Genomic DNA, 115,343 nt, shown 5'->3' with positions numbered 1-115,343 from the left:
CTTACAAACAAATCAGCAATTACTGATGGCGTTAATGCAGAGCAGCGAAGTTCAGAAAAACCGGGTTCACACTCGTTTTATCGATGAGAATCTGGGGGAGCTACTACAGGTTCAATACACTGATATGTTACCGCATTCACCTGCTTTAGTAGCGGGTGATGGTTCCGCTCCGGCTTCAACGGACCCGAATAATATTCTGGCGGCGATGCCGGGCTGCGTTGTAAAGCTCATGGTCACAGAAGGTGACCAGGTTAGACAGGGCGACCCTCTTCTTATTTTGGATGCCATGAAAATGGAACACGTTATTCATGCACCGGCTGCCGGCTCGGTGCGGGCCGTGTTGGTTCAAGCCGGAGATGCCGTGCTGGAGTCACAGGCGCTGGTAAATTTTGTTGCCGACGAATGTGCAACCGAGCAGCAAGCCGAAGCGGCAATTCCGGATCCCGGCCTTATTCGCGAAGACCTCCTAGAGGTAATCGACCGTCACGGATACGGTTTGGATCAGAACCGGCCGCAAGCCGTTGCCAAGCGCAGAGCGACCGGGCAGCGCACGGCGAGGGAAAATATCGATGACTTGTGTGACGAGGGGACCTTCGTGGAATACGGTCCACTGGTCATCGCCGCACAGCGTCGCCGCCGATCGTTGCAGGAATTAATGGAAAAAACACCAGGCGACGGCATGGTGACCGGATTAGCTCAGGTGAACGGAGCGCAGTTTGGGGAGTCGGCTTCACAGTGCGTGGTGATGACCTACGACTACACCGTAATGGCCGGTACCCAAGGTATCCAGAATCACCATAAAAAAGATCGTATGTTCGAGGTGGCTGAGCGCCTGCAAGTGCCGGTGGTTTTATTCAGTGAAGGGGGTGGCGGGCGGCCGGGTGATACCGACGGGTTGGGTTCTTCTGCCAGTCTCGATTGTATGGCTTTTTTGTATTTTGCCCGCTTGTCCGGTTTAGTGCCTTTGGTGGGGATTGCGTCGGGTCGGAGTTTTGCAGGGAATGCGGCGTTGTTGGGCTGCTGTGATGTGGTTATAGCGACCCGTAATGCCAATATTGGAATGGGTGGTCCGGCCATGATCGAAGGGGGCGGACTGGGTGTATTTAAGCCAGAGCAGGTGGGGCCGGCGTCGGTGCAGGCGGCAAATGGCGTTATTGATATTCTGGTAGAAGATGAGGCGCAAGCCGTGCGTACGGCACAGCAGTACCTGTCTTACTTTCAGGGCGCGGTTACCCAGTGGGAGGCTGCTGACCAGCGCGAGCTGCGTCATCTTATTCCCGAGAACCGCCGCCGCGTTTACGATGTGCGTAAAGTGCTTGAGGGGCTATTTGATAGTGGCTCGGTATTGGAGCTGCGGGCAGGGTTCGGTAAAGGCATGATAACGGCGTTTGCCCGGGTCGAAGGGCGTCCGGTGGGTGTGATTGCAAATAACCCTCAGCACCTGGCTGGTGCCATTGATGCTAATGGCGCTGATAAGGCATCCCGCTTCATGCAGTTATGCGACGCCTTTGATATCCCGATTGTCTTCCTGTGCGATACGCCGGGCATTATGGTCGGCCCGCAGGCAGAGGAGACTGCGTTGGTGCGCCACGCCGCGCGCATGTTTGTGACCGCTGCCAGTCTCACCGTGCCTTTCTTTACTATTATTCTGCGAAAAGCCTACGGGCTTGGCGCAATGACCATGGCGGGCGGGACCATGAAGGCGCCGTTGTTTACAGTATCCTGGCCCACAGGGGAATTCGGCGCAATGGGGCTGGAAGGGGCGGTGCGGCTGGGCTTCCGTAAAGAGCTAGAAGCGCAGAAAGACGAGAAGGCCCGGAACGCGCTGTTCGAAAGGATGGTGGCGGAAATGGTGGAGCGCGGAAAAGCAGTAAATACCGCCACTTTCTTCGAATTCGACGATGTTATCGACCCGATGGACTCGCGCCGCTGGATTATGACTGGTCTGAATGCAGCAGGCATAACGCCGGAAAACCGGGCTGCCAGGGGCAAAAAGCGCCCCTGCGTGGATACCTGGTAACCGCCCGTGGCTTGAGGTCAGGACTTATTGTTGCTGCAGATACGGCTGCAGCTTTTTAAGAAAGCTTTGTAATCGCTCGGCGTTAACCGGCCCCATACGCCATAAAAACTTATCCAGTTCACTGGCGTTTTCCATTTCCTTATCGCTATAGGTGAAGAACACCGATGGTTGCTCCAGTGCTGTGCCGGACACCTTTTTAGGGTCTACGGACAGGATTCGCCCGATCGCTTGCTGGAAGCGTTCATCGAAACTGCCAGGCTGACCTAATTCGGAATAAGCCTGCTCCAGCAGTGGTTGCCAGGACCGGTAATAGCGCGCCAACAGGGCGGGGTCGGTTACGCTCAGGGCATCAATCATGGGGGTTATGCGCTTAAAGTTCAGGTCGGACAGTTTACGGTTCTGCTCATTCCCGGTGACGGTAAAGGGAGCCATCGGAAATGAAACCGGGTTGTTTTTAACCGGTACTTTGCCCATCGCGACATTGTCCACCATCAGCACCCATTTCCGGATCTGCTCTTGCGGTGTTAGCCATTGCGCCAGTGTAGTGGAGATATTCTCAGCGGCTTTGTAGCTGGCTTCATCGCTGTCAGACAGGGAGTCGGGGGCTTCAACAATAGGCGGTGGCGGAGGCGCGTCAGGGGTGGTGTCCTCCTCTGCCGGGGGCGGAAGAGTTTCCTGCGGTTCGTCCCTTTGTACCTGCTGCAACGGCTGTTTGGAGCCGGCTTCGATTACAGCACCCTCAGGGGGCATAAGCTGTTCGCTTTCTGATCGTTGTAAAAACCAGATAATGCCGGCAATGATGCAGCCGACAACCACAACCAAAATTCCAAACTGAGCGGGTCTCATAAAAAGCTTTCCTTATACTTGACTTTAATGCCTTGTTGTCACGAAATATGGCTCAATTCTGAGAGTGGCTTTTGTCTATTCCGCAATTGAATTTACAAAAGTCGTCACTGAAATGTCATTTTTACGTGTTTGTTTTGGCATATACATTAACTATCAGAGTTATAGCAACAATCAATTTTATATATTAGGTATAAGTTCCTATTATACCTCCATCAGCTTTTCAACGAGCCAACCAGGAGAACATTATGTCGCTGATTAATACCGAAATTAAACCATTCAAGGCTACTGCATTCAAGAACGGGGAATTTGTCGACGTCACCGAACAAGACGTGAAAGGCAAGTGGGCTATCTTCTTCTTCTATCCAGCCGATTTCACCTTTGTTTGCCCGACCGAGCTGGGCGATGTAGCTGATCATTACGAAGAACTGCAAAAACTGGGTGTAGAAGTTTATTCTGTTTCTACAGACACACATTTTGTTCATAAAGCTTGGCACGACGCTTCTGAAACGATCGGCAAAATCAAGTACTACATGTTGGGCGACCAGAACGGCACTGTCACCAACAATTTTGGTGTGATGCGTGAAGGTCAGGGTCTTGCTGATCGTGCAACGTTCCTGATCGATCCAGAAGGTGTCATCCAGGCAATGGAAGTAACTGCAGAAGGCATCGGCCGTAACGCTGAAGACCTGATGCGTAAAGTTAAAGCTGCTCAGTATGTCGCTGCTCACCCAGGTGAAGTGTGCCCTGCTAAGTGGAAAGAAGGTGAAGCAACTCTGGCGCCTTCGCTGGACCTGGTTGGTAAAATCTAAGTCAGATTTTATTGACACCCCACCGGAGGGGAAGTTCCTCCCTCCGGTAATTTCTCAACTTTATCCTTTATTTTATGGTCAGTTATCAGGTGTATTCCATGTTAGATGCCAATTTGAAAAATCAGTTAAAAACCTATCTTGCCAATGTCAGTAAAGACGTTGAGCTAGTGGCATCCGTTGACGATTCCAAAGCGTCCGGAGAAATGCTGGCTTTGCTGAACGACATCGTCTCCCTGACTGACAAAGTGACAGTGAAGGAAGTGCGCGACGATGCTGAGCGTAAGCCTTCTTTTAGTATAAACCGCCCTAATGAAAACCTGTCAGTCCGCTTTGCCGGCCTGCCCATGGGGCACGAATTTACCTCGTTGGTGTTGGCCTTATTGCATGTGGGCGGACATCCACCGAAAGAAGAGCAGGCAGTGCTCGAACAAATTTCCCGGCTTGAGGGTGAGTTTGAATTTGAAACCTATATTTCCCTGTCCTGCCAGAACTGTCCGACCGTAGTGCAGGCATTGAACCTGATGGCAGCGTTAAATCCGAATGTTAAGCACACTATGATCGACGGTGCCTTATTTCAGGACGAAGTGGAATCGCGTCAGATTATGGCGGTGCCAACGGTCTATCTGAACGGTAAAGAGTTCGGTGCAGGTCGCATGACCCTGGAACAAATTCTGGGCAAAGTGGACACCAAAGCGAACGAGCGTGAAGCGCAGCAGCTTAATGAAAAAGAACCTTATGATTTATTAATTGTCGGCGGTGGCCCAGCCGGTGCATCAGCAGCCATTTACGCTGCCCGGAAAGGCATCCGTACGGGAATCGTGGCAGACCGGTTCGGTGGCCAGGTGCTGGATACCATGGCGATTGAGAACTTCATTTCAGTGCAGGAAACAGAAGGGCCTAAATTGGTCGCTCAGTTGGAGCAACATGTCAAGCAGTACGAAGTCGACGTTATGACGAATCAGCGAGCTGTCGGCCTGGCCTCCGGCGATCTGCGCGAGGTCACATTGGAAAATGGCGCCACATTGAAAAGTAAAGCGATTATGGTGGCAACCGGTGCGCGTTGGAGGGAAATGAATGTGCCCGGAGAAAATGAATATCGCGGACGGGGCGTTGCCTATTGCCCCCATTGCGACGGCCCCTTATTTAAAGGAAAACGCGTTGCTGTTATTGGTGGCGGCAACTCCGGAGTGGAAGCGGCTATCGACCTTGCCGGGATCGTTGCTCATGTCACTCTGATTGAGTTCGACAACCAGCTGCGTGCCGATGCGGTATTGCAGAAGAAGCTGCATAGCCTGAGCAATGTCACGGTCATCGTATCTGCTATGACCACCGAAGTGAAAGGCGATGGCAAGAAAGTAAATGGCCTTGTGTATCAGGATCGCATCAGTGACGAGAGCCACGAGGTGGAGCTGGAGGGTGTATTCGTTCAGATAGGCTTGGTGCCGAACACCGGCTGGATTAAGGGCAGTGTCGAATTATCTTCTCGCGGAGAAGTGTTGGTCGACGAGAAAGGCCAGACATCCATGACCGGCGTGTTTGCCGCCGGCGATGTTACGACGGTTCCTTACAAGCAGATTATTATCTCAATGGGCGAAGGTGCAAAGGCCTCCCTGGCAGCCTTCGATTATCTGATTCGATCTTCGGTTGAAGACGATAAAGATGAGGAAGCCAGCGCGGCCTAATCCGCCCGCTGTCCCCCCCCTTAACCCAGTTTGGATCCCCGGCATACGGGTCACTTTGAGCGGAGTGAATTTGTATGTCGGTGCGATTCATTCCGCCTGCCTCACTTCTCCCCTCGAATTATCACTCCATTGTTTGTTATTCTAGGTGTCCGATACAGGACGTAGCGTACCTTTTTACGGGTAAATAGTGCGGGACAGATGCCCCATAAATTCGCCGGTTGCCTTTCAAAGACGGGTCTTCGTTCTGTTTTTAATTCAAAATCAGGCCTTTAATTAAAAGCTATGCGAAATCCTATGGCCCCCGGTACAACTACATTACCTCCTTCACAAACAGCGATCAGCACAGTCGCACTGGCTTTGGTTTATTTTCTGTTGGCGATATTCTCGTTTGCAGTTTCACGCAGTGAAGAGGGTGTAGCATTACTGTGGTTACCTAATTCCATTGCCATTGCCTGGCTGTTTCATCGCGCCCGATATAGTTTAAGTCAGCATGTTGCCGCCATTCTGACGGCGAATATCGTCGCCAATCTCGCGTTTTCCAGCACTTTCCTTTATGCGGTTGGTAGCAGTTTGGCGAATTTGATAGAGATCATGATCATGCTGCAATTAGTGCGCAACATGAACGTGATCACTGATCAGCTTTCAGTGAAGGATTCACTGAAAATTCTGTCTACGTTGGGATTGGTTGCAGCGCCCCTAACGGTTTTTACCGGGGCTACCCTGGCCTGGCTTGAAGACGACGTGTCGTGGCGGCAAGCGGTTATTAACTGGTGGTTGGGGGATGTGATCGGAGCCTGTTTGTTACTGTTGCCCGCCCTGAGTTTTACTCGATCTGCCCGGGCTAAGTTATTTCAGGCCAGAGAAATGTTTACCTTGTTGATCATTGTCGGTGTCCTGTTGGTGATAGCATTGACTGTCATAACCTATATGCCATTTCCGTTGGTTTATCTGGTGATGCCGCTGATGGTGGTCGCCATTATGAAAGGCATGCTGAGTTCTGCTGTAGCCGCCAATATTGTGTATCTACTGTTAAGCGCCGGTGTCTTTTGGGGCTGGTGGGACTGGAGTATGTTTCACGAAATGGATGACCTGCGTGGTGTCTGGACTGCCTGCGCTGCAGTGGTCTTCGCGCCCGTGATGATGGGTATTGCCATTGATGAAATCAAACAGCGTCAGGCTGAATTGATCCGCTTGACCGAGCGTATGTCGCTGGCCTCTGAAAACATCGCTTTAGGCTTGTGGGACTGGGATTTAAAGCGGCAATCGATTTACTGGGATAAGCGGATGCGCATGCTCTATAGCATGAAGCCGGATTCCGATCCGCTGCGGGTTGATCAATGGCGGCTCCGAGTGCATCCGGACGATCTGGAACTGGCTGAAGACGCGTTGGTGGATTCCCTGGAGGGCAAGTCGGATTACAACGTTATGTATCGTATCAGCAACCCCGAGGGTGGCTACCGAGCCTTGCATGCATCGGGGATTGTGATACGTGATGCTTCCGGCGAACCCACGCGCATGGTCGGAATGAATTGGGATGTTACTGAGTTGGCGAGTGCTCAATCTGCGATGCGGTCGGCAGAAGCCAAACTGAATTCGGTTGTGGAATCCGCCAGCGAATTTTCCATTATTGCCACCACTACCGAAGGTTTGATTGAAGTATTCAGCGCCGGAGCCGAATTATTGCTGGGTTACAGTAAGCATGAGATGGTACAGCGTAAAACCCCGGTTATATTCCACGACGAAGACGAATTAGTGGAAGTAGGAAAGCAGCTAAGCCTGCAGCATGGCAAGGTGGTCGCCGGTTTCGATGTGTTAATATTCAATGCCCGCAATGGTCTCCTTGAATCCCGTGAATGGACATACATCCGTAAGGATGGTAGCCGTGTACCGATTAATTTGACGGTGACGCCGATCCGGGAAAACGCCGCCATAGTCGGTTATCTGGGTATAGCGAGAAATATCACACAACAGAAGAAAAACGAGTTTGAAATCAAAGCCGCTCACAACGTTCTTGAGCAGCAGATTCGCATGGCACAACAAATGCGGGACGAGTTCGAATCGCTGTTTGAGCTGGCTCCCGGTGCGATGCTGGTGCTGGATGATATGGGAATCGTGATTAAAGCCAATAGCCGGGCTCACGAGCAATTCGGCTATTCCGATACGCTTATGCTCGGTAAAGGTATCACTACCTTCATCCCCGACGTGCAAGAATCAGAGTTAATTGTTAAAAAGTATCACCAGGCGTTGGTCAGCAATAATGCTGGCAATGCGGTATTACACGGAGTGCGCAGTGATGAAAACCAGTTTCTGGCATCCGTTGAATTCAGTCCGCTACTGATCAATGGCGTTCTGCATACTATCGTAAATGTTCATGACATCACGCGGCAAAAAGAAGTGGAACAGGAGCTGGAGTTGTCGCGGGATCTGGCAGAGAGCGCTAATCGCGCCAAGACCGGCTTTCTCGCCAATATGAGCCATGAGATCCGTACTCCGCTTAATGCGGTGTTGGGTGCGGCGCAACTGCTGGATTATACCTCTTTGGACCGCCAGCAATACAAATACGTGGGTATGATCACGGCGGCGGGCCAGGCCTTGCTGGCGGTACTGAATGATGTGCTTGATGTTTCAAAAATCGAAGCCGGGAAAATGGAATTGGCGCATACGCCTTTCGAATTGGGGGATATTCTGGAACCGTTGGCTACGATAATGTCTGCCAATGCCGCCAAAAAAGAGCTGGAGCTGGTTATTGCCATTGATCCGCAAGTACCGCGTCATTTCATTGGCGACTCTGTCCGGATACAGCAGGTGTTGGTTAACTTGACTGGAAATGCCATTAAGTTCACGCAGGCAGGCGAAGTGGTGGTCGAGATCAATCAGTGTAACCGTACCGAGCGTCACATTGAGCTGGAATTGCGGGTGCGCGATACCGGGATAGGAATGTCGGATGAGCAAAAAGCTCGATTGTTCAGTGCATTTTCTCAGGGCGACAGCTCCATTACCCGGCGTTTTGGCGGTACCGGCCTGGGTCTTACGATCTGCCAGAAACTGATTGAAATGATGGGTGGCACCATTGAGATGCACAGTAGCGAAGAGACCGGCACCGAGTTTGTTTGCACCATGCAGCTTGAGTATGTAGTGCCGGGCACGAACCAAGCCGGGGCTAAGCGAGATGTCTTCGGTCAGCAACAGCTGGAAAGAGATCAGCGTCAGGACGCGTCATTGCGCGTGATGTTGGTGGATGGCAATTACAGCTCGCAAAACAGTATAAAACGTTATTTTGAACACTGGTGTTGGCAGGTTGAAGTCGTTTCCGACTTGAATGAGGCCGAGGCGGGTCTGGCAGACCAACGCCGTGACGCGATAGATGTGCTGGTATTCAATCAGAATGTGCGGGGTGTGGACGCGCTGGATCGTTTCGCGGATAAAATGCCTTGTGTCAAATTGATAACAACGCTAGCGAAAGAAGACTTTATCCATCAGCAGATGAATTCCGGAAAATTGATTTTATTGTCCAAGCCGGTGACCGCATCCGGTTTGTTTGAAGGTATTACCGAAGCCCGATCCCGTTTTAATAGTGACGCATTGCCCCGCGCTGTCTATGTAGAGGAACAGTTACGTCCCAAACTCAGCGGGGCGCGTATATTGTTGGTGGAAGATAATCCGCTTAACCAGACCATCGCGTTGGGCGTGCTGGACCAAACGGACGCAAAAGTCGATGTGGTGAATAATGGCGAAGAAGCGGTACAGAAAATTCAGGCGGTCAAAAAGCCATTTGATTTGGTATTAATGGATGTACAGATGCCGGTGATGGATGGTTTCACTGCCACCCGAATTATTCGTGAGCAGCTTCAACTTGAAATACCGATCATTGCAATGACAGCGGGTGTATTGGCATTTGAACGTCAGCAATGCATCGAATCCGGCATGAATGATTTTATCGGTAAACCGATCAATGTTGACTCTATGATTCTAACCATCGCCAAATATTTGCCGAACCAAGCAAAGTTTTATCAGCCTAACTACCTGGAGTTGGAGCAGGAGGCTGGCCGCGAGGAACCACTGCCAGTGGAACAAGAGCGTAAAGAGAATGCTGTGGACAATGATGAAGATATTTTTGATCCGGAAAATATTTTGAAATTCGTGCGTGGAAAACCCGCCCGGGAACGGGAAGTGCTGGCAATGATTGCACGTATCGTTGATGATGGTTTGAAACCGCTGGAAGACGGTCGCCGGTTGTTGGCGGAGGGTGAGGCCGACGAAGCCAGCCGTTACTTCCATACGCTTAAAGGTGCCATCGGAAACTTTGGTGCTAAAGGCGTGTTTCGTACGGCACAAGAGTTGGAAGAGGTAATAAAAGCCAGGAAAAGCGAGCAATACGACGCGAAACTGGATGAGTTCGGTGCAGCATTAAAAGCCATGTTATCTGCTGCTTCCGATTGGTTGAAGACATACCCCGCCTCGGAACTCATCGATTCAGAGGAGTAAAAACCGCAAAAAGCAGCAGTAAAGATAGACTGACACTTCCGTTAATGTGTAATTCCTGACTGGAATGGTAATGAAAATATTAGTTCGAAACTTAGATCGCTTGACAACAGAAGAAGAGATGAAGTGTTTGTTTCAGGCGTTTGGAGCAGTGCAATCCTGCAATCTGGTTATTGATCCGGTGAGTGGCTCGTCCAAAGGATTCGGTTTTGTTGAGATGCCGAAGCCCGGCGAAGCCAAAGCCGCCATCAAGAACCTGAATAACCAAACTGTGGGTAGTAATAAGATCCGCGTTAAGAAAGCGGAATGAAGTCCGAAGGTAACACATGGCTGTCGGCACGATAGGACCGCAAGAGGACACCGTTGATGGCTATACCACGTTTTTATTGAGCGGTTTTTGCTTGAGGGCCTGCAGCCGGGTCCGGATCGAATGGGCGATACCGTCCGCATCCAGTTGACACTCTTGCACCATCTCTGTGGGTTTTCCGTGCTCTATATAGTAATCCGGTATACCCAGATTCAAAACGGGCAGTACCACATTGTTTTGCGCTAATAGTTCATTGACGGCCGAACCTGCGCCGCCCGAAACCGCATTTTCTTCCACCGTCACCAACAAAGAATAGCTCTCGGCCAAGGCCAGAATTAGCGCTTCATCGAGGGGTTTTACAAAGCGCATATCCACCAGTGTGGCGTTCAATTCCGCTGCCACCGGTTTGCAGGAGTGCAGCAAAGTGCCGAAGGCGAGGATTGCCACTTCTTTGCCGCTTTCCAGTACCCGTGCTTTGCCTAAGGGTAGGGCGGTCATGGCTTTTTCGATCGTGGTACCGGGGCCGGTGCCGCGGGGATAGCGGATGGCCGCGGGGCCGGGATGCTGATAGCCGGTATAAAGCATTTGTCGGCATTCGTTTTCGTCGGATGGCGCCATAATCAGCATATTGGGAATGCAGCGCAAAAAGCTGAGGTCATAAGCACCTGCATGGGTGGGGCCGTCTTCCCCCACCAGGCCAGCGCGGTCTATACCAAAAGTGACGTCGAGGTTTTGCAATGCCACATCGTGAATTAATTGATCGTAGGCACGTTGCAAAAAGGTTGAATAGATCGCCACCACGGGTTTTTGTCCGCCACACGCTAATCCCGCAGCGAGCGTGACCGCGTGCTGCTCTGCAATGGCCACATCGTGGTATTGTTTGGGAAAGCGTTTGGAAAATTCCACCATACCGGAACCTTCGCGCATGGCCGGCGTAATACCGACCAAGCGTTTATCCTGTTGCGCCATATCGCACAGCCATTGGCCGAATATATCGCTGAATTTAGGTAGTTTGGGTTTCGCGGGAGCGGTGGTTTTGAGTGCCGGTTTGGGTTCAATTTTAGTTAGGGCATGGTAGCCGATGGGGTCTTTTTCGGCAGGAGAGAAGCCGCGGCCTTTTTGTGTTATGACATGCAGTAAGTGGGGGCCGGGAATTTCCTTTAATTTGTTGAAATAGGTGACCAGCTTTTCAATATTGTGGCCATCGATGGGGCCGATGTAATTGAGGCCCATTTCTTCAAATAACGTGCCCGGCGACACCATGCCTTTCATGTGTTCTTCGGTGCGACGTACAAATTCCATCGCACTGGGCATATTTTCCAGCGCTTTTTTACCGCCTTCACGTAACGCGTTATAGGTGCGGCTGGCCCAAACGCGGGAGAGATAATTTGATAAGCCTCCTACATTTTCTGAAATCGACATTTCGTTATCGTTCAGGATAACTAACATATTGGCGTTGCAGTGGGCGGCGTGATTCAAGGCTTCGAAAGCCATTCCGGCGGTGAGGGCGCCATCGCCGATGACGGCAATGGTTTGATTGTCTTTGCCGGACATCTGACTGGCTAAAGCCATACCCAATGCAGCGCCGATGGATGTGCTGGAGTGGCCCACACCAAAGGTATCGTATTCGCTCTCGCTGCGTTTCGGGAAACCGGCCAACCCGCCGCGCAGACGCAGGGTATGCATTTGCTCGCGACGCCCGGTCAGTATTTTATGGGGATAGGTTTGATGGCCGACGTCCCAAACCAGTTTGTCTTCCGGCGTGTTATAGACGTAGTGCAAGGCAACGGTTAGTTCCACCACACCGAGACCGGCCCCAAAGTGACCACCGGTCTTGCCTACGCAATACATCATGTACTCGCGCAATTCGCTGGCCAGTTGCGGCAGCAGTTCTTCTTCCATTGCGCGCAATTGAGCCGGGGACTCAATTAAATCCAATAACGGCGTGGTGGGGCGGGTGAGCGGTATTTCCTTGAACATCATTTAGCCTGTTAACAGGGTCCGGAGCGGCCAGGGTTGTATCAATGACCGAGCATTATAGAGCCAGTGTGTATTTAACTCATCCTTTGTCGTGGATGGCTACCTAATTTTTTTCAGTTTTTCGTGACGCTGCCACTAGTGACTTCTGGAAACGATGTAGTGGGCCAGTGCCCGCAGAGGGTCGGCTCGGTGATCGAACGATTCCAGTGCCAGATTGGCTTGAGCGCATAATTCCTGGGCCAGGTCCCGCGCTGGTTGCAACCCCAAAATCGCGGGATAGGTGGCTTTTGCCAGTGCCTCATCGGACCCTTTTTGTTTACCCAGTTGTTCGGTTTCCCCAATTACGTCGAGAATATCATCCTGCACCTGGAAGGCGAGACCGATGGCACCCGCATAGCAGTCCAGTGCTTTCAGTTGCTGTGGATTGGTATCGGCAAAAGTCATGGCGCCCAACTTGACGCTGGCCTGGATCAGCGCGCCGGTTTTATGCAAGTGAATGTTCTCCAGTTGTTCAAGCGTCAGGCTTTTGCCTTCGGCTTCCAGATCCAGCGCCTGCCCGCCCGCCATTCCCTGAGTGCCACTGGCAACGGACAGGGTGCGGATCATTCGCAAGCGGGTCGCATCATCAATAGCGCTTGGTGAGCTGGTAAGCACTTCAAAGGCTAAACATTGCAGGGCGTCGCCAGCCAGAATGGCGGTGGCTTCATCAAACGCAATATGACAGGTAGGTTTACCACGGCGCAAGTCGTCATTATCCATTGCTGGCAGATCGTCGTGTACCAGAGAGTAGGAATGAACCATTTCCAGGGCGCTAGCCACGTCTTCTGCCTGGGAAGCTTGGCCGCCCACGGCTTCCGCCGCCGCATAGGCCAACACCGGGCGTACCCGCTTGCCGCCGTTAAATGTGGCGTAACGCATGGCGTCCAACAGGCGGGGGGCGAGAGGGTGTTGTTGTGTCAGCCAATAATCCAGGCGTCGGTTCACGCGCTCCTGGCATCGGGCCAGATAAGGCTCCAGAGCAAAAGTGTTCATTTACTGATTTTCACCATCTTCTTCGAATGGCAATACGGTTTCCTCTCCGTTTTGGGAAAGCAGAATGGCTACTTTTTGCTCAGCTTCGCGCAATGCCAGCTGACACTCTTTGGTGAGCTTAATGCCTTGCTCAAATGCTTCCAGAGACTTTTCCAAAGTCATCTCACCGCTTTCCATCGAGTCCACTAATAGCTCCAGGGATTGCAGTGATTGTTCGAAGTCGATCGCTGTTTTTTTTCTGGCCATGGTGCCTCCTGGAAATTAAGGCGCAAAGTTTCAATGATTGCAGAGGTGAGGTCAATGCGATGCCATCATTTATCCGGTTTGATCTTGGTCTCGTCTGTTTTTTTAGCTGCATCATTCCCTGTGTGCGGGCTGAATTTCTGGAATTCCTGACTAGACTTAAAAACTATGGCCGAGGTGAGTCAATTATTTGTACGTCTTTTAATCGCAATGGAGTTGGCGAGTGGATTTAGCGACCCTTATAGGATTAGTTGGTGCACTGGTGATCGTTGTGATGGCGATGGTGACCGGTGGCGATGTCATGGTGTTTGTTAATCTGCCTTCCATTTTGATCGTGGTAGGCGGTACCTTTTTTGCTGTGATGGCAAAATATTCCCTGGGGCAGTTTTTAGGGGCCATCAAGATCATGAACAAATCCTTTAAAACCAAGATTGCCTCCCCGGAAGAAATCATTCTTGAAGTAGTGGAGCTGGCTGATGCTGCCCGTAAAGGCGGTTTACTGGCGCTGGAAGGCAAAGAAGTATCCAATGAGTTTTTGCAAAAAGGCATACAGTTGCTGGTGGACGGTCATGACCCGGAGGTCGTGAAAAGTATACTCAGTAAGGATCGCCAGGAAACCGCATCGCGCCATACATTGGGCAAAACGATTTTCGTAAATATTGGCGATACTGCCCCGGCTATGGGAATGATCGGAACGTTGGTTGGTTTGGTGCAAATGTTGTCTGCCATGGATGATCCCAAGGCCATTGGCCCCTCCATGGCAGTGGCACTGCTCACCACTTTATACGGGGCGATGATTGCCAATATGTGGGCTTTGCCGGTGGCCGATAAAGTCGGGCTGCGGGCAGAAGAAGAGGGACGGGTCAGTGCCATGATTATCGATGCCTTACTCGCGATTCAGGCCGGCCAAAATCCACGGGTGATACAGGAGTTACTGAAGACTTATTTGCCAGCTTACAAACGCGTAGGCGAAGCCGAGGAACAATGATGCAACTGCAAGCGAAACACCGACAGCGGTTGCCACCGGGATCGGTAGCGAGCTCCGGCCATGTCTGACGAAGAATGCGAATGCGCTCCCTGCCCGAAAGGGTTGCCCGCTTATCTGGCGACGTTTGCCGACTTGATGTCGTTGCTTATGTGTTTCTTTGTGCTGTTGTTAGCGTTCTCGGAGATGGACGTACTTAAGTACAAACAAGTGGCCGGCTCGATGCGCGACGCCTTTGGGGTGCAAAACGAAATCAAAGTGAAAGATATCCCGAAAGGGACTTCTATTATTGCGCAAGAATTCTCCCCGGGCCGGCCGGACCCGACGCCCCTCAACGAAGTCCGGCAGATCACTGCTGAAACCATGAACGTGAACCTGGATGTGCGTTCACCGGGTGATTCAGATTCCAATAAAGGCGATGGCAAGACGGAAGGCGGCGGCGCGGACAATAGTGCCGAAATCCTTGAGCGCCTGATTGCAATGACCCAGGCGGATGCGGTGAAGGTCGCTGCATCGCTCAAAAACGACATTCAAAGCGGTGACGTAGAAGTGGAAACCCGCAACCGTTATATCGTGATCCGGGTGAAAGAAAAGGGGTCATTTCCCAGTGGTTCAGCAACCTTGCGAGCCAGCTTTATTCCCATCATGGATCGCATTCGGGCTGCGATTAAAGATGTTAATGGCAATAATTCGGTGGAAGGGCACACCGACGATATTCCTATTTCAACGGCGCGTTTTCGTTCCAATTGGGAGTTGTCCTCGGCGCGTGCGGTGTCAGTAGCTCATGAGTTACTAAAAACAAAAGACATGGACCCACACAAATTTTCGGTAGTGGGGTTGGCCGATACCAAGCCTTTGATTGATAACAGCAGTGAGAAAAACCGATCCCGTAATCGCCGGGTCGAGATCGTCATCGAGCAAGGGGCAGAGGATGAAAAGTATCTGTCGGGTGAAAAGCCCCTGCCTGAGGACCCTGAGTTCAACCCGGATTTACTGATCCAGTCCGGTTTGGAAAACCTGGAGGGTTTCGATATGGTCATCAGCGATGATAACGACACCTCCAACCCGGCTACCGAAGCCTCGCAACCCCTATCCCCTGATCATCAGCCAGCTGGCCCGGATCGCACACCCGGTGCGGACTTCCCAGCCCCATTCAGTCCAAAGCCCAGTAGTGAAGAAGAGTTTTTCTAATCGCAGAATCAACACTTGTCAGCTTTGTGGTCAAAGAGTAAGGTTTGGTCATTTAGGGCCACGGAAGCGAGCAATTAATGCAATACCGGAGTGAAACCGAGCTGGATCACCTCAGTGCCAGCGCCACCTACGCTGCATTATTGGTGGAAATGCTGGTTAAGAGCGGGATACCTCCGGCGGAGTTATTAGCCGGTACAGAAGTTGAGCTGACCACACTGAAGTCGCCTGACGGGCGTCTATCTGCTGCCCAGTACAAAGCGTTAATTGAAAACGCACAATTACTTTCCCGTGATCCTGCGCTGGCTTTCAAATTCGGCTTTCAACTCAAATTATCCACACACGGCTTTCTCGGTTTTGCTGCCATGAGCGCGTCCACGTTAGGAGAGGCGCTGGAGCTGGCGGTGAAATACTGCCGCACCCGGTTTGATTTCTTGCAGCTGAATATTTTCGATATGGGCGATGAGGTGGTATTGCAGCTGGACGAATTGGTCTCTTTAGGGGAGGCTTCGGTATTCCTGACGGAGTCCGTGATGACCAGCTTTGGCACCATGAGCCTGAATTTGTTGGGAGAGATCCCCGAAGATGTGCGCTGTCGGCGAACTTGTGAGCAGCCGGTGTATTTTGATGAAATGGAAGGCTGGTTTCCGCGCCGGGTGGCGGTTCGCTTTAATCAGGATGCGAATCAGTTAATCTTTAAAAAGCCGTTATTACTAAGGCCGTTGACACTGTCCGATCCGTTGGCGCGGCAATTGGCCGAAGCGCAATGTGAGCGTGAACTACAGACCATACAAGTGGAAGATGACCTGCTGTACCGTGTACACCGGATTCTGAAAGAAGCGCAGCCGGATTACCCGAAACTGGAACAAGTTGCGAGTAAGCTGCATTTATCCGGACGCACGTTCAAGCGACGCCTGCATGACCACGGTACCACCTTTCAGGACGTACTGGATCGGGTAAGAATGGTACAGGCGAAACGTTTATTAACGGAATCGAAGCGCTCGGTGGAAGCCATCGCCATGATGTTGGGTTACAGTGATGCCTCCAATTTCAGCAGGGCGTTTAAACGTTTGCAGGGGGTTACCCCGGCACGGTATCGACGTCAGTATATCAGTCAGATGTAGCGATATTATTTAAGAGGAAATACCATGTCCGAACAAACCCAATCTAATGCGGCGAAACTTCAGGAGGCTCATGTCCGGTTTATGCTGTCCCGCTTGCAGGCGGACGGGTTGCTGCAAACCATCGACCGCGAAGTGTCTGAAATCTATCAATGGGGCGCGACGGTGACCCTGGAAGAGGTTCTGGATCGTGATTTATTGGTGAAAACCGTGTTGCGGCTGGTCGAGCACGCGCCTTTCAACCAGGCCTTGAGAGACATCGTGGTGAAAAGCACGGTAACGGTCATTCAATCTGAACTCAATGACGGCACCAATATAACGTCTCTGGTGCCTAAAGGGGAATACGACAAAGCCGTTTCCCATTTCGCTCAGTTTGAAAAGCTGCGCATGGACATCATTCATCTGATATTGGAAAGTCCGGTTTATAGCGAACTGATTACCGATGTGTTGTATCACGGTATCAAGGATTACGTGATGACCGAAAATGTCGTTGTGAAAAAAGTGCCCGGGGTTTCGGCCCTGATGAAAGCCGGCGCAAAACAATTGAATAAAGCCATGCCGAAACTGGAAGCCGCCGCGGAAGGCACCATCAAAAAGTTTATTGCAGGCAATCTACGCAGTTCGGTAGAACTGTCGGAAAAGGTGCTGAATAATGCTTTGTCCGAAGGCAATATCAAAACCATAGCCGATCACTTTTGGAGTACCGTGAGTGAGAAAGAATTTTCTAAATTTAAGGGCTATGTGACGGAACAGGACATCGACGACAGCATCGCAATCGGTGATACATTATGGGCAGAACTGCGCACGACGGAATACCTGCACAATATGATTGCAAAGGTCATTGTCCATATTCTGGATGAAAATGGCAGCAAGCCGTTGGCCGAGCTGGCCACCGAAATCGGTTATACCCAGGATTACATCAGCGATGAGTTGAAACAGATTCTGCCCGGTTTATTGGGGCGCGAGGCTTTATGGAACTTGATCGAGCAGCGCATTCGCGGCAACCTGGACGATTTCTATAGCAGCGAGGAGTGCGGCCAGGCACTGGCTTAATCTGCTTTGAGTGCCCATTCTAGTTGATAGCGATAGCACGGCTTATGTTATGCAGTTAGGTAGCGCGCCGAGTGGTGCGCCACCTAACTGTTTACTGTCAGGTTGCCGCCAATTCGTCTTCGGTTTCCGGTAACGTGATGTTGAGTTCAAGAACCGCGTACTCATCATTTTTGTCCAGAGTGACGTTCACCATTTCTTCACTGATGGCCACGTACTTACTGATCACCGCGATCAGATCCCGCTGCAAAGCGGGCAGGTAATCCGGTTGGTTTTTTGCAGTGCGTTCATGGGCAACAATGATCTGCAGGCGCTCTTTGGCAACGCTGGCTGTGCTTTTTTTCTTAGATTTAAAATAATCAAAAAATTTCATTACCGACCTCCAAACATTCTCGACAGGAGGCCTTTCTTGGTCGCATTGAGGAATCGGTGCTCAATGTCTTCACCCAGTAAGCGACGTACCGCGTCGATATAGGCTTGGCCTGCATCACTCTCTTCATCCAGAATCACCGGTTGGCCCTGGTTGGAAGCACTGAGTACCGCTTTTGATTCCGGGATGACACCCAGCAACGGTATGGAAAGAATTTCCTCTACATCCCTTACACTGAGCATTTCACCTTTTTCCACCCGTTCCGGGCTGTAGCGAGTCAGCAGCAAGTGTTCCTTAATCGGCTCTTCCCCGTTTTCTGCTCGCAGGGTTTTGCTTTGCAGTATGCCCAGGATGCGATCCGAGTCCCGTACTGATGAGACCTCCGGGTTGGTTACGACCAGCGCGCGGTCGGCGAAATACATGGCCATGTGGGCCCCTTTTTCGATGCCGGCGGGTGAGTCGCACACAATATAATCGTGGGTTTTCTTTAAATCGTTGAGTACCTTTTGAACACCTTCCTGGGTTAAAGCGTCTTTGTCACGAGTTTGGGACGCTGGAAGGATGCTGAGGTTTTCTACACGTTTGTCTTTAATCAGGGCTTGATTCAGGTTGGCTTCGCCATTGATCACGTTAACGAAGTCATAAACCACTCTCCGTTCACAACCCATGATCAGATCCAGGTTACGTAAACCCACATCAAAGTCGATAATGACGGTCTTGTGGCCTTTCAGGGCCAGGCCGGTTCCGAGGGCTGCGCTGGTCGTGGTCTTGCCAACACCACCTTTGCCTGAGGTCACCACGATAATTTCTGCCAATGTCGTATCCTCTTTATTAAATTGTCACAGTGGGCTGATAATAAGTTGGTCACCTTCAAGGTGAGCGCGGATTGCCTGCTTCCAGTGCTCTCCGCGAAGGTCTTCGTTCACTTTGTAATTGCCGGCGATGGAAATAAGCTCCGCTTCCAGCTGTTGACAAAATACCCTGGCACTTGCGTCACCTTTGACGCCCGCCAAAGCCCGGCCTCTTAACGGACCGTAAACATGGATATTGCCGTCGGCCAGGATTTCTGCACCGGCACTAACGGGGGCAATCACCACCAGATCACCGCCGGGCGCATAAATTTGCTGACCGGAACGTATCGGGGTTGTAATAATTTTATTCGCCGTGGCAGGAACTTCTTCTTCCACTATTTCAAGTTCGTTTGTGGCCTCGGTTGCTGGCTTGGCGGGTTGCGTCTGCCGGCTGCTGGTGGCAGGAGGCAGTATCGGTAGCCCGGCTACGTTAGCAGATACCGCCTGCTGTTCAGTTCCACCCCTGATTGCAACCGGAACCATGCCGAATTCACGACACAGTTCACTCAGTTCAATAAAGTCCACGAATTCATCGTTTGCGCATTTTTCCAGGCTGAGGATGACCGGGGTTTGCTGAAAAAAATCGGGGGCAGTGCTTACCTTGGCGGAGAGGGCATCATTGAAGCTCTGATAATCGTAACGATAGAGCTCCAGTATGGTCATTGTGACGCGGCTGCCTTTCAGTTTGAAACAGGCTTCCGTGTCAATTGCGGCTTCAGTGTCCAGCATAGATCCTTGGAGTAATCAGTTTTTTTGTTTGAATGTTTCCGGCGGTTTGATAAAGCAAATCGGAGTTTGCTTTATCCAGGTTCCGGAATTTATAGTGCGATGTACAGTGGCCTGGTTTTTTGCATCAGGTCAATGTTAATGCCACCACTTTTCGGTCCATAATCTGCCCCTAATTGTAACAGAACTTCAGAAAAGTGATGGAAAAAGTTTGCGCTATACGGCGGTTTTGTTGCATTTTTTTGGCAAAAACGCTGTCCGTTTCCTAAATGTATTTTTTCCAATGCAAAAAATTAAATCCGGTAGGCGGTGGTCGTCATGACTTTCGCCACGGATTGCATTAATTTTTTGACCGGAAAAGGCAAAGCCATTGCGCCGGCTTGGTGGGCGGTTTGCGCGTGTCGTGCTTCATCTTCCTGCATTTGCTGTAATATTTTGCGGCTTCTTTCGTCTTTTTGCGGCAGCTTCTCCAAATGTCCCTGCAGGTGCGCGCAAACCTGATGTTCGGTTTCTTCAACAAACCCCAGGCTCCAGCGATCACCGATTACTCCGGCTCCCGCACCAATGCCAAACGAGAGCACGTACCAAAGCGGATTCAAAAAACTGGTGTGACTGTTTAACTCGGTTATCCGCTGTTGGCACCAGTACAGATGATCTTCTTCCTCTTGCGCGGAGATTTCCATTTGCCTGCGTATGCGGGGTAGACGCGCGGTGGCGGCCTGCCCTTTGTAAAGTGCCTGTGCACAGACTTCGCCGGTGTGATTTACTCTCATTAATCCGGCAACGTGGCGGCGTTGTTGCGGACTGAGCTGTGGACATTCAGTATCGTTGGCTGGGTGGGCCCGTTCACTGCCGTGATGGCCGCCAGCCAGGGTTCGTAGCGCATTGTCTGCCTGGCCGATCAGACGGTCAAAGACGCTAAGGTGGCGTGATGGATGCTGGTTACGCTGACTGCTCATGATCGGGTTCCGACGTCGCCGCTGAAAAATGACTATTATATAGGTTCTGACCCGTTGCGGAAGTCCCGCAACATCCCGCTCAAGAATAAGGACAGTGTGACCCTGATGCCCGATGTAAACGACCTGGAAATTATGATGCGGTCCAGAGTGCCGCTGATCATCATTGAAACCCATGAAGAGCCACGGGCGCTGGATTTGATCAAACGCAGCGGGATTCAGCTGAATAAACCGGTTTTCAGTTGGTCGGTGACCGAAGGGGTGAAGCGGATTGATTTGACCCATGAAATCGACGAGCGGCAAACCAGTGAGCCGGAAGCGGTGTTGCGTCATATAAAAGCATCTGCGCGCGCCGGCATTTTCGTACTTTGCGATATTCACCCGTATCTGGAAGGGGAGCCGAGAAATATACGTCTACTGAAGGAAATTGCCATGGCCCACGATCAGAACCAGCACACAGTGGTGCTGCTCAGCCACGCTTTTGTTATTGCACCGGAGTTGCAACGTTACAGTGCGCGGATGGAGATTTCCTTACCCAATGATGAGCAGCTGATGCACTTGGTGAAGGAGGAGGCTGCAGTCTGGTCTTATCAGAACCAGGGGTTGAAAGTAAAAACCGATAACCGGACCTTGTCGAAACTGGTGGCCAATCTGCGTGGCATGACCTTTTCCGATGCGCGGCGGTTGGCTCGTGGCGCTATATTTGATGACGGGGCTATTACCGCCAGTGATCTGCCGGATCTGAACAAAGCGAAATTCGAGCTGCTGGGAATGAACGGCGTTCTCAGCTTTGAATACGACACCGCCAGCTTTTCCGACGTGGGCGGCTTGAGTGTGCTCAAAAATTGGTTATTAAAACGTCGCGAGCGTTTTTTGCAGGTGCAAGACGCAGCCACTAGTGATACCGCATTGGATATGCCCAAAGGGGTGTTATTGCTCGGTGTGCAGGGGGGAGGTAAAAGTCTGGCCGCGAAGGCCGTGGCCGGTATGTGGGGGGTGCCTCTGTTGCGGCTGGATTTTTCGGCATTGTTTAATAAGTTCATCGGCGAAACGGAGCGCAATCTGCGCGAGTCGTTGGCGTTGGCCGAGGCGCTGTCGCCCTGCGTGTTGTGGCTTGATGAAATCGAGAAGGCGGTGTCCGGAGAAGACAGCGACAACGGAACGTCGAAACGATTGTTGGGAGCGTTACTGACCTGGATGGCGGAGCGTAAGGCACCGGTGTTTCTGGTGGCAACCTCGAATGATATTTCCCGACTGCCGCCGGAGCTGGTGCGCAAAGGCCGAATGGATGAGATTTTCTTTGTCGATCTTCCGGGCGAGGCGGTTCGCCGTGATATTTTCAGCATCCATCTGACAAAACGTGGTCATGATCCTTCGACGCTGGATCTGGATTCCCTGGCATATAGTAGTGAAGGGTTTTCCGGGGCTGAGGTTGAGCAGGCGTTGGTGTCAGCGTTATATCGTTGTCAGGCAGAAGGGGCGGCGCTGGACACCCGGCACATAATGGACGAAATTGCTTCTACTAAGCCGTTATCAGTGGTAATGGCCGAGCCACTGGCCGCGTTACGCCACTGGGCCGGGGGACGGACCGTGGCAGCGGATTAATCCTGCGCCTATGGGTGGTTGTCATTATCCATGGCCGGATCAATAACGGATCCGGGATGGTCCGACCATAACAACAGAATGTCCCGCAGCTCGTTGAGTTCGATCGGTTTTGCCAAGTGCGCATTCATACCGCAGCGTAAGCTGCGCTCTTTGTGCTCATCCATTATGTGTGCAGTGAGGGCAATAATAGGAATCGGTTTACGATTGCATTCCTGCTCCCATTGGCGGATGGCTACCGTGGCTTCAAATCCATTCATTTCCGGCATTTCACAATCCATGAGAATCAGATCAAATTGCTGCTGCTGCACTTTTTCCAGAGCCGCTTTGCCGTTTTCCACCGTCACCGCCTGCATACCCAAGCGGGTTAGCATGCCCCGCACGACTTTCTGTGACAAGTGATGGTCTTCGGCTACTAAAATACTCATCGCCGGTAGCTGGCGGGTGATGTAGGTGTCTTGGGGGTGATTGGCGTGTATGCGGCGGATATGGGCTAATTCTTCCAGTAAGGCAACTTTCAACACCCGTCCAGTGACCGGTTTGCTGATTACCCGGCGGATGCCGGCATTTCGTGCGGCGGTGGCGCTGGGTGCCATGCCTAGCCCGGTGAGCATCATTACCAGGGGGTCGTTGTTGATGATGGTGTCTTCTTTAATGCGGGCAGCCAATTCCATGCCGGTCATACCGGGCATTTCATGATCCAGAATCACCACATCAAAGGGTTCGTGGATGGTGGCCTGGTTGTGCAGTAACGCAAGTGCCTGCTTGCCATTGACTGCGGTGGCCAGTGTCATGCCCCAGCTGCTGGCTTGTTGCTGTATCACCAATCGGCAGGAGGCATTGTCATCGACAATTAACAGGCGCAAGCCGTTTAATTGATCGGCGTAAAGGGGTATATCCTGCCCTTCTGGATCGGGCTCCAGCGGAATACTAAACCAGAATGAGCTGCCTTTATTGGGCGCGCTTTTTGCCCCGAAACTACCGTGCATGATGCCAACCAGTTGCTGGGATATCGGTAACCCGAGGCCGTGGTGGCCCAGTTGTTCCAAGTGGTTGCGATCGGTTTTCAGAATGTCTTGTAGTGCCTCTCGGCTGATGCCGGTACCGGTATCGGTAACGGAAAAGCAAATATGATTTTCGGATCGTTCGGCATCCTTGTTGATGTCGATCACTACTTCGCCGTGGTCGGTGAATTTAATGGCATTGGAGATCAGGTTGGCGAGTACCTGGCGGATACGGGTTGTGTCCCCTTTGACCTGAAACGGTACATCGCCCTGGATATGGGTGATGAGTTCGATGCCTTTTTCTTCGGCGCGCTGGCGGAACAGGTCGATGCACTCGCTGAGCATGGAGCCGATATCAAAGGAGGTGAAATCCAATGTCATTTTGCCGGTTTCAATTTTTGAATAATCCAGGATATCGTCGAGGATTTTTAAAAGGTTGTTGCCGGAGTAAGTGATGGTGCGGACGTAATCCTGCTGCGACGGTGTCAGGGGGGAATCCTCCAATAACTCCGACATGCCCAGAATACCGTTCATTGGCGTGCGTATCTCGTGGCTTAGTTGGGCAAGAAATTCCGTTTTAGCGCGCCTTTCTGCTTCTGCCACTGCAATTCGTTGGCGCTGTTGTTCCTCTGCCTTCTGGTGGATCTGGCTGCGTAACTTTAATGCGAATACGCTGGCTACGCAGTCCAGGCACAATGCAGAGACCAGCACATTCAGGGTTTCGAATTCGATAGCCAGTAAGCCGAATACCGTTTGCGCTGTCAAAGCACCGATGAGCGCCAGAATAACACGGGGGATTATCAGAATCCGTGCCGGGCTGAATCGATCAAACGCCCGCAAGGCGGTGGCGTAACTGGCCAGTGGGATGCAAATCAGCGCCAGGCTCACGGACATTTTAGAGGCAAACTGTTGGTCAATGAAATTAATCAATGCCAGACTCAGCAAATTTACAACAATAAGCGTTTGCAATACGGTGTTCAGGTGGTGGCGGGTGCGATGCAAGTCTAATAATTTTTGCGTAAAGAAAAGGCTGCAGATGCACAGAGCAATGAGCGAGGCGCTCTCGAGCCGCACTTGAAGGCCGGTTACCGGGAACCAGTAATAACCGATATAGCCGTAACTGACCATAATATAGAAAGCGATTGATAGGGCGTACAGGGTGTAGCTCAGATAACTTTTATCCCGGTTGCGGATTTTTCCGAACACCCCGTAGATAATCAACATGAGTAGGGCGCCCAGAGTTACCCCCAGTATTAGGTGCTGCCTAAACTGCAACTCATAGAAGCTGGCGGGATCCGCCAGGTTGAGCGTGAAAGTCATATATTGTTGTGAACGAACTTCAACCAGGATATCGCTGGCTGCTGCCGGATTCAGCTGTAGGCGAACCGCTGGGGATCGGTGGCGTATGAATCCGAACAGATGAGGCGTTAAGCTCCCGACTTCTTCCAGTAGCTTCATGCCGTCGTCGGTGCGTTGATATACCCGAATCAGGCCAATGTTGGGAAGATTGACATACAGCAACGCATTACTTTCAAACTCCAGTTCACTTTTGATTTCCAGCTGAAGCCACAGGGTCGCATCGGTATAACCCATCCGTAAAACCGGCGTTCTGGCGGGGGTGAACTGTTGTTGTAATTCGGGATTCAGAAAACTATCAGGGCCATACTGGTTGTCTTTGTCTTCGAAGTAGGAGACATTCTGCGTAATCTTCATTAAGTACTGGGGATTTTGCAGAATCACATCCGCTTGTAGCGACGAACAGACATTCAGGCAGCAAAACAGGCACAGCCACAGCCACAAAGGCGAATACCCGTGTCTATAGCGTGTTGCCCGGGAAGATAGTGTAGTCTGAGCCAAAAAACGCCCTGCTGTTGATTATTTTGTGACTAGTATATTCACTCTGGCCGTTGAATCCCACGACCACGACATCATTTAATGTTTTTTGACCGGTTCAAGCAAACCCCGGGGGATGCCGATTATTCTGCGCTTTCCAACAGATAGGCCTGAAAGCCTTCTTTTATTAGCAGGTAAACACCCAGCTCGCTGCGGGGACCGGCATTGTGACAAACGACGTAGCAGGTGTCTTTATCCATTTGCGCGCTGCGTTGACGTAATTTGTTGAGTGGGATATTCACCGAGCCTGCGCGATTGAAGTGCTTGTATTCACCGCTCAGACGCACATCCACCATTACCATGTCCGGGTGGCTTTGGCGCAGGGTTTCCAATTCGTGTTCTTTTATGTGGTGCAAAACCGGTTGCTCAAGAAGCTGTTTGAATTCCTCTTCTTCCAAATACATCAGAGCGCCATCGGTTTCCATGGTGACAGTGGCGTTACGGGTGGTTTTACCTACCAGCGCTTCTTCGCCGAAAAATTGACCAGCCTCAAGCCTGGCCAGAGTGTCAGTGCGGTCTCCGGATCGTTTGCTGACTACAGCAGAACCGTGCTCAATGACATAGAACCGATCACCCGGTTGATCTTCTTTGATGATCACGTCACCCAGATTTGCGGTGTTGCGTTTAAAGGTGGCAAACAGTTTTTGAATATTCGCCGGGGGTACTTTGCTGAATACGTCGGTATCAAGCAAAGCGGACATCCAGTCGGTATCGTCATCGTGATCCTCCACGTCGTAACCGCCGGCCTGTTCCCAGGTGATGGCAAGATCCAAACGTTGTTTATCCACTTTGAGCAGCAGGCATTCTGAGGTAGTGATTGCAGAATAACGATGAGGTGGTTGGTTATCCAGCGCATGCAGGCATTGTTCATCTTCTGCGTTCAGGGTTGAACTGTTGAAGTCTTCATCAATTAAATTCACACTACCCTTCAGCAGGTAATACCAGAAGGGATCGTTATCCCCGCGCTTGAAGAGTTTTTTGCGGGGTGGTGCGCTGATCTGCTCGCAACATCTTAGCGCTTCCTGAAATTGGTGCCGGAATAACTCATTGAATGGAATCAGGTTCTTGATCGTGCCCTCATCCACAGCTAAAGCATCAGTGCTCATGTTACAATCCATGCCGGTGCGTTAAATATCAATCATGTGGTGTTTTAATCAGTATAGTCCAGCGCATCGCAAGGTATATAATGGGACGCGGACACTGGCGTATAACAATGCCAGCCTGCCAATCCCATCACACAATTCTCAGCTTCGTATTTACTTCAGGTGTTCTAAATTTAATGAAAGTCGCAATTCTTTCGCGTAACCCAAAACTCTATTCTACCCGTCGGCTGGTTGAAGCGGGCGAGGCTCGTGGTCATGAAGTCAGAGTCATTGATACTCTGCGCTGTTATATGAATATGGCCACCCATAAACCTACCATCCACTATAAAGGCAAGTCCCTGGAAGATTTTGATGCGGTCGTCCCCAGAGTCGGCGCGTCAATTACTTTCTATGGTACTGCGGTGGTGCGCCAGTTCGAGATGATGGGGGTGTATTCCGTGAATGAATCGGTGGCTATATCCCGCTCCCGGGATAAGTTGCGTTCACTGCAACTGCTGTCCCGAAAAGGGGTAGGGATGCCGGTCACCTGTTTCGCCCATTCGCCTGATGAAATTCCGGATTTGATCGATATGGTGGGCGGTGCTCCCCTGGTCATCAAATTGCTGGAAGGCACCCAGGGCATTGGTGTGGTGCTGGCCGATACCCGAAAAGTCGCTGAAAGTGTGATTGAGGCTTTTCTTGGATTAAAAGCCAATATTTTGATTCAGGAATACATTGCCGAGTCGTCTGGGGCTGATATTCGCTGCCTGGTTATCGGTGACAAGGTCGTGGCAGCCATGAAGCGACAGGCAATGCCGGGGGAATTCCGTTCCAATCTGCATCGGGGCGGCACCGCTACGTTACTGAAAATAACGCCGGAAGAGCGTGCTACTGCGGTCCGTGCTGCCCGGATTATGGGGTTGAATGTGGCCGGGGTTGACCTGATTCGTTCTAATCATGGTCCGTTGGTAATGGAAGTGAATTCATCGCCGGGGCTGGAGGGTATTGAAACAGCGACCGGGAAAGACATTGCCGGTATGATTATCGGGTTCATGGAAAAGAAAATCGCCGACGGCACCGCTACCAGCCGCACGGTTGGCAAGGGCTGAAAAGCTGGCGATACTGAATTAATAAAAACTTAAAATCCCGATCAGGAAACCGTGCATGAGCCGCAGCAAAAACAGCCTGGAAATCTTCGGTGAGCGTATCGAAGCCGGTACGCAAAAAACGTTTCATATCCCCATCGGTCAGCTTTACACCCAAACCAATATATCGATTCCGGTACAGGTGGTGAACGGCAAAGCGCCGGGGCCCGTATTACTGATCTGCGCCGCCATTCACGGTGACGAGCTGAATGGGGTGGAAGTGACGCGGAGAGTCATTTCCGCTCCCTGGATCAAGAGCCTGAAAGGCACCTTGATTGCGGTGCCTATGGTGAATGTGTTGGGTGTGATTCATCGGTCCCGCTATTTACCTGACCGGCGTGATCTGAACCGTTGCTTTCCGGGGTCAGAGGAGGGTTCCCTGGGCGGACGTATCGCCCATCTATTTGTGCAGGAAATACTGGGTAAATGTCAGTACGCAATCGATTTGCATACCGGGGCAATCCACCGTTCCAATATGCCGCAAATCCGGGTGCACCTGGAGAATACAAAAGCCGCCGATATGGCGCATGCGTTTGGCCTGCCGTTAATAATTGATGCACCGATTCGAGACGGATCACTGCGCGGAGCAGGCGACGATCTCGGCATTCCGATTATTACCTACGAGGCCGGTGAAGCGCTGCGTTTTGACGAGCCCGCGATTATTGCCGGAGTAAAGGGGGTGCGCAATGTGATGACTCATTTAAATATGTTGCCACCGCGGCGCAACCCGAAAAAAGAAACGAACAACACCTTTGTTGCTAAGTCGTCGGCCTGGGTACGGGCTCCGGCCGACGGGTTGTTCCGCAGTCACCTCAAATTGGGAGACCGTGTGGTGCGTGGAGAGCTGCTCGGCATTATTGATGGCCCTTTGGGTGGCAGTGAAACGCCGGTCAAGGCACCATTCGGCGGCATCGTGATCGGCGCAACCAACTTGCCCCTGGTGAACCTGGGCGAGGCGCTGCTGCATGTGGGGCGATTCGATGATATTGAAGATGTCGAGACAGTGGTTGATGAGTTTCGCCAGGAAGTGGATATGATGCCGGTCGAGCTGAGTTAAATCGGGATGGCACCGTTTCGAAGAATGTGAACCGGTGCCGATTCGACTAACGATCGACAGAGCCTAGTTTTCTTCCTGCTCCCGCGCCACTGCCCGATAGCCGATGTCGGTGCGGTAATAGACGTTGTTCCAGTTGATCTGCTGGACCAGGTCATAGGCGCGGCCTTTGGCCTGGGCCACCGTATCCCCCAGAGCCACAGCGCAAAGTACCCGGCCGCCGTTGGTAACCACTCGTTCGCCATTTAACTGTGTGCCCGCGTGGAACACTTTGCAGATATCCTGATCGCTTTCCGGCAAGCCGAAAATAATATCGCCTTTTGCGTAACTTTCCGGATAACCGCCTGCCGCCAGTACCACGCCGAGTGATGCCCGTGAATCCCACTGAGCTTCCGTCTGATCCAGCTTGCCCTCAATCGCCATATCGCACAGCGCGACCAGATCCGATTGCAATCGCATCATGATCGGTTGGGTTTCCGGGTCACCGAAGCGACAGTTATATTCCAGCACTTTGGGTGTGCCGTCTTTGCTGATCATTAGCCCGGCGTATAAGAATCCGGTGTATGTATTTCCCTCCGCTTCCATGCCGCGCACGGTGGGATAAATAACCTCGTCCATGACCCGCTGCTGGATTTCCGGCGTCACCACCGGAGCGGGGGAGTAGGCACCCATGCCGCCGGTATTCGGGCCCAGATCATTGTTGTCCCGGGCTTTGTGATCCTGAGAGGTCGCCATGGGCAACACATTCTTACCATCGACCATGCAGATAAAGCTGGCTTCTTCGCCCACCAGAAATTCTTCTATTACCACCCGGCTACCGGCGTCCCCGAATTTATTTCCAGCCAGCATGTCATTTATAGCGGCAATAGCCTCTTCTTCACTTTGAGCCAGTATGACGCCTTTGCCCGCGGCAAGGCCATCTGCTTTAACGACAATAGGCGCGCCTTGCTGTTTAACGTAGGCGACCGCTTTATCGATTTCGGTAAAGTTGCCGTAGGCGGCCGTCGGGATGTTATGTCGTGCAAGGAAATCTTTGGTGAACGCTTTGGAACCTTCCAGTTGAGCCGCACCTTGGGTGGGACCGAAACACTTCAATTCGGCAGCACGGAACGCATCCACAACCCCGGCCACTAACGGTGCTTCCGGCCCCACAATGGTGAGATAAACACGGTTTTCCTGAGCGAAGGCGACCAAGGCGTCCAGGTCCATTGCATCAATATTCACATTCTCGACACCGGGTTCCAGGGCGGTGCCGGCATTACCCGGTGCAACATACACCTTTTCCACGACAGGAGACTGGGCTGCTTTCCAGGCTAAAGCGTGTTCTCGACCGCCACCACCAATAATCAGAATGTTCATTGTGTACCCTCAGAAATAGTTATCGGAATGAGTGTTAATTGGCCGCCCTAGTGCCTGAAATGTCGCATGCCGGTAAACACCATGGCAATGTCGGCAGCATCTGCAGCGGCAATGACCTCTTCATCGCGAATCGAACCGCCTGGTTGAATCACCGCGCGGATACCGGCTTCAGCAGCAGCGTCAATGCCGTCGCGAAAAGGAAAGAATGCGTCTGAAGCCATCACTGATCCGGGAACGGATAAGCCTTCATCTGCGGCTTTGATGCCAGCGATTTTGGCACTGTACACCCGGCTCATCTGGCCCGCACCGACTCCGATAGTCTGACGGTTTTTCGCATAGACGATGGCATTGGATTTAACAAATTTTGCGACTTTCCAGCAGAACAACAAATCCCGCATTTCTGCTTCGTCTGGTGCACGCTTGGTCACAACTTTCAAATCCGACTCGCCGATCATGCCATTATCACGATCCTGCACCAGCAGTCCGCCGTTGACACGTTTGTAATCGAACGCGGCGCTGCGTTCGCCCCAGGCTTCGCAAGTCAGCAGGCGCACATTTTTCTTTTCTCCGACGATGGCTACAGCGGCGCCACTGGCGCCGGGCGCAATTATGACTTCGACGAATTGCTTATCAATAATGTCGCGGGCAGTTTGCTCGTCCAGTGGCTGGTTAAAAGCAATGATGCCGCCAAAAGCGGAGGTGGGATCGGTCTGAAACGCGCGCGCATACGCTTCGTTGATGGACTGGCCAATGGCAACACCGCAGGGGTTGGCGTGCTTCACAATAACGCAGGCCGGTTCGTTGAAGGACTTAACGCATTCCAGCGCGGCATCGGTATCCGCTACATTGTTAAATGACAGTGCTTTGCCCTGCAGTTGTCGCGCGCTGCTGACACTGGGTTCTGCCGGGTTCGCCTCTTTATAGAAGGCGGCCTGCTGGTGCGGATTTTCGCCGTATCGCATTTCCTGCACTTTGAGAAATTGAGTGTTGAAGGTGCGCGGGAATGGGGTCTTTTCGCCGTCGCCTTTGAGACCGCCCAGATAATTGGCGATGGCACCGTCATAGCTGGCGGTATGCTCAAAGGCCGCTAATGCCAGTTCAAACCGGGTTTGATCGCTGACGCTGCCCTGGTTGTTGCGCATTTCTTCGATGACCCGTCCGTAGTCGGATGCGTTGACCACAATAGTCACCCAGTGGTGGTTTTTCGCTGAGGAGCGAACCATCGTCGGGCCGCCGATATCAATGTTTTCGATTGCAGTTGCCAGATCACAGTTGGGATTGGCGACGGTTTTTTCGAACGGATATAAATTGACTGCCACCAGATCGATGGGTGTGATGCCGTGCTCCGCCATGGCTTTATCGTCGGTACCACGCCGGCCCAGAATACCGCCGTGTACTTTCGGATGCAGTGTCTTAACCCGACCATCCATCATTTCGGGGAACCCGGTGTAGTCGGAAACTTCAGTGGCTGCAATGTTGTGCTCCCGCAGCAGCTTGAAGGTGCCGCCGGTGGATAGTATTTCCACACCCTGGGCGGCTAGCGCCTGGGCGAACTCAACGATACCGGTTTTGTCGGATACACTGATTAGTGCGCGTTTGATAGGTCTGCTCATGATGGATGTCTGCGTTTACTGTTTGATTAGCGAATCGGATGGTGGAACGGGTAACCCGTGCCGAGCCCGGGGAGGGCGCATTGTAGTCGGAATTGGCTGGCGTTTTAAGGGTCCAGAGTCAAAAAAAACAGGTAATCCTGCCCTGTGCACGCAGAGGGGTTTTGGAACCGCAACAGAATGCAGCGGCTTATGCTTTTACATAAGCAGATTAGGTAGTTGGCTGCCCGGTGCCGGAGCGGTTAGCTGAGTGTCCGGTACCGGGAGTAATGCTTCAGATCAGGCCGTAAGTTTTCAGCTTTTTACGCAATGTTCCGCGATTGAGGCCGAGCAGTACGGATGCCTTAGTCTGGTTGCCCCGAGTGTATTCCATTACCGTTTCCAGTAAAGGGGCTTCCACCTCAGACAACACCATCTGATAAACATCGGTTACGGGTTGTCCGTCCAGGTGCGCAAAGTAATTCCGTAGCGCCCTGTGAACGTTGTCCCGCAACGTTTGGCTGCCCTGTTCAAGCGAGGTTACCAAATGTTGTTTCAGGTCTGCGTTGCTTGCTGAAGTTGAATTGCTGCTAAAAGATGCTTCATCGTTGAAGTTTGTTTCATTCATGCCGCCATTACCTCTCCCTCGATTAGTTGCTCAAAATACTCCTGAGCACTGGCGAGTTGTTCCGACGCTATTTCAAGCTGGTTAAAAAATGATTTAAATTGTGCTCCCATCGGAAGCCGTTGTACATACCACCCGAGATGTTTTCGCGCGATACGGACTCCCAAATAGTCGCCATAAAAGTCGTGCAAGCGGTGTAGATGCTCTAAAATCACTGCCTTCAGTTCCTTTGAAGATGGCGTCGGAAGCGTAACCCCGGTTTTGAGATAATGCTCAATTTCCCGAAAGATCCAAGGGTTTCCCTGTGCTGCTCGTCCTATCATGATTGCGTCTGCCCCGGTGTGGGCGAGGACCTGCCTGGCTTGCTCAGGTGTAGTGATGTCACCATTGGCGAATACGGGGATGTTGATGCTTTCCTTAATCCGGGCAATGGTATCGTACTCTACAGTTCCTTTGTAAGCGCAAGCGCGGGTTCGACCATGAACCGCCAGTGCCTGTATACCAGCTTCCTCAGCGATGCGGGCGATGGTGACGCCGTTGCGTTGCTCAGGACTCCAGCCGGTGCGAATCTTCAGGGTAACTGGTACTTCAACTGCCGAAACAACGGCATTCAAGATAGATCTGACCAGTACTTCATCTTTAAGCAGCGCTGATCCTGCGGCTTTTTTGCAGACCTTTTTTGCCGGGCAGCCCATGTTGATATCAATAATCTGGGCGCCCCGTTCAACGCAAAGCCGGGCTGCTGCTGCCATCTGGTCTGGCTCGGTCCCGGCGATTTGTACAGAGCGCGGTTCCGGTTCGTCCTGATGGATCATGCGCAACTGAGATTTACGGCTGTCCCACAATCGACTGTCACTGGTTAACATTTCTGCAACCACCATGCCTGCGCCAAGACGCTTGCAGAGTAGCCGGTATGGTTGGTCAGTGACACCGGCCATGGGTGCCATGATCACCGGGCTATTTATTGTGTGAGGTCCAATGGAGAATGACACGTGGAACTCCTGTTGAATAAAACGCCTAATGATTTTCAGTCGTGCTTAAAGATCGAGCTATGATAGCCGGATACTGCCGCATAATAAATATGGCAGTCGATACTTTTGTAAAATATTTCGACTATTACCGCTTTTATAGGGTAAGAAGGGGGAGGTAAACAGAATTCAGGCTGCATGTGTCCTATTTAGCGCTATTTCTGGGCAAAAACAAGAGCTGATAATTGACCGCATTTCGTCCAGGATCCTTGATTTCCATGGTCAGATGGACCGGCGTGTTCCTTGGCATGCTGTTTAACGGGAGCATTTTGTCGCCGATATACTCTTCCGGTTTGAAGCGACGGCTTGCCACGGGATTGCCGTCCATGTCTTCAAAGTTGAGTTGAACAATGGGGTAGGGCTGTTCAAACGTTGCCTGGTTTTTGATGATGACGTCGATTACCAGCGCGTTTTTCTCGTAAGGGTGTGAACGCACCACCAGGTTGGTGCCGATAATTTTAGATATGTCATGTTGCGCCGGCAGTTGGCAGCCGAGCGCGGCACACACTTTTTCCAGGGTTGGGCGCAATGAAGGGGAGCGCGCCAACTCGTCGAACTGGAAATAACAATATTGTCCCGCCAATAGGATCAGCAATAAAAGGCAGCCCAGAGCGGTTTTGGTGCCCAGGCTGGAACCGCGCTCCGGTCGTTTATAGGTAGAATAGCCTCGGGAGCTCATCGGTACATGCTCGTTTGCCAGATCGTCACTGTCGGCAAATAAGTGCTCGGGCGTGATTGTCTCGTCATCTAGATCGGCCAGTCCGCTGAGTCCGCTGTCGTCGATCAGGGTAACACTCCGGCTCGGCGCCGGATCGTCTTCGAGCAGCCGGAAAAAGTCTTCGGTTTCTTCCGTGCGCAACGATTCTTTCTTTTTCGCTTTGTTGGAAGCCCGTGCCAGTTCCTGTTCCCTTAATTTGTTTTGTTTTAAGCGTGCGATGATTTCGTCCCGGTTATTGGATAATTCCTTGGCGGCAAAGGGGCTCAGCTCTTCCGGGCCTTCATCGGAGATTAAGGAAAGGTGACTCGTGTCCGGCTTTTTCGGGGCGTCTTCTTCTTCCAGCTCATTGAGCATGGCTTTGGCCCAGGATTCGTCGGTATTGGATTCGCTGTCATTGAAACCAAATTCTTCGTCGTCTTCCGTGGCGAAGGGGTCGTCGCCAGCAAAGGTGCCAAGATTTTTGAAGGTGTCGCTGAGTTCGTTGCCTTTATTGGGGGTGGGTCGTTTGCGTATGGGCTCTTCGTCCGGGTCAAATGCATTGCCGCGACTAATCAGATCCGATGACGAGTCAGCTTCATCATCATTGTCTGCTGCCGATTCTTCATCGTCTTCCGTGGTGTCTTCTCCCAGCTCTTTGAGCAGGGCCTCGGCCCAGGATTCATCCACAATGGTGTTGGATTTCGGGTCGGATTTTCTCGGTGGATAGCCTAATTCCCCGGGGCTGGATTCCGTATCCATCGTGGCGCGGTATTCTTCGGTGAAAATGTCGCCATCGTCGGCATCCAGGTCCAGATCGTTTGTGTCATACGGATCCATACCTTTGTCGGATTTCATATCGAATGCTTCTTCGATAGGGTCCGGTTCTTTGCTGATGGTGCGCCGCTCCTCGACCACGGAGGTTTTGACAATATGCTCTGCTGCGTGGAATACCTGATAGCAGGAACCACAGCGAACGGCGCCGCCAGCAATATCAAGCTGGGCCTTGGTCAGTCGGAACGTGGTTCCGCAATGTGGGCATTTTGTCAGTAAATTCTCTTGCATGGAGCGGATTGCCTTTCCTTGCGCATCCAGCGACGTTGTCGCGGGTACGTTCAGCAGTTAGTTGCTGTAATTGTACACAGTTTAGCTGCTAATCGCTGTGATGCGGTAAGGAATTTAGTGTGCGGTTAATCGTGTTTTCGCGTACCAGTGAGGCGAACCCAGTCGCCATCGATTGTGGCCTTTTGCATATCAAACCAGGCGCTGTAGCAGTCACTGACCTGATCAGATTGTTCTTTTAATATCCCGGACAGCACTATTTGTCCCGACGGTTTAGTGAGGCTGGCCAGGTGCTTCGATAAGCTAATAAGGGGGCCGGCCAGAATGTTAGCCAACAGAATATCGACATTAATGCTGGGTAGGGCGGCGGGTGCAAAGACTTCCATTTTATCCTGGATCTGATTGCGTTCCGCATTCTGTTGGGTCGCTAGCAGTGCTTGTGGATCGTTATCCACACAGTAGACTTTGTCGGCGCCTAGAAGTGCCGCAGCGATCGCCAGAATACCCGAGCCGCAGCCGTAATCAATGACGGTTTTGTCGTGTAGATCGGTGGAATCCAGCCAGCCAAGGCACAACGCTGTGGTTTCATGGGTGCCGGTGCCAAAAGCCAAGCCCGGATCCAGCATCATGTTGACGGCGTTCGGGTCAGGTGGCGTTTTCCAGCTCGGACAAACCCAGAGTCGTTGGCCAAAGGCAATGGGTTGGTAGGCCTCCATCCATTCCCGTACCCAGTCTTTGTCTTCCAGCGCATCGATGCGAATGGGTTTGTCATCGCCGAGGCTGGTTTTGAGGGCAGCTGAGATGAGTTCAATGTCCGCGTCGGCCTCAAACAGTCCGCTTATCGTGGTGTCGTCCCAGATCGGGGTGGCACCGGGCGGTGGTTCCAGCAACGGTTGATCGGCGCTGTCTTCAAGCGTAACGGAAACAGCCCCTAACCCCATCAGTTGATCTTCGATGGGGCCGGTCTGATCTCCGGGGCTTTGTAATTTGATCTGAATCCAGGGCATGTTGGCCGGTGGCTCCTATTCCGAATACGCGACTGATTACACCGCTGAACGGAAATAGGGCCCCGGCAGTGGCGATCAATCAATGTCGACAGACCTTAATGCAGACCCAGAATTTTTTCCAGGTAATGAATATCCACGCCACCCTTTCGGAATCCACTGTCTTTCATGATCACTTCTTCATGCAGCTCGATATTAGTTTCGATGCCTTCCACCAGGATTTCTTCCAACGCATTGCGCATACGTTGCAGGGCGATTTCCCGGGTTTCACCATAGGTAATCAGCTTACCGATAAGGGAGTCGTAATTGGGTGGAACCTTGTAGCCGCTGTAAATATGCGTATCCATGCGCACTCCGTTACCACCGGGAGCGTGCCAGTAGCTGATGGTTCCGGGGCTGGGAATAAAGGTCTTGGGATTCTCTGCATTGATCCGGCACTCGATCGAGTGTCCGACAATCTTTACATCATCCTGAGTAATGCTGAGCTTTTCGCCGCTGGCAATACGGATCTGTTCTTTGATGATATCGACACCGGTGACCATCTCTGTGACCGGATGCTCTACCTGAACCCGGGTATTCATTTCTATAAAATAGAACTGCTCGTTCTCATACAGGAACTCAAAGGTACCAGCGCCGTAATAGCCGATGTCGCGGCAGGCTTTCGCACAGCGTTCACCCACTTCTTTGCGTAGGTGGTCGGGGATTCCCGGCGCGGGTGCTTCTTCCAGCACTTTCTGATGACGACGTTGCAGGGAGCAATCCCGATCTCCCAGGTAGATTGCATTACCATGGGTATCCGCCAGCACCTGGATTTCTACGTGCCGGGGGGTGGTCAGAAATTTTTCCATGTACACGGTGTCGTCGCCGAAGGCATTACGCGCTTCAGAGCGGGTCAGGCTAATGGATTTGATCAGGTCTTTTTCCTGATGCACCACGCGCATGCCGCGGCCACCGCCGCCGGATGCGGCTTTGATGATAACCGGGTAGCCGATCTGACGGCCCATTTTGAGAATTTCGTTATTGTCATCGGTGAGCGGTCCGTCTGATCCCGGAACGCAAGGAACACCGGCGATTTTCATGGCTTCGATGGCCGATACTTTGTTGCCCATCAGGCGAATGGTTTCTGCTCTAGGGCCGATGAAAATAAATCCGCTGTCGGTTACCCGCTCAGCGAAGTCGGCGTTTTCAGCCAGAAATCCATATCCCGGGTGAATGGCATTTGCGCCGGTAATTTCTGCGGCACTGATAATCGCCGGTATATTCAGATAACTTTCGGCAGCGCTGGCCGGACCGATGCAGACCGCTTCGTCGGCAAAGCGAATATGCATCAATTCTTTATCGGCAGTGGAGTACACTGCCACCGTTTTTATGCCGAGCTCTTTACAGGCACGTAACACCCGCAGAGCGATTTCGCCTCGATTGGCGATAAGCACTTTTTCCAACATGGTGCAGGCCTTATTTTAGTTGATGACAAATAGAGGTTGGTCAAATTCCACGGGCTCTGCGTTGTCAGCCAGAATGGCAACTACCGTACCGGATTTGTCCGCTTCGATTTGGTTCATCATTTTCATGGCTTCAACAATACACAGGGTGTCACCCGCTTTCACAGACTGGCCTACTTCAACGAAGGGCTTTGAGTCAGGTGAAGAGGAGCGATAAAAGGTGCCTACCATCGGTGATTTTACTTTGTGTCCGGCAGGCTCGTCGCTTGCGGGTGCGCTCGCCGGCGCCGACGACGGTTCCGCAGCTGCAGTCGCTATCGGGGCCGCCGGTGCCTGCGCAGGAGCGGGGGCGTAATATTGCGGCATCATGCCTTTGTTCTGGTTACGGCTGATGCGAACAGACTCTTCACCTTCTTTTATCTCTATCTCATCGATACCGGATTCTTCAAGCAGTTCGATCAGCTTTTTAACTTTACGGATGTCCATAAAAACTTCTCTTTATTATTAAAGTTAGCGGTTTATTCGTTGCTTCCGGTCACCTGTTTGATGGCCGCCTGCAAGGCTAGTTCGTAGCCCTGGGAACCTAGCCCGGCAATGACACCAGCGGCCACATCCGCCAGGTAGGAGTGTTTGCGAAAATTCTCACGGGCGTGCACATTGGATATATGCACTTCTATAAAAGGTATGCCGACACCGGTAAAAGCGTCCCGCAGGGCAATGCTGGTGTGGGTGAGTGCGCCCGGATTTATAATAATAAAAGCGGTGCCGTCCAGCTTGGCGGCGTGAATCCGCTCAATCAGTTCGTATTCCCGGTTGGATTGCAGGCACTCACACTGATGACCCTGGTTGGTGGCGAATTGCTGCAGGTGCTGGTGAATCTGGTCGAGCGTCTGTGCGCCGTAAATTTCCGGTTCGCGAGTGCCCAGTAGATTGAGATTGGGACCGTTCAATACCAGCAGTTTAGCCATTGCAGCAAAGGGTTCCTTGTCGTTAATTATTGGTGCTGTTTTGGTGAGAATGACCAAGATTATAACGAGAGCCTGTAAGAGTATCCTGCGCTTTCTGCCGGTTCTTACATTTATTTACAAGTTAACTGACAAAGCTTGCACGATTGCCGAAGATCGCCTGCGTTTTCTCCAAATTATCAGGCTTAAATTTTATACTTTTCTAAGTGCAGAAGGAATTGCGGCTTGCTTTTATAGGCGTATATACGCGCCTGGGATAACTCTTTGCCGTCCGCATCGAAGAAAAGAATGGCTGGAGGTCCCGGCAGTTGATAGCGGTTTAGTAACGCATCGTCCTCCGGGTTATTGGTCAGATCGATCTGCACCCAGCGATGCTGTTTGAGTCGCGCCTGCACGTCCGCCTGTGTAAACGTTTCGTGTTCCATTTCATAGCAAGCAGTACACCACTCGGCGAAATAATCGACAATCACCGGTTGATTATTTGAACGCGCCTCCGCCAGAAGGCGATCGAGTTCGGCTTCGCTGCGTACGCTTTCAAACGGCACAGCGAGAGTCTGTGTTTCGGCCCGGTTATCGACTGTGGTGACGGGGCTAATTACGCTGTTCAGAATCAGGCCAGCTCCGCAAATCAGTGCGCTCAGGCCGATGGCTTTAAATAGTTTGCCTTTCGGGCTCTGCAAGGGGTCCAGTGCACCCAGATATAATCCCACCAAAATCAAAAGGCCACCGGCAAGCGTCCATGCGAGTACTGCCGGCATCAGGTGCTTGACCAACCAGAGTGCAACCGCAAGCAGCATGGCACCAAACAAACCTTTGACGTTGTCCATCCAGCCGCCGGCTTTGGGCAGGATATTCGCTCCGGTGATACCGATAACCAAAAGCGGTACCCCCATTCCGTAACCTAATGCCAATAAGGCGAAACCGCCCAGCAGCCAGTCGCCGGATTGGCCAATATACAACAGAGCGCCAGCCAAGGGCGCAGAAACACAGGGGGAAACCAGCAATGCGGATAAGATTCCGATGACTGCTACGCCAATATAGGTCCCGCTTTTTTGTTTATTGCTAATGTCGTTGAAACGATTTTGTAGGGCTGAGGGCAATTGCATTTCATAAAACCCAAACATCGACAGGGAGAGCACAACAAACAGCGCGGCAAAACTGAACAAGATGGTGGGGTTTTGCAGTGCCACCGGTAGTCTCGCTCCGCTGACGCCGGCAACCACCCCCAGCGCGGCATAGGTCAATGCCATTCCTGTAACATAGGTGAATGACAACGTTGCTGCTTTACTACGGGACAGCTCAGGGCCCTGGCCGACAATTATACCGCTCAGAATGGGAACCATGGGCAGTACGCAGGGCGTAAAGGTAAGCCCGATTCCAATCAGAAAAAACACGCCGAGGATAGAAAACAAACCATTGCCGGAAAGGAAAGTTTCCAGGCTGAGTGCATCACTGGTATCCAGGGTAGCAGCAGTAGACGGCGCCAGCGAGGGAGGCGCAACGCTGTGTTCCCCGGGGTCATCTCCTGTGACTGGTTGTGGCGGGCTGGGTTGCGGGTTGATTTCCGGTGCCGGAGCCTGGGTGTCGACCTGATACATATTGGTATAAGTTTGCGGTATGTAGCATAAGCCTTTGTCCGCACAGCCCTGATAGCCTGCATCTATTTCGACAAAGCCACCATCGGTGTTCAAAACCGGCAGGTAAATATTCACCTGGGAATAGAAAACCTCTACCTGGCCGAATATCGGATCCTCTTTCCATTTGGCGGCTTGCTGGAAAACCGGCTCGCCAAGTTCACCTGAGCCCCCTTCGGTAATTCCAAATTGAAAGCGGTCCTTATATAAATAGTAGCCGTCGGCGATCTGGTAGCGGAATACGACATAACTGCCATCCTCCACTCCCTGTACCTTGAAAGCCTCATTAACGGGCAGGAATTCGTCTTCGTTAGCAAAGGAAAAAGAGCTGTTCCCGATCAGGACCAGTGTGAGTAGAAGGCGTAATACGATTCGCATGTTTTTATACAGTCCAGAGGCCGGTTTCACAGACTGGCCGGGTTTGGCGCATTCATTTGCGCGACAACAGGTGGGCGCAAGCTGCGCATAGTTTAACGTTAGACGCCGATGGCTCCAATGTGTTTCCCCGTTGTGCTCAAATTTCCGGAAACGTGACTTCCGTCAACTCAGGCGTGGCGGCGGAGCACTGCTATAGTTAAAGCTCATAACGGCCAAATTGATGTATTTATGATCAGCTCTCCAGGAAGCCCATTCGTCTGGCTGCGGTACTGTCTTCAGTGCTGCATCCGTTGCAGCAGGTGGCTGTCGGTGCTGCTTTGGTGGCTATCGTGGCCGCTATTTGCCGGTAATTTATCCTCCGAAATCCTGCACAAGGTCGAGCTTGAATACGGGCAGCCTGGCTTGCAGCGGGTGGCGCGCTGGGAGCAGTTGATCTGGGATATCCGTTACCTTGCCACTGAGCAACAATTGAAAGAAGTAAATGACTTCTTCAACACCCTGCGTTTTCGCACCGATCAGGATCATTGGCAGCAAGCGGATTACTGGGCGACTCCGGTCGAGACCCTGGCCAGCAACGGGGGCGATTGCGAGGATTTTGCCATCGCCAAGTATTTCACCCTGCGCCAGTTGGGGGTGCCTGCCCGCAATATGCGGATTACCTACGTAAAGGCGTTGAAAATTAACGAACCCCATATGGTGCTCACCTATTACCCCAAGCGGGGCGAGCCGCTGGTGCTGGATATTCTGGTATCGGAGTTGCTTCCAGCATCCAGGCGGACGGATTTACTCCCGGTTTACAGTTTTAATGCTGACGGTTTATGGCAATCGAAAAACCGCAATGAGGAATCCCTGTTAGGCAGTGCGGATGAAATCGCGATGTGGCGCAACCTGAAGCAGCGTCTGGGTATGGATACGCTTTAGCGGTGGCGTTCTGCAAGCGCCCGGTAATTCGGTAGATAGACTATATTATTCAACAATAAGATTAAACATGGCTTCCGGGTTACGTGTCAGCGACCCGCTTAAGGAGAACCGCGTGAGTTTACATCGTCAACTGGTCCTGATGATCACCGGGTTACTGCTGGTTTTATTGGCGGGCATTGGTTATCTCAGCGTTCATAACAGCCGTAATTATCTGGAATACCAAATGCATAACCACGCCCAGGATACCGCCACGTCGTTGGGTTTGTCCCTGGCCAAGCCATTGGCAGAAGACGACCTGGCGTTGGTTCAGACCATGGTGGATGCGATATTTGATAGCGGCGATTTTGTGAATATTGTGTTGCGGAATCAGGATGGGGACGTCATAACCTCGCGGCAAGCCAAAGTGCCTCCCCATCTGGTGCCTGATTGGTTCGTCGGCTGGCTGCAAATTAATCCCATGCCCGGTATTAGTGAAATTACCGAAAATTGGCGGCGCGTGGGCGAAGTGCGGGTGTTCAGTGATAAGAATGTAGCGATCCGCAATGTATGGAGCGCAGCAAAACAGACCTTTTGGCTGTTTGTCGTGGTCGGTGGTGTCAGCTGGATGTTGATCCTGATGATTGTGCGCAAGGTGCTGGCGCCACTGCGTACACTGGAAAAACAGGCGGATGCGATTTGCAATAAAGATTTTACCGCTCAGCAACCGTTACCTAAAACGCGGGAGCTAAGACGCGTGGTGCAGGCCATTAACCGAATGACCCGGCAATTAAAGCTTTTGTTCGATGAGCAGGTCACCCAAATTGAACAAGTGCGTAATCAGGCCTACGTGGATTCCATTACCGGGCTAGGCAATGGCCGCTTTTTTAATGCGCAGCTGCAAGCCCGGCTAGTGTCACCGGAAGAGCCATTCAGCGGCTCGCTGGTGCGTTTGGAAGTACAGGGCATGGGTGAATACAACGAACACTATGGGCATGATGCCGGTAATTTGTTGTTACGGCGTATTGGTCAGGTGTGGATGACATGCCTGGGCGAGGTGGACGGTCACTGTGTGGCGCGGGTAACCGGTTCACGCTTTGCCGCGCTGTTGCCGCGGCAGTCAGTTGAGCAGACAGGGGCACTGGTGGAAGACGCAATAGACCGTATGCAACACCTGGACGGGATGGACATCGGTGGTGCTAACGTGCAGTTGTTCGCAGGCATGAGTGTGTGCATGGTGGGCAGTGACCCTAAGTTGTTAGAAGCACAGGCATCGGTAGCGCTGGGCAGAGCGCTGAGTTTTCGTAGCGGTCATGTGGAAACCTATGACCGGAATGCACACGGTGATGCAATGACGCCCGGCCTGCCGGGGGTGCCGGACTGGGAAGGATTCTTAACGAATATCATTCGTGAGCGTAAAGTGGTTATGCATTATCAGCCGGTGTTGTCCTGTGTCTCGCAAGCGGTAATGCATTATGAAGCCCTGGCGCGGGTGGAAGTCGATGGCAAATTAGTGACTGCGGGGCATTTTATTCCTTTGGTCGAGCGCTTTGATATGGTGATCGGTTTCGACAAGTTGATTGTGGAAACGATTATCGGGCATTTGATATCGCAGGATCCCGGCCATCTGCTGCCGGTGGCGATTAACCTTTCCAGCACTAGTATTCGTCAGGAAGCGTTTGAAACCTGGCTATTGGACAGGGTGAAAGCTCATCGGGACATAGCGCCTTACTTGATATTTGAAGTGCCGGAAATCACGGTGCGCACTGCCCATGGAAAGCTGCGTCGCCTAGCCGTCCGTTTGCAAGAGATGGGCGCTAAAATGACCATTGACCATTTCGGCACCACCAACAGCAGCTTCGGTTATCTCAGCGGACTGCCGTTGTATTCTATCAAGGTTGATAGTTCTTATATCCGTGATATCGAAGAAAACCTGGATCACCAGTTTTTTGTTCAATCCCTGGTCCGTATTGCCCATAGCCGCCAGATCAGGGTAACCGCCGAGATGGTCGAACAGAAGGAGCAATGGGCTTTGCTGCGCAAATTTAAGCTGGACGGCGCCCAGGGCTACTATCTGGGAGAGCCAGAGGGCCGTCAGGATGCAGCGTGATTGGTGTGGTTAAGGTTGCGGGGCGCGCGGTAAAGGGTTAGTTTTACAGCGTAAGAATCGACTGCACACATTGCACTATAAGATGTATTAAGGGGAATGGATTGGACACGAGCGAGAAAAAAGGCTTTTGGGTCAAGCTGATCATTGGCTTGGTAGTGGTCTATATGCTGATAACAATCGGGCTGGGCATTTACTGGAGTGACCAGCCTGAAATCTGGAACGTGAAGCGTGTCGTGGAACAGGATGCAGCGGCATTGGGCAAGCAACCTCAAGTGGGTTTTGCCACCACCTCCACGTTAATCAGGTTAACTGAAACCCTGTTACAAAAACCCGGTGGATACCTGAGTAACGATGTTGCGCCGCCGGGTATCTGGATGGACAACATGGCCAACTGGGAATTCGGTATGTTGGTGCAGCTCAGGGATCTGAGCCGCGCATTGAGGAAGGACATTGCCCGTTCGCAATCGACGTCCCGTGAAGACACCGATCTGGCTACAGCCGAACCACAATTGCATTTCGATAATCGCAGCTTCTGGTTCCCTTCCACCGAAAACGAATACAAGCGGGGCATCCGCTATCTGAAAGCCTACCAGGCTCGTCTGCTGGATGACGACCAAAGTAATGCGCAGTTCTATGCGCGTGCTGACAACCTCAGAAACTGGTTGGCCGATGTTGAAACCCGGCTGGGCAGTTTGTCGCAGAAGCTCAGCGCGAGTGTGGGGCGGGAGCAGTTGAATGTGGATTTGGCCGGTGATAATGCCGCCAGACAATCCACTACGTCACCACAGGAACTGCGTCTGAAGACGCCTTATCTGCAAATTGACGATGTTTTTTATGAAGCGCGCGGAGCGTCTTTCGCTCTGGTGCATTTAATGAAAGCGATCGAAATCGATTTCCAGAATATTCTTGAGAAGAAAAATGCGATGGTCAGTGTGCAGCAAATTGTGCGCGAGCTGGAAGCAACTCAAGAACCGGTTATGAGTCCGATGATCCTCAATGGATCGGGCTTTGGGGTTTTTGCCAACCACTCTTTGGTGATGGCTAATTACATCTCCAGGGCTAATGCCGCTATCATTGATCTGCGCCGCTTGCTGGAACAAGGCTAATTGGCCGAAAGCCTACCGGGGGGCGATGGAGCCACCCCGGTTTCACTTCTTTTAATCCCTGTATTCTCAGTTCACTAGCCTGTGAAACCCGCGCTTATCGTATTTGCGGGCATTTACTCTTGTGCACCATCATCTTGCCCCTGCCTGCATCTGATCCGTTCGGATCACCGCCGCAGCCAACGGGGATTGCGAATCTCTCGCATTAGCCGCATCGCAAGCAACGGACCTCATCAAAAAAAGGTTAGGCATTGTACTAAATGCCACTCCGGGGAAGTTTCCCCGGGGGGTGGCATATTTCTTGTTTGGTAACTGGCAATGCACGCACGAATAATCAAAATCAGGCGCAAAAGTATTCAGTATGCACTCCATGGGTGCGTTTTTGCTGGATTCTGACTTCGTCTCCGCACCATCGTGACGCCAGTAAACCCTAGAGAGGAACCAAAATAATGCTTTTTGGCCGACAGGATCGAAAGAAAATTAAGATACTGGACAAAAAAGTCCAGCAGTGGAAATACACCACGTGCGGCTATTGCTCGACGGGGTGTTCCATCGAAGTGGGGCTCGATGAAAAAGGCAAAGCAGTGGCAACCCGGGGGGTGGCTTCTGCGGATGTTAATCGCGGCAAACTCTGTATTAAAGGGATCTTCGAGCATGAGCTTTTTGAAGCTTCCGGCCGCGGTAATAGGCCTATTATGCGCAATAAACCCTGGGATGCCTGGCAGCCGACGGATTGGGATACGGCCTTAGACAAAATGGCTGGCGAGATTAAACGCATTCAGAGCCAGCACGGTCGTGACGCATTTGCCGTGGTCTCTACCGGTCAGATCATGACTGAAGAATTTTATACCCTGGGGAAATTGGTACGTGGTTGTATCGGCACCAATAACTACGACGGTAATACCACCCTGTGTATGGCGTCGGCGGTTTCCGGTTACAAGCGGTCGTTCGGTTCAGACGGACCACCGGGTTGTTATGACGATTTTGAGCACACGGACTGCCTAATAGCCTGGGGTTCGAATTTGCCCGAGCAGCATCCGATTATCTACTGGCGCTTAAAAGAAGCATTGGAAAAGCGTAAATTTCCGCTGATTGTAGTGGACCCGCGAGTCACCATGTTTGCCCAGTTTGCGGATATCCATTTGCCGATTACTCCCGGTACCGATGTGGTTCTGCAAAATGCGCTGATGCATGTGATTCTGGCGGAAGGGCTGGAGGATCGTGAATATATTGAGGCGCACACCACCGGGTTCGAAGCGCTGGAGAATTGCGTTAAAGATTACGATCCCATCACCGCTGCGCGCATTTGCGGTATCGACGAAGACACCATCCGCAACGTGGCCCGTTTGTATGCTAAAGCCGGCAAGGCCATGAGCATCTGGACCATGGGTATTAACCAAAGCACACACGGTTCAGACGGCGTAGTGGGCATTAATAACCTGAACCTGATTACCGGCAATATCGGTACCCCTGGCGGCACCAGCCTTTCTATTACCGGTCAGTGTAATGCCATGGGTACCCGCGAGTGGTCTTCCTGTTCCGGGTTGCCGGGATACCGTGCGCTGGAAAATAAGGAACACCGTAAAGAAATCGCGGAATTCTGGGGCATTGATGAATCGTTCTTTCCGGAAAAACGCGGCATGTTTATGACCGATATTCTGCCTGCCATTGAAACCGGTCAAATCAAAGGTCTGTGGCTGGTGGCGACCAACCCGATGACCTCTATGCCGAACACACCCCGCATTCGTAAAACATTAGAGAAGCTCGATTTTCTGGTGGTACAGGATGCGTATCAGGATGTGGAAACAAATCAGTATTCCCACCTGTTTTTGCCCGCTGCGGTATGGGCGGAAAAAACCGGTTGTTTCACCAATACCGAGCGCCGGGTCAATCTGATCCGCCCGGTGGTGACTCCGCATGCGGAGTCAAAACCGGATTTCTGGATCTTTTCCCAGCTCGCCAAGCGATTTGAAAACGGCCAGAAAATTCACTTTCCGGAAACGCCTTCAGAAGCCTTTGATGAAATGAAAGTGCTGTCCAAAGGTTCCAAACGTACTCTGGACATTTCCGGTATGAGCCATGACCTTATTGAAGAAAGCAGAGGCATCCAGTGGCCGTACCGTGAAGGGATGGAAGGAGGCAAGGGCGATCCGCGCTTATATACCGATGGGGTGTTCCAGTATCCCGACGGCAAAGCCAAGCTGATCGCGTTGCCGTTCATCGATAACAATGAGCGACCCTGTGAAGACTATCCGTTCTGGATGAATAGCGGCCGGGTGGTTGAGCATTTTCATACCCGTACCCGAACCGGCAAGTTAGGTAACTGCAATAAATTCAGTCCCACACCTTATATGGAAATGAACCCGGATGCAGCTATGGAATTGGGCATCAAACATCAGACCTATGTGCGTCTGGTTTCCCGTCGTGGCGATGCGGTGGTGCTGGTGCAACTGACGCAACGGGTGCCGCGCAATATGGTCTTTATCCCGTTCCATTTCCACGATTGTGTGAACCGGTTGTCGCTGGGATTGCTGGACCCACACTCCCGTCAGCCTGCCTATAAGCAATGCTCCGTACGCATCGAACAGACGGATCAGAAGCAGGCCGCCAAACTCAACGCTGAACGACGCGCTTTTTAATTTGTAGTAGGGAGAGGGAAACAACCATGTTAAGTATTTTACGAAATGTGCGCGACCGGCTGGACCAGATCGGCGCCGAGCCGGATCCGATCTATACCGAAGCCAAGCGGCTTTGGGAAGCCCGACCTGGCGAACAGGATTACGCCAAGCTCACGGATTTTGAAGTTAAGGAACTGAATCGCTACGGTCGCAAGATCGATTTGCTGGATCTGACCGGTGGCGCTTTGCCCTGTGACACGTCGCTGAAAATCAATGAAAACCCGGCGATCGGTGATAACCCGAATCGCTATAAGCAGCACGGCTTTCATTTTACTGCCGATAACTGCATTGGCTGTCACGCCTGTGAAGCGGCCTGTAGTGAGAAAAACGGCAACCCGGCCCATATTAGTTTCCGTTCAGTGGGCTATGTGGAAGGGGGGACCTACCCTGACTACAAACGCATGAACATCTCCATGGCCTGTAATCATTGTGACGATCCGGTGTGCCTGAAGGGCTGTCCTACCCGTGCATATACCAAGCACATAGAGTATGGGGCGGTTTTGCAGGATCCGGACACTTGCTTCGGTTGTGGTTACTGCACCTGGGTTTGCCCTTACAACGCGCCGCAGCTTGACCCCATTCAGGGGCAGGTTTCCAAATGCAATATGTGTGTGGATCGTCTGGAAGAAGGCCTTAAACCAGCCTGTGTTTCTGCTTGTTTGGGCAATGCACTGAACTTCGGCGTAATAGAAAACCTACCTGAAAATCGTGAACAGATTCTGCCGCAGATTCCCGGCTTTCCTGATCCTGCGATCACCAACCCGAATATCCGTTTCCAGCAAATCAAGTCCATGCCCAATGAAGTGACCCGCACGGATTCCATGCCGGTGAAATACCATAAAGGTGACGACGGTCAGTTCCGCTCGGTGGTGGATGAGAAAGAAGGTCAGGAAACTCACTGGAATATCGAACGCCTTAGTTCACGTGAAAACCCGCTGGTTATTTTTACCTTGTCGACTCAGGCGGTAATGGGCGCATTTATCGCCCTGTTTCTGGCGCCTTGGTTGGGCATGGACAGCATTGCAGGTTTTGAATCCAGCATCATGTTTATCCCGATGTTAGCCGTGTTTATGGTGATCCAGGCTGGTGTTCTGGTGTTATCTACCCTGCATCTGGGTAAACCGCTGCGTTTTTACCGTGGTTTTAATAACCTGAAATATTCACCGCTGTCGCGGGAAGCGTTGGGTGTTGCCATGTTCTTCGCCGGTATGGCCGGTTACACCGCGCTTAAGCTGGTGAACATCTGGTTAGAGTGGGCTATTGTGGAATGGCTGGCGCAAGCTGCCGGTGCCTTTGCGCTGGTGTCCGCCGTGGTTGGCTTGTGGTTTATGCACAATATTTACCGTATAAAAGCGCGTCCGTTCTGGAACCACTGGCAGGTGATCACCAGTTTCTTCGGCACCATGTTCAGTCTGGGTGCTGTTTTGCTGGGTGTTTTCCTGTTACCGGTCTACCTGATCAACGGCACCGAAAGCGCTGGCCTGGTGACCATCCTGGGTGCTATGGCCGTTATCGGGCTGGTTGCAGAAAGCGTGGGGCTGGCGGCTCATGCCCGCTACCTGAACACGGAATCCGGTGAGGGCGCAGCAGCCCATTACATTCAGAACACCACCTTCGGCAAAACCTATATGGCGCGGAACGTGGCGTTGGCAGGTTGCACCGTGCTGGCGTTGGCTCTGGCGCTGATGCCGTTGCAGGGGATTGGTGCACTGGCACTGTTTGCCATCCTGTCATTGGTTTCTGTAGTGACGCTGTTGGCGGGCCGGGCGCTGTTTTATGTGCTGGTCATCCCGACCACTATGCCGGGTGCTTTCTTCTGGAAGAACAAAGGCTTTGAAGAACATGCTCGGGATATCGGACTGGCCAATATGCCCCAGGTGGGGGTAGTGCCGCATCTGCATTGATCCGCAGCCGGTGTAAGTCAGAAATAGATAGGTTCCAGCAATAAGGGGCTCAGAGCCCGCCTTTCCCGGCGGGCTTTTTCATTTATGCCAAACAGAGCAAACCCGCCAAACACGACAAAGCAGCGGTGAACGGGTACAATCTCGCTATTTTCCACCATTCATAAAAAGAAGCATCTTTTCCCATGGGCAGAGCGTACCAAAACCGTAAAGTTTCTATGGCCAAAACGGCCGCAGCAAAAACCAAAGTGTATTCCAAATACGGGCGTGAGATTTACGTCGCCGCCAAGAACGGTGGCCCGGATCCGTCCGCCAACCTGGCGTTGCGCGGACTACTGGACCGGGCAAAAAAGGACCAGGTTCCGTCTCACGTCATTGATAAAGCCATTGATAAGGCCCAGGGGGGCAGCGGTGAAGATTTCCTGCCTGCACTCTATGAGGGTATCGGACCGGGTGGCTGCATGGTGTTGATCAGTGCGCTCACTGACAACGGCAACCGAACCTTTGGTGAAATTCGCGGTGTGTTTTCCAAATGCAAAGCGAAATTAGGCACCCAGGGTTCCGTATCCCACCAATTCGATCACAGCGCCATGTTTGTGTTTGCCGGTGATGATGAAGAAGCAGCATTGGAAGCGCTGCTGGAAGCCGATGCCGACGTCAAAGATATTGAATGTGATGATGGCATGATTACCGTGTTGGTACCTCCCGCCGATTATTTCAAAGCGAAAACGGCAATATTGGAAATCAATCCGGAAACGGATTTTGAGGTTCAGGAGATTACCTATTTGCCGCTCATGCCTCATCCGCTGGCGGGTGATGATGCTGAGCAGTTTGAGCGTTTTGTCGGCCTGCTCAACGAGCTTGAGGATGTTCAGGAAATCTATCACAACGGAGAGTTTGAAGATGTTTAGAGCGTGGCCGGAAGGCTGTTGGTGACGCGTCCTGTTAAGCAGGTTCGCAAGAGGGTATAAGCCCCACTGCGAACCTGTTGTCTGTGCTCAAGTTGTTATTTCCTTATCGCCATCGAAGCACCGATGGTGTCTTTATGGAGACAAAAAACTACTTTCTTCGGTGTTTGCTCCAGCGTGCTGTTTTACGGTTTTCCTCTGGTTGCTGTTTTTTGATGGTGTCCGCGTCCAATTCAATCAGAATCCGGTCGTCCTGGCTGGCGTGAAATACCATGCCTTGCGCTTGAGTCAGCGTGACCGCCTTGTTGTTATCCGTCAACGTGTCCACTTCAATTTGAAGCGCCTCCGGAGGCTGATAAGGCGTTTTGCTGGCAGATACCGCTTCGACGCTGATCTTGCCGTGTCGTTTTTTTGGTGTGTTGGTGACGTGGTAATGCCCGGGCCGTATTAGCGTGATGCCGAATAGATCACCCCGGTTAAGCCGCGTACTGTCGAACGAATCCTGTTTCGAGTCCGGGTCGAGCGCATAGCTTTTAACATGATATCCGCCTGATCCGCTGCCAACGTAGAACAACGCGTAGCCGCCTTTGGCCAGTTGCCTGGACTTGTAGTTTGAGCCGCTGTCATCATCACAACAGCAAGGGTCTTGTGGTGGACGTTTATGTTCCGTGGCAGCCAGATCTATTGACAGCTGAGAGTCCCCGGAGGACGCATTAACATCAAGCAGCAATGCCTGCTGCAATTTATCGTGCCGGTATATTTCTACTTTATAGCGCCCGGCATCAGGGTAGGGATGCACAACAAATCCCAGCTGACCAAGCAAGCCGCTATCGTAGCGGGTTTGTTCCAGCACGTGGCGATTTAATCGTAAGCTCATAAGGTGTCTCCTACGTCTGCGGTCAGTATCATTTCATCGTCAGTGATAGTAACGGCCAAAGTCTCGATCGGTAATTTCACGGGAATCAGACCCGCTTGATAGGGGATCACCGGGAAAGGATCTTCAATTTCCAATAAGGGATATTGTTTGGCGAAATGGTCGGCGACCAGCGTCAGGATCAGATCAAACAGACCCAGACTGACACCGAGCAAATCCGACAGCCATTCGTCAATGTCATCGCCGATATCGAGAATTGCGCGTACCAGGTCGATGACCGGGCCGAGTATTGCTCTGATTAGATCCTTGGCCCAGCCCGGCAGGAAAAACAACAAACCGTCAATGGCATTGTCCAGCGCATCCTCCAGTAGATCACCGACAATATCCGACCAGTCAAATACATCGATGTCCACCCATTCCGGATCGATAAATAGCTGCCAATGGTTGGCCAGCCCGGCATCCTCAGCATCCAGCCAGTTCATCGCCGGTGGTCGCGCCGGGTTAACGTGATATTTCAACACCGGCTTGGCCGCCAGCGATATTTCCGAGGTCAGCAGGCCGTTTAAGTTGAGGTCGATACCGATATCAGGATCGTCATCGAATATACAAATACGCGGTGCCCGCACCAGGCAGCCACCGAACGGGTTTGGAATAATACAAAACCCTCCAATGCACAGCTCCGGGATATCGATGCCGGCGAACACCCGCAATTTATCCCACTTGATATCCAGTTCACTCACAACAATGCTATTGTCGCTCTGTAAATCCACGTCACCGCCTTCCAGATGGAAGGCAACTTCGTAGCCTGCGGTAAAAGGACCGAAGTCGGCGCTATCGGATTGATCCACTGAAAAATTATCGCGAATACCTTCAAATAGCTTGATCACTGCGTTTTCTGAAGACGCTACAGTCAAATGGGCCATGTCACGCGACCTCCATATCGATAAATACTTTGAGCTCGTCGTCCTCGATGGCGGGGTTGTTCGTTACCCCGCTAGCTGGCTTGACAGCGATATTGACGATCTGCAGTTGATCAAACACGATTTTTTCCAAAGCGATACGGATACGGGGCAGCAAACCCAGCCGGATTACCTGCGCCAGGTAGCATTCAATACTGTTTTCCATTGCCTCTGGTTGCATGTCGATAATTTCCAGTTTGTCCATTTTGGGTGCGAACAAATACCGGTTACCCACTTTTCGGGTTTCGATGTGGCACAGGGCCTGGACTTCCAGGCAAAAGCAATGCAGACGCCGTGTGGGAATTGTGAATGGCGCGGGCGGTTGTCGTTGCGGAACATGCGTTGTTGTCGTTGCCCCGGCTGCAGGCTGTTTGCCATTGAGTGCATCACCCACAACGTCGTCCAGCAGAATAATGTCGTATATTGTTTCGATAGCACGTTCAAGAAAGCGGGTGATTTCTTCTTCCGGACATCCTAATCCGGCGCAGGCTTTCGCGCTCAAAACAAAATGTTGCGCTGGAATATCTTGTATTTCAGGCGCCAGCTCAATCACGTTGTTGCGGTGAAAGTCGATTTTTGCGTCTACCAGCTGCAGACAGTAATTCAAGTTAATTAAACCGTTCGTACCCAGCACGGGGAGTGGTTTTTCCACAGTTAATATCGGATTGTTGCGTGAATAAACCAGCGGGTTTGCTTCGATTGGATGACACAAAAGTTCAGGGTTATTTGCGATAAATTCAGTGCCATAGTTGAACAGTGAAGGGCGCAGTTGCATCAAATGCTTTACTACCTGATTGATGCCTGCCTCATTCACTGCGCCGTAAAGGTCGCAATGATCTGTGAACGCCATGTAAAACTCCTTGTTGTATTACTCGAGTGTTCTTCGTGTTTAAAAGCAGTACATCTCCATCTGCACAGAATCATCCTAGTCCGATCGGTGGCTTTAGATCAGTCAAGCTTTTCACATCACAATTGTGCGGATTAAAGCCCGGGCCAGGTGCAATAACCCCGTTCATTAACGTGACATAGTTCGGGTTTGGTGGCGGACCGGCGCCCACTCTGGTAATGGAGTCCGTGTTTGAAATATCCTGAATGCACGAGCATTTCAATAAGTTATGCTACTATCACTGCACTACTGCAGGTTGCCGCAATGTGTGGGTTATGTTGAAGCAAATGAATTTTAAAAAAATACTGATCTTAAGTGATGGGGTGCCGGGTCATGTGAATCAGGCGCGCGGGCTTGTCAGCTGGTTATGTGATTCCTACGGGTTGAAGCAAAGTGATGTGGTCACCGAAATGACCCTCGTCCTGAAGCACAAGCCGCTGCGTGCTGTCTATCGTGCGTGCCTGAATGCAAAGCTGGGATTCGCTTCCACGTTAATCCGCAGCGGCTATCAGAATATCCCCCCCGAACTAGAACAAGGCACACTTATTATTTCCTGTGGTGGTAATACCTCTTTCGCTAACGCAGCGTTGGCGCAGGACTCTGGACAACCGAATATTTTTATCGGTTCCTTACGCGGCTTGCGTTCGGATTGTTTTAAGGCGGTGATGAGTATTGAGCCGATTGCCGGTGCTGATAACAATATTGTGATGGATTTTGCGCCCAGCTATATCGATGTAAATGAAATCGAAGTCGCCGGCGAGCGATTCGCGGAATCACATCAACTGCAACAACCGTTATGGTGTTTGCTGATAGGTGGTAATGGAGCAGGTTATGAATTTGATGAGCAGGATTGGCAGGTATTGGCTCATGGAATGAATGAACTTGCCCGGCGCTATAGTGTGCGCTGGCTGGTGAGCACCTCGCGACGCAGTGGTGAGATTGCTGAGCGTGTTCTGCAAGTGCAAGCTGCGGATGTTATCTACGAAGGCATCTGGTTTTCCGGTCAGGGTAATCAATCGCTGAAAAGTTACCTGGGGGCGGCGTCCCGTATTTTTTGTACGGAAGACAGTATGACGATGCTGTCTGAATCGATTAATGCAGGCAAACCGGTGGTCAGTGTGCGGCCCCGCAAATCGCATCCCAATCAGCGTTTTCTGGATGCATTGTTGCGTTTTGAGATGAATGGTTACTTGCAACGTTGCGCGCTCTCGGAAATGGATCGGTTGTCTTTCGATGTCGAGGCCGTCCAGCACCACCCTCAGGCTTCGAAAGCCAAGGTAATAGAGCAAGTGACTCGCTTGTTGAATACGGCCTAATAATTCGCTCGCTTACCGAGTGGGTGGCGTCGGTCTTGGGACCCATGGCTGGCCTGCCAAGAGCTCTTTTCGTATCCTTCCAGGTGCAGCGATTCGGTGCTTGCTGAAAACAAAGGCCTCATCTAAAGTAGACTGTGCGGTCATGAAACCACGTGACTTGTCTACAGCCCCTGTGGCTGGTGGGCTGGCACTACTATTCACCAAGAAAATATCGGGTATACGATCTATTAATTTCTTTTATGGGTGGTGCCTCGTTAGAATGGCGTCCATCTGCAGTTAAGAGTGTTGACTTACTTCGTCTACCTGCTCTGGCTTCGGTACACTCATTCCCAAACGTAGAGGATAAACCATGTCTAACTACTCAGCTTTCACCGATCAGGCTGCGTCTGTAATTGATGCCAGTGGCCCAACCTGGAGTGCGATCAACCCGGAATACGTCGCTCGCATGCGTCTGCAAAACCGTTTTAAAACCGGTCTGGATATTGCCAAGTACACGGCCAAAATTATGCGTGAAGATATGGCTGGTTACGATGCTGATTCTGCGCAGTACACCCAGTCTCTGGGTTGCTGGCATGGTTTTATCGGTCAGCAAAAAATGATCGCGATTAAAAAGCACCTGGGTGAAACCAAGCGCCGTTACCTGTATCTGTCTGGCTGGATGGTAGCTGCTTTGCGTTCAGACTTCGGCCCTCTACCCGACCAATCCATGCACGAGAAAACATCGGTTTCCGGTCTGATCGAAGAACTGTATACCTTCCTGCGCCAAGCAGACGCGCGTGAATTGGGCGGTCTGTTCCGTCAAGTGGACGCGGCGCGTGAATCCGGTGATTCTGCCAAAGAAGCCGAGTTGCTGAAATCCATCGAAAACTTCGAAACTCATGTTGTGCCCATCATTGCTGACATCGATGCCGGTTTCGGTAACGAAGAAGCGACTTATTTGCTGGCTAAACAAATGATCGAAGCAGGCGCGTGCTGCATCCAGATCGAAAACCAAGTATCTGACGAGAAGCAATGTGGTCACCAGGACGGTAAAGTAACCGTGCCCCATGCTGACTTCATCGCTAAAATCAACGCGGTCCGCTACGCGTTCATGGAGCTGGGCGTAGACGACGGTGTTATTGTTGCCCGTACCGACTCTCTGGGTGCTGGCCTGACCAAGCAAATCGCAGTCACTAACGAGCCGGGTGATCTGGGCGACCAGTACAACAGCTTCCTGGATGGTGATTACATTGAAAGTGCGGACGATATCGCCAACGGTGATGTTGTTGTTAAAGCGAACGGCAAGTTATTGAAGCCCAAGCGTCTGGCTTCCGGCCTGTTCCAGTTCAAGAAAGGTTCCGGTGAAGATCGCGTGGTGTTGGACTGTATTACTTCGCTGCAAAACGGTGCTGATCTGTTGTGGATCGAAACCGAGAAGCCTCACGTAGGTCAGATCGCTGCCATGGTTAACCGTATTCGCGAAGTGGTTCCCAATGCGAAACTGGTTTATAACAACAGCCCGTCGTTCAACTGGACCCTGAATTTCCGTCAGCAAGTGTTCGATGCATGGAGTGAAGCCGGTAAAGACGTATCTGCATACGATCGTGCGAACTTAATGAGCGTGGAATACGATCAGACTGAATTGTCCATCGAAGCCGATCAGAAAATCCAGGCGTTCCAGAAAGACGGTTCACGTGAAGCGGGTATTTTCCATCACCTGATTACCTTGCCTACTTACCACACTGCTGCGCTGTCCACTGACAACCTGGCGAAAGGTTACTTTGGCGAAGAAGGCATGCTGGCTTATGTTGCTGGTGTACAACGTAAGGAGATCCGTCAGGGCATTGCGTGTGTTAAGCACCAAAACATGGCCGGTTCTGATATGGGTGACGACCACAAAGAGTACTTCTCTGGTGACGCTGCACTGAAAGCATCCGGTAAAGACAATACCATGAACCAGTTCTAAGGTTGATGGATTGAAACGATAAGTTTACTTATCGGCAAAAACAGAAGCGGGGCTGGTTTAATCACCGGCCCCGCTTTTTTGTGCTGTTATAACAAGTTGTCAGGTGATTCGGTTTGTCATAAAACGGAAAAAACTTAGTTCTTTAAAAATAAGTCGTCTGCCCGTACTATTTGCCCTTCTATCAAGCGTTACTGGCATCTATGGAGGTGCGAATATGGGTAAGCTGCATTTGATCGGCGGAGAAAAGGGTGGTGTAGGCAAATCACTGACGGCAAGGTTGTTGGGACAATATCTGATCGATAAAGAGTTGCCGTTTATGGGGTTCGATTCGGATCAGTCACACGGTACGTTTTCACGTTTTTATCCGGAATACACGGCAGCAGTCGACGTCAGTACCTATGAGAGTCTGGATGCCATCATCGATGCGATGGAGTCCAACCCGGAAATGAATATTGTAGTGGATCTGGCAGCTCAAACGTTTGATCGACTCAATAAATGGTTAGTGGAAAGCGATGGTTTTACCCTGTTCGAAGAGCTGGGGTACACCACCTATTATTGGCACGTAATGGACGATGGCGCGGATTCCAGCTATTTATTGGATCAGAATGCTGGATCGATTGGATACCGAACAAATCCAGTTTGTGGTGGTGGAGAATTTGGGCCGGGGTGAGGATTTCAGCTTGTTTGAACAATCAGCGGTGTATGAAAAAGCGCGAGCCGGAGACGCCTCAATCGTGCAAATTGGCAAGCTGCATCCACAGTTGACCAAAAAAATCGATTTCAGCAATACCAGTTTTTGGGCGGCAGCGAATAATCTGCAGATTATGAGTACGGTCGAGCGGCACCGGGTGCGAACCTGGATAAAGAACGTTTATGAGCAGTTCGAGCCGGTGTTACAGCAAGGGCGGGGCGCTAACATGGCGCAACCTATTGTGGTCGTAGAAGACGAATTTGCGTTCTGATAACCGGCGCAGCAGATGGGCGCTGAACAGAAATACTAGAGCTCGATATTGAGTTCTAGCGTGACGGCGCGCCCCTGTTGGGGCAGGTCATACGGAATTGAGGGAAGGGCGGCATTCACGCCCGGCCCCTGAGTAGGCTCGCGAATATCGGCATCAAACAGGTTCTGTGCAATGAGCCCCAGGGAGTAACGTGTTCCCCATTGACGGCGTATCGACAGATCGAAAGAGATATAACCCTCCAGCGGTGGGCGATCGTCCTCGGCTTGTCGCAGCCGCTCCCCAACTACCCTGACCTGCGGGCTTACAATCCAGTCGGCCGGCCTCCAAGTGAGTTGTACATACCCCATCTGAGTGGGGGCCAGGCCGAGATCCTGGCGCGTCGAGGTGTCTTGTGTTTGTTGATAGCTGTAGTTGGAAAGCAGTGTCCATTGCTCCGAAATCGGATAACGGAATTCCAGCTCGGCACCGCTTCCCTCGAAGCGCCCTATATTCTGGGCGACAGCGGTACTGCTTGCACCGTCGCTGACAAAATCAATATAGTCCTCGATATAAAACTGATACAGATTCAGAGTGGTTGTGAATTGTTGGCCGGGTTGCCATATTAACACCAGCTCGGTGCTGCGCAGCTTTTCCGGATTCAGATTCGGGTTGCCCAGGGCGGTCGGATTGCTGGTGACCCAGAGTTCGCTGAACGAGGGCACCCGGAACGCTTCGCTGTACAGCAGTTTGCTGGTCCAGCTCTCGCTGGTCTGCCAAACCAGAGCCGCGCGGGGGTTTACAGTCGAGCCGATGTCATCATAATCGTCGTAACGAATTCCGGCAGTGAGCTCCCAGGACGGTGCGATTAGCCACTCGTCCTGTGCGAAAACATAGTAACTGGTGCGTTGTCGCTCCGGCATGAATATGTCAGCGGTGTCGGCGGTCTCGACAAATGCGGGACGGGGGCTGAATACGCCGTTCATAAACTGGGAATTGTTGTATCCGGTGGTTTTGTATAAATCGCCCCAGTGATAACCGCTCCCCACGGTAATCCGGTGCGATTCAACTCCGTTAAAAGCGGCCGTGATCCCCGCTTGCGCATTCTCTTCCGCAACAGAATAAAGGCTCATCGCCCCGTCTGGAAATGCGCCGAAGAACGCTCCGGGCGGGAACAGCTGAACACTGGGAGAGCTACGAAAATGGGTGTGCAGGTAGCTTATCTTGGCTTCCAGCAACAGGTTTTCGACCAACTCGTTGTCGGTCCAGGTAATATCCATGCCGCTTGTATCGTGAACAAATCGGCCATCCGCATCCAGGGCGTCACTGATACCGGTACCGGTACCGATGTCCCAGGCCCGCATTGTGCCTGCCCTGATGCGCAGCTTGTCCCAGCTGAGATCGACGCGGGCGTCATAGGTTTTGAGGCTGTTTTGTGGCGGAGCAGGCGCTTCCGAGACCGGAGGCGACTGCATAAATTGATCGATATTGGTCTGTAAATCATGGGTAATTTCGTTGCTACGATCGCCTTCGCTGGCCTGGTAGGACAACAGCAGGACACCGTTGGCTTCGCCTGCCTGAAAGGGTTGCTTGAGTGTGGAACGGACGGTATCGAAACTGCCGCCAGCGATACTCGCTGCAGTGGTTTCCAGGTCTTCTGCACCCGTGGTAATGACATTGATAACGCCGGCAAATGCATCGGCTCCGTACAGAGCAGAGCCTGGCCCCCGGATGATTTCAATTCGTTCAATTATTTTTGCCGGCAACGAGTACTGATTGGGAAGATGTTGACTTCGGTCTCCCAGAAACAGGCCGCTCATGGGAACCCCGTTAACCAGTAACAGCGCCTGGGGGTTGTGGCGAGAAGCGACGCCCCGGAAAAAATAACGGGGTGCGTTGCTGACACTGGCGCGGGAGATATAGAGCCCGGGTACGGTTTGCAGGGCGTCCTCCAGCGTTAATGCACCCATGGTGTAAATGTCGTTGGCGGTGATCAGGCTGGCTCCGGCGGGGGCACCGGTTATTGATTTGGGGCTGCCGGTGGCAATGCTGACGCTGATTTCGCCCAGTTCCTGCAGTGATAGCGCCAGGAGGCTGTCTACATTATCAGCAAATGCACCTGATGATAGCGGTAGCAAAGGCAGCAGGTGGAATACCTGGTGCAAGAATTTGCGAGCTCTACCCGCCACTGGAATTCCTCGAGTTTGAATGAATAATTTTATAGTTGTTTTCTATATACAGGATAGACTTTCTGCTATGAAATGCCATCGAACAGCGCCGCCATTAACCTAAAACCACTGATTCTATTGTAGGCCGGTGCTCCTTTGGGTGCTGTTACTCCCGGTCAAAAGACCATAGCAGGTCGAACGCGTTGCTTTTCCCGCTGATGACCTCGAAATACAGATTGCGGCGAATGCGATAGCTCAGACTGATGGTGTTCACCGCTTCAAACATACCAACGCCGTAGCGCACCATTAGATCCGGTGTAATGTACCCGCTTAAACCCACTTCGCTGCGATTCTCTGTTGAGCCGGCGGTTAACTGCAGGTTTTCAATGCCTACAGCTTCCCCTGCTTTTTTTGTAAAACCGGCGTTTTTTTGCAGCGCCAGCGACAGTGCGGCTTCGGCTGCCACACTGGAACTGCCGTCGGTATCCGCGTTGGGCGCGCGGCCGGTGACCAGGTAGTGTAATTTCTCTTGCTGTGGCATATCCGGGATGGAGTACACCGTGATTTCCGGGTTCTGTGCCCGGCCTGTGACCCGAATGCCGACCACCACGTTGTCTTCAATCTTATCCCTGACCGCAGACAATCGTAATTGCGGGTTTGCAATGTCGTCTATAAAAATCAAGTCGCCATCGCTAATGGTAAGCTGTTGGCCGTACGCTTGGTATTCACCTTTTTCCAGGCGTATGCCACCGCTGGCCCGCATCAGGCCATTATTTTTCTGGCGTACTTCCATTTTCCCGGTGAGCATGGTTTTTAAACCAAAGCCTTCGAAGACGACATCATCTCCCAATGAAATTTTGAACTGAGTGGATACGTTCAGTCGCGGATTCGTGTCGATTCCTTCGCCCACCAATTCGGCGTCTGATGAAGCGCTGACGGCTTGCTCCGGCAAGGTACGCAGATATATGCGTGCCTTTGGAACGTGAATGTCTCCACTCAGCGTGAGTTGGCCCGGCTCCATTTCAAAGGTGATGTCGGGGGTCAGATTGATGGTGACGTCTTCCTGTGGCTTGAATGCCAGGGTTTCCGCTGAGATATTCATTTTGCTGTGCCAGGTCTCATTTTCCCAGCTCATATCACCATGGATCTGGCCGCTTTTGTCAGCAACATTAAAGCTGCCTTTCAGGCGGGCTTTATTTTGGTTGAAGTTCGCTGTCAGTTCGATATTTTTGATCGGAAGCGGTAGTGTTAACGATTCAACGAGGCCATTTTTCGCGGTAATAGAGCCGGAAATCGCCGGTGCCTGTATCGTGCCTGCGATATTTATATCGCCATTTACCTCGGCCTGAATCTGATCCGAATCATTGCTCAATACCAGGCGGGTGAAAGGGCTAATTTGAAAGCCGCTGAAATTAATCCGGCCATCGATGCGCTCGTCGTTCAAATCAAATTGGCCACGGGTGCTGCCGGTAATGTCGGATTCCAGTCTCCAATTCAGCCCCAATGTGTTATCGCCATAAAGGGCATCCAGTCGCAGCGAACTAAAATCAATATTCAGGTCGGCTTTGTTTTCTTGTCGCAGCCGAAGGCGGCTGTTTGCAGAATCGAGTGTGGCTTCCACTTTGAGTTGGTCGACGATGGCGCGGGCAATCACTTTGAGTTCTGCTGTTCCGTTCAGGTTGGCATTGTCAGGTAACCAGGGCTGGGCCCAGGCTAATGGGAGCTGGCGACCTTGCAATTGCATGTCGGCTAATTGGTTGTCTTTCCAGATAATTGGTGTGGTAGTGCACAGCTGGCTTCGTTGCGTTTGGTTGATCTGATACAGGCAGAAAGGGTCAACTTGTATATTTTTTGCCTGTGCCACTTTGACGTTGAATGCGTCAGACAACGACCACTTGAAATCGGGCAAATAACTGCCGGCGATCAGATCCAGCCGTTGGCAGCGCCCTTGCCAGTTTTCCAGTTGTAGTTGTTCATTTACTGATGAAAAGCCGCCATCACAGGTCAGCTCCAGTTCGTTGTGGTCGCGGTCCTGGGCACTGAGCCGTAGCCGGTGTTGTTTAAGACGACCACTCCAGTCCAGTTGCAGATTGGCGGAGAGCGCTTCGCCATAACCCAGATTGGAGACGTCAACCATAAACCGGTTGTCCGCTTGGCTGTGTGTTTTCCATTTGATCGTAGAACGGAATAATCCGATCTTTGCCTGATCGTATACCAGCCCGTTGCCATTCAATGTGCCGTTGACGTCAGGCGCTTGCAGGGTGCCCTTCATTGTCAAATTGCCATCAATTTGCCCTGTCAGATCCGGTAGTAAATAGCTTAAATTATTGAGATCAAAGCGGGCATTGATGTCACTGCTATGTTCCGGACTCCAGTGCCCGTTTACCAATAGCGTGTTGTCGGTTTGTTTGATATCGAGTTGTTGCAGGCTGAGTTGATTGTTTTTCCATTCTAGTTTGCCTTGCGCTTGCCATGGTTGCTGATTAAGTACGCCGCGCACGCCAACCAGGTTTGCTCCGATACGTAATGCGTCGCCATCGACCAGCACATCGTGCTGCACGGTACCGCTGATGTGCCCTGTAACGGCTTGCTGAAAGGCGGCGAAATCCAGGTTGTTAATTTGGCTACTGCCCCGCCATTGGATGTGGTCCGCAAAATCCAAAGCACCTTCGCTGGCAATGGAGCTGCTGCCCGTGGTCAGCAGCAACGATGTTACGTTCATGCTTTGCATCGATGTGGATGCGGCAAGCTCCACGTCCACAGGGTCGTTAACCCATTCGCTGATCACCTGAGTGCTGGCCTGCAGTTCGATGCGGTCCAGATTGCCTTCGCCTTTCATCTTCAGGCTCGGGATTTGTGTCGAATCGGTTTCCATACCTTGCACGGTTTTTAGCAGAAAAGGTTGGGAGAGGGTAAATTGGAATTGCAGTGGCAATGACGGTTGTATCGGCGCAATAGTGGCAGCCAGGCGACCGGAAAGTGCTCCCTGACTGGTAAGGTCCAACGACAGGGAATTGAGGTCGCCTTCCACGTTGCTAAACAGCGAGCTGAATGGAAATAGAGTGGTATCACATTGCAGCGAGCCTTTTATGGGGTATTGGCGGGTGAACCGGATGCCCGCATCAATGGACCAATGGCAGAATTCATCTGTTGCCGTAAAATCGCGGACAGTTAGATGATGGTCAATCCAGCTCGCGGACAGGGATACCGCTGATTCATCAATAATCACGGTGTCATCCATGGCCAGACGAAAACGGTCTAATGTCAGGGCTTCCAAGGTCAATAATAGCGGTGTGGAAAGTTCCGGTAACTCAATCGGATCGGCAGAGGGTGTGTCGCTGGATTGCAGGAAGACGTCCAGTTGGCGTGCATGTAAGTTTTTTATACACAGCGTAAGATTCCAGAAGCAGGCCGGTTTGATTTTCAGCTGGGCTGCGTCCATGGATATCAACATTCCGTCGGTTTGAAATCTGAAATCGAACGACAGGGTGTCTGCGAGCGACCCATCAATCCCGCTGATCTGGAGTTCCGGCACGGATTGAGATACTTTTTCCAGCGCCCAGCGGTTGAACTTGGATGAGTTGGCTGCAACCATAAATCCCACACCCAGTGCCACAAATAGCACCAGTACCAGGCTCATGATAAGCAGGGTCAAGGGAGGCCGCTTGCTCACAATGTTGCACTCATATAGACGTGTAGTCGGACTTTGTTTTCATCCGGGTCGCCAATTGGCTGCGCCAGATCAAATGCAATCATGCCCACCGGAAGTTGCCAGCGTAAACCGATGCCTGCGCTCTTGTAAAAAGGCTCGTCTCCCGAGATATAAGCGCGCCCGGTATCTACAAAAACTGCCGCCATCCATTCCGGCAAATAGCGGTAGCGATATTCCATGCTGAATACGTTAAGAAACTGTCCGCCCAACAACTCTCCGTCCGGATCTTCGCTGGAGATGGCATTGTATTTGTAGCCGCGTACGGTCTGATCACCACCGGTGTAGAATCGCTTCGATAGCGGCACGGTATAGAAATCGTCGGTGGCTATGCCACCGAGGTCGACGCGAGTGGCGAAACCATGGCGGTAGGATAATTCAACGTCGTAACTGACACCGGATTCAACGCTGAAAAAACGCGATTGATCGTCGAGTATGCTGATGCCCAACGCGGTATTAAACCACACCTTGATTAAGCTGCGGTGGCCAGATTTCTCCCCCAGAACGTGGCGTTGCAAATATTGATAGTTGGGCAAAATGTAGGTGACAATTTGATCGTCGCTATTCCCCTGGCGGTATTTTTCATGCTCTAAATTCAGCCCGAATTTATATTGCCAGCGCTTGCGTGAAGATCGATTAAACGATAATCCGGTGCTGAACAAGGATGATTCCCGGTCCGTGGTTATTTCCCGGCGCCAGCCGGTGTCCCAGGAAAGGTAACGTTCCAGCGGGTGGGGCCAGGGTATGCGGTATTGAGTACTCAATTCTTCACCGATTTCTGAAACCTGCAGATTACTGAAAATGCTGTCGCCGCGAGGATCGACCATGGTGCGGGTCCAGCCGAGTTTTCCGCGAGCACCGGTGTCGGTGCCGTAGCCGATGCCGGTGGTAAACTGATCCGAAGGGTGATCAGTCAGTTCGATGTCCAGTGTCGCCTGGTCCGGCGCTTCCTGTTCCACATCGATATTGGCGTATTTAAAATAACCGCTGCCCAGCAAATTGTCGTAAACCAGGCCAATATCGTCGGCATCGTACCAGGCGCCGGGCTGGGTATCGATGAGCGTATTGGTGGTCTTTTCAGACAGGTCGCTGCCATTGAAGGTGATGCTTTTTATCTTGTACCGTTCCCCGCTGGCCAGATGCAGCACGGCCCGGGCTCGCTGTCTGGCAACATCGATTAACAGTCGGCTTTGCTCCCATTTCGCGTCCAGATAGCCCACTTGGCGAACAGCGGTGACCACGCCTTTTTTGAACTCGTCGTAGTTTTGATGGTTCAGGACAGAGCCTGTTTTGAGTAGATCTGAGGTGCGCCAGGGTTGGATGCGTTCCTGTACGTCGGCGGGCAGTGGCGGTATTACGATATCGCTCTGCTCCCATAACATAGGCGGTCCGGGATCGATATTAAGGGTCAGTTGATTGCCGTCTATAACAGGGTCTATGTTGGCTTGGTAGTATCCCAGTGGCTGCATGCTTTTGTTGACAGCAGCACGGATGGATTTGGCGGCAGCGGCGGGGCTGCCCGGGGGAATTTTTTCCCACCCGGAGAGGTGCAGCCGGATGTTCTCTTTCAAAGTATCGTCAACTCCGTTGATCTTTAGCTTAATCTGGGCTTGGCAGGGCAGATGATACAAAAGCGCAACAATGACGACACAAAGAGTGGAAGGGCGGAACCTTTTGTGGATGTTCGCAATGCTAGAAGTGAAAATTTCCGTATATCCCAAGGCAGGTTAGCGGCTTTTGGCCTTTGCTCCGAATCGGTGGGTGGCCATTACAGGCGTTCGCTCATAACTGGACTTAATTGGTTAAGCGTAAACTTTTGCATCAAAACTCCAAAACGTCTCAATTGATGGTCTAGGCTTTGAACTACGGTAGGTGTTCTGGCGGTAATTTGTTTGAAATGCCGTGCAGGCCATCTTAAATAATGACGGCGTTTCTGTACACCGGATAGCGCGACTATCTTCCATCCCAATACGTCACAGGAACGGTTATTAGATTGGCCTGGCGCCATCCCGTTCAATACCAGGGAAGAAAAATAGGGCTGCTTGAAGTATGGACAATTAACTGGCCGAAGCGGCCATACCAGAAATTGGTGAGGCGACTCCCGGGACCGAAGCGATAACATCCCAGGTCAGGGATTAGGTTGTATAAACAATAAAAAGGTGTACCAGATGGGAATGAATAATAAAAAGCCGCTACTTAAGCGGTTAATCGGTGTTGTGTCGGTGACTGCCGGAGCCTTTTACATGGTTGGTTGTGGTGGCGGCGGCAATGGGGCTGATGACTTTTTAACCGTGAGTACCCAAAGCGGATTAGTGAAAGGCTTCTATAAAGACGGCACGGCGGGGTCAGCCCGCGAGTTTTTGGGAATTCCCTATGCAAAGCCGCCGCTGGGCGAATTGCGTTTTGCGCCGCCACAGCCGGTTGAACCGTGGAGCGAGCCTTATCAAGCGATGGAATTTGGTGCTTCCTGCATGCAGAACGTGGGCGCGTTGTCGGCGTCCGGTGACGTTTCTGAAGATTGCCTGACCCTGAATGTCTACAGTCCCGATGGGGTTAACACCAGTACTCTGCCGGTAATGGTGTTTATTCACGGCGGCGCGTTTATTTCCGGTGGCAGTAATCAGTATGACGGCTGGCGCCTGGCTGAGCAGTATGGTGCGGTGGTGGTAACGCTTAATTATCGGCTAGGCGCATTGGGATTTTTGTCGTTACCCGAGCTGGACGCTACCTTGCCCGCCGCTGACGCCGGCAATGCAGCGTTAGAGGATCAGCGCCTGGCGCTGGAATGGGTGCAACAGAACATCGGCTCTTTTGGTGGTGACAAAGACAATGTAACGCTGTTTGGTGAGTCTGCTGGTTCCATGAGTGCCTGTGTGCATATGGTGTCACCAGGCAGTCAGAACCTGGCTGACAAATTCATTATGGAAAGTGCGGTTTGTGTCGGCGGGCTGCCGGTGAATACCAAACAACAAGCCACCGCAGTCGGAACCGATTTGGCCAATGCTTTTTGTGAAGGTGAAGCGGATCAGCTGGCCTGCCTGCGTGCCGTGCCAGCTGCTGATCTGGTGGCTTGGGGTGCCGATGCCGGTATCTTCGGTGCCGGTTGGTCGCCCACGGTCATTAGTGGAAGTAATATGCTTCCCGATGCGCCGATCAATCTGATCGAAAGTGGTCAATATAACCAGGGCCCCATTATAGTGGGTACCAATGTGCGCGAGTGGGGTTTGTTTCAACTGATTGGTTCCGGTGAAACCGTGGCGACTGTTGATGAGTTTAACGCAGTGATTGATGCCACTTACCCAGCGCAGTTGGCACCCTCAGTTAAACAAGTGTACGCGCCGGCGGCAGACGCCGTCGCGAATCTCAAACTGATTGAAGTGCTGACAGACCAACTGTTTCGTTGTCCTGCCCGCACGCTTGCCCGAGCCACTACTGCCATGGGGAGCGAAGTTTGGTTATATAGTTTTGAGCAGGGTGCTGCGTATCACGCAATGGAATTACCTTACGTGTTCGGAAATCCCAGTGCCACTCTGGCTCCGGAATTGAACGAGCCCACTCGTGAAGCAATACAAAGTTACTGGAGTGCATTTGCGGCAGGCGGTAATCCGAATCTCGATAGCCAGCCTGAATGGCCGGGTTTCGATGCTGGGTCTGACCAACACATGGTGCTGAAAGAGGCGTCTGAAGCCGCCTCTGAATTGGCTACAGCAACCTGTGATTTTTGGGACGATGTGGCCGCATCGCAAGCGGCAGGACAATAAAATATGAATTGATATTTACGTCAAAGTTCACATCCCAAAATAAAACCTGGCGATACTTTTTTTCTGGTATCGCCGGGCTTTTAACGTTCAAAAAGTGAAAAAATAAAATCGTGACGGCGCGCAAAATGGATGTGTTTTTTTTCCAAAAAATAGGAACAAACATTGCCTACTTCCTCACAACTAAAGCGTCTGGTAATAGACGCGTCAGGTCAGATTCCTTAGCCTTTAATGGCACGAAAAACCAAACAAAGGAATTGCCACCATGAACGGAAACGAAAAAAATTCATTGCTCACAAGAAGACATGTATTAAAAGCAAGCGTGGTCTCTACGGCCGCTGCGGCCACCATGCCGGCGCTTGCATTTAATCTGAATCCGGACGGTCCCACTACACCGGAACCGACTTGCGGAACACTCACGGTTAACCAGACTGAAGGGCCTTACTTTACGCCGGGCTCACCGCAGAAAACGAATATCAGAGAAGCGGGGTACGAGGGAACGCTGCTGGTTGTGAAAGGAAAAGTCATGGCAGGCTGTGATCCGGTTGCTAATGCATTATTGGATTTTTGGCAGGCCGATGGCGACGGCGAATACGATAACGAGGGTTATCGTTTTCGCGGTCATCAATATACCAATGCAGAGGGCGTGTTTTATCTTGAAACCATTGTGCCGGGATTGTACCCGGGCCGTACCAGGCACATTCATGTAAAAGTTCAGAAACCCAATGGAAGAGTTCTTACCACCCAGTTGTATTTCCCGTGGGAGAGCGGCAATAGCCGTGACTTCATTTATGACAGTACATTGTTATTGGAAATAAGTGAGGCAGAAGGCGTGCAGGTGGGTGAAATTGATTTTGTTCTAGCCTGACTTGTTCGCGGGCAGATCAAGCCAAGTATAAAAAAACCGGCCACAAGGGCCGGTTTTTTTATACAGATAGTACGTCGTATTTCCGGTTTATTGCACCGTGGTGGTGAATTCCACGACGGGGCAGGACACTTCGCGTTTTAGCAGTGCAGTTCGTGAACACACTTCCACTTGGTGATCCCCTGCGAGCAAGCGACTCAAGTGGATTTCGCGTCGACGTTTCCAATTGGTCCAGCCGCCGCCGTCCACACGATAGCGGACTTCCAGCAAACCGGCTGCCGGGCTCGGGTTGAGGCCATTAACATCGATGGTGACCTCGCCGTTGGCGATCTCCACATTTTCGTTAGTGATAACACCGGAAGCATCGATTTTTTCAACCGTTGCTGTCACATTGGCAGTGGCCACATTTTCGATGGTGGTCTCCGGTTCAGCCGCCGCTTCAGTCATGCTGATCGGAATCAAGTCACCCGCCAGAGAAAGGCTGTTGTTGGCAGAACCGGCAACCCAGAACTCTTGCATATGCAACGTATGATTATAGATGCGCGGCAGCGGAACGACTTTCAATTCCTGAGCCAGGCGCGGCATAACTGCAGGCATAAAGTAGTCCAGGGTGGAGTTGATGAACCCCGGTGGAATCAGAATCATGCCGCTGCTGTCAGTGCGGGTGATTTTGATCACCGGCAGTTGTTCGATACCAATGCTCAGGAAGCCATCGTCAGTGCTGTTCACATCGAAGGCGACTTCCAGGTTAAAGGTAACGCCAAATAACGTGCGGTATTCTCCCCACTGTGCTTTGTACAGATCAAACGTCAGGGTGACATCATCCCAGCCAAACACACCTGCGGCACCGTCACCCGGCATGAACTTCACATACGGTGGTGAAGCCGGATCAAGCCGCATACCAATTTTATCCGCGTCTTTAATTTCGCTGTCATCGGCGTCATACACTGCAATACCCTTCGGTGTCGCGTTCGCGTAGGTACCCGGATTGATATTCATGGTGGTCACGCCGGCTTCGTGAGCGGCAAATAAGGCCTGGTTTATAACGTTGTCTGAAATAGAGGCACCGAAGTCAAACGGGGTACCTGCAGGCGTTTTAGCACCCAGGCTGGGAGTATCGCCGCCACGGTGCAAAGAACCCAGTGCGCCCGGTATATTAGCGGGTGGGTTTGGAGCCCAGATACGAGTGCCGAGATCCACACTGATGCCGTTTCCGAAACTATCCAGGAAGGTGGGCAGTGCTTTGATATTCAATTCTTCGCCGTCATCCAGGGTAATCAACTGCAGCTTGATCGGGATATCCTTAACGAAGTCAGAAACAATCGGAATAATGATCTGTTCCAGTAAATCAATAAAGATGCGTTCAAAAATCGGTGCGATTGCTGAAATGATGGAGCTGGTGATGCGGTCAATAAAATTCAGAATGCCGGGGGTGCTGTCCAGGTCGATATTGATTCTGGAATGGTCTACTACCGTGTTGCTCAGATCAATATCCAGATCGGAATTTAGAATATCGAGCAACAGGTTGGTTCCTACATCGAGACGGTCCATCTGAATAATGGCTCCGGTTTCCCAGGGGATTCGCCCCAAGATAGTCCAGATGCTGCCGCCGATGGAGACACCCAGTTCGAAGTTGTCAGTCGACAGTTCGGTATCGATCTTTTCATTGTCGAGAACGTTCAGACCAATATCAATATTGTCCAGATTAAGCCGGGTTACCCGCATATTTAAATCAAACAGGCCTGCGTCCAGCAGAGTCACCGGCGCCAGGCCTCCAACGATTTCCTGGAAGTCGGCTTTCGCCAGTTCTTGCTCCAGCGCGCTCACCAGAAAATCCAGACCACCCTGGTTCAGTCGTGCCGCGATACCGTTGAACTCCTGATCTTTGCGCGCGAACTCGGTACTGCTCTCGTGACCGTAACCGTCAATAGCGGTGAACAGATTGAACGGCTTATTAATAAAGGCAACCGAAAAACTGTTATCGCTTTCCAATGCGACCGGTGAACCGTCCAGGCTGACGCTTTCAATTCCGCCGGAATCTGCAACATAACCGCTCACCGTCATGGTGTTGCGATCAACATCCAGGATATGGATCTTGGGGCCGCTGGTGTCGTATTCGAAGATGGCCTGAGTCACCTTGTTGTACGCCGTAACGCGCAGAGTATTGCGGCCTGGGAAGACATTGTCAGCCAACTGGTCACCGGATGCGGTAGCACCGGTTTCGGTGACATCAAATTTCGTTGTGACATCGGCTACGTTGAGCTGAATCGCCAAGTCGGCTGGAACCCCGTTGGAGAAAACAATTTCGTAAATATCGGGTTTGGTGGGTGAGGTTGAATTGTTGGCAGGATTAATTATGTTGGCTTGGTCGCACGCGGCTAGCCCCATAACCATCACTAAGAACACGAGTCTCTTTATTATAGTCACTTTGTGCCTCAATTTTTTAGAAAGTCAGAAAATGAAATTATTTTTATTAAGTCAGTTCGAGCTTGTTTATTCGCATTTTTATCGCTTACTGCATTTTCCGGTAGCGCATGAGCGAGTCCCAAACTCGTTCAATTACAGCCGGGGCTGTTACTACCTGGCATCGTCCAAATTGATAATGCGTCATTTGACTGATGACATAATGACCATCGTACTGAATTCGTACAACGAGTAAAGCAAGAATTTGTATCTGTGGGGCAATATTTGTTGGCGTGGGGGGCTACGGTAAGATTGATTGTGTTAACTGTAAGCATCTGTAGCCGTGCGTAGCGGCTTTGTAATTACGACGGGGTTATTGATTGAAAGTGTATAAGGATTGTTTGGGTGGGGGGAATCAAGCAGGGCGGATTGCGTGCCAACACTCGTTAGGTATCGAATCGTCGTTCGCAGCAATCGTAGGGGGCCCAAGCCCCCTACTTATACAGTCAGATCAGTAAGCGGGCTTTATTTTGCCACCGCATCCACTGCTTTCTGGATCGCAGTGCGGGCTTCATCAGCGCCAGCCCAGCCATCCACTTTCACCCATTTACCGGGCTCCAGATCTTTGTAGTTTTCGAAGAAGTGCTCAATTTGCTTGATCAGTAGCTCTGGCAGATCGGAATATTCTTTTACGTCTTTGTACAGGGCGGACAACTTGTCGTGCGGTACAGCCAGTATTTTCGCGTCAGAACCGGCTTCGTCGGACATATTCAGAACCCCTACAGGGCGCGCTCGAATGACCGAACCCGGAGCGACCGGATAAGGGGTTACAACTAGCACGTCCAGCGGATCACCGTCTTCGCCCAGGCTGTTGGGTACATATCCGTAGTTGGCGGGGTAGAACATCGGAGTCGCCATAAAACGATCGACAAACAAGCAGTCTGTGTCTTTGTCGATTTCGTATTTGATCGGGGAGCTGTTGGCCGGGATTTCAATGGCCACATAGATGTCGTTCGGTACGTCTTTACCGGCTGGAACAGAATTAAAACCCATGATAAAACCTTTTCAGTTAGTCAGATGATTGTTGCAACGAATCGTCAAAAAGTGGGCGGATTATACCCGAAGAAGTGTACTCAGCAAAGGCCGCTGATCACAGTGCTGTGGGCTCCCTAACTGAATTTTTTCTGTTCAATTTTATCCGGGTTTTGCTTGAACTCGGGGTCGTGGGTGGGGCGGGGAACCTCGTGCTCGCACAGCAACTTGGCTGCTCTAATGACAATATCGGCCTGGAAAGCCTTTTCATAATGAACATCCAGCACATAGGCTTTGGCGCGGATACGGATGGCCAGCCTTTCGGCGATTGCCACTTCTTCTACGGCAAAAATTACCGGTTTTTTAAGGTATACGAAACGGCTGGTTACGATGACCTCGTGAATCAACGCTTGCACTTTCTCGATGTCAGCATTCAGCGCTACGTGAAAGTCACTCACCACCATCATGTCCAGTGCACCGGCATTTCCGGAAGACACCACATCGGTAATAAAGCGGCTATTGGGAATGGTAACCAAGCTGTCATCTAGGGTGTTCAGACGCACAGAGCGCAGACCAATGCTGATAATTTCTCCGTAGGTATCACCAAAGCTGACCCGGTCGCCCACTTGAAAGGGGCGGTCAAAGAGTAAAATCAGGCCGGCAATGATGGAGGCGGCGACATCCTTGAAAGCGAAACCCATGGCAACCGCCGCACTACCGGCCAGGGCCAGCAGCATTTCTTTTGGAGGCTGCAGAATTCCCACCAGCATCCAATAGGCCCCCGCGAAATACCAGATAAATGTGAGCAGGGTTGCCAACTGCAAAATCATAAAGCGTCTTGAGGGAATGAAGTCCATCAGGCGTTGGCTGGAGCGGCGCAGCAGCTCGTTGGACAGCCAGAGAAAGGTGCCTGCAGCCAGCAGCATGAAGATTTTGCCCAGATTCAGTAAATCGCCGAAGGCGGCGATACCCTCAATCGCTTCATTATCCATGTTACATATTCCAAAGCATGTTTTTACTGATCAGAAAACTGATGATGGTTCCCTGCCAGATGGGGTCTATCCGGTAACGTTTGGTTTCGTCGCGTCTAAGCAAGCCCAGATGCAGCCCTTGCTTTAACGCGTGCCTGACTATTGGCTCGGCGTAATGTGTCACCAACATTATCTCATCACCGGAGAGAGATTTATGGATGATAATGGAAGCATAGATGAAGCAGAGGTCGTCCTTTAGTTCTTTCAGCAGCGTGTTGCCGGGTTTCGCAGGCACCCCGATGTCGACCACCCTTTCACGGGAGCGGGAAGCCTCGACCCATAGCTGAATAGCGATCTGCGGATTGCCGCCACTTTGTTCCCAGAGAATATTGAAAACGCGGGAATCGGCTGCGCGGATGCTGCTGGATTCGCTGCCGGCCGATGCAGACAGCAGAAGCTCGTCGTATTTTAATGTTCGCCTGCTGCCCTGGTGGCGGGACAGGATGAGCCTGCGGATATCAGCCGGTGACCAGCGTGGCATTTTAAATACATTCGTGAAGCGCAATTCACGATTGAAGACGCAGCTCAGATAAATCGAGCTTTGGCTATGCATCACCACCACCCAATAGATATTGGGGATATTGGCATTCAGGCATTGGTTAAAAAGGCGATAGGCATTCAGGTAGCCTACTTCAGATAGGAATAGGTTTTGCGTATTCTCAATGATAAGTACCTGGGGTTCCAGGCCGTCACAATGTTTTACCAGGTCGGAAACCGAATTGAGCTTTTCGAGCCCCAAATGGGATGCCAGCAAACTGAATAGCAACTCATTATTCGTGGTCTTGGGAGGAATGCGCAGCATGCTGATAGTCGTGTCTTCCCACTTTTCCTGCAAGCTGTTTAGCAGCGTCGACTTGCCGCTGCCCTGATCACCGACGATAAGCAGCACATTGTCGTCGCTTTTATCTTTGTTCCAAAGCTGAATGGGCGTTAAAACATGGCTCAGGATATTGATGTCCAGGCTGGGCTTGCCCTCATCCATCAGCATCCATTCACGATAGTTCTCGTCCGGTAAAGTCTCGTCCTTTTCAGTCTCGCCTTCTTCATCTTTCGCTTCGGCTGCCAGACGCCAGCGCATCAGTTTAATGCTGATGGAACGGTAGGTATCGAACACCATCAGCTTCTGGTGCATATTCAGCACAACGTCGACGATGTGTGCCAATACGAACAATAATGGCCAGATCAATATCATCCACCATTTTTGTGCGCTACCCGCATCCAGGTTTTTACCTTTGCCTTTACCGGTGACAAAAAGAAAAAAGCGCGCTACGCCTTCGCGATATCGCAGCATCAGCCACAACAACCCGGCCCAGCACAGAGCAAAGTTGAAGATGATATTGAAAAACATCAGGTAGCCGCCACCGGTGCCTTTCACCAGAACCCAACTCAAGAAACACAGCACGACCACCCAGGAAACCGTATGGGCGTCGGCAGCCTGATTTTCGGCTGCGCTGGTGGGAACAAATTGGCCGGAGCGGGTGAAGGTTCGTGAAATCATCCACTCCAGTAATACGCGAGCGGCGCGGAAAACCGAATACAGGGTACCGATCGGCCCCAGCCACTTCAAAATAATCCATTCAGCGGGAACGTAATAGGCAATCAGGTTGGTACCGACCAGCACGACCAGCCAGGGCGCGTTGGGTTTTATGAACCACATAAAAGCCGAATTGAACTGAAGCAATAATTTGTGCTGCAAAGACCCCAGCAAATTTTGCTGTATGCGTGAAATGGCGCCGGGCACGGTTCTGGCAAACCGCATCAGGCCGGACATAATCCCGATTAAAGCCAACGTCTGTAGAAACCATTCGGATAGCAATTCGCCGCGATTGCCCAGCCGTAACGATCGGCGGTATTCACGAATAAAGGGTCGGGTCACGGCATCGAACAGGTTTGTCGGGGCCTCACTGGCTTCATTGGCCAGTTGTCGCCAAAAACTGCGGGGTTTGGTCAGATCCTTAAAAAAATGAGCCCATCCCAGATCCCAGATTTTTTTATTCCGCCATTTACTGGATTCGCGCAGCAAAGCCGATTCCGCTGCTTCCATTTGATCAAGCCAGCTCAATAAATCCGGACTCTCTCCTTCGGAATGGCTCTCAACGTAGTTTACCCAATCGGCCGCTTCATCGGCGTTTGGTACTTGCGGGGTCAGTCCCCAAATATTATTGGAGTCAGATCCGGCGGGGCTATTGTGATGCAGTTGCGAGAGCCAATTGCGGGTAGCGTCTCGCCACAGGTCTATCCATTGATTGACCTGATTAACCAGCGCCACCGTGTCGGGGCTTTCTGCATCTTTTTCAGCCCATTGGTCTGCTTCCTTTTGCAATTCATACAGCGTCTGCCATTGGCCCAATACCCGTACTAATGCCTGTCGCGTTGGTTTGGGTAAGTCGTAGAGTTGTATTTGCTGCTGGCGAAGAAGGTCTTTTTCCGAGCTGAGCTGATACTGCAAGCTGTTCCATTTCTTTTCCAGTGGCGGGCAGTCTTCCAGAGCTGCCGGGATCTCGCTGCTGTCGGTATCGCTTTCCTTAACGGCCAATTCATGGCGGGCACGGAATACATCCAGCTCCCGGTCCAGGGCGACGGGTACGTTTTTGCTGATATCAAACGATGCGCTTAGCCGCCCCGAAAGCAGTTTTTCAAGCCGGTTGCGTTGTTCGATGAGCACCTGCAGACGTTGCGCGGGCTTATCCAGCAGGGCTTCCGCTTGTTTACAATCCGCCAGCGCAGGTGTGACAAATACCCCAATGAATAGGAGGCTGATTAGCAGAAGAAGAGGGCGCAGCGGGGGCCGGATACCGGCGACAAACCGCATATCCGGACGGGAACCAAGCGCTTTGCCAGCAGATATCGGGTTATGCATTGTAATATGCAGTTCACTCCATGACAGGGAACCAGGATAAGTCGTGACTTTTTAACACGTCAATACGTCTAAAAGCCAATCATAGACAAAATTCAGGCAACGGTCAGCCTATGCTAGACTGCAGCGGGAATAATTACAGGTGGGTAGTATGCAACAAGATCAGGAACCGGAGCTGGAAAATCTGAAAACCGTGATGCGCGGGAAGCCGAGCTGTTACGACCCGGAGCAGTCACTGCAACGGGTGCTATCCCGTGCAAAACAGCAAACCAACACGCGGGATGTAATGAGCTTTTTTGCCAGCTGGATCTGGGTCTTGTTTGCAGGCTTTGGCGCCTCGATGCACCAGGCTTACCATGGCTCCGGCAAAAACCGCGGACGGCCACAAGTGAAGCGACCGGTTAATAAAATGCGACCCGCCGGGCCTTCGTCCGGCGCCCCCACTCAGCGATCTTCAGATTACCCACACAAACCTCAGTCTACTTCAGAATAGGGAGCACCTGCATTGGATATCGATACATGGACACAGAATATAGTAAATGCGACAGCGGAATTCTGGAGTAAGATAGCCGCTTTTCTTCCGAATCTGGTGGCCACGCTTTTAATTCTGATCGTTGGGATATTTCTGGCAAAGTTGATTTCCCGTTGGTCCGGAAAATTGCTGTCAAAGCTGGGCATGGATAATTTGTTTCAGAGCATCGGTATTACCGACGCAATGAAAAAGGTGGGAATGGAAAAGCCACCCAGTGTCGTATTGTCGAAATTCATCTATTTTTTTCTGATGCTGATCATTCTGCTGACTGCCGCCGAGACCCTGGGGCTGGATCGTATATCCACGATTCTGGACGATTTTGTGTTGTATTTGCCGAAGGTGTTCGGCGCTTTGATCGTTATTGTGGTGGGGTTGTTTATCGCCCACATCGTCAAGCAAAGCATCCATGCTGCGGTAAGCAATATGGGGATGGATTACGCTTCGTCGGTAGCGCGTCTGGCGCAGATGATCATCTTCGTTACCACGTTTTCACTGGCAGTGGGGCAGTTGGAAATTGAAACCGAGATGCTCAACATTGTGTTTGCAATCGTGTTAGGCAGTCTGGGTGTAGCGGTTGCTATTTCACTAGGCTTGGGTACGCGAAGCGTGTCCAACAATATCATTTCCGGAGTTTATGTTCGTGAACAACTGCAGCCTGGCGATGAGATCAGTGTTGGGGAATTTACCGGAATTGTTATTACCGTTGGTACGGTAAACACGGTTTTGGAAAGCGAATCCGGTGAATGTTTGTCGGTGCCGAATCAGTTGCTGCTGAATCGCAGTTATAGGTTTCAGTCCTGGACCGAAGATAAGGAATAGTTCTGTCTACGGAGCCTTTAAGCAACAGAAAGTCGATGCGTGCCCGTCTTTCTGAGCGGGATGACGAGGCGTTAGTAGGGATTGCCCGACGGCAATTGCCTCATGTCACGCTGGCTTATGAAATACTGATGAGACGGTATCAGGACCGCCTTATGCGCAGTTGCACGCGCTACCTGGGCAATGAGGCGGACGCCGAGGAGGCCGTTCACGAAATCATGCTGCGGGTGTTTCACGGGTTGGTAAAATTCAAAGGAGAATCCAGTTTTAAAACCTGGTTGTTCCGCATCGCCTATAATGAATCCATGTCGATGTTGCGCAAGCGTAAATACCACGATGATTTCGATAGCATCGAAGAGTCCGTTGAAGAGGATCACGATAAAACCGAAGTAGAGCAAGGTGTGATGGCCATGCGGGTCGAACGTTGGTTGCATAAGCTGGATGAAGAGGATCGGACTATCGTGGTGTTCCGGGTCGTCGCCGAATTGGAATATAAAGAAATCGCGGAAATCGTTGATATGAAACTAAGCGCGGTAAAGATGCGTTTTCAGCGGGCAATGGAGAAACTGAAACAGTATTACCGGTAGTACATAACCGGCAGGATTGTTCTTTGTGTGCTATTAATGTGACTTTATAGTGGCGGGCTGCGTCTATGGATAGGTAATCAAATAAAAAGGTTTTAAACTCACAGTACCTACTACCGGTAGGGGACTTTTAATATGCAAGAAGCTATTTTTACCTGCGTAATGGAGAAATTGCCCAAGACTCCGGGTGAGAAGTGGGAGCAATTCCAGGTGGTGCGGGAATTCATGGATGGGGAAAGCGATGTTCTATCCGAAGGCTGCTATTACGCCTGCCGTTCTTCCATTGACCGTTATTACCGCTTTTTGAGCCGCCAGGAAAAACGCTATTCCGTCTATTGGCTTAACGAATTTAGTTTTGAGGTGCATGGTCATTACATGGCGCACTGCGCGTGAAACTGTCCAAATGGAGTACTTTTGGGTGATCTTTCGGCTATTATTTAATCAAAAAAGCCCTTTATCTGTATTTGGTTACGCTCAAAACCGGTAAAAATACCACTTCGGCTTATCTCTGTGACTCCCGGCGTCGCATCACCGTCTAAAAAACCAGTTGCACTAAAAAACGGTTTTTTTATGGAGGATAAGCATATGAAAAAAGTCAGGGTATTTAATTGCCGGATTCGTCGTAAGCAGAGCCCCCAGGCTACACGCAATGGCACCTACCAGCTGGTCAGGGAGTTTGTTGTGGGGAAGGATGACGTTTTATTGCAAGGCAGCTTCCATACCTGCCGCGATGCGATGGATCGTTATTACTACAAACTGATTTCAGAGCCTGAGCATTATGTCGTGCAGTGGTGTGATGAATTCAGCTTTATGGTGCACCACATTGCGGACAATAGCAGCGCACAGGACGCCGACTTGAGTGCGCTTGAGGAGATCGATCTGCCGGTAAAAAAGACCAATAGTCCGATTTGACCGGGTATGCGCCAGTATCGCTACCGCAGCTGATCGGGCTTTGGCAAAAGCGGCTGGCGTCACAGCAAATGGGAACTACCTTCAAGGGTATAAAGGGGAGTTCGGTATCGCATATTCCCACCGTAGAATCGCGTTCCGCGAGTCGACGAATGCTGCTAGCCAGCCTGGAGCCAGCTCACAAGGAGCTGCAGTTTAGCAACGTTTCAATCGGCAAGAATTGAAACGTATCAAGTGCAGGTAAGGCCAATCACCTGCATCCTGATCCTGTTAATGCTGAAGGAGGCTAGCCCCCGAGCAGCACTTCTATTTTTCCACGGTTATCACGTACCTGGTAGACCGGAATGGAGACTTCCTCTTCCAGGCATTCGCCGGTGCTGAGATCAAAATGCTGTTTGTATATCGGAGAGGCAACCACGTTGCGTCCTTTCAGATCTCCCACAATGCCCCGGGATAGCACATTGGCATTGCTGAATGGGTCATGGTTGTCGATGGCGTACAGGTCTTCTTTGCCCTGATCTGTTACTTTAAAAATGGCCACTTGTCTGTCCGCTATTTTGGCACACACACCGACGTTGGCGAGTAAGTCCGCAAAATCACAGACCGGTACCCAGTTTTCATTGCTTTCCACTATTGCGGCATTGGCGTTCATGGTGATCTCCTTAACTCTGATGTCAGACAGCAACGGTTTTGATTAACTTTTCTTCATTGGTAGCGGGGCGGATCTGCCCGCGCTCTTTCACGAAGACCACATTGCTGTCCTTCTCATCGGTATTAACGAAGTGATTGAAGCGTTTTAGTTTCTGAGGGTTTTCCACGGTGGTTTTCCATTCACACTGGTACGTGTCAACCAGGTGAGCCATCTGAGCTTCCAGCTCATCGCCGATGCCCAGTGAATCGTTCATCACAACATCACGCAGGTAATCCAGGCCGCCTTCCAGGTTGTCCATCCATACCGAAGTCCGCTGCAGGCGGTCTGCGGTTTTAATGTAGAACATCAGGAAACGGTCGATGTATTTAATCAGGGTTTCGTCGTCCAGGTCCGATGCAAACAGATCGGCATGGCGGGGTTTCATGCCCCCGTTACCACATAAATACAGGTTCCAGCCGTTTTCCGTGGCAATGACACCGACGTCTTTACTCTGTGCTTCCGCGCACTCGCGAGTGCAGCCGGAAACAGCCAGTTTGAATTTGTGGGGAGAACGGATGCCGCGATATCGCTTTTCTATTTCGATGGCCATGCCGACACTGTCCTGCACACCGTAACGACACCAGGTGGAGCCAACGCAGCTTTTTACAGTGCGCATGGACTTGCCGTAGGCGTGCCCGCTTTCAAAGCCTGCGTCGATTAATTCTTTCCAGATCAGTGGCAGCTCGTGCACCTGGGCACCAAATAAGTCGATGCGCTGGCCGCCGGTAATTTTGGTGTAGAGGTCGTACTTTTTGCCTATTTCGCCGATGGCAATCAGACCGTCAGGGGTGATTTCACCGCCGGGTACGCGCGGTACAACAGAATAGGTGCCGTCCTTCTGCATGTTCGCCATAAAGTAATCATTGGTGTCCTGCAGTCCGGCGTGCTGGTTTTCCAGGATGTGATCATTCCAACAGGAGGCCAGAATCGATGCGGTGGTCGGCTTGCAGATATCACAGCCTTTGCCTTTCCCGTGCTTGCTGATCAACTCTTCAAAAGAGCGAATGCCGTCCACACGCACCAGGTGATACAGTTCCTGCCGTGAATAAGGGAAGTGTTCGCACAAATCCTTTTTCACTTCGATGCCCAATTTGGTCAGTTCGGAATTAAGAACTTGCCCGACCAGGGCTGCACAGCCGCCGCAACTGGTCGCCGCTTTAGTGGCGGATTTGAGGGCGCCGAGTTCGGTAATGCCACTTTGTACCGCACCACAGATATCGCCCTTGGAGACGTTATTGCAGGAACAAATTTGAGCAGTGTCCGGCAGTTTATCCACGCCCATTGAGGGTTTCTCGGCGCCGTCACGTAAGGGCAGAATCAAGGTGTCAGGGTATTCCGGCAACTCCATCTCGTTGAGCATTAACTGCAGCAGATTTCCGTAGTCTTCGGCGTCACCGACCAACACTGCGCCGAGCATAAACTTGCCGTCCTCACTGACGACAATTTTTTTGTATACCTTATTGCGCTCGTCGGTGATGGAGTAGCTTTGTGCGCCCTTGGTCATGCCATGGGCGTCACCGATACTGGCAACGTCGACTCCCATTAGCTTCAGTTTGGTGCTCATGTCGGCACCAGTGAACTCCGATGCGTTGTCTCCGCAAATGGTGTCTGCCGCAACCTGCGCCATTTGATAGCCGGGCGCTACCAGACCGAAAATGCGGTTATTCCACAGTGCGCATTCACCGATGGCGAACACGTCTTCGTCGGAAGTCTGGCAAAAGTTATTGACGGTAATACCGCCGCGCTCGCCCATGGCCAAACCGCTGGAGCGGGCTAATTCGTCCTGCGGGCGAATTCCGGCAGAGAACAGAATCATATCGGTTTCAAGGTGGCTGCCGTCTGCGAACTCCATTTTCAGCGCACAGGTTTCGCCGTCTTCGATGACCTTGGTATTTTTGCCGGTGTGCACGCGCACGCCCAGCTCTTCAATCATGCTGCGCAGCATAGCGCCGCCGCCTTCGTCAATTTGAACGGCCATCAGGCGCGGTGCAAATTCAATAACGTGAGTTTCCAATCCCAGGTCTTTCAGTGCCTTTGCAGCTTCAAGACCAAGCAGACCGCCCCCGACGACCACACCCACCCGGCTTTTGGCCGCAGCAGCTTCTATGGCTTCCAGGTCTTCGATGGTTCTGTAAACCAAACATTCGGGGCGATCCTTGCCTGGAATAGGAGGAACAAACGGATAGGAACCCGTGGCCAGCACGAGCTTGTCATAGGAAATAATCTCGCCGTTGGCGGAAGTCACTTCCTTATTGTTGCGGTCTATGGAAACCGCTTTATCACCCATTCGGATCTGAACGCCTGTTTTTTCAAAAAAGCCTTCTTCAACCAGGGATAAATCGTCTGCGGTTTTCCCGGAAAAATAGGAAGAGAGTTGCACGCGGTCGTAGGCGACCCGTGACTCTTCGCAGAACGTGATAATGTCGAAACCGGACGCCTGCTCTTTTGCGGTGAACTGTTCCAGAAATTTTTGGCCTACCATGCCGTTACCGATAACGACTAATTTTTGCTTGCTCACGACTGACTCCACTCTAGCGACCGACTGGTTACTCATAACCGGGGCGATACTCCCGGCCTGGCCCGATGGTATTAACTCTCGAATCAGTAAAAGCAGCTAACGTGCCAACAGTGAATAATTTGTGGGAGTGGGTGAAAAAGAGCGGAAAACCCCGTAAAAACCGGCTTTTTCAATCAAAATGCTGCAGCGGGGTGCGCAGTGCACCATGCAAGGCACCAGAATGAGGCTGCCATGACGGAGTGGTGCATTTTAAAAAGCGCACTTATGATGCGTAGGTGGTGCAGTTGTGTTTTATTGTGGAGCAAAAATTTGCTCTGTGTTGCTCGGTCCAGGTTGAAAAATAATTAAGCAGATTGACCCCGATTGTCAGGGAATGGTGCTATCGGCTGCTGGCTGGACTGCTCTAGTGCATTTCAGGGTTCAACTAAATCAGAGGAACCCCTTGATCTCCGCTACGCAGGATCCGCAGTTAGTGCCAGCCTTTAATAGTTGGCCCACTTCTGCTGCGTTGGTCAAGTTGTTTTCCTTTATGGCTTTGCGGATGGTCTTTTCGCCGACTCCGAAACAAGCGCACACCGTGCGGCCACAGTCCTCTACTCCGGCGGGGCTTTTGCCGGACAGCAGCGCCTTGCGCTCCAATGGCGACAGTTCGGCTTTTGCAAACAGGGACGATAGCCAGCCACGATCGGCGTCGCGAATGGTGGAAGAGTCTGCCGGACCGATAAAAACACAAGCTTGAATTCCGGCTTCATCGGTCCAGGCGCAGCGATAACTTTTGCTGTGGGGGTCTTCGTACAGTAAGGAGAGATTGTCTTCGCTCAGGTTCAGTTGCTCCAGCACATCATGCCAGTTGTGCACGGGCTGGGTCCCGGCGAGTTCGTAGCGGTAAAAAAACTCGCCGCGCACTTTCGCCGCATAGTGGCTTTCCGGCACCGCCCGGTTCTTGCGTGAAAACAGAAAGCCGGTCCATTGGGGTTGCCAGGGTTCAATAAGGCAGGGCGTGTGTTTGGATTCCGGTTGTCCGGAAATGGCATCGACAGCTGGGTTGACTACCGCGCCAATGCGGCTGTTGCGGGACCATTGATCGTTCCAGTGCATGGGCACGAACACGTCGCCTGGACGGATGCTGTCGGTAATGTCGGCTTTCAGCGTGACGCTGCCCCATTGGCTGCTCACTTTCACAAAGCTGTGTGGTTGAATGCCGTAGATGCGCGCGGTGTCCGGGTGGAGTTCTACGTAGGGTTCGGCTTTGTGTGCGGTTAGAGGCGGCGCCAGTGCGGTTCGGGTCATGGTGTGCCACTGGTCGCGCACGCGGCCCGTGTTGAGCGCCAGTGGCCATTGCTGAGTGAGTAAATGGGCAGTGGGCTTGCTGCGGACGGGAACCAATTGCGCTCTCTTATTCTGGGTGCTGAAACGACCGTTGCCGTACAGTCTGTCGCTGCCCATGTCGTCCATTACCGGCCATTGGATAGGCTGCAATGAGTCGTATTCGGCGTCGCTGAGGGTTTCCAGTTCGCTGATATCCAGTTGGCGTTTGCCGTTGTTGGCCAACCCGGTCAGTGCTGCGTGCTCGCGAAATACGTCGCCCGCGGTTTGATAGGGAAATTGAGACGAGTAGCCCATGGCGCGAGCAACATCGGTGAGGATACGCCAGTCCTGGCGAGCTTCCCCCGCGCTCGTCAGTACCCCCCGCTGGCGGGAGATGCGACGCTCTGAATTGGTGACCGTGCCGTCTTTTTCGCCCCACCCTGCAGCAGGCAATAGAACCTGGGCGAAGGCGCTGGTATCGGTGTGTTCGATACAGTCCGATACCACGACCAGTTGCGCTTTTTGCAGTGCCCGTTTCACCTGGTCGGCATCGGGTAGGCTGACCACCGGGTTGGTGCCCATAATCCAGATTGCCTTAACACCGCCTCGCTCTATGGCATCAAACAGGTCAACTGCTTTTAGTCCGGCGTGGGTGGCCATGTTCGGTGCTTTCCAGAAGTGTTTGACCCGCTTCAGGTCTGAGGCGTTGAATTCCATGTGCGCGGCCAACTGGTTAGAAAGGCCGCCCACTTCGCGCCCGCCCATGGCATTGGGCTGACCGGTAAGGGAAAAGGGGGTTGCGCCGGGTTTGCCGATGCGGCCGGTCGCAATGTGGCAATTGATAATGGCGTTGCCTTTGTCCGTGCCCTGGCTGGATTGGTTGATACCCTGGGAAAAGCAGGTCACTGTACGATCGTGTTGGGCGAACCAATGATAAAAGGTGGCAATATCCTGTACTGGCAGGTCACAAGCAGTAGCGACCTGGTCCAGGTCCGCTGCATCCTGGCGCGCATAAGTCAGAGTGTCATGAATACCGTCGCTGTGGTCGGCGATATAGGTTGTGTCCAGTTTGTGATGTTCTGCCAGATAGTGGAGTAGGCCATTAAACAGTTTAACGTCCATGCCCGGCTTGATCGGTAAATGCAGGTCGGCAATTTCACAGCTGGCGGTTTTTCTGGGGTCAATCACCACCACTTTCATCTTTGGGCGTTGTTCTTTCGCCGCTTTGATGCGCTGGAATAAAATCGGGTGACACCAGGCGGTGTTGGATCCGGTCAGGATCATCAGATCCGCCAGTTCCAGATCTTCGTAGCAACCCGGAACAGCATCCTCTCCGAAGGCCCGCTTGTGCGCGGCTACCGCAGATGACATACAGAGCCGTGAGTTGGTGTCGATGTTGGCGCTGCCGAGAAACCCCTTCATTAATTTATTGGCAACGTAATAGTCTTCCGTTAACAGTTGCCCGGAAACATAAAAGGCTACGGAGCCGGGACCGTGCTGGTCAAGAATCTGTTGGAATTGGCGGCCAATAAACTGCGTAGCCTGATCCCAGCTTGCGCGCAGCCCATTGATTTTAGGGTGCAGCAAGCGGCCTTCTTCCACCAGGGTATGTGCCAGGGTTGAACCTTTTGAGCACAATTTTCCAAAGTTTGCGGGGTGGTCTGTGTCGCCGCGCACCGTGGTTTTGCCCTGCTCGTCGGTGGCGATTTCAATACCGCAGCCGACACCACAATAAGGACAGGTCGTTTTATTCAGGATGGAAGATCTCTCCATTTTAGAGCCTTAATGCTTAGAAACTCACAGCAAGCGCTAGGCAGCTTCCGGTAATGCCGCCAGTTTAGTCTCTAGGGTGCAAAAGTCTTTTCCAAAGATTAACTGATCGCGCAGTGAGTGAATATGCGCTTTTTGTTGAATCAGATCAAACAGCCAGGCGCCATCCTGGGTATCGCCGTAAAGCACAGCACCGATCAGGCGGTCATTGGAGATGACCAGTTTTTTGTAATGGTTCAAGGCGCGATCGTGCAAGGTAATGAATTCAGCGTCGTCATCACCCAGAAAATCGCCGGCAGAAAACGCGTTGATGCCGGTTATTTTGAGTTTGGTTGCCTGCGCCTGTTGAATGTAACGGGCAATACCGAATTCAGCCAGGTGGTTGGCGCACACCTTGGCCTGCTCGTAAGTGGGTGCCACCAGTCCGAACACGGCCCCCCGGTGTTGAATGCATTCCCCTACGGAATAGATTGCCGGGTCATAGGTTTGCAGCACATCGTTGACCAGTATGCCTTTTTCACAGGGCAAGCCGCTGTTCAGGGCCAGCTCGTGATTGGGGATGACGCCTGTCGCCATCACCACCATATCGGCCTGTAGCGAGCGCCCATCTTTAAAATGCAGCTCTCGTACGTCCCCTTGTTGATCGCCGCTGAGGGCGACGGTGCGGGCATTAAGGCAAAATTCAATGCCTTTGTCGGACAGGCTTTGTTGCAGCATTTTGGCAGCGGTCTCATCCAGTTGTCGGTTCAAAATGCTGGGGCTACTGTGGACCACTGTGACGTGAATACCCTGGGCGCGCAGCCCATTAGCCGCTTCCAGGCCCAGCAGACCGCCGCCGACAACGGCTGCATGCTGCTTCTCTTTGCTCAGCCGCAGCATGTCGTGAACGTCGCTGATGTCACGGAAGGTGAGAATATTGTTCAGATCGTTGCCGGGTACGGGGATGCGGGCGGGGCGGGATCCCGTTGCCAGCACCAGGCGGTCATAAGGGATTTCCAGTCCGGATGCTGTCGAGATCCGGCGACGGCCACGATCAATGCGCGCTGCGCGCTCACCTTTATAGAAAGTAATATTATGGTGCTCATACCAGGCGTCGTCATTCATTATGATGCTTTCTATCGTCTTCTCACCCGCCAGCACCGGCGAAAGCATAATGCGATTGTAGTTGCCGAAATGCTCGTCCCCGATGACGCTGATATCGTACTTGTCCGGGGTCAGAGCCAGCAGTTCTTCCAGGGTGCGGGTGCCGGCCATACCATTTCCGACAAAAACCAGCTTAGGCTTGCGTGGCGCAGAATCCGTTGTCACGTTGCAACTCCTCACATAAAAACCAGCCTGCAACTCAGGCTTTCCCGATAGTATTTAGCAAGCCCTATGCCATGGACGGGTTGGGTTATCAGGTGCCGCACTTGTTGTTTTATTTGCACCAATATAATTTTATTTTTTCTTTTCGGGTTCGTGAGTGGTGCGTTTTTGGTTGTAGGTGATTTTTTTATTCGCACCACTACTGTGCTCTCTTGCTCGCGAAAGGCACCATATTAGAATTTCCATCGATTTTTGTAGCGGGTTTTTGCCCCATTGAGAGGCTTTTCTCTTTTTTGTGTGATTCCTTTTGGGGGTGGTACGGAGGTTGCTTTGCTGAATGCGGATTTGTCTGTCGCGCCAATGATTGTGCCTGAGTGAGTACCAATAGGAGAGCTCAAATGAATGATGGGAAGTTGAACCTGCTGGATGTAAAAAATCCCAGCATCAGAACGTTACACCTTACCTGGTTTGCGTTTTTTATTACCTTTGTTGTCTGGTTTAGCCACGCACCACTGCTAATGGCGATCAAAGAAACCTTTGATTTGTCCGAGCAGCAGGTAAAAGCGTTATTGATCCTGAACGTTGCGTTAACCATACCATCGCGGATTGTGATCGGTATTCTGGTGGATAAGTTCGGCCCGCGTCATGTTTTCAGTGGCTTGCTGATTGCGTCCTCCGGTCTTTGCTACCTGTTTGCATTTGCCGACAGCTATGAAACATTGGCGCTGAGCCGCTTTATGCTGGGTTTCGTCGGTGCCGGTTTTGTTATCGGAATTCGTATGGTCGGGGAATGGTTTCCGGCAAAGCAGGTTGGTTTGGCCGAAGGGGTGTATGGGGGCTGGGGTAACTTTGGTTCGGCCGCTGCTGCAATGACATTGCCGACTATCGCCTTGGCTTTTGGTGGGCCTGAGGGCTGGCGTTACGCTGTTGCCTGTACCGGTACACTGGCATTGATCTACGGTTTTGTGTATTTCTTTCGGGCACGGAATACACCCAAGGGCTCTACTTATTTCAAACCGAAGAAGTCCGGTGGTCTGGAAGTTTCCAACAAAAAAGATTTCTATTTTTATTTGGCCATGAATGTGCCGATGTATATTGCCCTGGCGGTTCTGAGCTGGAAATTGGGCCCGGACAATCTGAAATTACTCAGTGAAACAGCGACTATTAGTTTGTGGGTGGGTCTGGTTGCATTGTTTGTGTTTCAGGTCACTCAGATCTATAAAGTGAACAGCCATTTGTTTACGGATCCGCAGCCGGTTGCGCCTGCGCAGGGCTACAAATTCAAGCAGGTTGCGATTCTGGATTGGGCTTACTTCGTCACCTTCGGTTCCGAGCTGGCAGTGGTTTCGATGTTGCCGTTATTCTTTATGGAGACCTTTGAGCTGAGTGCTGTGACAGCGGGTTTGCTGGCGTCCGGGTTTGCATTTATGAACCTGGTGGCGCGACCCGGTGGTGGTTATATCAGCGATAAGTTCGGTCGTAAGAAAACCATGAGCATTCTGGTTGCCGGGTTGGCCGTAGGTTATCTGGTATTAAGTCAGATTGATGGTGCCTGGTGGATTCCGCTGGCCGTGATTGCAACTATGTGTTGCTCCTTCTTCGTACAAGCCGGTGAGGGTGCGGTGTTTGCAATGGTACCGTTAGTGCAGCGTCGTATGACCGGACAGATTGCGGGTATGGCGGGCGCTTATGGTAATGTGGGTGGTGTGACATTCCTGACGGTGTTGTCCTTTGTTGATACCTCTACGTTCTTTTTGGTCATTGCGGGTTGCGCCGGGTTCTTGTTCATGCTGGTGCAACTGCTGGAAGAGCCTGAAGGGCACATGACGGAAGTGCTTCCGGATGGTACGGTGCAGTTAATTGAAGTGAACTGATCCGCTTAATGCAGTTGTTAAGGATCTGAAAGCCTTAGCCTGACGTTGTTGTGACGCCAGGTTAAGGCTTTTTTCTTTTTAATTTTTTGATTTGCTACATTGCAGGTGAAGTGTATGTCACTGGACAATCCGAAGCAGCCACTGCAGGTGTCCGTTGCCCAGCGTTCAGCTGCGGGTGTTAAAGAACGCAATGAAGATTGCATGGCAATACAGATTCCCACCGGATCGGCATTAGCCCGTAAAGGGATTGTCGCCGCCATCGCCGACGGGGTCAGTGCAGCGGAGGCAGGGCAGGAAGCATCAGAAATAGCCATCACCGGGTTCGTCAACGATTATTATTCCACACCGGATTCGTGGAGTGTTAAGCAATCTGCCCATAAGGTGCTGGCCGCCCTCAATCGTTGGTTGTATGCACAGGGGCAAAAGTATCTGCAGGCTGAAAAAGGCTACGTTACTACTTTCAGTACGGTCATCCTCAAATCCCGATCTGCCTATTTGTTCCATGTAGGGGATTCCCGTATCTACCGTTTGCGTGGCAGTGAGCTGGAACAATTAACGCGGGATCATGTGGCGCGCATCAGCTCAAAGCAACAATATCTGGTGCGGGCAATGGGCATCGATCTTAATCTGGATGTGGATCTGAAGATTGTTGATCTGCAGCCCGGAGACGTGTTTGTCCTCACTACCGATGGGGTACATGAATTTATTGATCATCGCAGTTTTGTAAAAATACTTCGTGAATGCGGTGATGATCTGGAAGCGGGCGTCGATCGCTTTCTGCAACTGGCGCTGGACAATGGCAGTGATGACAATATCAGTTGCCAATTGGTGCGGGTGGACCAGTTGGGGCAGGAAACCAACGAAGATGTGTTTCAGGCGCTGAATACCCTGCCTTTTCCACCGGAGCTGGAGATCGGTTATAAGCTGGATGGCTGGCGGGTCGAAAAAGCACTTCACGCCAGTCAACGCAGCCAACTGTATGTTGTGCGTCACGAAGAAACAGAAAAGTACGCGGTAATGAAAACCCCGTCAGTCAACTACGCTGACGATGCGCCTTATATTGAGCGCTTTATTATGGAGGAGTGGGTTGGGCGCAGGATTGATAATCCTTATGTGGTGAAAGTAGTTGAGCCCACGGGCTCCCGGAATTTTCTATATTATCTTACCGAGTGGCAAGACGGACCGACACTGGGTAAAGTCATTGCGGATCAGGCGCCGCTGGATGTGTCGCGGGTAACCGGCATTGCTGAAAAATTGATTCAGGGTTTGCGGGCATTTCACCGACGCGAAACCCTGCATCAGGATATCAAACCGGACAATATTATTCTGTGTGGAGACGATCCGGTCATCATCGATTTCGGTTCCGTGTTTGTGGCGGGAGTGGATGAAATTGCCACAACATTCAATCGGGAAACCGCGTTGGGAACGTTGGACTACTCCGCTCCTGAATATCAATTGCAACGCCCGCGCTCGGAAAAAAGCGATCAGTTCTCGCTGGCGTTGCTGTTGTATGAGCTGTTGACCGGGGAACACCCTTATGGTGAGAGTTATCAAAAATCAAAGACAGCGGCGGATTTTCTGAGCCTGAAATACATTCCGGCTCATCGTCGTAATCCGATGGTGCCGTTGTGGATGGACGGCACTTTACGTAAGGCGTTACAGGTGAATGCAGATCTGCGTTACGAATCGTTGTCTGAGTTATTAGTGGATCTGCGCAATCCCAATCCGGCTTTTCTACGGGTTGAACACCGGCCCCTATTGGAAAAAGATCCGGTCCGTTTCTGGCAGCTGATAGCGCTATTATTGGTGTTAGCCAATATACTGACGTTGTACTTATGGTTGTCCTGAGCGGTACTAAACGGGCGTGCTCCGGCTAGTCGCCTGAGGTACGCCTGGGGTTGAGCGGGGATTCGGTTTATACTGACGCTTCCCCGTAATCAGAATGTATAGCCCCGAATGGAACACACCTATCGTTTGTTAATCTCCTGCCCGGATAAGGTAGGCATCGTCGCCAAAGTCAGCCAATTCATCAGTGATCATAAGGGCTGGTTAACCGAAGCCAGTTATCACTCAGAAGCGGATTCCGGCTGGTTTTTTATGCGTAATGAGATCCGCGCCGATTCACTGGATCTGAATCTGCAGCAATTCACCGCGGCGTTTGAAAGCATTGCCCGTGAATATCAGATGCGTTGGTTTATTACTGATTCCACCGCGCCGAAAAAAATTGTCATTCTGGCGAGCCATGCGTCCCATTGCCTGGCGGATATCTTGTATCGCTGGCACAGCGGTGAACTGCATTGTGAAATTGCCGCCGTCATTGCCAATCATGATAATTTGCGCTCGATGGTGGAATGGCACGATATACCATTTCATTACATCCCGGTTGAGAAGGGCAATAAACAGCGGCACTTTGATCAGGTTGAAACGCTGTTGTCCAAGTATCAGGCCCAAACCATTGTTCTGGCGCGTTATATGCAAATCCTGCCATCCGCGCTGTGCCAGCAATACCAGGGGCAGGTCATCAACATCCATCACAGTTTTCTGCCTTCTTTTGTGGGGGCCAATCCTTATTACCAGGCCTATGACCGCGGTGTGAAACTGATTGGTGCTACCTGCCACTATGTCACGGCGGATTTGGACCAGGGACCTATCATTGAGCAGGATGTAGAGCGCGTGAGCCACCGCCATAATAAAGACGATCTGGTGCGCCTGGGGCGCGATGTGGAGAAGATTGTGCTGGCCAGGGGGCTGCGTTATCACCTGGAAGATCGCGTCGTCATTCATGGCAACAAGACCGTTATTTTTGATTGATGCCGGTCTCCGTAAGGCGCAGCAGATTCGACAGTCTGCTACGCCGGATTGCAGCCAGTTAGAATGGAGAGCAATTAACTCCGATAAAACCCGGCCCACCTTGACCCGGTAAAAACAAGAGAGTGCTATTCACCGTGAACCTGGAAATTCCATCTATTTTATTAAAAGAGGACGAGGACGCCACTAATCAGAGAATTCTGGACAGTGCCCGTTCCCTGTATATCGAATTCGGCTTACGCCGCACGACTATGGAAGATGTTGCCAAACGTGCCGGCATGGGGCGCGCCACCTTGTATCGTCGTTTCAGCGAGAAAGATCAGCTCTTTAAGGCCGTGATACTGCGTGATTTGCAACGACACATTGTCATCATTGAAAAAGAGATCGCACAGGTGCCATCGGCACTTGATGGGCTGTTGGAAGCGTTTATTCGCTTCTCGATGCTGGTGCACAGTAATGAATTGCTGCAACGCTTACTGAAATCGGAGCCGGATCATGTGCTGCCATATTTGACCACGGATTTCGAAATCATCATGACTTTTGCCTGCCAGTATCTGTCCATGCAAATTGATCGTGGCCAGCAGTTGGGTCACATCCGTCAGGTACCGTTGCTGATGCTGTCTGAAATGATAATGCGACTGACCCAGTCATTGATGCTAAGCCCGAAAGGGGTGATTTACCCCGGGGATGAGGCGTCTTTGCGCACCTTTACGGAAACGTACTTGCGGCCTTTTCTAACGCCTTAGCGTAGGCCGCACGCCACCTAATTGCTTTAATTTCCTGCAAAATGTTCCGCCCGGGTGCTGAAATTATCCGGGTTAGGGCGATATCTGCTTGCATTTCGATACGTATAGACATAATTTGTATTTTGTCTCATATTCGATTGGCAGCGGAGGGCGTATGGCCCGGACTCAACAAAAACAATCATCCCAAGCTCCTGCGTCAACCCAGGATCTGCCTCAGCCATTGGGGCCGGATTCGCACACCTGGCGCAATTTCGGTTCCTATCTTTTCCATCTGATGTTGCCGCAGGCCTTTATTTTGCAATCGGCGCATCCGGTTATTGATATGGCAGTGGGCAAAGAAAAGAAATACAAGCACGATCCCTGGGGACGGGCCAAAGATTCCACCCGGCTGTTATGGCCGGTGATCTATGCCCGCCCCGACAAAGCCACCGAAATGGGAATACGCTTGCGCGAGTTGCATCGCTCCATCAAAGGGGTTGCCAATAATGGTAAAAAATTTCACGCCTTAGACCCGGAAGCGTATTCATGGGTGCACATCACCGGCTTTGATGCCACCCTCCGCATGTATGAATATTTCGGGCGCACAGTAGCGGATCAGGAGCGCGCCGAGTTGTTTAGGGAGTGGCAGCGTTTTGGTCGTATGCTGGGTATTCATGAGAAGCATATTCCGCGCACCGAGGCAGAGTATTGGCAACACTTCAATTATATTATTGAAGAGCGTCTGGAGTGGGGCGAGGTGCTGGATGATCTAATGGATCCCCGTTTTTATGCCGGGTATCCCAAGCCGGAAGAAATGAAGTATGTACCGGACGCCTTGTTCAAAGTGTTGATGATCATAATGGGCTGGGCGATGCACAAGATTACGGTTGCGACCCTGCCGGAAAACTTCCGCCGTAAATTCAACGTCCAATTCAGTAAAACGGATCAGCGACTATTTAAAGCGTTTGCCTGGTCCGTACGCACAATCTATCCAGTGATGCCTGAACGCCTGCGCTATATCCCGTTAGCCATGCGCGCCATAGAGGATTCCCGTCGATATCCCGGTGCTTATCAGTTTGAAGCGGATCTGAATCAGGATCCGGTTTCTGTATAACTTTTTATTTTTAGTCCGTGGCCAGGCAACGGATTATAGAGGGACATTGTCATGACGCATGCTCAGCCATGGCTGAATACATATAAAAAACTCGGGCTGGATTGGAGTCAGATTCCAGATGTTCCGGCAAAAACGTTGTCGGATTATATTCGCGATTTCGGTCAGCAATTTGCTGACCGTGCTGCATTAGTGTATTGCCGCGTTACTACATCGTATTCCCAGCTGGACCATCAGGTCGATAAATTTGCCCATGTTTTGCAAGCCGCGGGTTGCAGTAAGGGCGATGTGCTGGCCATTCAGTTGCCGAATATTCCGCAGTATGTGATTGGCATGGCGGCGGCGGCTCGCTTGGGACTGAAAGTGACCAGCGTTTCTCCTTTATTGACACCACCTGAAGTGATTCATCAGTGTAATGACGCGCAGGTTCATGCGCTGCTTACCTTTGAACCCATATTCACAGCGACCCATGGCCTGCTGGTGAATCGGATTGCCACGTTGAAGCAGGTGATCGTGGCCTCCGCCACAGAACCCTTACCCGGCCTGCCGGATGCGCAGATTGCAGTAGATACCCTGGGTGATGTTCCTGTAACCGGCTGGAATACTGCGTTGTCCGGTGCGGCGACGGACCCGGTCGAGGTGGACGTGGATTTTGACGGCATCCTGTATCTGCAATATACCGGCGGGACGACGGGCAAACCGAAGGGTGCGCAATTGTCGTCAAAGAATATTTTCGTTAATAATGTTCAGGCCGATGTGTTTTACGGTTATCGTCTCGGTATGGAAACCGTCGCATCGGCGTTTCCGTTATTTCATATTGGCGGTGCCGCCGTGATGATGAACGCCATACGCACAGCGTCAACATTTCTGTTAATTGCAGATCCCCGCAACATCGAGCAATTCTGTGGTGAAATGACCGCGTTCCCGCCGACCGTTCTGGCAAACGTGCCGGCCTTGTTTCAAATGCTGGTGAATTCAGCAGCCTTTCGAGCGCTGGATTTCAGCCAATTGCGAATTGCGGTATCCGGAGCAGCTCCGTTCAGCGTGGATGAAATCCGGCGTTTGGAAAACGTTATTGGCACCGGTAAATTCTGTGAGGTGTATGGCATGACCGAAACGGCACCGGTGCAAACTCTTAATCCGGGTAATGCGTTTAAACCCGGCTTTGTCGGCCTGCCGTTACCCGCAACCGATTTGCGTATTCTGGATCCTGAAAATGGCGTTGAGGAATTGGCGCCGGGTGTCCCTGGAGAAGTGGTGGTGAGTGGCCCGCAGGTGATGCGCGGTTACCTGGCGATGGCGGACGCTTCCCGTGATGCGCTGCGTGAGCACGATGGCAAGGTCTGGATGCACACCGGCGATATTGGCTTTCTGGATGATGAAGGTTATTTGAAAATCTGTGACCGCAGTAAAGACATGCTGATTGTCGGAGGTTACAAAGTGTTTTCAGTGGAGGTGGAATCCAAGCTGCAATCGCTTCCATTCGTGGAAATGTGTGCGGTGGTCGGGCGTGAAGATGAGGATCGGCCTGGTAATGATGTGGTGCAAGTATACGTGCAGCGTAACAATGCTGAGCCTGCACACGATGAGCAGCAAAAAGCGGCGATTATCGAGTTTTGCCGTGCCAATATGGCGCCCTATAAAGTGCCAAAAGAATTGTTTTTTGTCGATGCGATACCGCTTACGTCGGTGGGCAAAATCGACAAGAAAGCATTGCGCAAGTAGCCGTCCAGATAACGATCAGAAAAAAAAGCCGAAGCGGCTTCCGCTCCGGCTTTTTTGCTAAAGTGCAGAACCCATTACCACTAAACGCTAAAGTGGGAATTCAGTACTTTTTCCACTTTTATTTTCTTCAGCCTGGCCACGACCGGAATTCCATTTTCATAGGGCGGTGGTGCTTCGCCCTGAATCAGCGGCAATAAATAGTCCCGGCAGGCAGCTGTAATATCAAACCCGCAGTCACTGATGTAGTCACGGGGCATCATTTGCTCGACGTTGGCCACTGCGGCCAGATTGGCTTCACCAATGGTCCAGGAGTACGCTTCACCGGGGTTGCGAACGATGGTGGGCATAACGGCGTTTTTCCCGGCGATGGCAAATTCAACGGCGGCTTTGCCTACAGCGTAAGCGTGTTCTACATCCATGGCGGACGCTACATGTCGGGCAGCCCGTTGCAGGTAGTCCGCGACCGCCCAGTGGTATTTGTAACCCAGTTCACCTTTTATCATGTTGGCCACAAAGGGGGCTACACCCCCTAACTGGGTATGACCGAAAGCGTCTTTCCCGCCGCTGTCTGCCAAAAAGGTGCCGTCCGGATTGCGCGCACCTTCTGAAATCACAATCACGCAATAGCCGTGGTCTTTAACCGATTGTTTTACTTTTTCCAGAAAGGCAGGACGATCAAATACGATTTCTGGAAACACGATAATATGGGGCGGGTCGCCTGCTTCACATCGCGCTAGAGCGCCTGAGGCAGCGATCCATCCGGCATGACGTCCCATCACTTCCATAATGAAAATTTTGGTGGATGTTTCGCACATGGAGGCCAGGTCAAGCGAGGCTTCCTGAGTGGACACTGCAATGTATTTGGCGACGGAGCCAAATCCGGGGCTGCAATCAGTAAAAGGCAAGTCGTTGTCAACGGTTTTTGGAATCCCGATGCAGGTGATCGGGTAACCCATGGTTTGGGAAATTTGTGACACTTTATGAGCGGTGTCCTGCGAATCGCCACCGCCGTTATAGAAAAAATAGCCGATGTTATGGGCTCTAAATACTTGTACCAGGCGCTCGTATTCGCGCTGGTTTTCTTCGAAGCTACGCAGTTTATAACGGCAGGAGCCGAAGGCACCGCCCGGAGTATGCTTTAGAGCAGCGATCGTGGCACTGGATTCCTGGCTAATATCTATCAGGTCTTCGGTAAGAGCCCCTATAATTCCGTTATGACCGGCATAGACTTTGTTGATATGATCCGGATACGCCCTGGCCGTCTCAATGACACCGCAGGCGCTGGCGTTGATGACAGCCGTCACTCCACCGGATTGTGCATAAAACGCATTCTTCTTAGCCATTCGGAACTCCCGGAAAATTGGCGTTCATTTTCTGTAGTTTATGTGCCATCAGGGCAATAATTAATTGGGCGGCATCATATAGTAAATAGCCACCTTATTCATGTTGTGTTGAATAGGGCTCAAGGTATTTGGCACAATGACCGGCCTTTTTTAGGGATTTATTGTCCCGCTCACTCCCCGGAGAGTTCTTTGAAATCGTTGTTCAACCTGTTCTGGCACATTTGTCTTTTTCGCAAAGGGCCGCAAGACGTACCGCATGCACCGGCGCTGGTGGGCCTGTTGTTGGTGACTTTATTAATACTATCGGCGCTGATGCTACTGGCACTGGAGCCAAGCTACCTGGTTGCTAAGATGGCGGGTAGTGCAGCGGCGCTGTTTGCCTGGTGTGCTGCGGTGTTTGGCGTACTTAGTTTTAAACAGCAGAGTAACCGGTTTGCGCAAACCATGACGGCCTGTCTGGGCAGTGATCTTATTATTAGTGTGCTGAGCATTCCAGTGCAGATTATCGGTATCCGTTTACCCGCGGAAAGTGGGCTTAGCTCATTGCTGTGGTTTGCTATGCTGATGTTAATTATCTGGGACATTCTGATTAAAGCGCGCATTTATAGTTCCGCCATGGAGCTGGGGCGTTTACAAGGCAATTTTCTGGCCATTGCCCTGTGGATCAGCTTGTTTATCATCAGTCTGTCGTTTTTGCCAGCGCAGGCCTTGCAACAAGAACAACCCCTTCCACCAGAGCACACTTCAACACCTTAAGGATTCGTTATGCATCTGCACTTTTTAGGTATCTGCGGCACGTTCATGGGCAGTCTGGCGCTGTTGGCGAAAGCGCAGGGGCATCGGGTTACCGGTTCCGATGCCAATGTGTATCCGCCGATGAGCACTCAGTTGGAAGAGCAGGGGATTGAATTAACCGAAGGCTACGATCCTGCGCAGCTGGACCCGGCTCCGGATTTGGTGATTGTCGGCAATGCGATGTCGCGCGGTAACGAAGCGGTGGAATATATGCTGAATCGGGGATTACCTTATGCCTCCGGACCGCAATGGTTGCGCGATCATGTGCTGCAAGGCCGGTGGGTGATTGCGGTGGCAGGGACACACGGTAAAACCACCACCTCGTCGATGGTGACCTGGATTCTGGAATACGCGGGATTACAGCCCGGCTATCTCATTGGTGGGGTACCGAATAATTTTCCGGTGTCGGCCCGTTTGGGGGATGATCCCTTTTTTGTGATTGAGGCGGATGAATACGATTCTGCTTTTTTTGACAAGCGTTCCAAGTTTGTCCACTACCTGCCACGCACTCTGGTGCTGAATAATCTGGAATACGACCACGCGGATATTTTCGAAGACATTAAAGCCATCCAGACGCAGTTCCATCATGTGGTGCGTACCGTGCCGGGCAACGGTCTGGTGATCCTTCCGCAAGCCGATGTGTATTTGGCAGAGGTCTTGGCGCGGGGCAGCTGGACGCCGCAGGAGTTAATTGGAGAGCGAGGCTGGCAAGGCAAACCAGTTACCGCCGATGGGTCTGAATTTGAAGTCTCCTATCAGGGCCACGTGTATGGTGTCGTCGCTTGGGAAATGTCGGGACAGCATAACGTTGATAACGGCCTGGCTGCCATCGCTGCGGCTCGTCATGCCGGGGTGAAACCGGAGCTGGCGGTGGAAGCACTCTGTCAGTTCGGCGGTGTAAAGCGGCGTATGGAAGTGGTGGGGGAAATCGGCGGAGTGACCGTTTACGATGATTTTGCCCATCACCCTACGGCCATTAAAACCACCTTGGAAGGACTGCGACGGCGGGTTGGTCAACAGCGTATTATCGCTGTCATCGAGCCCCGTTCCAATACGATGCGTCTGGGTGTCCATAAAGCCAATCTGACCGCGTCGACGGCGCAAGCAGATCAGGTATTGTGGTATCAACCACCGGGTGTGGGGTGGGAAATGGACTCAGTTGTAAGCGCCAGTGAGGTGCCTGCGGAACTGTATTCGTCGGTTGACGATATCGTGCAAAAACTGGTGTCCGGTGTGCGAAGTGGTGACCATATCGTGATCATGAGTAATGGCGGCTTTGGAGGCATTCATCAGAAGCTGGTGCAGGCGTTATAACGCGTTTATATACTCGGCTCGGGCCCGGAAAGTTGCGCTGATGGCTTGCGGCGTCGCGCTGTGCGACGCGCTATGCCCAGAAAAATCAAACCCAGGGCAAGCAAGGCGATGGATGTCGGGTCCGGCGCGGGTGCCGCGATCTGGAACACATAGTCTTCCAGCGAATCCCGTTTGAGGCTGGCCGTATCCACAACCGCCGGCACCGAGCCGACCAGAATCATATCAAACGCTGGTTGGGTGGCCGCCACGGTGTAGGGCACGCGGACGTCGTTGAGCATTTCAGTCAGTGACCAGATTTTTGCCAGTTCATTAAACGAGCCGTTAATGGCCGGATTGTTGGCCGGATTAAAGGGCACCGTAACGAAATTGGTGGTATCAATGTTGATTTGGGCCATTGAGTGATTCCGCGCAATGATCACTGAACTGGTCAGAGCGACAGCCAGTATCAGCGTTGCGATCAGGAATAGAATGGATTGAAATCTGAACATCTGGTTTACATTTCCTTACTGCTTATCTTCGGAATCAAAGCCTGTATATTTAACAAGCATAATTTGAGCCAGAAAAATAAGCCTATATTTATCAATTAGCTATCGCTATCACGACTTCTGTTCGTTGCACTTTTGTAAAAAATACCGACGCTTGCCCGCCCTTAAGATTTTGTGTTTAGAGTGTACAATTGATCCCTGGTTAATGTAACAATCAGAGCAAATAAGCGTGCATCTCACCGGCTGGTAAGCGTAGCCCGCATCTGATGAATGCCTGCTTTGCGAGCAGTGCAGAACCCGTGAAGGCAGTGAGAGAGGGGGCGGTAATGATGGAGCATAATGACGACAACTTATTCCTGTCAGAGATGGAAGGGGTGAAACCGCTGCAGCGTGCTCAGGGCAGGATTACTTTACGGCAAAGGCAGCGGGGTTCACAAAGCCCTACCGACGCTCAGCTGGCTCGTCGCGAGGCGGCGGCGCAAGAGCTGCAGCGGGATGAAAACCTGCTTACGTCAGAGTATGTGGAGATGGTCGGACCTCACGATATCCTGGAATACAAGCGGGGTGGCGTGCAGGAGGGGGTGTATCGGAAGTTACGACTGGGCAAGTATACCGTCGATGCGGTTTTGGATTTGCACCGTAAGACTGTGGAGCAGGCGCGTCAGGAAGTGTTTGAGTTTATTCGTGAATGTACCCGTCATGGGGTGCGCACAGTGATGATATTACACGGCAAAGGGGATCGCAGTGATCCGCCGGCGTTGTTGAAAAGTTATGTTAATAAATGGCTACCGGATTTACCCCAGGTAATGGCCTTTCACAGTGCGCAGCGCCAGCATGGAGGCGCCGGAGCGTTGTATGTTTTACTGAAGAAAAATGAAGCCAAGAAACAGGAAAATCGTGAGCGCCATTTGCGAGGGCGTTAGCCGCGCGTAAGGGAGGGATACGAAACCGGAAGCGGCTCAGGCTCTGGCTGAATCCGGCTCATCAAACAACAGGTGCCGGGTAAGGGTATCTGTTAGTTTTATGAAATCCACCGGCTTATTCACATGGGCGTCCATGCCTGCGGCAGCGGCTTTGATCCGGTGTTCCTGCAGTACATGAGCGGTCAGGGCGATAATCGGAATCGGGTCGAGATTGAGTTTGGCTTCCTGCAAGCGAATGTTTTCCGCCGTGGTGTAGCCGTCCATAATCGGCATTTCGCAATCCATTAGAACCAAGTCAAAGTCGTTATGTTGGCGGTTATACAGATTCAGGGCGGCTTGTCCGTTTTCCGCGACCGTGTATTTCAGTTTGAGCTTTTTCAGCATGCCGACAATTACCATCTGATTGACGTTGTTGTCTTCCACCACCAGGATGGATTTGCCTTCGATGAGTGACGGCGGGGATTCTGCGTGGGCAATTGCCTGCTCTTTTAGCGCGTTGATGACGCTGATGACAACCTGACGTAGTGAGCGCCCGGAGGCGGGCTTTTGCATGCACAGCGTAATGTTGGCTTTGGTTAATTCGCTCTGGGCGGGCTGATTGTGAGAAGCCGTGAGGAGGATGCATTGGCAGTCTGTAATCGCATCGGATTCCTTAATGGCCCGCGCGCAGTCCAGCCCTTTCATGTCGGTAAGATTTCTATCCAGGGTGACGATTTCGAATGGCGTACCGGCTGCGCTGGCTTGCTTCAGTATTTGCAACGCGTGTGACGCCTGTTGCGTGGACTGAACGTGCATGCCCCAGGATTTAGCCTGTTCACACACCATGCGTGCAAACTCCGGTGAGCTGTCCACCACTAATAAGCGGCGTCCTTTTAAAACGGTCAGAGGAACGATACGTTCGCGGGTGAACGCCGGACTGGCACTTTCACATTGAATAGTGAACCAGAAGCAACTGCCGATATTGGGAGTGCTTTCAATGCCAACCTCACCGCCCATCAGTTGGGCCAGGTTTTTCGAAATGCTCAGACCCAATCCGGTTCCGCCGAATTGGCGGGCAACACGGTTGTCCGCCTGGGCAAAGGCATTAAATAATTTTTGCTGTGTTTGTGGGTCGATTCCGATACCCGTATCCCGCACCTCAAAGCGCAGTATGTGGTGTTGATTGTTCGCAGACGGTAGCTCTGAAACCGACAGGTGTACGCTGCCCTCATGGGTGAATTTAAAGGCGTTACCGAGCAGGTTGAGAATCACCTGACGTAAGCGCGAGGGATCCGACTTGATAAAAGCCGGCGTGCCGGGCTCCATAGAATAGATTAATTCCAGGTTTTTGCGTTCGGCCGTCACGGTGAATATGGATGTGCACTCGACACAGAGTTGATCAAGATCAAAATCAATATGCTCCAACTCCATTTTACCGGCTGCAATTTTGGAATAATCCAAAATGTCGTTGATGACATTGAGTAAGGCTTTTCCTGAATTGGTGATCACGTTGAGGTAGTGGCGCTGATTTTCATTCAGCTCTGTATCGTGCAACAAATCCGCCATACCCAGTACGCCGTTCATGGGGGTGCGGATCTCATGGCTCATGGTTGCCAGAAAATCGCCCTTCGCTTTGCTCTCGGCGCGAGCTTCGAATATTTGTTGCTTGGATTTAAGCTCATCCAATTCAGCCTGGTATCGTAGTTGCAGATAACGGCTTTGTTCCTGTCGCGCCCGCTTTTCATTCTCCAGCGCTTCTTGTTGCGCCCGATGCTTGGCTTTTCGCTCTTCGTTAATACGGTCCGCTAACGCAAACGATAATAGGATAACCTCCAGTGCGGAGCCTATTTGAACTGAATGTTCTATCCAGGTGCTGGCCGGAATTAATCCGAATTTACTGAATGTCGTCAGCAAGAATGAAACCAGGAGGCTGCTCCAGGCGAGCAGGAAAAAACGCGCAGCGCGCTGCCCCCGGTGCAGCATATAAGCCCCTGTATACAGGCTCAGTAAAATACTTGGCACTCCGATGAAGGCGACCATTTGTATGGCCAAGTGATAAGGTAAAACCATGCTTAAGACAAACATGGCGGCAAAGAACACGGCAAAAGCAATCTTGAGTTTGTATAGTTTGGGGGCGAGCCGCTTCACGTCGAGCAGGGTAATAGTAAAAAAGATCGTGGTGAATGCGAAGCCGCTGATGCTGGCGGGCAGAATAATGCTGTTGATAGCGGGCAGCGTGGGCCAGATAAACTGGAAACCGATGCCATGTAATCCGGCGACAAACAGGGCACAGGAAAGCGCCGCTCCGGTGTAGTAGAGGTAGCTCACATGGCGGACGCTTAGATAGATAAACAGGTTGTATAAAATCATCACGATCATGATGCCGAAATACAAACCCTGCCCCACAAGCGAGGATTGTTGGTTTTCAAAAAAGTGCTCGTAATCCCATAATATGACCGGCGCTTCCAGTGCGCCTGAGCTGGCAATCATCAGGTACAGCGTGGCATCAGCGGACGGTGGCAATTGAAACGGGATGACAAAGTTGCGGTGGTTGGCGGGACGATCATGGAAAGGATAGGTATCCCCCATTCGATAGTGTGTTTCTGTTAGCGGCGCAGGGACATCCGCAACCCCGGCTACCGGCTCTGTGAGGACATAGACGTCAACGTGATCCAGAACCGGGTATGCGATTTCCAGCGCAAGGCGGGCGATGTCGTCAGTTTGGTTGTGAACTGGAATCTGCATCCAGAGGTGATCGGCACTAAAACCAAAAGCGGGGGCTTCTGACGTGGCTGAGAACCATTGGTCAGGGGCTAAGGAGCGGACATCGGAGAGGGTTTGGGATTGCGTATCATCCAGGTGATAACGGGTGTATTGGCCAACGTGTAATTGCAGAAAGCCCGCTTCCACTATGGCCGTTTCAGTGCCGTAGCTGAGCACAGGCTGGGCAATAAAAGCCAATAAAAACAATATGCTAGTGAACGTCACGGGGTTGGTTGTCGAGACCCTGCTGCGTTCAACCGAGGTTGGCGTCACAGTATGTCCATAGATGTGAGTTTGTATGTAAACTATAGCTCAATAGTTGAGCGAGCATGATCGGCTTTCAACACAAAGCCTAACTACAAACAAACCACTCCGGTAACACGAGTGCACCGGAGTGGGCGAGGACGAATAACTGCCAGATGATGCCGGGATTACGCTTTATCGATTGGCCCGGTTATCAATCAATTCGTTTACTACGGCCGGGTCAGCCAGCGTTGATGTATCACCCAATGTATCCAGTTCGTTAGCTGCAATCTTACGCAGGATCCGGCGCATAATTTTACCGGACCGGGTTTTCGGTAATCCGGGTGCCCATTGAATCAGGTCCGGCTTTGCGATAGCACCAATCTCTTTTGAAACGGCGTCCAGTAGTTCTTTGCGTAACGCCTCGCTCGGTTGAATGCCCGCCATGAGCGTCACGTAAGCATAGACACCTTGACCTTTGATGTCGTGAGGATACCCCACTACTGCGGCCTCGGCTACTGCGTCATGCAGAACCAGGGCACTCTCGATTTCGGCGGTGCCCATACGATGGCCTGAGACGTTGAGTACATCGTCAACTCGCCCGGTTATCCAATAATAGCCGTCTTCGTCCCGCCGGGCCCCATCGCCGGTGAAGTAGGTGTCCGGGTAGGTCGAAAAGTAGGTGTCGATCATGCGCTGGTGGTCACCGTATACGCTGCGGATCTGGCTGGGCCAACTGCGTTTGATAACCAGGTTGCCTTCGCAGGCTCCCTGTAACTCGTTGCCATCGTTGTCCACTAAGGCCGGTTCGATGCCGAAAAAGGGGACTGTAGCTGATCCCGGTTTGAGCGTGTGGGCGCCAGGCATTGGCGCAATCATGATGGAGCCGGTTTCGGTTTGCCACCAGGTGTCGACCACCGGACAACGGGTTTCGCCGACTACGTTGTAGTACCATTCCCAGGCTTCCGGGTTGATCGGTTCGCCCACCGTGCCCAGCAAACGCAGGCTGGCACGGGAGAATTTTTTTACCGGCTCATTGCCCTGGCTCATCAATGCGCGGATGGCGGTGGGTGCGGTATAGAACGTGTTTACCTTGTGCTTATCGACTACCTGCCAGCAGCGTGATGCGTCCGGGTAAGTCGGCACCCCTTCGAACATCAACGTAGTAGCGCCGTTAGCCAGTGGGCCATACACAATATAGGAGTGCCCGGTGATCCAGCCTACGTCAGCCGTACACCAGAAAATATCGCCTTCCCGGTAATCCAGAATATAGCGGTGCGTCATGGCGGAACCCAGCATATAACCGGCTGTGGTGTGCATAACCCCCTTCGGTTTGCCGGTGGAGCCTGAGGTGTAGAGGATGAACATAGGGTCTTCCGAGTCCATTTCCTGCGCCGGACAATCCGGGCTCATATCGGCTACGGCATCGTGATACCAAACATCCCGGCTGTTGTTCCAGCCGATCTCGGCGCCGGTTCGTTTGACCACCAGGCAGCAGCGAACATCAGGGCAATGGGCTAACGCTTTGTCGGCGTTTTCTTTCAATGCAATGCTGCGTCCGCCCCGCAGTCCTTCATCGGCGGTGATCAGTACTTGGCAATCGGAATCCAGAATCCGGTCCTTCAGTGATTCCGGCGAAAAACCGCCAAAGACCACGGAATGCACTGCCCCAATGCGGGCGCAGGCGAGCATGGCGTAGGCGGCTTCCGGAATCATCGGCATGTACAGGCAGACGCGATCGCCTTTCTTTACACCTTGTGCGAGCAGGGCATTTGATAGCCTGCCGACCTGTTCATACAGCTGCCGGTAAGTGATGCTGAGATCTTCGCTCGGGTCGTCACCTTCCCAGATGATGGCGACCTGATTGCCGCGTTTTTCCAGATGTCGATCAATGCAGTTGTAACAGGCATTGAGCTTGCCATCTTTGAACCAAGTGGTTTCGCCTTTGGCAAAGTTGTATTCATTGACGCTGCTCCAGGGCTTGGACCAGTCAAGAAACTGTTTGGCGCGGGCGGCCCAGAATTGATCGGGCTGTTCCAGGGATTCTTTGTACCACGCTTGGTATTGTTGTTCAGTGATATTGGCGTCTTTGGCGTAGTCCGGGTCCACAGGGTGGTTCTTGATTTTATACATGGTGCGAGCTCCTGTTTTCAAAATGCTATTTCTCGACGTTACCGTTGCCTGCCCGTGTTAGCAATTATCCTTTAGTCAAAAAAGACATGGTTAAACCTTGTTCGATAAGGGAGTGCTAACGCTATAGGCCGCGCGGCTATAGGGGGTTGAGCACGTATACATTACAGTCCATTTACAATCAGTAAAAATAATTAAATTTTAGGGTTGTTAATCTTTCAAAGGTGGCTAGAATATTTTCGAAACCACAAGATATTGTGGTTGGTGGCATGAGGGAAGCGGATATAGCGTGTTTGTCTAATTTCATTCGATTTAGGAATATCGACTGAAAAAGCGGTTGAAAGCAGGCCGAACCGCACCGTGCAAGGGTATCAAGCATGGCTCATTATTACAAAAGCTAACAATTGTCACACCAAGAAGGTGGCTTATGCGACATCTTTTTTTCTGCCTGAATTCAGGTCAGGCCAAGTCGGGAATGCAATGTAGTCCTCTGAATCAATCATCTGTACCGCCGGTGCCATTAAGGCGCTGACGGCATCTTCAAACACGTCATTTCGGGTATGTGGCCGCGGCCATATCAAATACATATTTATGCAAATTAATAAGAAGGTGGCAATGAGCGCTGTATCTTATCAACCAGTAGAGAAACAAGCTGAAAAGGAAATCCCTCTTCAGGAAGCCTCAATGGACATCTGGCAACAGAAGTATTGTCTGCAGGATAGCGATGGCAACGCCGTAGATGCCTCCATTGATCATTCTTTTAAGCGGGTGGCCCAAGCGCTGGCCGATGTTGAAACAGACGCGGGTAAAAAAGTTGAATGGTATGAGCAATTCCTGTGGGCATTGCGTCATGGCGCTATTCCCGCCGGCCGGATCCTTTCCAATGCCGGCGCCCAGGCTTATAAAGCGGATACTTCAACGATTAATTGCACCGTGTCGGGCACCGTCAATGACACGATGGCCGGTATACTGGAAAAGAACTATGAAGCGGGGCTGACACTGAAATCCGGTTGCGGCATCGGTTATGAATTTTCCACTCTGCGCCCGCGGGGCGCTTATGTATCCGGCGCCGGGGCGAAAACCTCCGGCCCGCTCTCCTTTATGGATATCTTCGATCGTACTTGTTTTACTGTCTCCTCAGCGGGCGGTCGACGTGGTGCTCAAATGGCCACGTTCGACGTGTCCCATCCGGATGTGCTCGAGTTTGTAAAAGCCAAACGTGAAGATGGCCGATTACGTCAGTTCAACCTGTCTTTGTTGATTAGTGAAGAGTTTATCGATGCGGTGGTGAAAGACCAAGACTGGCCGCTGATGTTCCCCATCAAAGCCAACAGCCCGGACGCCAGTAAACTGGATCTGAAAGATAAATCCCAGGTGGTGTGGCGTGAGTGGCCCGCCAATGACGGTTATATCGTCAATGATAAAGGCTTGGTGGCCTGCAAAATCTACGGGCATGAAAAGGCCACAAAAATTTGGCACGCGATCATGACGTCCACCTATGACTTTGCTGAGCCGGGCTTCATCCTGATTGATAAGGTGAACCAGATGAACAACAACTGGTTCTGTGAAAACATCCGGGCAACTAATCCCTGTGGCGAGCAGCCGTTGCCGGCGTACGGCAGTTGCTTGTTGGGCTCGGTGAACCTGACCCGTTATGTGCGCAACCCGTTTACCGATAAGGCCTATTTCGATTGGGACGAATATCGAAAGGTGGTGTCCGTATTCACGCGCATGCTGGACAATGTGGTTGAAATCAATGGATTGCCGTTGGAGCGTCAACGCCATGAGATCACCAACAAGCGTCGTCATGGTATGGGGTTCCTGGGACTGGGCTCAACCCTCACCATGTTACAGATGAAATACGGGTCGCCCGACTCTGTTGATTTCACTGAACAGGTGGCTAAGGAAATGGCCGTGACCGGATGGAAAACCGGACTGGAACTGGCGCAGGAAAAAGGTCCGGCGCCGATCATGGAACAGGATTTCGTCGTCGATGGTGCGATGCTGCGCAAACGCCCCGAAATGAAAAAAGACGGCTTCAAAGTTGGCGATAAGGTGAAAGGCAAGATCCTGCACACCAAATACAGCCGCTATATGCAAAGGCTGGCGGAAGTTGAACCGGAGTTGGTAGAAAAGCTATCCAAGGTGGGAAGTCGGTTTACGCACCATTCCTCTATCGCACCTACCGGCACTATTTCGCTTTCCATTGCGAATAACGCCAGCAACGGTATTGAACCCAGTTTTGCACATCACTATGCCCGCAATGTAATCCGGGAGGGGCGCAAATCTAAAGAGAAAGTGGATGTATTCTCTTATGAGTTGCTGGCGTATCGTGAATTGGTTAACAGCGAAGCAATGCCCTACAGTGATGACGAAGATATGAAGTTGCCCGAATACTTCACGGCGACGGATAATGTCTCACCGGAACAGCATGTTGATATTCAGGCTGCTGCACAAAAATGGGTGGATTCGTCTATATCCAAGACGATTAACGTGCCTACGGACTTTGAGTACGACAAGTTCCGTGATATTTATTTGTACGCGTTCCGTAAAGGTCTGAAAGGCTGTACCACATTTCGTTTCAACCCGGAAGCTTTCCAGGGTGTTTTGGTGAAAGAGAAAGATATCGAAAACACGATTTATAAATTTACGCTGGAAGACGGCACCGAGATTGAAGCCAAAGGTAACGAAGATATTATTTACGACGGTGAAACGCACAGCGCAGCTAACTTGTATGATGCCTTGAAAGAAGGTTACTACGGCAAACTCTAATGGACGACGAGAATTCAGGTAAAAAACCCATGGCTAAAGAAATTAAATCCAAGATCGTTGGGTATGAAGTGGTGAAAGCAGATCAGTCTGCTGCTGAACTGAAGAAGCCCGAAAACAATGTTGTGCACATGCATGAAAGCGTGGAGCGTCCGGAAATGTTGCTGGGCTCCACATACAAAATAAAAACTCCTTTGTCGGATCATGCGTTGTATATCACAATCAATGACATCATTTTGAACGAAGGCACCGAACATGAGCAGCGCCGTCCGTTTGAAATCTTTATCAACTCCAAGAATATGGAGAACTTTCAGTGGGTGTTGGCGTTAACTCGCGTTATCTCCGCTGTATTCCGTAAAGGGGGGGATAGCACCTTCCTGGTGGAAGAAATGAAAGCGGTGTTTGATCCCAAGGGTGGTTATTTCAAGCGGGGGGGCAAGTTCATGCCTTCGCTGGTGGCTGAGATCGGGGAAGCGATTGAAACCCATATGCAGATGATTGGTATGATCAAAAGCGAGTTGGATGAACATCAGAAAGCCTTTATCGAAAAGAAAAAACAGGAGCTGAAACAGGCAAAAAAGCCTGAAATGTCGCATGCGGAAGAAGAAAGCTCTTTCCCTGAAGGGGCAAGCCTGTGCGGCAAATGCAGCACCAAATCAGTGGTGTACATGGATGGCTGTATGACCTGTTTAAGTTGTGGTGATTCCAAGTGCGGCTAACTCCCGCCTAGAAATTTCAGCAATTGAACCATTGCAATGCCGTGTCTTCTTGTTGGGGCGCGGCATTTGCGTTTATTGGCCCAGTTTTAAATCACTCAATGGACTGCGCACGGCATGCCCGCCCCGGTTGATCACATGGGTATAGATCTCTGTCGTTTTGACGTCGGTATGTCCCAATTGGGATTGAATGGTACGAATATCCGCCCCCCTTTCCAGCAGATGAGTGGCAAAAGAATGACGTAGCGAATGGCAGGTGGCCGGCTTACGAATTTCGGCGTTTCTCACTGCTATTTTAACGGCCTTCTGTACCGTTGAAGTGTTTATGTGGTGGCGGCGCTTTTTGCCGGATCTGGGATCAATAGAGTAGTTATCGGTTGGGAATAAATATTGCCAACCGAGCTCAAACGGTGCGTTGGGGTACTTTTTATCCAGGGAATAGGGAAGATACACGCCATCCCAATCAGATCGCATGGCATCGAGGTTGTAAAGTGATCGCACCAAGTTAACTTGCGCTGTGAGCAAGGGGCATATCTCTGGCGCTAATGTCGTGAATCGCTGTTTACGGCCTTTGCCTTCGCGAACCAGAACAGAAAGGCGATCAAAATCAATATCGTGAACCCTTAAGCGAACCGTTTCCATCACCCTCAGTCCTGATCCATACATCAGCGCCGCACATAGTCGAGGAATGCCTTGCAGCTGCCGGAACAAGGCCGTTACTTCTTCGTGTGTCAGTACGGTAGGCAGCTTGCGGGATGCGGTGCTGGCGCGATGGAAGTCGCTGAAATCCCCAGGATCGATTTGCAGAACCTGTTTGAACAGGAACACGACAGCATTCAGCGCTGTTTTCTGTGTGGCGGGTGCCACGTGCCGTTGCAACGCCAAGTGACCCAGATAGCTTCTGATATGCTGTTCTGTCATGGTGTTTGGATGCTGCATGCGATGAAATCGAATAAAGCTAAGTATCCAATAAATATAGGTTTCTTCTGTACGCATACTGTAATTCTTGGCCCGAATGGTATCCCTTACTTGCTCCATGAGCTTTGGTTTCATTAATGAAATCCTAAAGTCAGATTGATCGGTAAATTGCTTTTAATAACCCTTGTTCGGCTGCTATCCTTATTAACAGAGAGACACGGTAGAGTTAAAGATCAGCCTGTTTCTACTATATTTATATACAGTTGATAGTCTTTGATAAAGTAGTAGTAGTTGTTGCCCAAATGAATGAGTGGGGGGAGGCGCTTTTTTGTTTAAATTTACTGGGGGTTGCCCAGGGGCGGTAGCGTGCCTGAGGGTATTTGGTTGTGCCGGGTAGATATATGGACCTGCGGCGTAATCATTTTGCGGATGCGATTGATACGTAGAGATAAGTGGTTGAGGTTTCGGGTGAAATTTTTTATGTGTCGCGCGGTGCCAAAAAATATATGGACTCAAGTCGCAATGGGTTTGTGGTTTTGGGGAATTGAATAGAATGTTATAGTGCGCCCGCTCAGGATCATACCGGGCTGGATGTACGATAAAGTCCATAGTCAGTGTGTGAAAAACCCAGCTAAAGCTGTGAGGGAACTGGTCAGCGATTTCATCTTTCTGTACGCTCTGAAGCGCAAGCCGCCGCACGCATAACGAGTTGATGCGGACGACGGCTTGCGCTTCAGAGTGTAGAGTGAATCTACGGTCACTTATATTTCTATTAAATTTAAACCGCGTTCAAAAAAGGGTTGGTGGTGAATTGAAACACCGAGGGACGAGCGCAATATAACAACCAGATGATATGGAATCTAAAAGTTGTCACCCATCTTGCTGCGCAAGCTGACCGCCAACTTTCTTAACGATTCCATATATCTACTCTCGTTATAACTTTGCGAGCTGAAATATTTTTAAAACCAATCGGTCCTACATCTACTCTAGTGCATGCGGGGTAGGGCATTACTCCCGTTTATTCGGTCGGCTTTTTAAGTAGTGAAAAGCTGATGGCGATCAACTAGATTTAGTGGTTTCTCCGCAATTTGCACTGAGCTAACGATTTAGTTAAGGGAGCACTGCTCCAGAGTCGGGCCGTAGTTTTGTTCAGGTGTTGTGGTTTCACGGTGTTTTCTATCGGGTTGGTTCCGGGGGCATGGGCGGTTCGTGGACATCGAGGACGTGGCAAATTTTGGCAGCGGTGCATTTGATTCGGATCGTGGTTTATTCCGTTGCCACAAACCTTGAGTGCATTCTTGCGGTGACAAACGGTATGATTTACGGCAGCATCACAATTCGATAGGGCAGCCCACTTACCTTCGGGCTTTTATAGTTCTATCCAGTTACGATGGAACAAAAGACAAAAAAAGTACGAGTTGGTGGGCGGTGCAGGTAATGCGTTTTACCCAAGCAAATTATAACCATCACATGCAGTGGAGCCGCTTACGTTCCGCCGTTTTTGTGCATTCGCTTTGCTCATTATTGCACAAAAACGGCTCCACTCCAGCGGCCCACTGATGTGGGCGTTCAGCAGCATTTGGAGGCATACCTAAGGAGGTTTGAATGCCAGAAAAATTTGTGAATGTGGACGGCAGATCACTCTGGAGTGAGTCGGTTGGCTCGGACGGTGCCGACACGATTCTTTTGGTCGCTGGCGCTAATGCGCCGGCCCTCATGTGGCCAAATGATTTTGTTGCGCTTCTTGTTTCCAAGGGATATCGAGTCATTCGGTATGATCATCGTGATACGGGACGCTCTACCTTCATTGAGTTTGATGATGCCCCATATACCGTGGAGGATCTGTCGTCAGATGCGGTATCAATTCTCGACGCATGGGGAGTGGACAAGGCACATGTCGTGGGTTTATCGATAGGAGCGACGTTAGGGCAAGTGCTTGCGCTGGATCACCCGGATCGGCTCCACAGCTTGACCCTTATGTGTGGAGCCGCACTTGATGTGGACTTCGTTGGCAATATCGGTCGAGCCTTTTCAGGGGAGAGTTCACCGGATGGGCTGCCACTTCCAGACAGAGAGGTGCTTGAAGCGCTTTCTGCACGAGCAACGCCCTCAAAGAGCATGGAAGAAGAACTTGATCGTCGCGTAAAAGAGTGGGCCCTCCTCTCAGGAGAAAAGCTTGAACTTGATGCGTCTGATTTTCGGCTTCGTGAGCAACGATGTATAGACCATGCCGGAACTTGGGCACAGCCTGGAAATCACGCGATGGCGACGCCAGTACCTCTTTCCAGAGGAGTTGAGCTGCGCAAGGTGAGCGTTCCGGCCTTGGTGATTCAGGGTTCTGAGGATCCGCTCAACCCGCCACCCCATGGCAAGCACATTGCGGATTTGCTGCCGAATGGCCATCTGGTAGAAATGGACGGGCTTGGGCATTGTCTGCCAAAGGCCTTATTTCCTCGGATAGCAGATGAAATTGCTCACCATGCTGAACAAAGCCATGCAGCCGACGCTCGTACCTCGCGCGCCTGATGGCGGCGTTAAAAGGTAGAACATGACTTCGAGAGATATCACAGCAATTGCACTCCGGCTCTTTTCGCTATGGCTGTTGGTTCAAGTAATCTTGAATATACCTAGTTTGGTGATGCTCCTGACAAGTGTAGAGCAGTACCAAGGCCAGGTGATTCCCGAATATGTCCATATCTTTCTAATTGGCGGTATAGCTCTCGTGGGCTTACTTGCAGCGTTTCTTATTTTGGTCGCTGCTAGAACTGCCTTAGCCCGTTGCCCCAGCGAAGGGAGCGTAAATCTGGACCAAGAGGGCCAGATGTTTCTCCTTCAATTAGGAGGAGCATACTTTGTAGTCACTGCTTTAGCCTATTTGCCGCGTTCGCTTGGCTTCCTTTCTCATTCACTGGAATTTTCGTACTCAAATTTGCTATGGCCGCTCGGCCTGGTGTTTCAGCTATGCATCGGCCTCTCGTTGGTGGTTAGATCGTCACAGTGGAAAAAGCTATTGGCCAAACTTAGGGGGAGTCAGTGAAAGCTTTTAACAATACGCGCCAATACGCACACTTCGTGTGCCGGACGCTCGCAAGCTCGCGCCGTTGCGCTCAGCGTTAGGCATAAAATGAGCATCCGAGCATATATACAAGATGATTTGCACGCGATATTCGATATTTATGATCGTTCAAAACTTGATGAACTCAATTTTGAAGATCAGATATTTACGCTTTTACCGCTTAAAGATGACGAGGCGAGATTAAGTGGGCTAATGGAATCAGATATATATGTATATCAGGATCACAATTGTATCTCTGGCTATGGTGCTGTTTGTGGCAACGAAATTCGAGCCCTGTTTGTTCATCCCAAGTTTAGGGGCAAGGGTGTAGGGAAAAAGGTACTTGAATTTTTATTATCACTTATCCAGGGGCAGCCATGCTTGTTTGTTGCAAGTTCAAATCAACCGGCAAAAAATTTGTATCAGTTGTATGGTTTCAGTGTTACAGAGACATTTGAAACCACATATAATCACGAGCCAGTAATTGCACAAAAGATGGTTCGTGCTGTTTTAGAACAAGATAATCGGAGCTTAGGCTAAATGGAGTTATCTACGGCGTTCGGAGTTTTGGGGGTAATCGCAAATGCATTGTGGCCTCTTATCAAGCACCGTAAGTTTTTGCTGCTTGGCCAAGTGATAGCTTGTATTTGTATGTTTGTTCACTTTTGGTTATTGGGTGCGCATACTGGCGCGGCGGTTATGGCTGTTGCTGGGCTGCAAGCGACCTTAGCCATCCCCCTGGAAGCACACCCCAGATTCAAATCAGTTTATTTTGTCTCGCTCCTGTTAATCCCTTTGGTGTCTTGGTTTACGTGGCATGGTCTGCCATCTATATTTTCAACTTTTGCGCTAGCATTTTTCTGTATAGGTAATTTGCAAATTAACATCAAGCACCTCCGTATATTGCTGCTGTGTTGCTTGTTTTGTTGGGTCGGGCATAATTTGTTAATTTCATCCTATCCCGCATTGGTTTCAAACTTTCTTGCATTATGTACCAGTATTTATGGTCTTGTGCGGGAATTCATGCCTAACAAATGCGTGCACGGGATGTCAAAAAGCTGCGCTTTTTGCCACCCGTGACGCAGGCGTTATAAATTGCCAGTTCAAATATTTTTAAAACCAAGCGGTTTTACATCTACACCTTCGCAAGTCCGATAGGGCGTTGCTACCGCTTGTTCGGTTAGAATTTTAAGTAGTTTAGAGCTAGAAGTGATCAACTAGAGTTTGCATTGTCTCCGCAATTTAGACTGAGTTAACGATTTAGTTCAGGGAGCACTGCCCCATAGTCGGGCCGTGGTTTTGTTGAGGTGTTGTGGCTCCATGGTAGTTCCTATCAAGTTGGTTCCGGGTGCATGGGCGGTTCGTGGACATCGAGGACGTGGCAAATTTTGGCAGAGGTGCATTCGATTCGGGTCGTGGTATATTCCGTCGCCACAAACCTTGAGTGCATTCTTGCGGTGACAAACAGCGTGATATACGGCAGCATCATAACTCGATAGGCTGGCCCACTTACCTTCGAGCTTCAATAATTCTATCCGGTTATGAAGCAACAAAAGCCAAAACAAAATACGAGTTGGTTGGCGGTGCAGGAAATGCGTTTTACCCAGGCAAATTATAACCATCACATGCAGTGGAGCCGCTTACGTTCCGCCGTTTTTGTGCATTCGCTTCGCTCATTGTTGCACAAAAACGGCTCCACTCCAGCGGCCCACTGATGTGGGCGTTATGTGCTCAGCAAGATATTGGGTTCTTGCCAATAGTTAAAAATGGTGGGGAAATTATTTTCACCAACTAATTCAAAGCTAGGAAACCATATCTCGAATTTTATGAGTTCGTTTTTCGCAGATTTTAAAAATTGGTGGCGTGAACCAACTACTCGTTCAACCAGAGTATTAGGAGCTATTTTCGGTTCTATTAGCGGAGCATTTATCGGATGTATAGTTCGAGTATTTTATGGAGCAATACCAGCTCCATTTAGTGAATTTCTGACATATGCACTATACGGATGCGTTATAGGACTGGTGCTAGGTTTAATTTTTCCTAAAATTACATCGCTTATTTCCGCTCCATTCATAAAAATATTAGAAAATATATAGGCAATACCTAAGCCACATGCACATAACCAAGCCAAGCAGCACCGGTTGCTTCGCAACCGTGGACCTCTCTACGCTCCGCAATTTTTGTGGTATCGCTCCGCTCTTTTACCACAAAAACTGCTCCACTGCATTCGGCCGCTGTTGAGCGGCGTTATGTGCCCAAATGCACAGCAGAAATGTTTAAGGAAATACAGTGAATTTCAGCAATACTACCCCGATTCTACGAATATTTGACGAAAAGAAAGCGAAAGAGTTTTACGTAGACTATCTGGGCTTCACCGTAGACTGGGAACATAGATTTGAAGATGGCCTCCCACTTTATATGCAAGTATCACGAGGCAATTGTGTTCTACATTTATCTGAACATCATGGAGATTGTTGCCCGGGGGCTGCCATGAGGATAAAAACTGATGGCCTAAAAGAATTTCACAGCGAACTTCACGAAAAAAACACCAAATTTGGACCGCACATAGAAAGAACTCCTTGGGATACAGATGATATGTCTGTTAAAGACCCATTTGGCAACAGGCTAACATTTTGCACCGAGATCAGCACATAACAATCAAAAAGCAGCACCGATTGCTTCGCAATCGTGGACCTCTCTACGCTACGCAATTTTTGTGGTATCGCTTTGCTCTTTTTACCACAAAAACTACTCCGCTACGGTCGGCCGCTGTTTTTAAGCGTTATAACTTTGCGAGCTGAAATTATTTTTAAAACCAAGCAGTTTTACATTTACACCTTCGCAAGTTGGATAGGGCGCTGATACCGTTTGTTCGGTCGGCAATTTAAGTAGTTTAAAGCTGGTAGCGATCATCTAGAGCTAGTTTTTTCTCCCCGATTTGGACTGAGCGTGCGGCTTAGTTCAAGAAGCACTGCTCCAGATTCGGGCCGTGGTTTTGTTCAGGTGTTACGGTTCCATGGTGATTTCTATCGGCTTGGTTCCGGGTGCATGGGCGGTTCGTGGACATCGAGGACGTGGCAAATTTTGGCTGAGGCGCATTTGATTCGGGTCGTGGTTTATTCCGTTGCCACAAACCTTGCGTGCATTCTTGCGGTGACTAACTGTGTGACTTACGGCAGCATCATAACTCGATAGGTCGGCCCACTTACATTCGGGCTTCAACAGTTTTATCCTATTACGATGCAACAAAAGACAAAACAAAATACGAGTTGGTGGGCGGTGCAGGCAATGCGTTTTACCCAAGCAAATTATAACCATCACATGCAGTGGAGCCGCTTACGTTCCGCCGTTTTTGTGCATTCGCTTCGCTCATTGTTGCACAAAAACGGCTCCACTCCAGCGGCCCACTGATGTGGGCGTTATAACTTTGCGAGCTGCAATAATTTTAAAACCAAGCGGTCCTACATTTACTCTAGCGCGGGGGGGTAGGACATTGCTCCCGTTTATTCGGTCGGGTTTTTAAGTAGCGAAAAGCTGATGGCGATCAACTAGATTTAGTGGTTTCTCCGCAATTTGGACTGAGCTAACGATTTAGTTCAGAGAGCACTGCCCCAGAGTCGGGCCGTAGTTTTGTTCAGGTGTTGTGGTTTCACGGTGTTTTCTATCGGGTTGGTTCCGGGTGCATGGGCGGTTCGTGGACATCGAGGGCGCGGCAAATCTTGACAGAGGTGCATTTGATTCGGATCGTGGTTTATTCCGTTGCCACAAACCTTGAGTGCATTCTTGCAGTGACAAACAGCGTGATATACGGCAGCATCATAACTCGATAGGTCGGCCCACTCACCTTCGGGCTTTTACAGTTCTATCCAGTCACGATGCAACAAAAGACAAAACAAAGTACGAGTTGGTGGGCGGTGCAGGCAATGCGTTTTACCCAAGCAAATTATAACCATCACATGCAGTGGAGCCGCTTACGTTCCGCCGTTTTTTTGCATTCGCTTTGCTCATTGTTGCACAAAAACGGCTCACTCCAGCGGCCCACTGATGTGGGCGTTATAAATTGCCAGTTCAAATATTTTTAAGACCAAGCGGTTCTACATCTACACCTTCGTAAATTGAATAGGGCGCTGCTACCGCTTGTTCGGTTAGGATTTTAAGTAGTATAAAGCTAGAAGTGATCAACTAGAGTTTGCATTGTCTCCGCAATTTAGACTGAGCTAACGATTTAGTTCAGGGAGAACTGCCCCATAGTCGGGCCGTGGTTTTGTTGAGGTGTTGTGGCTCCATGGTAGTTCCTATCAAGTTGGTTCCGGGTGCATGGGCGGTTCGTGGACATCGAGGACGTGGCAAATTTTGGCAGCGGTGCACTTGATTCGGATCGTGGTTTATTCCGTTGCCACAAACCTTGAGTGCATTCTTGCGGTGACAAACAGCGTGATCGGCGGCAGCATCATAATTCGATAGGTTGGCCCACTTACCTTCGGGAATTTACAGTTCTATCCAGTTACGATGCAACAAAAGCCAAAACAAAATACGAGTTGGTGGGCGGTGCAGGCAATGCGTTTTCCCCAAGCAAATTATAACCATCACATGCAGTGGAGCCGCTTACGTTCCGCCGTTTTTGTGCATTCGCTTCGCTCATTGTTGCACAAAAACGGCTCCACTCCAGCGGCCCACTGATGTGGGCG

At 51.3% G+C, this 115,343-nt stretch carries 84 protein-coding genes (1 of these 84 running past the window's edge); 44 read left to right on the top strand and 40 right to left on the bottom strand.

What is annotated here, in order from left to right; genetic code table 11:
* Window positions 1–2,020, top strand: the 3' portion of a protein-coding gene (locus FT643_RS04475) for an acetyl-CoA carboxylase family protein (RefSeq protein ID WP_156869636.1). The gene continues 1,277 nt to the left of window position 1, outside the view; the window shows 2,020 of its 3,297 coding nt (coding positions 1,278–3,297); the start codon falls outside the window, past its left edge; its stop codon occupies window positions 2,018–2,020.
* A 24-nt stretch (window positions 2,021–2,044) separates the two neighbouring features.
* Here the strand turns inward: FT643_RS04475 and FT643_RS04470 are convergent, their stop codons facing one another.
* Window positions 2,045–2,866 (bottom strand): DUF3014 domain-containing protein, encoded by an 822-nt coding sequence (locus FT643_RS04470; RefSeq protein ID WP_156869634.1) that lies wholly within the window; start codon window positions 2,864–2,866, stop codon window positions 2,045–2,047.
* A gap of 245 nt (window positions 2,867–3,111) precedes the next feature.
* On the opposite strand from FT643_RS04470, the gene ahpC reads away from it, so the two are divergent.
* The 4 genes from ahpC to FT643_RS04450 all read left to right on the top strand — a co-directional run bounded on the left by ahpC (window position 3,112) and on the right by FT643_RS04450 (window position 10,149).
* Window positions 3,112–3,675: an alkyl hydroperoxide reductase subunit C gene (ahpC, locus tag FT643_RS04465; protein ID WP_198043316.1), complete on the top strand. Its 564-nt coding sequence runs from the start codon at window positions 3,112–3,114 to the stop codon at window positions 3,673–3,675.
* A 98-nt stretch (window positions 3,676–3,773) separates the two neighbouring features.
* The gene (ahpF, locus tag FT643_RS04460; protein WP_156869632.1) at window positions 3,774–5,357 is read left to right on the top strand and encodes an alkyl hydroperoxide reductase subunit F; all 1,584 of its coding nucleotides are present in this window, start codon (window positions 3,774–3,776) and stop codon (window positions 5,355–5,357) included.
* A gap of 294 nt (window positions 5,358–5,651) precedes the next feature.
* On the top strand, window positions 5,652–9,842 hold the full coding sequence (locus FT643_RS04455; protein WP_198043315.1) for a PAS domain S-box protein: 4,191 nt from the start codon (window positions 5,652–5,654) through the stop codon (window positions 9,840–9,842).
* Between the two features lie 70 nt (window positions 9,843–9,912).
* The gene (locus tag FT643_RS04450; protein ID WP_156869628.1) at window positions 9,913–10,149 is read left to right on the top strand and encodes an RNA recognition motif domain-containing protein; all 237 of its coding nucleotides are present in this window, start codon (window positions 9,913–9,915) and stop codon (window positions 10,147–10,149) included.
* A gap of 60 nt (window positions 10,150–10,209) precedes the next feature.
* On the opposite strand, the gene dxs is transcribed toward FT643_RS04450, so the two are convergent.
* The 3 genes from dxs to FT643_RS04435 form a co-directional block, all read right to left on the bottom strand.
* Window positions 10,210–12,126, bottom strand: coding sequence for a 1-deoxy-D-xylulose-5-phosphate synthase (dxs, locus tag FT643_RS04445; protein ID WP_156870520.1), 1,917 nt, complete (start codon window positions 12,124–12,126; stop codon window positions 10,210–10,212).
* Between the two features lie 135 nt (window positions 12,127–12,261).
* The gene (ispA, locus tag FT643_RS04440) at window positions 12,262–13,158 is read right to left on the bottom strand and encodes a (2E,6E)-farnesyl diphosphate synthase (RefSeq protein ID WP_156869626.1); all 897 of its coding nucleotides are present in this window, start codon (window positions 13,156–13,158) and stop codon (window positions 12,262–12,264) included.
* Window positions 13,159–13,404, bottom strand: a complete 246-nt coding sequence (locus tag FT643_RS04435) for an exodeoxyribonuclease VII small subunit (RefSeq protein ID WP_156869624.1) — start codon at window positions 13,402–13,404, stop codon at window positions 13,159–13,161.
* Window positions 13,405–13,624: 220 nt separating this feature from the next.
* Here FT643_RS04435 and pomA point away from each other — a divergent pair, with 220 nt between their 5' ends.
* The 4 genes from pomA to FT643_RS04415 all read left to right on the top strand — a co-directional run bounded on the left by pomA (window position 13,625) and on the right by FT643_RS04415 (window position 17,748).
* The gene (gene pomA, locus FT643_RS04430) at window positions 13,625–14,389 is read left to right on the top strand and encodes a flagellar motor protein PomA (protein ID WP_317621944.1); all 765 of its coding nucleotides are present in this window, start codon (window positions 13,625–13,627) and stop codon (window positions 14,387–14,389) included.
* Window positions 14,390–14,449: 60 nt separating this feature from the next.
* Window positions 14,450–15,577 carry a flagellar motor protein MotB gene (locus FT643_RS04425; RefSeq protein ID WP_156869622.1) on the top strand — a complete coding sequence of 376 codons (1,128 nt, stop codon included), beginning with the start codon at window positions 14,450–14,452 and terminating at the stop codon, window positions 15,575–15,577.
* Window positions 15,578–15,654: 77 nt separating this feature from the next.
* A complete protein-coding gene (locus FT643_RS04420) occupies window positions 15,655–16,698 on the top strand; it encodes an AraC family transcriptional regulator (protein WP_156869620.1) in 1,044 nt (347 codons plus the stop codon).
* 24 nt (window positions 16,699–16,722) lie between these two features.
* Window positions 16,723–17,748, top strand: a complete 1,026-nt coding sequence (locus FT643_RS04415) for a hypothetical protein (RefSeq protein ID WP_156869618.1) — start codon at window positions 16,723–16,725, stop codon at window positions 17,746–17,748.
* Window positions 17,749–17,845: 97 nt separating this feature from the next.
* On the opposite strand, the gene minE is transcribed toward FT643_RS04415, so the two are convergent.
* The 4 genes from minE to coq7 form a co-directional block, all read right to left on the bottom strand.
* The gene (gene minE, locus FT643_RS04410) at window positions 17,846–18,118 is read right to left on the bottom strand and encodes a cell division topological specificity factor MinE (protein WP_156869616.1); all 273 of its coding nucleotides are present in this window, start codon (window positions 18,116–18,118) and stop codon (window positions 17,846–17,848) included.
* Window positions 18,118–18,930 carry a septum site-determining protein MinD gene (minD, locus tag FT643_RS04405; RefSeq protein WP_156869614.1) on the bottom strand — a complete coding sequence of 271 codons (813 nt, stop codon included), beginning with the start codon at window positions 18,928–18,930 and terminating at the stop codon, window positions 18,118–18,120. Before minD ends, minE begins: the two co-directional genes overlap by 1 nt.
* A 24-nt stretch (window positions 18,931–18,954) precedes the next feature.
* Window positions 18,955–19,695, bottom strand: a complete 741-nt coding sequence (minC, locus tag FT643_RS04400; protein ID WP_156869612.1) for a septum site-determining protein MinC — start codon at window positions 19,693–19,695, stop codon at window positions 18,955–18,957.
* Window positions 19,696–19,985: 290 nt separating this feature from the next.
* Window positions 19,986–20,651, bottom strand: coding sequence for a 2-polyprenyl-3-methyl-6-methoxy-1,4-benzoquinone monooxygenase (gene coq7, locus FT643_RS04395; protein WP_156869610.1), 666 nt, complete (start codon window positions 20,649–20,651; stop codon window positions 19,986–19,988).
* Between the two features lie 102 nt (window positions 20,652–20,753).
* On the opposite strand from coq7, the gene FT643_RS04390 reads away from it, so the two are divergent.
* Complete coding sequence (locus FT643_RS04390) at window positions 20,754–22,253, top strand: AAA family ATPase (protein ID WP_156870516.1); 1,500 nt, start codon at window positions 20,754–20,756, stop codon at window positions 22,251–22,253.
* 8 nt (window positions 22,254–22,261) lie between these two features.
* On the opposite strand, the gene FT643_RS04385 is transcribed toward FT643_RS04390, so the two are convergent.
* Both FT643_RS04385 and FT643_RS04380 read right to left on the bottom strand, forming a co-directional pair.
* On the bottom strand, window positions 22,262–24,967 hold the full coding sequence (locus tag FT643_RS04385; RefSeq protein WP_156869608.1) for a hybrid sensor histidine kinase/response regulator: 2,706 nt from the start codon (window positions 24,965–24,967) through the stop codon (window positions 22,262–22,264).
* A gap of 263 nt (window positions 24,968–25,230) precedes the next feature.
* Entirely contained in the window at window positions 25,231–26,253 is a 1,023-nt protein-coding gene (locus FT643_RS04380) for a cyclic nucleotide-binding domain-containing protein (protein ID WP_198043313.1), read from the bottom strand.
* A 173-nt stretch (window positions 26,254–26,426) separates the two neighbouring features.
* Between FT643_RS04380 and rimK the strand changes: the two genes are divergently transcribed.
* Entirely contained in the window at window positions 26,427–27,338 is a 912-nt protein-coding gene (rimK, locus tag FT643_RS04375; RefSeq protein ID WP_156869604.1) for a 30S ribosomal protein S6--L-glutamate ligase, read from the top strand.
* A 55-nt stretch (window positions 27,339–27,393) separates the two neighbouring features.
* On the top strand, window positions 27,394–28,431 hold the full coding sequence (locus tag FT643_RS04370) for a succinylglutamate desuccinylase/aspartoacylase family protein (protein ID WP_156869602.1): 1,038 nt from the start codon (window positions 27,394–27,396) through the stop codon (window positions 28,429–28,431).
* Window positions 28,432–28,494: 63 nt separating this feature from the next.
* On the opposite strand, the gene purD is transcribed toward FT643_RS04370, so the two are convergent.
* The 10 genes from purD to dsbD form a co-directional block, all read right to left on the bottom strand.
* Window positions 28,495–29,787, bottom strand: a complete 1,293-nt coding sequence (gene purD / locus FT643_RS04365; protein WP_156869600.1) for a phosphoribosylamine--glycine ligase — start codon at window positions 29,785–29,787, stop codon at window positions 28,495–28,497.
* Between the two features lie 47 nt (window positions 29,788–29,834).
* The gene (gene purH / locus FT643_RS04360; protein WP_156869598.1) at window positions 29,835–31,400 is read right to left on the bottom strand and encodes a bifunctional phosphoribosylaminoimidazolecarboxamide formyltransferase/IMP cyclohydrolase; all 1,566 of its coding nucleotides are present in this window, start codon (window positions 31,398–31,400) and stop codon (window positions 29,835–29,837) included.
* A gap of 271 nt (window positions 31,401–31,671) precedes the next feature.
* Window positions 31,672–32,004, bottom strand: a complete 333-nt coding sequence (fis, locus tag FT643_RS04355; protein ID WP_156869596.1) for a DNA-binding transcriptional regulator Fis — start codon at window positions 32,002–32,004, stop codon at window positions 31,672–31,674.
* Window positions 32,001–32,993: a tRNA dihydrouridine synthase DusB gene (gene dusB / locus FT643_RS04350; RefSeq protein ID WP_317621943.1), complete on the bottom strand. Its 993-nt coding sequence runs from the start codon at window positions 32,991–32,993 to the stop codon at window positions 32,001–32,003. The genes fis and dusB overlap by 4 nt, the downstream gene beginning before the upstream one ends.
* Before the next feature lie 181 nt (window positions 32,994–33,174).
* Window positions 33,175–34,788: a DUF3426 domain-containing protein gene (locus tag FT643_RS04345; protein WP_156869594.1), complete on the bottom strand. Its 1,614-nt coding sequence runs from the start codon at window positions 34,786–34,788 to the stop codon at window positions 33,175–33,177.
* 125 nt (window positions 34,789–34,913) lie between these two features.
* Window positions 34,914–35,792: a 50S ribosomal protein L11 methyltransferase gene (prmA, locus tag FT643_RS04340; RefSeq protein WP_156869592.1), complete on the bottom strand. Its 879-nt coding sequence runs from the start codon at window positions 35,790–35,792 to the stop codon at window positions 34,914–34,916.
* A gap of 95 nt (window positions 35,793–35,887) precedes the next feature.
* Complete coding sequence (gene accC / locus FT643_RS04335) at window positions 35,888–37,234, bottom strand: acetyl-CoA carboxylase biotin carboxylase subunit (RefSeq protein ID WP_156869590.1); 1,347 nt, start codon at window positions 37,232–37,234, stop codon at window positions 35,888–35,890.
* 15 nt (window positions 37,235–37,249) lie between these two features.
* A complete protein-coding gene (accB, locus tag FT643_RS04330) occupies window positions 37,250–37,717 on the bottom strand; it encodes an acetyl-CoA carboxylase biotin carboxyl carrier protein (RefSeq protein ID WP_156869588.1) in 468 nt (155 codons plus the stop codon).
* A gap of 32 nt (window positions 37,718–37,749) precedes the next feature.
* On the bottom strand, window positions 37,750–38,199 hold the full coding sequence (gene aroQ / locus FT643_RS04325) for a type II 3-dehydroquinate dehydratase (protein WP_156869586.1): 450 nt from the start codon (window positions 38,197–38,199) through the stop codon (window positions 37,750–37,752).
* Between the two features lie 182 nt (window positions 38,200–38,381).
* The gene (gene dsbD, locus FT643_RS04320; protein WP_156869584.1) at window positions 38,382–40,208 is read right to left on the bottom strand and encodes a protein-disulfide reductase DsbD; all 1,827 of its coding nucleotides are present in this window, start codon (window positions 40,206–40,208) and stop codon (window positions 38,382–38,384) included.
* 309 nt (window positions 40,209–40,517) lie between these two features.
* On the opposite strand from dsbD, the gene FT643_RS04315 reads away from it, so the two are divergent.
* From FT643_RS04315 to FT643_RS04290, 6 genes are all read left to right on the top strand, one after another.
* The gene (locus FT643_RS04315; RefSeq protein WP_317621942.1) at window positions 40,518–41,129 is read left to right on the top strand and encodes a transglutaminase-like cysteine peptidase; all 612 of its coding nucleotides are present in this window, start codon (window positions 40,518–40,520) and stop codon (window positions 41,127–41,129) included.
* 112 nt (window positions 41,130–41,241) lie between these two features.
* Window positions 41,242–43,215 (top strand): bifunctional diguanylate cyclase/phosphodiesterase, encoded by a 1,974-nt coding sequence (locus FT643_RS04310; protein WP_198043312.1) that lies wholly within the window; start codon window positions 41,242–41,244, stop codon window positions 43,213–43,215.
* Between the two features lie 101 nt (window positions 43,216–43,316).
* Window positions 43,317–44,321 (top strand): DUF2333 family protein, encoded by a 1,005-nt coding sequence (locus FT643_RS04305; protein ID WP_156869578.1) that lies wholly within the window; start codon window positions 43,317–43,319, stop codon window positions 44,319–44,321.
* Window positions 44,322–44,767: 446 nt separating this feature from the next.
* Window positions 44,768–46,957: a molybdopterin oxidoreductase family protein gene (locus FT643_RS04300; protein WP_156869576.1), complete on the top strand. Its 2,190-nt coding sequence runs from the start codon at window positions 44,768–44,770 to the stop codon at window positions 46,955–46,957.
* A gap of 26 nt (window positions 46,958–46,983) precedes the next feature.
* Window positions 46,984–48,900, top strand: coding sequence for a DmsC/YnfH family molybdoenzyme membrane anchor subunit (locus tag FT643_RS04295; protein ID WP_156869574.1), 1,917 nt, complete (start codon window positions 46,984–46,986; stop codon window positions 48,898–48,900).
* Between the two features lie 182 nt (window positions 48,901–49,082).
* Window positions 49,083–49,808 carry a YebC/PmpR family DNA-binding transcriptional regulator gene (locus FT643_RS04290; RefSeq protein ID WP_156869572.1) on the top strand — a complete coding sequence of 242 codons (726 nt, stop codon included), beginning with the start codon at window positions 49,083–49,085 and terminating at the stop codon, window positions 49,806–49,808.
* A 148-nt stretch (window positions 49,809–49,956) separates the two neighbouring features.
* Here FT643_RS04290 and FT643_RS04285 read toward each other — a convergent pair whose 3' ends face one another.
* The 3 genes from FT643_RS04285 to FT643_RS04275 are packed head-to-tail and all read right to left on the bottom strand — an operon-like array spanning window position 49,957 to window position 52,488.
* Window positions 49,957–50,682, bottom strand: coding sequence for a hypothetical protein (locus FT643_RS04285; protein ID WP_156869570.1), 726 nt, complete (start codon window positions 50,680–50,682; stop codon window positions 49,957–49,959).
* Window positions 50,679–51,602: a hypothetical protein gene (locus FT643_RS04280; protein ID WP_156869568.1), complete on the bottom strand. Its 924-nt coding sequence runs from the start codon at window positions 51,600–51,602 to the stop codon at window positions 50,679–50,681. The genes FT643_RS04285 and FT643_RS04280 overlap by 4 nt, the downstream gene beginning before the upstream one ends.
* A 1-nt stretch (window position 51,603) precedes the next feature.
* Window positions 51,604–52,488 carry a hypothetical protein gene (locus FT643_RS04275; RefSeq protein ID WP_156869566.1) on the bottom strand — a complete coding sequence of 295 codons (885 nt, stop codon included), beginning with the start codon at window positions 52,486–52,488 and terminating at the stop codon, window positions 51,604–51,606.
* Window positions 52,489–52,799: 311 nt separating this feature from the next.
* Here FT643_RS04275 and FT643_RS04270 point away from each other — a divergent pair, with 311 nt between their 5' ends.
* The 4 genes from FT643_RS04270 (at window position 52,800) to FT643_RS23080 (ending at window position 56,747) form a co-directional block, all read left to right on the top strand.
* Window positions 52,800–53,840 carry an ELM1/GtrOC1 family putative glycosyltransferase gene (locus FT643_RS04270; protein ID WP_198043311.1) on the top strand — a complete coding sequence of 347 codons (1,041 nt, stop codon included), beginning with the start codon at window positions 52,800–52,802 and terminating at the stop codon, window positions 53,838–53,840.
* A 349-nt stretch (window positions 53,841–54,189) separates the two neighbouring features.
* Window positions 54,190–55,785 (top strand): isocitrate lyase, encoded by a 1,596-nt coding sequence (locus tag FT643_RS04265; RefSeq protein WP_156869562.1) that lies wholly within the window; start codon window positions 54,190–54,192, stop codon window positions 55,783–55,785.
* Between the two features lie 214 nt (window positions 55,786–55,999).
* Entirely contained in the window at window positions 56,000–56,455 is a 456-nt protein-coding gene (locus FT643_RS04260) for a P-loop NTPase family protein (protein WP_198043310.1), read from the top strand.
* Window positions 56,391–56,747 carry a hypothetical protein gene (locus FT643_RS23080; protein WP_198043309.1) on the top strand — a complete coding sequence of 119 codons (357 nt, stop codon included), beginning with the start codon at window positions 56,391–56,393 and terminating at the stop codon, window positions 56,745–56,747. The genes FT643_RS04260 and FT643_RS23080 overlap by 65 nt, the downstream gene beginning before the upstream one ends.
* A 35-nt stretch (window positions 56,748–56,782) precedes the next feature.
* Here the strand turns inward: FT643_RS23080 and FT643_RS23660 are convergent, their stop codons facing one another.
* The 3 genes from FT643_RS23660 to FT643_RS04245 all read right to left on the bottom strand — a co-directional run bounded on the left by FT643_RS23660 (window position 56,783) and on the right by FT643_RS04245 (window position 64,231).
* Window positions 56,783–58,912 (bottom strand): TonB-dependent receptor plug domain-containing protein, encoded by a 2,130-nt coding sequence (locus FT643_RS23660; protein ID WP_156869560.1) that lies wholly within the window; start codon window positions 58,910–58,912, stop codon window positions 56,783–56,785.
* Window positions 58,913–59,057: 145 nt separating this feature from the next.
* A complete protein-coding gene (locus FT643_RS04250; RefSeq protein WP_198043308.1) occupies window positions 59,058–62,546 on the bottom strand; it encodes a translocation/assembly module TamB domain-containing protein in 3,489 nt (1,162 codons plus the stop codon).
* A 14-nt stretch (window positions 62,547–62,560) separates the two neighbouring features.
* Window positions 62,561–64,231 carry an autotransporter assembly complex protein TamA gene (locus tag FT643_RS04245; RefSeq protein ID WP_255473878.1) on the bottom strand — a complete coding sequence of 557 codons (1,671 nt, stop codon included), beginning with the start codon at window positions 64,229–64,231 and terminating at the stop codon, window positions 62,561–62,563.
* Window positions 64,232–64,774: 543 nt separating this feature from the next.
* Between FT643_RS04245 and FT643_RS04240 the strand changes: the two genes are divergently transcribed.
* Both FT643_RS04240 and FT643_RS04235 read left to right on the top strand, forming a co-directional pair.
* Window positions 64,775–66,361 (top strand): carboxylesterase/lipase family protein, encoded by a 1,587-nt coding sequence (locus FT643_RS04240; protein WP_198043307.1) that lies wholly within the window; start codon window positions 64,775–64,777, stop codon window positions 66,359–66,361.
* 262 nt (window positions 66,362–66,623) lie between these two features.
* On the top strand, window positions 66,624–67,226 hold the full coding sequence (locus FT643_RS04235; RefSeq protein ID WP_156869552.1) for a dioxygenase family protein: 603 nt from the start codon (window positions 66,624–66,626) through the stop codon (window positions 67,224–67,226).
* Between the two features lie 87 nt (window positions 67,227–67,313).
* Here the strand turns inward: FT643_RS04235 and FT643_RS04230 are convergent, their stop codons facing one another.
* From FT643_RS04230 to FT643_RS04215, 4 genes are all read right to left on the bottom strand, one after another.
* Window positions 67,314–69,650, bottom strand: coding sequence for an LBP/BPI/CETP family protein (locus FT643_RS04230; RefSeq protein WP_198043306.1), 2,337 nt, complete (start codon window positions 69,648–69,650; stop codon window positions 67,314–67,316).
* Window positions 69,651–70,151: 501 nt separating this feature from the next.
* Entirely contained in the window at window positions 70,152–70,679 is a 528-nt protein-coding gene (ppa, locus tag FT643_RS04225) for an inorganic diphosphatase (RefSeq protein WP_156869548.1), read from the bottom strand.
* 116 nt (window positions 70,680–70,795) lie between these two features.
* Window positions 70,796–71,650: a mechanosensitive ion channel family protein gene (locus FT643_RS04220; protein ID WP_156869546.1), complete on the bottom strand. Its 855-nt coding sequence runs from the start codon at window positions 71,648–71,650 to the stop codon at window positions 70,796–70,798.
* A 1-nt stretch (window position 71,651) separates the two neighbouring features.
* Window positions 71,652–74,549, bottom strand: a complete 2,898-nt coding sequence (locus FT643_RS04215) for an ATP-binding protein (protein ID WP_156869544.1) — start codon at window positions 74,547–74,549, stop codon at window positions 71,652–71,654.
* Between the two features lie 148 nt (window positions 74,550–74,697).
* Between FT643_RS04215 and FT643_RS04210 the strand changes: the two genes are divergently transcribed.
* From FT643_RS04210 to FT643_RS04190, 5 genes are all read left to right on the top strand, one after another.
* Window positions 74,698–75,039, top strand: coding sequence for a hypothetical protein (locus FT643_RS04210; RefSeq protein WP_156869542.1), 342 nt, complete (start codon window positions 74,698–74,700; stop codon window positions 75,037–75,039).
* A gap of 12 nt (window positions 75,040–75,051) precedes the next feature.
* Window positions 75,052–75,897, top strand: coding sequence for a mechanosensitive ion channel family protein (locus FT643_RS04205; protein WP_156869540.1), 846 nt, complete (start codon window positions 75,052–75,054; stop codon window positions 75,895–75,897).
* Between the two features lie 35 nt (window positions 75,898–75,932).
* Window positions 75,933–76,481, top strand: a complete 549-nt coding sequence (locus tag FT643_RS04200; RefSeq protein WP_156869538.1) for a sigma-70 family RNA polymerase sigma factor — start codon at window positions 75,933–75,935, stop codon at window positions 76,479–76,481.
* A 132-nt stretch (window positions 76,482–76,613) separates the two neighbouring features.
* Window positions 76,614–76,871, top strand: a complete 258-nt coding sequence (locus tag FT643_RS04195; protein WP_156869536.1) for a hypothetical protein — start codon at window positions 76,614–76,616, stop codon at window positions 76,869–76,871.
* Window positions 76,872–77,063: 192 nt separating this feature from the next.
* Window positions 77,064–77,390, top strand: coding sequence for a hypothetical protein (locus tag FT643_RS04190; protein ID WP_156869534.1), 327 nt, complete (start codon window positions 77,064–77,066; stop codon window positions 77,388–77,390).
* Between the two features lie 283 nt (window positions 77,391–77,673).
* Here the strand turns inward: FT643_RS04190 and nirD are convergent, their stop codons facing one another.
* The 4 genes from nirD to FT643_RS04170 all read right to left on the bottom strand — a co-directional run bounded on the left by nirD (window position 77,674) and on the right by FT643_RS04170 (window position 84,982).
* Entirely contained in the window at window positions 77,674–78,039 is a 366-nt protein-coding gene (gene nirD / locus FT643_RS04185) for a nitrite reductase small subunit NirD (protein WP_156869532.1), read from the bottom strand.
* 22 nt (window positions 78,040–78,061) lie between these two features.
* Window positions 78,062–80,632: a nitrite reductase large subunit NirB gene (gene nirB / locus FT643_RS04180; RefSeq protein ID WP_156869509.1), complete on the bottom strand. Its 2,571-nt coding sequence runs from the start codon at window positions 80,630–80,632 to the stop codon at window positions 78,062–78,064.
* 393 nt (window positions 80,633–81,025) lie between these two features.
* Window positions 81,026–83,677: a nitrate reductase gene (locus tag FT643_RS04175; protein ID WP_156869507.1), complete on the bottom strand. Its 2,652-nt coding sequence runs from the start codon at window positions 83,675–83,677 to the stop codon at window positions 81,026–81,028.
* Between the two features lie 36 nt (window positions 83,678–83,713).
* Window positions 83,714–84,982, bottom strand: coding sequence for an NAD(P)/FAD-dependent oxidoreductase (locus FT643_RS04170; RefSeq protein WP_317621941.1), 1,269 nt, complete (start codon window positions 84,980–84,982; stop codon window positions 83,714–83,716).
* 395 nt (window positions 84,983–85,377) lie between these two features.
* Here FT643_RS04170 and FT643_RS04165 point away from each other — a divergent pair, with 395 nt between their 5' ends.
* The 6 genes from FT643_RS04165 (at window position 85,378) to FT643_RS04140 (ending at window position 93,222) form a co-directional block, all read left to right on the top strand.
* The gene (locus FT643_RS04165; protein ID WP_156869505.1) at window positions 85,378–86,853 is read left to right on the top strand and encodes a NarK family nitrate/nitrite MFS transporter; all 1,476 of its coding nucleotides are present in this window, start codon (window positions 85,378–85,380) and stop codon (window positions 86,851–86,853) included.
* Window positions 86,854–86,967: 114 nt separating this feature from the next.
* Window positions 86,968–88,701 (top strand): bifunctional protein-serine/threonine kinase/phosphatase, encoded by a 1,734-nt coding sequence (locus FT643_RS04160; protein ID WP_156869503.1) that lies wholly within the window; start codon window positions 86,968–86,970, stop codon window positions 88,699–88,701.
* A gap of 108 nt (window positions 88,702–88,809) precedes the next feature.
* Window positions 88,810–89,664, top strand: coding sequence for a formyltetrahydrofolate deformylase (gene purU / locus FT643_RS04155; protein ID WP_156869501.1), 855 nt, complete (start codon window positions 88,810–88,812; stop codon window positions 89,662–89,664).
* Between the two features lie 134 nt (window positions 89,665–89,798).
* On the top strand, window positions 89,799–90,407 hold the full coding sequence (locus FT643_RS04150; protein ID WP_156869499.1) for a TetR/AcrR family transcriptional regulator: 609 nt from the start codon (window positions 89,799–89,801) through the stop codon (window positions 90,405–90,407).
* 154 nt (window positions 90,408–90,561) lie between these two features.
* Window positions 90,562–91,500: an oxygenase MpaB family protein gene (locus FT643_RS04145; RefSeq protein WP_156869497.1), complete on the top strand. Its 939-nt coding sequence runs from the start codon at window positions 90,562–90,564 to the stop codon at window positions 91,498–91,500.
* A gap of 51 nt (window positions 91,501–91,551) precedes the next feature.
* A complete protein-coding gene (locus FT643_RS04140; protein ID WP_156869495.1) occupies window positions 91,552–93,222 on the top strand; it encodes an AMP-binding protein in 1,671 nt (556 codons plus the stop codon).
* An 80-nt stretch (window positions 93,223–93,302) separates the two neighbouring features.
* On the opposite strand, the gene FT643_RS04135 is transcribed toward FT643_RS04140, so the two are convergent.
* Complete coding sequence (locus FT643_RS04135; RefSeq protein ID WP_156869493.1) at window positions 93,303–94,565, bottom strand: 6-phosphofructokinase; 1,263 nt, start codon at window positions 94,563–94,565, stop codon at window positions 93,303–93,305.
* A gap of 189 nt (window positions 94,566–94,754) precedes the next feature.
* On the opposite strand from FT643_RS04135, the gene FT643_RS04130 reads away from it, so the two are divergent.
* Together FT643_RS04130 and mpl are read left to right on the top strand one after the other, a co-directional pair.
* Complete coding sequence (locus FT643_RS04130; protein ID WP_156869491.1) at window positions 94,755–95,321, top strand: hypothetical protein; 567 nt, start codon at window positions 94,755–94,757, stop codon at window positions 95,319–95,321.
* A 9-nt stretch (window positions 95,322–95,330) separates the two neighbouring features.
* A complete protein-coding gene (gene mpl / locus FT643_RS04125) occupies window positions 95,331–96,674 on the top strand; it encodes a UDP-N-acetylmuramate:L-alanyl-gamma-D-glutamyl-meso-diaminopimelate ligase (protein WP_156869489.1) in 1,344 nt (447 codons plus the stop codon).
* Between the two features lie 5 nt (window positions 96,675–96,679).
* Here mpl and FT643_RS04120 read toward each other — a convergent pair whose 3' ends face one another.
* Complete coding sequence (locus FT643_RS04120; RefSeq protein ID WP_156869487.1) at window positions 96,680–97,162, bottom strand: hypothetical protein; 483 nt, start codon at window positions 97,160–97,162, stop codon at window positions 96,680–96,682.
* Between the two features lie 323 nt (window positions 97,163–97,485).
* Between FT643_RS04120 and smrA the strand changes: the two genes are divergently transcribed.
* Window positions 97,486–98,082 carry a DNA endonuclease SmrA gene (smrA, locus tag FT643_RS04115; protein WP_232339860.1) on the top strand — a complete coding sequence of 199 codons (597 nt, stop codon included), beginning with the start codon at window positions 97,486–97,488 and terminating at the stop codon, window positions 98,080–98,082.
* Between the two features lie 36 nt (window positions 98,083–98,118).
* On the opposite strand, the gene FT643_RS04110 is transcribed toward smrA, so the two are convergent.
* Complete coding sequence (locus tag FT643_RS04110) at window positions 98,119–101,097, bottom strand: hybrid sensor histidine kinase/response regulator (RefSeq protein ID WP_156869485.1); 2,979 nt, start codon at window positions 101,095–101,097, stop codon at window positions 98,119–98,121.
* A 165-nt stretch (window positions 101,098–101,262) separates the two neighbouring features.
* Window positions 101,263–103,200 (bottom strand): acetate--CoA ligase, encoded by a 1,938-nt coding sequence (gene acs, locus FT643_RS04105; protein WP_156869483.1) that lies wholly within the window; start codon window positions 103,198–103,200, stop codon window positions 101,263–101,265.
* A 612-nt stretch (window positions 103,201–103,812) separates the two neighbouring features.
* Between acs and FT643_RS04100 the strand changes: the two genes are divergently transcribed.
* Window positions 103,813–105,969: an adenosylcobalamin-dependent ribonucleoside-diphosphate reductase gene (locus FT643_RS04100; protein WP_156869481.1), complete on the top strand. Its 2,157-nt coding sequence runs from the start codon at window positions 103,813–103,815 to the stop codon at window positions 105,967–105,969.
* A gap of 29 nt (window positions 105,970–105,998) precedes the next feature.
* Window positions 105,999–106,685: a TSCPD domain-containing protein gene (locus FT643_RS04095; protein ID WP_156869479.1), complete on the top strand. Its 687-nt coding sequence runs from the start codon at window positions 105,999–106,001 to the stop codon at window positions 106,683–106,685.
* Between the two features lie 72 nt (window positions 106,686–106,757).
* On the opposite strand, the gene FT643_RS04090 is transcribed toward FT643_RS04095, so the two are convergent.
* Window positions 106,758–107,735, bottom strand: coding sequence for an integron integrase (locus tag FT643_RS04090; RefSeq protein ID WP_156869477.1), 978 nt, complete (start codon window positions 107,733–107,735; stop codon window positions 106,758–106,760).
* Window positions 107,736–109,205: 1,470 nt separating this feature from the next.
* On the opposite strand from FT643_RS04090, the gene FT643_RS04085 reads away from it, so the two are divergent.
* The 4 genes from FT643_RS04085 to FT643_RS04070 all read left to right on the top strand — a co-directional run bounded on the left by FT643_RS04085 (window position 109,206) and on the right by FT643_RS04070 (window position 113,310).
* Entirely contained in the window at window positions 109,206–110,126 is a 921-nt protein-coding gene (locus tag FT643_RS04085; protein ID WP_156869475.1) for an alpha/beta fold hydrolase, read from the top strand.
* A 598-nt stretch (window positions 110,127–110,724) separates the two neighbouring features.
* Complete coding sequence (locus tag FT643_RS04080; RefSeq protein ID WP_156869473.1) at window positions 110,725–111,195, top strand: GNAT family N-acetyltransferase; 471 nt, start codon at window positions 110,725–110,727, stop codon at window positions 111,193–111,195.
* Window positions 111,196–111,735: a YgjV family protein gene (locus FT643_RS24000; RefSeq protein ID WP_156869471.1), complete on the top strand. Its 540-nt coding sequence runs from the start codon at window positions 111,196–111,198 to the stop codon at window positions 111,733–111,735.
* 1,209 nt (window positions 111,736–112,944) lie between these two features.
* The gene (locus tag FT643_RS04070) at window positions 112,945–113,310 is read left to right on the top strand and encodes a glyoxalase superfamily protein (RefSeq protein ID WP_317621940.1); all 366 of its coding nucleotides are present in this window, start codon (window positions 112,945–112,947) and stop codon (window positions 113,308–113,310) included.
* 1,849 nt (window positions 113,311–115,159) lie between these two features.
* Here FT643_RS04070 and FT643_RS23290 read toward each other — a convergent pair.
* Window positions 115,160–115,343: hypothetical protein (locus FT643_RS23290; protein WP_232339859.1), on the bottom strand; the 184-nt coding region annotated here is incomplete at its 5' end.

Origin of the sequence: Ketobacter sp. MCCC 1A13808 (assembly GCF_009746715.1) — a bacterium.
In the GTDB taxonomy this organism is placed as follows: Bacteria; Pseudomonadota; Gammaproteobacteria; order Pseudomonadales; family Ketobacteraceae; genus Ketobacter.
The sequence above is the reverse complement of the archived record's forward strand: the minus strand, read 5'-3'. Positions and strand labels throughout refer to the sequence as shown.

What these genes read in the sequence shown, in the direction of transcription:
- FT643_RS04470 (WP_156869634.1), bottom strand. Translation starts at nt 2,866, where the DNA reads ATGAGACCCGCTCAGTTTGGAATTTTGGTTGTGGTTGTCGGCTGCATC.
- FT643_RS23080 (WP_198043309.1), top strand. Translation starts at nt 56,391, where the DNA reads ATGCTGGATCGATTGGATACCGAACAAATCCAGTTTGTGGTGGTGGAG.
- FT643_RS04455 (WP_198043315.1), top strand. Translation starts at nt 5,652, where the DNA reads ATGGCCCCCGGTACAACTACATTACCTCCTTCACAAACAGCGATCAGC.
- FT643_RS04160 (WP_156869503.1), top strand. Translation starts at nt 86,968, where the DNA reads ATGTCACTGGACAATCCGAAGCAGCCACTGCAGGTGTCCGTTGCCCAG.
- FT643_RS04450 (WP_156869628.1), top strand. Translation starts at nt 9,913, where the DNA reads ATGAAAATATTAGTTCGAAACTTAGATCGCTTGACAACAGAAGAAGAG.
- FT643_RS04140 (WP_156869495.1), top strand. Translation starts at nt 91,552, where the DNA reads ATGACGCATGCTCAGCCATGGCTGAATACATATAAAAAACTCGGGCTG.
- FT643_RS04095 (WP_156869479.1), top strand. Translation starts at nt 105,999, where the DNA reads ATGGCTAAAGAAATTAAATCCAAGATCGTTGGGTATGAAGTGGTGAAA.
- FT643_RS04235 (WP_156869552.1), top strand. Translation starts at nt 66,624, where the DNA reads ATGAACGGAAACGAAAAAAATTCATTGCTCACAAGAAGACATGTATTA.
- FT643_RS04290 (WP_156869572.1), top strand. Translation starts at nt 49,083, where the DNA reads ATGGGCAGAGCGTACCAAAACCGTAAAGTTTCTATGGCCAAAACGGCC.
- FT643_RS24000 (WP_156869471.1), top strand. Translation starts at nt 111,196, where the DNA reads ATGGAGTTATCTACGGCGTTCGGAGTTTTGGGGGTAATCGCAAATGCA.
- ahpC (WP_198043316.1), top strand. Translation starts at nt 3,112, where the DNA reads ATGTCGCTGATTAATACCGAAATTAAACCATTCAAGGCTACTGCATTC.
- FT643_RS04135 (WP_156869493.1), bottom strand. Translation starts at nt 94,565, where the DNA reads ATGGCTAAGAAGAATGCGTTTTATGCACAATCCGGTGGAGTGACGGCT.
- fis (WP_156869596.1), bottom strand. Translation starts at nt 32,004, where the DNA reads ATGAATGAAACAAACTTCAACGATGAAGCATCTTTTAGCAGCAATTCA.
- mpl (WP_156869489.1), top strand. Translation starts at nt 95,331, where the DNA reads ATGCATCTGCACTTTTTAGGTATCTGCGGCACGTTCATGGGCAGTCTG.
- FT643_RS04085 (WP_156869475.1), top strand. Translation starts at nt 109,206, where the DNA reads ATGCCAGAAAAATTTGTGAATGTGGACGGCAGATCACTCTGGAGTGAG.
- FT643_RS04265 (WP_156869562.1), top strand. Translation starts at nt 54,190, where the DNA reads ATGTCTAACTACTCAGCTTTCACCGATCAGGCTGCGTCTGTAATTGAT.
- FT643_RS04270 (WP_198043311.1), top strand. Translation starts at nt 52,800, where the DNA reads ATGTTGAAGCAAATGAATTTTAAAAAAATACTGATCTTAAGTGATGGG.
- FT643_RS04145 (WP_156869497.1), top strand. Translation starts at nt 90,562, where the DNA reads ATGGCCCGGACTCAACAAAAACAATCATCCCAAGCTCCTGCGTCAACC.
- FT643_RS04275 (WP_156869566.1), bottom strand. Translation starts at nt 52,488, where the DNA reads ATGGCGTTCACAGATCATTGCGACCTTTACGGCGCAGTGAATGAGGCA.
- FT643_RS04285 (WP_156869570.1), bottom strand. Translation starts at nt 50,682, where the DNA reads ATGAGCTTACGATTAAATCGCCACGTGCTGGAACAAACCCGCTACGAT.
- dsbD (WP_156869584.1), bottom strand. Translation starts at nt 40,208, where the DNA reads ATGCGAATCGTATTACGCCTTCTACTCACACTGGTCCTGATCGGGAAC.
- accB (WP_156869588.1), bottom strand. Translation starts at nt 37,717, where the DNA reads ATGGACATCCGTAAAGTTAAAAAGCTGATCGAACTGCTTGAAGAATCC.
- FT643_RS04425 (WP_156869622.1), top strand. Translation starts at nt 14,450, where the DNA reads ATGTCTGACGAAGAATGCGAATGCGCTCCCTGCCCGAAAGGGTTGCCC.
- FT643_RS04200 (WP_156869538.1), top strand. Translation starts at nt 75,933, where the DNA reads ATGCGTGCCCGTCTTTCTGAGCGGGATGACGAGGCGTTAGTAGGGATT.
- rimK (WP_156869604.1), top strand. Translation starts at nt 26,427, where the DNA reads ATGAAAGTCGCAATTCTTTCGCGTAACCCAAAACTCTATTCTACCCGT.
- FT643_RS04175 (WP_156869507.1), bottom strand. Translation starts at nt 83,677, where the DNA reads ATGGAGAGATCTTCCATCCTGAATAAAACGACCTGTCCTTATTGTGGT.
- purU (WP_156869501.1), top strand. Translation starts at nt 88,810, where the DNA reads ATGGAACACACCTATCGTTTGTTAATCTCCTGCCCGGATAAGGTAGGC.
- FT643_RS04240 (WP_198043307.1), top strand. Translation starts at nt 64,775, where the DNA reads ATGAATAATAAAAAGCCGCTACTTAAGCGGTTAATCGGTGTTGTGTCG.
- FT643_RS04080 (WP_156869473.1), top strand. Translation starts at nt 110,725, where the DNA reads ATGAGCATCCGAGCATATATACAAGATGATTTGCACGCGATATTCGAT.
- FT643_RS04370 (WP_156869602.1), top strand. Translation starts at nt 27,394, where the DNA reads ATGAGCCGCAGCAAAAACAGCCTGGAAATCTTCGGTGAGCGTATCGAA.
- FT643_RS04090 (WP_156869477.1), bottom strand. Translation starts at nt 107,735, where the DNA reads ATGAAACCAAAGCTCATGGAGCAAGTAAGGGATACCATTCGGGCCAAG.
- FT643_RS04260 (WP_198043310.1), top strand. Translation starts at nt 56,000, where the DNA reads ATGGGTAAGCTGCATTTGATCGGCGGAGAAAAGGGTGGTGTAGGCAAA.
- FT643_RS04385 (WP_156869608.1), bottom strand. Translation starts at nt 24,967, where the DNA reads ATGAAGATTACGCAGAATGTCTCCTACTTCGAAGACAAAGACAACCAG.
- ppa (WP_156869548.1), bottom strand. Translation starts at nt 70,679, where the DNA reads ATGGGTTTTAATTCTGTTCCAGCCGGTAAAGACGTACCGAACGACATC.
- FT643_RS04300 (WP_156869576.1), top strand. Translation starts at nt 44,768, where the DNA reads ATGCTTTTTGGCCGACAGGATCGAAAGAAAATTAAGATACTGGACAAA.
- FT643_RS04190 (WP_156869534.1), top strand. Translation starts at nt 77,064, where the DNA reads ATGAAAAAAGTCAGGGTATTTAATTGCCGGATTCGTCGTAAGCAGAGC.
- FT643_RS04195 (WP_156869536.1), top strand. Translation starts at nt 76,614, where the DNA reads ATGCAAGAAGCTATTTTTACCTGCGTAATGGAGAAATTGCCCAAGACT.
- aroQ (WP_156869586.1), bottom strand. Translation starts at nt 38,199, where the DNA reads ATGGCTAAACTGCTGGTATTGAACGGTCCCAATCTCAATCTACTGGGC.
- FT643_RS04120 (WP_156869487.1), bottom strand. Translation starts at nt 97,162, where the DNA reads ATGTTCAGATTTCAATCCATTCTATTCCTGATCGCAACGCTGATACTG.
- FT643_RS04165 (WP_156869505.1), top strand. Translation starts at nt 85,378, where the DNA reads ATGAATGATGGGAAGTTGAACCTGCTGGATGTAAAAAATCCCAGCATC.
- minE (WP_156869616.1), bottom strand. Translation starts at nt 18,118, where the DNA reads ATGAAATTTTTTGATTATTTTAAATCTAAGAAAAAAAGCACAGCCAGC.
- ispA (WP_156869626.1), bottom strand. Translation starts at nt 13,158, where the DNA reads ATGAACACTTTTGCTCTGGAGCCTTATCTGGCCCGATGCCAGGAGCGC.
- FT643_RS04220 (WP_156869546.1), bottom strand. Translation starts at nt 71,650, where the DNA reads ATGGATAATGAAGCGATTGAGGGTATCGCCGCCTTCGGCGATTTACTG.
- FT643_RS04415 (WP_156869618.1), top strand. Translation starts at nt 16,723, where the DNA reads ATGTCCGAACAAACCCAATCTAATGCGGCGAAACTTCAGGAGGCTCAT.
- ahpF (WP_156869632.1), top strand. Translation starts at nt 3,774, where the DNA reads ATGTTAGATGCCAATTTGAAAAATCAGTTAAAAACCTATCTTGCCAAT.
- FT643_RS04295 (WP_156869574.1), top strand. Translation starts at nt 46,984, where the DNA reads ATGTTAAGTATTTTACGAAATGTGCGCGACCGGCTGGACCAGATCGGC.
- minC (WP_156869612.1), bottom strand. Translation starts at nt 19,695, where the DNA reads ATGCTGGACACTGAAGCCGCAATTGACACGGAAGCCTGTTTCAAACTG.
- FT643_RS04345 (WP_156869594.1), bottom strand. Translation starts at nt 34,788, where the DNA reads ATGCAAGAGAATTTACTGACAAAATGCCCACATTGCGGAACCACGTTC.
- nirD (WP_156869532.1), bottom strand. Translation starts at nt 78,039, where the DNA reads ATGAACGCCAATGCCGCAATAGTGGAAAGCAATGAAAACTGGGTACCG.
- prmA (WP_156869592.1), bottom strand. Translation starts at nt 35,792, where the DNA reads ATGCCCTGGATTCAGATCAAATTACAAAGCCCCGGAGATCAGACCGGC.
- acs (WP_156869483.1), bottom strand. Translation starts at nt 103,200, where the DNA reads ATGTATAAAATCAAGAACCACCCTGTGGACCCGGACTACGCCAAAGAC.
- FT643_RS04380 (WP_198043313.1), bottom strand. Translation starts at nt 26,253, where the DNA reads ATGAGCACTGATGCTTTAGCTGTGGATGAGGGCACGATCAAGAACCTG.
- FT643_RS04215 (WP_156869544.1), bottom strand. Translation starts at nt 74,549, where the DNA reads ATGCATAACCCGATATCTGCTGGCAAAGCGCTTGGTTCCCGTCCGGAT.
- FT643_RS04420 (WP_156869620.1), top strand. Translation starts at nt 15,655, where the DNA reads ATGCAATACCGGAGTGAAACCGAGCTGGATCACCTCAGTGCCAGCGCC.
- FT643_RS04210 (WP_156869542.1), top strand. Translation starts at nt 74,698, where the DNA reads ATGCAACAAGATCAGGAACCGGAGCTGGAAAATCTGAAAACCGTGATG.
- purD (WP_156869600.1), bottom strand. Translation starts at nt 29,787, where the DNA reads ATGAACATTCTGATTATTGGTGGTGGCGGTCGAGAACACGCTTTAGCC.
- nirB (WP_156869509.1), bottom strand. Translation starts at nt 80,632, where the DNA reads ATGAGTAACCAGTCGGTCGCTAGAGTGGAGTCAGTCGTGAGCAAGCAA.
- FT643_RS04280 (WP_156869568.1), bottom strand. Translation starts at nt 51,602, where the DNA reads ATGGCCCATTTGACTGTAGCGTCTTCAGAAAACGCAGTGATCAAGCTA.
- FT643_RS04100 (WP_156869481.1), top strand. Translation starts at nt 103,813, where the DNA reads ATGAGCGCTGTATCTTATCAACCAGTAGAGAAACAAGCTGAAAAGGAA.
- FT643_RS04435 (WP_156869624.1), bottom strand. Translation starts at nt 13,404, where the DNA reads ATGGCCAGAAAAAAAACAGCGATCGACTTCGAACAATCACTGCAATCC.
- smrA (WP_232339860.1), top strand. Translation starts at nt 97,486, where the DNA reads ATGATGGAGCATAATGACGACAACTTATTCCTGTCAGAGATGGAAGGG.
- accC (WP_156869590.1), bottom strand. Translation starts at nt 37,234, where the DNA reads ATGTTGGAAAAAGTGCTTATCGCCAATCGAGGCGAAATCGCTCTGCGG.
- dxs (WP_156870520.1), bottom strand. Translation starts at nt 12,126, where the DNA reads ATGTTCAAGGAAATACCGCTCACCCGCCCCACCACGCCGTTATTGGAT.
- purH (WP_156869598.1), bottom strand. Translation starts at nt 31,400, where the DNA reads ATGAGCAGACCTATCAAACGCGCACTAATCAGTGTATCCGACAAAACC.
- coq7 (WP_156869610.1), bottom strand. Translation starts at nt 20,651, where the DNA reads ATGAGCAGTCAGCGTAACCAGCATCCATCACGCCACCTTAGCGTCTTT.